99 protein-coding genes, 1 pseudogene and 1 riboswitch (2 of these 101 cut by a window edge) are annotated in these 112628 nt (G+C 69.2%); of the genes and pseudogenes, 60 read left to right on the forward strand and 40 right to left on the reverse strand.

Features of this window, described 5'->3' with window-relative positions:
* A protein-coding gene (locus tag C5E06_RS05210) for an RNA helicase (protein WP_104306213.1) crosses the window boundary here: on the forward strand, nt 1-2124 show its 3' portion. 498 nt of this gene lie to the left of the window's left edge; 2124 of the gene's 2622 nt are visible here — the last part of the coding sequence; the start codon falls outside the window, past its left edge; the stop codon is at nt 2122-2124.
* A 1403-nt stretch (nt 2125-3527) separates the two neighbouring features.
* On the opposite strand, the gene C5E06_RS05215 is transcribed toward C5E06_RS05210, so the two are convergent.
* Together C5E06_RS05215 and C5E06_RS05220 are read right to left on the reverse strand one after the other, a co-directional pair.
* Nucleotides 3528-4631 carry a TerC/Alx family metal homeostasis membrane protein gene (locus C5E06_RS05215; RefSeq protein ID WP_104240630.1) on the reverse strand — a complete coding sequence of 368 codons (1104 nt, stop codon included), beginning with the start codon at nt 4629-4631 and terminating at the stop codon, nt 3528-3530.
* A 209-nt stretch (nt 4632-4840) separates the two neighbouring features.
* A complete protein-coding gene (locus C5E06_RS05220) occupies nt 4841-5407 on the reverse strand; it encodes a histidine phosphatase family protein (protein WP_104306214.1) in 567 nt (188 codons plus the stop codon).
* A 100-nt stretch (nt 5408-5507) separates the two neighbouring features.
* Between C5E06_RS05220 and ftsY the strand changes: the two genes are divergently transcribed.
* The 4 genes from ftsY to C5E06_RS05240 all read left to right on the forward strand — a co-directional run bounded on the left by ftsY (nt 5508) and on the right by C5E06_RS05240 (nt 8844).
* Complete coding sequence (gene ftsY, locus C5E06_RS05225) at nt 5508-6383, forward strand: signal recognition particle-docking protein FtsY (protein WP_104240632.1); 876 nt, start codon at nt 5508-5510, stop codon at nt 6381-6383.
* 68 nt (nt 6384-6451) lie between these two features.
* A complete protein-coding gene (locus C5E06_RS05230) occupies nt 6452-6883 on the forward strand; it encodes a hypothetical protein (RefSeq protein ID WP_146081064.1) in 432 nt (143 codons plus the stop codon).
* Nucleotides 6884-6993: 110 nt separating this feature from the next.
* Nucleotides 6994-7389 carry a hypothetical protein gene (locus C5E06_RS05235; protein ID WP_104306215.1) on the forward strand — a complete coding sequence of 132 codons (396 nt, stop codon included), beginning with the start codon at nt 6994-6996 and terminating at the stop codon, nt 7387-7389.
* Nucleotides 7390-7476: 87 nt separating this feature from the next.
* On the forward strand, nt 7477-8844 hold the full coding sequence (locus tag C5E06_RS05240) for an MFS transporter (RefSeq protein ID WP_104306216.1): 1368 nt from the start codon (nt 7477-7479) through the stop codon (nt 8842-8844).
* A 23-nt stretch (nt 8845-8867) separates the two neighbouring features.
* Here the strand turns inward: C5E06_RS05240 and C5E06_RS05245 are convergent, their stop codons facing one another.
* The 3 genes from C5E06_RS05245 to C5E06_RS05255 all read right to left on the reverse strand — a co-directional run bounded on the left by C5E06_RS05245 (nt 8868) and on the right by C5E06_RS05255 (nt 10990).
* Nucleotides 8868-10040: a sorbosone dehydrogenase family protein gene (locus C5E06_RS05245; RefSeq protein WP_104306308.1), complete on the reverse strand. Its 1173-nt coding sequence runs from the start codon at nt 10038-10040 to the stop codon at nt 8868-8870.
* Nucleotides 10041-10180: 140 nt separating this feature from the next.
* Entirely contained in the window at nt 10181-10396 is a 216-nt protein-coding gene (locus tag C5E06_RS05250; RefSeq protein ID WP_104240636.1) for an SCO4848 family membrane protein, read from the reverse strand.
* Between the two features lie 9 nt (nt 10397-10405).
* Nucleotides 10406-10990 carry a gamma carbonic anhydrase family protein gene (locus C5E06_RS05255; protein WP_104306217.1) on the reverse strand — a complete coding sequence of 195 codons (585 nt, stop codon included), beginning with the start codon at nt 10988-10990 and terminating at the stop codon, nt 10406-10408.
* Nucleotides 10991-11069: 79 nt separating this feature from the next.
* Here C5E06_RS05255 and ffh point away from each other — a divergent pair, with 79 nt between their 5' ends.
* Together ffh and C5E06_RS05265 are read left to right on the forward strand one after the other, a co-directional pair.
* Nucleotides 11070-12641, forward strand: a complete 1572-nt coding sequence (ffh, locus tag C5E06_RS05260; RefSeq protein ID WP_104240638.1) for a signal recognition particle protein — start codon at nt 11070-11072, stop codon at nt 12639-12641.
* Between the two features lie 107 nt (nt 12642-12748).
* Nucleotides 12749-13525, forward strand: coding sequence for a GntR family transcriptional regulator (locus tag C5E06_RS05265; protein WP_104240639.1), 777 nt, complete (start codon nt 12749-12751; stop codon nt 13523-13525).
* A gap of 72 nt (nt 13526-13597) precedes the next feature.
* On the opposite strand, the gene C5E06_RS05270 is transcribed toward C5E06_RS05265, so the two are convergent.
* The 3 genes from C5E06_RS05270 to C5E06_RS05280 all read right to left on the reverse strand — a co-directional run bounded on the left by C5E06_RS05270 (nt 13598) and on the right by C5E06_RS05280 (nt 16429).
* Entirely contained in the window at nt 13598-14005 is a 408-nt protein-coding gene (locus C5E06_RS05270) for a tautomerase family protein (protein WP_104298491.1), read from the reverse strand.
* Between the two features lie 209 nt (nt 14006-14214).
* On the reverse strand, nt 14215-15219 hold the full coding sequence (locus C5E06_RS05275) for a sugar phosphate isomerase/epimerase (protein ID WP_104306218.1): 1005 nt from the start codon (nt 15217-15219) through the stop codon (nt 14215-14217).
* A 1-nt stretch (nt 15220) separates the two neighbouring features.
* Nucleotides 15221-16429: a Gfo/Idh/MocA family protein gene (locus C5E06_RS05280; RefSeq protein WP_104306219.1), complete on the reverse strand. Its 1209-nt coding sequence runs from the start codon at nt 16427-16429 to the stop codon at nt 15221-15223.
* A gap of 130 nt (nt 16430-16559) precedes the next feature.
* Here C5E06_RS05280 and C5E06_RS05285 point away from each other — a divergent pair, with 130 nt between their 5' ends.
* On the forward strand, nt 16560-17615 hold the full coding sequence (locus C5E06_RS05285; protein ID WP_104306220.1) for a LacI family DNA-binding transcriptional regulator: 1056 nt from the start codon (nt 16560-16562) through the stop codon (nt 17613-17615).
* A gap of 54 nt (nt 17616-17669) precedes the next feature.
* On the opposite strand, the gene C5E06_RS05290 is transcribed toward C5E06_RS05285, so the two are convergent.
* Nucleotides 17670-18896, reverse strand: a complete 1227-nt coding sequence (locus C5E06_RS05290) for a galactokinase family protein (RefSeq protein WP_104306221.1) — start codon at nt 18894-18896, stop codon at nt 17670-17672.
* 332 nt (nt 18897-19228) lie between these two features.
* On the opposite strand from C5E06_RS05290, the gene C5E06_RS05295 reads away from it, so the two are divergent.
* Complete coding sequence (locus tag C5E06_RS05295; protein WP_104306222.1) at nt 19229-20764, forward strand: DEAD/DEAH box helicase; 1536 nt, start codon at nt 19229-19231, stop codon at nt 20762-20764.
* A gap of 144 nt (nt 20765-20908) precedes the next feature.
* On the opposite strand, the gene C5E06_RS05300 is transcribed toward C5E06_RS05295, so the two are convergent.
* The 12 genes from C5E06_RS05300 to C5E06_RS05355 form a co-directional block, all read right to left on the reverse strand.
* Nucleotides 20909-21592, reverse strand: a complete 684-nt coding sequence (locus C5E06_RS05300) for a GntR family transcriptional regulator (protein WP_104306223.1) — start codon at nt 21590-21592, stop codon at nt 20909-20911.
* A complete protein-coding gene (locus C5E06_RS05305; protein WP_104306224.1) occupies nt 21589-22584 on the reverse strand; it encodes a DMT family transporter in 996 nt (331 codons plus the stop codon). The genes C5E06_RS05300 and C5E06_RS05305 overlap by 4 nt, the downstream gene beginning before the upstream one ends.
* A gap of 105 nt (nt 22585-22689) precedes the next feature.
* Entirely contained in the window at nt 22690-24162 is a 1473-nt protein-coding gene (locus tag C5E06_RS05310; RefSeq protein WP_104240648.1) for a sugar porter family MFS transporter, read from the reverse strand.
* Nucleotides 24163-24323: 161 nt separating this feature from the next.
* Nucleotides 24324-25196 (reverse strand): sugar phosphate isomerase/epimerase, encoded by an 873-nt coding sequence (locus C5E06_RS05315; RefSeq protein WP_104306225.1) that lies wholly within the window; start codon nt 25194-25196, stop codon nt 24324-24326.
* Nucleotides 25197-25205: 9 nt separating this feature from the next.
* Nucleotides 25206-26228, reverse strand: a complete 1023-nt coding sequence (locus C5E06_RS05320; RefSeq protein WP_104306226.1) for a Gfo/Idh/MocA family protein — start codon at nt 26226-26228, stop codon at nt 25206-25208.
* A gap of 25 nt (nt 26229-26253) precedes the next feature.
* Nucleotides 26254-27165: a sugar phosphate isomerase/epimerase gene (locus tag C5E06_RS05325; RefSeq protein WP_104240651.1), complete on the reverse strand. Its 912-nt coding sequence runs from the start codon at nt 27163-27165 to the stop codon at nt 26254-26256.
* 63 nt (nt 27166-27228) lie between these two features.
* A complete protein-coding gene (gene iolD, locus C5E06_RS05330; protein WP_104306309.1) occupies nt 27229-29127 on the reverse strand; it encodes a 3D-(3,5/4)-trihydroxycyclohexane-1,2-dione acylhydrolase (decyclizing) in 1899 nt (632 codons plus the stop codon).
* 50 nt (nt 29128-29177) lie between these two features.
* Complete coding sequence (gene iolB, locus C5E06_RS05335; protein ID WP_104306227.1) at nt 29178-30107, reverse strand: 5-deoxy-glucuronate isomerase; 930 nt, start codon at nt 30105-30107, stop codon at nt 29178-29180.
* Between the two features lie 58 nt (nt 30108-30165).
* Complete coding sequence (locus C5E06_RS05340) at nt 30166-31689, reverse strand: CoA-acylating methylmalonate-semialdehyde dehydrogenase (protein WP_104306228.1); 1524 nt, start codon at nt 31687-31689, stop codon at nt 30166-30168.
* 88 nt (nt 31690-31777) lie between these two features.
* Nucleotides 31778-32686 carry a deoxyribose-phosphate aldolase gene (locus tag C5E06_RS05345; RefSeq protein WP_104240669.1) on the reverse strand — a complete coding sequence of 303 codons (909 nt, stop codon included), beginning with the start codon at nt 32684-32686 and terminating at the stop codon, nt 31778-31780.
* Nucleotides 32679-33647, reverse strand: coding sequence for a 5-dehydro-2-deoxygluconokinase (gene iolC, locus C5E06_RS05350; protein WP_104306229.1), 969 nt, complete (start codon nt 33645-33647; stop codon nt 32679-32681). The genes C5E06_RS05345 and iolC overlap by 8 nt, the downstream gene beginning before the upstream one ends.
* Before the next feature lie 118 nt (nt 33648-33765).
* Nucleotides 33766-34869, reverse strand: coding sequence for a glutamate--cysteine ligase (locus C5E06_RS05355; RefSeq protein ID WP_219819501.1), 1104 nt, complete (start codon nt 34867-34869; stop codon nt 33766-33768).
* Nucleotides 34870-34989: 120 nt separating this feature from the next.
* On the opposite strand from C5E06_RS05355, the gene C5E06_RS05360 reads away from it, so the two are divergent.
* The 5 genes from C5E06_RS05360 to trmD all read left to right on the forward strand — a co-directional run bounded on the left by C5E06_RS05360 (nt 34990) and on the right by trmD (nt 37453).
* Complete coding sequence (locus tag C5E06_RS05360; protein ID WP_104306231.1) at nt 34990-35199, forward strand: LPXTG cell wall anchor domain-containing protein; 210 nt, start codon at nt 34990-34992, stop codon at nt 35197-35199.
* Nucleotides 35200-35343: 144 nt separating this feature from the next.
* Entirely contained in the window at nt 35344-35757 is a 414-nt protein-coding gene (gene rpsP / locus C5E06_RS05365) for a 30S ribosomal protein S16 (RefSeq protein WP_104240673.1), read from the forward strand.
* A 2-nt stretch (nt 35758-35759) separates the two neighbouring features.
* Nucleotides 35760-35990: an RNA-binding protein gene (locus C5E06_RS05370; protein ID WP_068484100.1), complete on the forward strand. Its 231-nt coding sequence runs from the start codon at nt 35760-35762 to the stop codon at nt 35988-35990.
* A gap of 1 nt (nt 35991) precedes the next feature.
* Complete coding sequence (gene rimM / locus C5E06_RS05375) at nt 35992-36624, forward strand: ribosome maturation factor RimM (protein WP_258067514.1); 633 nt, start codon at nt 35992-35994, stop codon at nt 36622-36624.
* Between the two features lie 73 nt (nt 36625-36697).
* Nucleotides 36698-37453, forward strand: coding sequence for a tRNA (guanosine(37)-N1)-methyltransferase TrmD (gene trmD / locus C5E06_RS05380; protein WP_104306232.1), 756 nt, complete (start codon nt 36698-36700; stop codon nt 37451-37453).
* A gap of 12 nt (nt 37454-37465) precedes the next feature.
* Here trmD and map read toward each other — a convergent pair whose 3' ends face one another.
* Nucleotides 37466-38233, reverse strand: a complete 768-nt coding sequence (gene map, locus C5E06_RS05385; protein WP_104306233.1) for a type I methionyl aminopeptidase — start codon at nt 38231-38233, stop codon at nt 37466-37468.
* A gap of 75 nt (nt 38234-38308) precedes the next feature.
* Between map and C5E06_RS05390 the strand changes: the two genes are divergently transcribed.
* From C5E06_RS05390 to dprA, 9 genes are all read left to right on the forward strand, one after another.
* Nucleotides 38309-38872: a hypothetical protein gene (locus C5E06_RS05390; protein ID WP_104306234.1), complete on the forward strand. Its 564-nt coding sequence runs from the start codon at nt 38309-38311 to the stop codon at nt 38870-38872.
* A gap of 169 nt (nt 38873-39041) precedes the next feature.
* Nucleotides 39042-39392 (forward strand): 50S ribosomal protein L19, encoded by a 351-nt coding sequence (gene rplS / locus C5E06_RS05395; protein WP_068484112.1) that lies wholly within the window; start codon nt 39042-39044, stop codon nt 39390-39392.
* Between the two features lie 101 nt (nt 39393-39493).
* Nucleotides 39494-40372, forward strand: coding sequence for a signal peptidase I (lepB, locus tag C5E06_RS19545; RefSeq protein WP_104298826.1), 879 nt, complete (start codon nt 39494-39496; stop codon nt 40370-40372).
* Entirely contained in the window at nt 40369-41022 is a 654-nt protein-coding gene (locus C5E06_RS19550; protein ID WP_258063791.1) for a ribonuclease HII, read from the forward strand. The genes lepB and C5E06_RS19550 overlap by 4 nt, the downstream gene beginning before the upstream one ends.
* Nucleotides 41023-41034: 12 nt before the next feature.
* On the forward strand, nt 41035-41358 hold the full coding sequence (locus C5E06_RS05410) for a DUF2469 family protein (RefSeq protein ID WP_068484088.1): 324 nt from the start codon (nt 41035-41037) through the stop codon (nt 41356-41358).
* Between the two features lie 73 nt (nt 41359-41431).
* Nucleotides 41432-43519, forward strand: coding sequence for a RecQ family ATP-dependent DNA helicase (locus C5E06_RS05415; protein WP_104306235.1), 2088 nt, complete (start codon nt 41432-41434; stop codon nt 43517-43519).
* 171 nt (nt 43520-43690) lie between these two features.
* A complete protein-coding gene (locus C5E06_RS05420; protein WP_104240678.1) occupies nt 43691-44050 on the forward strand; it encodes a YraN family protein in 360 nt (119 codons plus the stop codon).
* On the forward strand, nt 44047-45678 hold the full coding sequence (locus C5E06_RS05425; RefSeq protein ID WP_104306236.1) for a YifB family Mg chelatase-like AAA ATPase: 1632 nt from the start codon (nt 44047-44049) through the stop codon (nt 45676-45678). Before C5E06_RS05420 ends, C5E06_RS05425 begins: the two co-directional genes overlap by 4 nt.
* A 6-nt stretch (nt 45679-45684) precedes the next feature.
* The gene (gene dprA, locus C5E06_RS05430) at nt 45685-47028 is read left to right on the forward strand and encodes a DNA-processing protein DprA (RefSeq protein WP_104306312.1); all 1344 of its coding nucleotides are present in this window, start codon (nt 45685-45687) and stop codon (nt 47026-47028) included.
* A 38-nt stretch (nt 47029-47066) separates the two neighbouring features.
* Here the strand turns inward: dprA and C5E06_RS05435 are convergent, their stop codons facing one another.
* Nucleotides 47067-47537, reverse strand: coding sequence for a MarR family winged helix-turn-helix transcriptional regulator (locus tag C5E06_RS05435; RefSeq protein ID WP_104240681.1), 471 nt, complete (start codon nt 47535-47537; stop codon nt 47067-47069).
* A gap of 65 nt (nt 47538-47602) precedes the next feature.
* On the opposite strand from C5E06_RS05435, the gene C5E06_RS05440 reads away from it, so the two are divergent.
* Both C5E06_RS05440 and C5E06_RS05445 read left to right on the forward strand, forming a co-directional pair.
* Entirely contained in the window at nt 47603-49744 is a 2142-nt protein-coding gene (locus tag C5E06_RS05440) for an MMPL family transporter (protein ID WP_104306237.1), read from the forward strand.
* A 55-nt stretch (nt 49745-49799) separates the two neighbouring features.
* Complete coding sequence (locus tag C5E06_RS05445) at nt 49800-50705, forward strand: tyrosine recombinase XerC (protein WP_104306238.1); 906 nt, start codon at nt 49800-49802, stop codon at nt 50703-50705.
* Between the two features lie 179 nt (nt 50706-50884).
* Here the strand turns inward: C5E06_RS05445 and C5E06_RS05450 are convergent, their stop codons facing one another.
* Nucleotides 50885-52462 carry a hypothetical protein gene (locus C5E06_RS05450; protein ID WP_146081314.1) on the reverse strand — a complete coding sequence of 526 codons (1578 nt, stop codon included), beginning with the start codon at nt 52460-52462 and terminating at the stop codon, nt 50885-50887.
* 41 nt (nt 52463-52503) lie between these two features.
* Nucleotides 52504-53046, reverse strand: a complete 543-nt coding sequence (locus C5E06_RS05455; protein WP_104306240.1) for a murein hydrolase activator EnvC — start codon at nt 53044-53046, stop codon at nt 52504-52506.
* 305 nt (nt 53047-53351) lie between these two features.
* Between C5E06_RS05455 and rpsB the strand changes: the two genes are divergently transcribed.
* The 11 genes from rpsB (at nt 53352) to C5E06_RS05510 (ending at nt 62013) form a co-directional block, all read left to right on the forward strand.
* Entirely contained in the window at nt 53352-54263 is a 912-nt protein-coding gene (rpsB, locus tag C5E06_RS05460) for a 30S ribosomal protein S2 (RefSeq protein ID WP_104306241.1), read from the forward strand.
* Nucleotides 54264-54290: 27 nt separating this feature from the next.
* Complete coding sequence (gene tsf, locus C5E06_RS05465) at nt 54291-55121, forward strand: translation elongation factor Ts (RefSeq protein WP_104240687.1); 831 nt, start codon at nt 54291-54293, stop codon at nt 55119-55121.
* Between the two features lie 150 nt (nt 55122-55271).
* The gene (gene pyrH / locus C5E06_RS05470) at nt 55272-55997 is read left to right on the forward strand and encodes a UMP kinase (protein ID WP_104240688.1); all 726 of its coding nucleotides are present in this window, start codon (nt 55272-55274) and stop codon (nt 55995-55997) included.
* A gap of 124 nt (nt 55998-56121) precedes the next feature.
* Nucleotides 56122-56676 (forward strand): ribosome recycling factor, encoded by a 555-nt coding sequence (gene frr / locus C5E06_RS05475; protein WP_104240689.1) that lies wholly within the window; start codon nt 56122-56124, stop codon nt 56674-56676.
* Between the two features lie 6 nt (nt 56677-56682).
* On the forward strand, nt 56683-57864 hold the full coding sequence (locus C5E06_RS05480) for a phosphatidate cytidylyltransferase (RefSeq protein WP_258067516.1): 1182 nt from the start codon (nt 56683-56685) through the stop codon (nt 57862-57864).
* Nucleotides 57865-57920: 56 nt separating this feature from the next.
* A complete protein-coding gene (locus C5E06_RS05485; RefSeq protein WP_374953083.1) occupies nt 57921-58481 on the forward strand; it encodes a DivIVA domain-containing protein in 561 nt (186 codons plus the stop codon).
* A gap of 94 nt (nt 58482-58575) precedes the next feature.
* Nucleotides 58576-59184: a hypothetical protein gene (locus C5E06_RS19755; RefSeq protein ID WP_104240691.1), complete on the forward strand. Its 609-nt coding sequence runs from the start codon at nt 58576-58578 to the stop codon at nt 59182-59184.
* A 79-nt stretch (nt 59185-59263) separates the two neighbouring features.
* On the forward strand, nt 59264-59914 hold the full coding sequence (locus C5E06_RS05495) for a transglycosylase family protein (RefSeq protein WP_104306242.1): 651 nt from the start codon (nt 59264-59266) through the stop codon (nt 59912-59914).
* A 130-nt stretch (nt 59915-60044) separates the two neighbouring features.
* Complete coding sequence (locus C5E06_RS19475; protein WP_219820185.1) at nt 60045-60791, forward strand: transglycosylase SLT domain-containing protein; 747 nt, start codon at nt 60045-60047, stop codon at nt 60789-60791.
* A 110-nt stretch (nt 60792-60901) separates the two neighbouring features.
* Nucleotides 60902-61258: a hypothetical protein gene (locus C5E06_RS05505; RefSeq protein WP_104240783.1), complete on the forward strand. Its 357-nt coding sequence runs from the start codon at nt 60902-60904 to the stop codon at nt 61256-61258.
* Nucleotides 61255-62013, forward strand: a complete 759-nt coding sequence (locus C5E06_RS05510; protein WP_104306243.1) for an alpha/beta hydrolase — start codon at nt 61255-61257, stop codon at nt 62011-62013. Before C5E06_RS05505 ends, C5E06_RS05510 begins: the two co-directional genes overlap by 4 nt.
* Here C5E06_RS05510 and C5E06_RS05515 read toward each other — a convergent pair.
* The 3 genes from C5E06_RS05515 to C5E06_RS05525 all read right to left on the reverse strand — a co-directional run bounded on the left by C5E06_RS05515 (nt 61985) and on the right by C5E06_RS05525 (nt 65696).
* Nucleotides 61985-63010, reverse strand: coding sequence for a putative zinc-binding metallopeptidase (locus tag C5E06_RS05515; protein WP_258067518.1), 1026 nt, complete (start codon nt 63008-63010; stop codon nt 61985-61987). The genes C5E06_RS05510 and C5E06_RS05515 overlap by 29 nt on opposite strands.
* Before the next feature lie 58 nt (nt 63011-63068).
* Nucleotides 63069-64115: an AI-2E family transporter gene (locus tag C5E06_RS05520; protein WP_104240694.1), complete on the reverse strand. Its 1047-nt coding sequence runs from the start codon at nt 64113-64115 to the stop codon at nt 63069-63071.
* Nucleotides 64116-64199: 84 nt separating this feature from the next.
* Nucleotides 64200-65696: a DivIVA domain-containing protein gene (locus tag C5E06_RS05525; protein WP_181062898.1), complete on the reverse strand. Its 1497-nt coding sequence runs from the start codon at nt 65694-65696 to the stop codon at nt 64200-64202.
* 333 nt (nt 65697-66029) lie between these two features.
* Between C5E06_RS05525 and C5E06_RS05530 the strand changes: the two genes are divergently transcribed.
* Both C5E06_RS05530 and C5E06_RS05535 read left to right on the forward strand, forming a co-directional pair.
* Nucleotides 66030-68381 carry a hypothetical protein gene (locus C5E06_RS05530; RefSeq protein WP_104306246.1) on the forward strand — a complete coding sequence of 784 codons (2352 nt, stop codon included), beginning with the start codon at nt 66030-66032 and terminating at the stop codon, nt 68379-68381.
* Nucleotides 68374-69357 carry a tetratricopeptide repeat protein gene (locus C5E06_RS05535; protein WP_104240697.1) on the forward strand — a complete coding sequence of 328 codons (984 nt, stop codon included), beginning with the start codon at nt 68374-68376 and terminating at the stop codon, nt 69355-69357. The genes C5E06_RS05530 and C5E06_RS05535 overlap by 8 nt, the downstream gene beginning before the upstream one ends.
* A gap of 78 nt (nt 69358-69435) precedes the next feature.
* Here the strand turns inward: C5E06_RS05535 and glgB are convergent, their stop codons facing one another.
* The 3 genes from glgB to glgX (C5E06_RS05550) all read right to left on the reverse strand — a co-directional run bounded on the left by glgB (nt 69436) and on the right by glgX (C5E06_RS05550) (nt 76164).
* Nucleotides 69436-71640, reverse strand: a complete 2205-nt coding sequence (glgB, locus tag C5E06_RS05540; protein WP_104306247.1) for a 1,4-alpha-glucan branching protein GlgB — start codon at nt 71638-71640, stop codon at nt 69436-69438.
* A 57-nt stretch (nt 71641-71697) separates the two neighbouring features.
* Nucleotides 71698-73764 carry an alpha-1,4-glucan--maltose-1-phosphate maltosyltransferase gene (locus tag C5E06_RS05545; RefSeq protein WP_104240784.1) on the reverse strand — a complete coding sequence of 689 codons (2067 nt, stop codon included), beginning with the start codon at nt 73762-73764 and terminating at the stop codon, nt 71698-71700.
* Nucleotides 73765-74031: 267 nt separating this feature from the next.
* On the reverse strand, nt 74032-76164 hold the full coding sequence (gene glgX, locus C5E06_RS05550) for a glycogen debranching protein GlgX (RefSeq protein WP_104306248.1): 2133 nt from the start codon (nt 76162-76164) through the stop codon (nt 74032-74034).
* A gap of 120 nt (nt 76165-76284) precedes the next feature.
* On the opposite strand from glgX (C5E06_RS05550), the gene C5E06_RS05555 reads away from it, so the two are divergent.
* Nucleotides 76285-77496, forward strand: coding sequence for a cysteine desulfurase family protein (locus tag C5E06_RS05555; RefSeq protein WP_104306249.1), 1212 nt, complete (start codon nt 76285-76287; stop codon nt 77494-77496).
* A 71-nt stretch (nt 77497-77567) separates the two neighbouring features.
* Nucleotides 77568-79445 carry an ABC transporter ATP-binding protein gene (locus C5E06_RS05560; protein WP_104306250.1) on the forward strand — a complete coding sequence of 626 codons (1878 nt, stop codon included), beginning with the start codon at nt 77568-77570 and terminating at the stop codon, nt 79443-79445.
* A gap of 1 nt (nt 79446) precedes the next feature.
* Here the strand turns inward: C5E06_RS05560 and C5E06_RS05565 are convergent, their stop codons facing one another.
* Nucleotides 79447-80715 (reverse strand): CynX/NimT family MFS transporter, encoded by a 1269-nt coding sequence (locus C5E06_RS05565; RefSeq protein ID WP_181062899.1) that lies wholly within the window; start codon nt 80713-80715, stop codon nt 79447-79449.
* A gap of 76 nt (nt 80716-80791) precedes the next feature.
* Between C5E06_RS05565 and C5E06_RS05570 the strand changes: the two genes are divergently transcribed.
* The 10 genes from C5E06_RS05570 to C5E06_RS05615 all read left to right on the forward strand — a co-directional run bounded on the left by C5E06_RS05570 (nt 80792) and on the right by C5E06_RS05615 (nt 94740).
* Entirely contained in the window at nt 80792-81406 is a 615-nt protein-coding gene (locus C5E06_RS05570; protein ID WP_160072457.1) for a TetR/AcrR family transcriptional regulator, read from the forward strand.
* Nucleotides 81403-83037, forward strand: coding sequence for an MDR family MFS transporter (locus C5E06_RS05575; protein WP_104306252.1), 1635 nt, complete (start codon nt 81403-81405; stop codon nt 83035-83037). Before C5E06_RS05570 ends, C5E06_RS05575 begins: the two co-directional genes overlap by 4 nt.
* A gap of 55 nt (nt 83038-83092) precedes the next feature.
* On the forward strand, nt 83093-84283 hold the full coding sequence (mnmA, locus tag C5E06_RS05580; RefSeq protein WP_258067521.1) for a tRNA 2-thiouridine(34) synthase MnmA: 1191 nt from the start codon (nt 83093-83095) through the stop codon (nt 84281-84283).
* A complete protein-coding gene (locus C5E06_RS05585) occupies nt 84280-84756 on the forward strand; it encodes a hypothetical protein (protein ID WP_104306254.1) in 477 nt (158 codons plus the stop codon). The genes mnmA and C5E06_RS05585 overlap by 4 nt, the downstream gene beginning before the upstream one ends.
* Nucleotides 84753-87131 carry an NAD-dependent DNA ligase LigA gene (ligA, locus tag C5E06_RS05590; RefSeq protein ID WP_104306255.1) on the forward strand — a complete coding sequence of 793 codons (2379 nt, stop codon included), beginning with the start codon at nt 84753-84755 and terminating at the stop codon, nt 87129-87131. Before C5E06_RS05585 ends, ligA begins: the two co-directional genes overlap by 4 nt.
* 118 nt (nt 87132-87249) lie before the next feature.
* Nucleotides 87250-89727 (forward strand): DUF6882 domain-containing protein, encoded by a 2478-nt coding sequence (locus C5E06_RS05595; protein WP_146081315.1) that lies wholly within the window; start codon nt 87250-87252, stop codon nt 89725-89727.
* A 75-nt stretch (nt 89728-89802) separates the two neighbouring features.
* Nucleotides 89803-90102 carry an Asp-tRNA(Asn)/Glu-tRNA(Gln) amidotransferase subunit GatC gene (gatC, locus tag C5E06_RS05600; protein WP_104298847.1) on the forward strand — a complete coding sequence of 100 codons (300 nt, stop codon included), beginning with the start codon at nt 89803-89805 and terminating at the stop codon, nt 90100-90102.
* On the forward strand, nt 90099-91625 hold the full coding sequence (gatA, locus tag C5E06_RS05605) for an Asp-tRNA(Asn)/Glu-tRNA(Gln) amidotransferase subunit GatA (protein WP_104306257.1): 1527 nt from the start codon (nt 90099-90101) through the stop codon (nt 91623-91625). The genes gatC and gatA overlap by 4 nt, the downstream gene beginning before the upstream one ends.
* The gene (gene gatB, locus C5E06_RS05610; protein WP_104306258.1) at nt 91625-93139 is read left to right on the forward strand and encodes an Asp-tRNA(Asn)/Glu-tRNA(Gln) amidotransferase subunit GatB; all 1515 of its coding nucleotides are present in this window, start codon (nt 91625-91627) and stop codon (nt 93137-93139) included. Before gatA ends, gatB begins: the two co-directional genes overlap by 1 nt.
* An 86-nt stretch (nt 93140-93225) precedes the next feature.
* A complete protein-coding gene (locus tag C5E06_RS05615) occupies nt 93226-94740 on the forward strand; it encodes a hypothetical protein (protein ID WP_146081316.1) in 1515 nt (504 codons plus the stop codon).
* 51 nt (nt 94741-94791) lie between these two features.
* On the opposite strand, the gene C5E06_RS05620 is transcribed toward C5E06_RS05615, so the two are convergent.
* Entirely contained in the window at nt 94792-96570 is a 1779-nt protein-coding gene (locus tag C5E06_RS05620; protein WP_104306260.1) for a long-chain-fatty-acid--CoA ligase, read from the reverse strand.
* Between the two features lie 62 nt (nt 96571-96632).
* Here C5E06_RS05620 and dinB point away from each other — a divergent pair, with 62 nt between their 5' ends.
* The gene (dinB, locus tag C5E06_RS05625; RefSeq protein WP_104306261.1) at nt 96633-97928 is read left to right on the forward strand and encodes a DNA polymerase IV; all 1296 of its coding nucleotides are present in this window, start codon (nt 96633-96635) and stop codon (nt 97926-97928) included.
* A gap of 42 nt (nt 97929-97970) precedes the next feature.
* Here the strand turns inward: dinB and C5E06_RS05630 are convergent, their stop codons facing one another.
* The 4 genes from C5E06_RS05630 to glgX (C5E06_RS05645) all read right to left on the reverse strand — a co-directional run bounded on the left by C5E06_RS05630 (nt 97971) and on the right by glgX (C5E06_RS05645) (nt 104785).
* Nucleotides 97971-98258 carry a DUF2277 domain-containing protein gene (locus C5E06_RS05630; RefSeq protein WP_104306262.1) on the reverse strand — a complete coding sequence of 96 codons (288 nt, stop codon included), beginning with the start codon at nt 98256-98258 and terminating at the stop codon, nt 97971-97973.
* A gap of 120 nt (nt 98259-98378) precedes the next feature.
* Nucleotides 98379-100169, reverse strand: coding sequence for a malto-oligosyltrehalose trehalohydrolase (gene treZ / locus C5E06_RS05635; RefSeq protein ID WP_104306263.1), 1791 nt, complete (start codon nt 100167-100169; stop codon nt 98379-98381).
* Between the two features lie 49 nt (nt 100170-100218).
* Nucleotides 100219-102543 carry a malto-oligosyltrehalose synthase gene (gene treY, locus C5E06_RS05640; RefSeq protein WP_104306313.1) on the reverse strand — a complete coding sequence of 775 codons (2325 nt, stop codon included), beginning with the start codon at nt 102541-102543 and terminating at the stop codon, nt 100219-100221.
* A gap of 46 nt (nt 102544-102589) precedes the next feature.
* A complete protein-coding gene (gene glgX, locus C5E06_RS05645; RefSeq protein WP_104306264.1) occupies nt 102590-104785 on the reverse strand; it encodes a glycogen debranching protein GlgX in 2196 nt (731 codons plus the stop codon).
* A gap of 139 nt (nt 104786-104924) precedes the next feature.
* Between glgX (C5E06_RS05645) and C5E06_RS05650 the strand changes: the two genes are divergently transcribed.
* The 5 genes from C5E06_RS05650 to C5E06_RS05670 all read left to right on the forward strand — a co-directional run bounded on the left by C5E06_RS05650 (nt 104925) and on the right by C5E06_RS05670 (nt 109066).
* Nucleotides 104925-105257 (forward strand): hypothetical protein, encoded by a 333-nt coding sequence (locus C5E06_RS05650; RefSeq protein WP_104298986.1) that lies wholly within the window; start codon nt 104925-104927, stop codon nt 105255-105257.
* Nucleotides 105258-105281: 24 nt separating this feature from the next.
* Nucleotides 105282-105391: riboswitch (TPP riboswitch) on the forward strand.
* A 51-nt stretch (nt 105392-105442) separates the two neighbouring features.
* Nucleotides 105443-106096 (forward strand): ECF transporter S component, encoded by a 654-nt coding sequence (locus tag C5E06_RS05655; RefSeq protein ID WP_104306265.1) that lies wholly within the window; start codon nt 105443-105445, stop codon nt 106094-106096.
* 5 nt (nt 106097-106101) lie between these two features.
* Nucleotides 106102-107628 carry an ABC transporter ATP-binding protein gene (locus C5E06_RS05660; RefSeq protein ID WP_104306266.1) on the forward strand — a complete coding sequence of 509 codons (1527 nt, stop codon included), beginning with the start codon at nt 106102-106104 and terminating at the stop codon, nt 107626-107628.
* Nucleotides 107625-108497 carry an energy-coupling factor transporter transmembrane protein EcfT gene (locus C5E06_RS05665; RefSeq protein ID WP_104306267.1) on the forward strand — a complete coding sequence of 291 codons (873 nt, stop codon included), beginning with the start codon at nt 107625-107627 and terminating at the stop codon, nt 108495-108497. The genes C5E06_RS05660 and C5E06_RS05665 overlap by 4 nt, the downstream gene beginning before the upstream one ends.
* Nucleotides 108494-109066 (forward strand): cobalt ABC transporter, encoded by a 573-nt coding sequence (locus tag C5E06_RS05670; RefSeq protein WP_104306268.1) that lies wholly within the window; start codon nt 108494-108496, stop codon nt 109064-109066. Before C5E06_RS05665 ends, C5E06_RS05670 begins: the two co-directional genes overlap by 4 nt.
* A gap of 28 nt (nt 109067-109094) precedes the next feature.
* Here the strand turns inward: C5E06_RS05670 and C5E06_RS05675 are convergent, their stop codons facing one another.
* The gene (locus C5E06_RS05675) at nt 109095-109706 is read right to left on the reverse strand and encodes a hypothetical protein (RefSeq protein WP_104306269.1); all 612 of its coding nucleotides are present in this window, start codon (nt 109704-109706) and stop codon (nt 109095-109097) included.
* A gap of 37 nt (nt 109707-109743) precedes the next feature.
* On the reverse strand, nt 109744-110091 hold the full coding sequence (locus tag C5E06_RS05680; RefSeq protein ID WP_104240722.1) for a metallopeptidase family protein: 348 nt from the start codon (nt 110089-110091) through the stop codon (nt 109744-109746).
* A gap of 138 nt (nt 110092-110229) precedes the next feature.
* On the opposite strand from C5E06_RS05680, the gene C5E06_RS19560 reads away from it, so the two are divergent.
* The 3 genes and pseudogenes from C5E06_RS19560 (at nt 110230) to C5E06_RS19570 (ending at nt 111638) form a co-directional block, all read left to right on the forward strand.
* Entirely contained in the window at nt 110230-111270 is a 1041-nt protein-coding gene (locus C5E06_RS19560) for a hypothetical protein (protein ID WP_194686859.1), read from the forward strand.
* A pseudogene (locus C5E06_RS19565) lies at nt 111267-111461 on the forward strand (GntR family transcriptional regulator); the annotation flags it as partial. The gene C5E06_RS19560 and the pseudogene C5E06_RS19565, both read left to right, overlap by 4 nt.
* A 42-nt stretch (nt 111462-111503) precedes the next feature.
* A complete protein-coding gene (locus C5E06_RS19570; protein ID WP_258067537.1) occupies nt 111504-111638 on the forward strand; it encodes a hypothetical protein in 135 nt (44 codons plus the stop codon).
* Nucleotides 111639-111683: 45 nt separating this feature from the next.
* Here C5E06_RS19570 and C5E06_RS05690 read toward each other — a convergent pair whose 3' ends face one another.
* Nucleotides 111684-112124, reverse strand: coding sequence for a cytidine deaminase (locus C5E06_RS05690; protein WP_104306270.1), 441 nt, complete (start codon nt 112122-112124; stop codon nt 111684-111686).
* Nucleotides 112125-112196: 72 nt separating this feature from the next.
* Here C5E06_RS05690 and C5E06_RS05695 point away from each other — a divergent pair, with 72 nt between their 5' ends.
* On the forward strand, nt 112197-112628 hold the 5' portion of the coding sequence (locus tag C5E06_RS05695) for a class I SAM-dependent methyltransferase (protein WP_258067524.1). The gene runs 336 nt beyond the window's last position; the window shows 432 of its 768 coding nt (coding positions 1-432); its start codon is at nt 112197-112199; the stop codon falls past the right edge of the window.

A 112628-nucleotide genomic window follows, 5' to 3' on the forward strand; every position in this document is an offset into this window, starting at 1 on the left:
TACGGCGACCCCGACCGCGGGTGGGCGTGGCAGCTGCCGCTGCTCATGCTGCCCGACGTGCAGTTCCTGCTCATGTCGGCGACCCTCGGCGACGTCACCGAGATCGTCGAGGACCTCGAACGGCGCACGCAGCGCGACGTGTCCCTCGTGACGGGCGTCGAGCGCCCCGTGCCGCTCGACTTCTCGTACGTGGTCGCGCCGACGCACGAGACCGTCGAGAAGCTCGTGGAGGAGCGCAAGACGCCCATCTACATCGTGCACTTCTCGCAGGCGGCTGCCATCGAACGCGCCCAGGCGCTGTCGAGCCTGAAGGTCGTCGACCGGGCCGGGCGCGATGCCATCGCCGATGCGATCGGCGGCTTCCGCTTCACGACCGCGTTCGGCAAGGTGCTGTCCCGGTACGTGCGCGCCGGCATCGGCGTGCATCACGCCGGCATGCTGCCCCGCTACCGACGCCTCGTCGAGACGCTCGCGCAGAAGGGGCTCCTCCGGGTCATCTGCGGAACCGACACCCTCGGTGTCGGCATCAACGTGCCCATCCGCACGGTGCTCATCACGGCGCTCGCGAAGTTCGACGGGCAGCGGATGCGGCACCTCTCGGCGCGCGAGTTCCACCAGATCGCGGGGCGTGCCGGACGCGCGGGTTACGACACGGCAGGCACGGTCGTCGTCGAGGCGCCCGAGCACGAGATCGAGAACGCCGCAGCCGTGCGCAAGGCCGGAGACGACGAGAAGAAGCGCAAGCGCATCGTCAAGAAGAAGGCGCCGCAGGGCTTCGTCTCGTGGGGTGAGAAGTCGTTCGAGAAGCTCGTGTCGGCCGAGCCTGAGCCGCTCACCTCGCACATGCACATCACGGCGTCGATGATCATCAACGTCATCGCTCGTGGGGGAGACGTCTTCGGCAACGCCAAGAGACTCGTCTACGACAACCACGAGAAGCCTGCCCGCCAGCGGGAGCTGGCGTTGCGCGCGATCGGCATCTTCCGCACGCTCGTGACGGCCGGCATCGTCGAGATCGGCCGGCAGGGTCGCATCACGCTGACCGTCGACCTGCAGGCGAACTTCGCCCTCAACCAGCCCCTGTCGCCGTTTGCGCTCGCCGCCATCGAGCTGCTCGACCCGGAGGCGGAGGCTGCCCCCGGCGACCGCGGCTCCGAGGAGAACACGAGCGGCGAGGGCGCCGTCGGATCCGGCCACTACGCGCTCGACGTGGTCAGCATCATCGAGGCCACCCTCGACGACCCGCGCCCCGTGCTCTCGCAGCAGCAGTTCAAGGCGCGAGGCGAGGCGGTCGCACAGATGAAGGCCGACGGCATCGAGTACGACGAGCGCATGGAGCGACTCGAGGAGATCACGCACCCGAAGCCGCTCGAGGGCCTGCTCGCCCAGTCGTTCGAGCTGTTCGCGCAGCACGAGCCGTGGGTGCGCGACTTCGAGCTCTCGCCGAAGTCCGTGGTGCGCGACATGTTCGAGCGGGCCATGAGCTTCGCGGAGTACGTGAACTTCTACCAGCTCATGCGCAGCGAGGGGCTCGTGCTCCGCTACCTGAGCGACGCGTACAAGGCGATCCGCCAGACGGTGCCGGACGAGGCGAAGACCGAGGAGCTGCTCGACATCATCGAGTGGCTCGGCGAGCTCGTCCGCCAGGTCGACTCGAGCCTCATCGACGAGTGGGCCTCCCTCGTCGACCCCGAGCAGCAGGCCGCGAGCGACGAACCGGTCGTGCCTCCCGCGCCGCCCAGTGTCGTCGGCAACCGCCGCGCCTTCACGGTGCTCGTGCGCAACGAGATGTTCCGCCGTGTGCAGCTCGCGGCCCTCGAGCGAGACGAGGCGCTCAGCGAGCTCGACCCCGACGTCGACTGGTCGAAGGCCCTCGACGACTACTTCGCCGACCACGACACGATGGGGGTGGATGCGGCCGCCAGGTCGCCGAAGCTCCTCAGGATCGACGACTCCGAGGGGCGCCAGTCCGGCGGACTCTGGAGCGGCGTGTGGCGAGTGGAGCAGATCATCGACGACCCGGCGGGCGACCACGACTGGCGCATCCGCGCCGAGGTGGACCTCGCCGAGTCGCACGAGGCGGGCGAGGCCATCGTGCGCGTCACCGAGGTCACGCGGCTCTAGACCGCGCGCCGGGCGCTGCCTGCTGGGCGCTGCCTGCTGGGCGCTGCCCACCAAGCGCGGCCTGCTGGGCGCCGCCTGCCGGGCGCTGCCTACTGCGCGCCGCGTGCCAAGCGCGGCGGCACTCCGGCCACGCGCCAGGGGTGTCCTCCGGGACGTTCCGCAGACCTGGGGCTTGTGCACCCGCTTGACCGAGTTCCGGTGCGTGCTCCACAGGTCTGTGCTGCAGCCTTCTGCAGACCTGGGGCTTGTGCAGGCGGCTGGCCGAGTCCAGGTGCTTGTGACATAGGTCTGTGCCGGTGCGTCCGCAGACCAGGGGGTTGCGCACCCGCTTGACCGAGCTCCGGTGCGTGTGCCACAGGTCTGTGCTGCAGCCTTCTGCAGACCTGGGGCTTGTGCAGGCGGCTGGCCGAGTCCAGGTGCTTGTGCCACAGGTCTGTGCCAGTGCATCCGCAGGCCTGGGTCTTGCGCACGCGCCTGGCCGGGGCCCGGTGCGTGTGCCACAGGTTTGCGCGGGGGCCTTCCGTAGACCTGGGGGTTGTGCAGGTGCCTGGCCGGGGCCAGGTGCTTGTGCCACAGGTTTGTGCTGTTGCCTTCTGCAGGCCTGGGGCTTGCGCAGGCTTCCGGTCTGCGTCAGGTGCCTGTGCCACAGGTCTGTGCCGGCGCGTCTGCAGACCGGGGGCTTGCGCACGCGCCTGGCCGAGCTCGGGTGCTTGTGCCACAGGTCTGTGCTCGCGCGTCTGCAGGCCTGGGGCTTGCGCACGCGCCTGGCTGAGCTCAGGTGCGTGTGCCACAGGTCTGTGCCAGTGCGTCCGCAGGCCTGGGGCTTGCGCACGTGCCTGGCCGGGGCCCGGTGCATGTGCCACAGGTCTGTGCCGGCGCGTCTGCAGACCGGGGGCTTGCGCACGCGCCTGGCCGAGCTCGGGTGCTTGTGCCACAGGTCTGTGCTCGCGCGTCTGCAGGCCTGGGGCTTGCGCACGCGCCTGGCTGAGCTCGGGTGCTTGTGCCACAGGTCTCTGCCAGTGCATCCGCAGACCTGGGGCTTGCGCAGACTTCCGGTCTGCGTCAGGTGCCTGTGCCACAGGTCTGTGCCAGTGCGTCCGCAGGCCTAGGGGTTGCGCACGTGCCTGACCGGGGCCAGGTGCTTGTGCCACAGGTCTGTGCCAGTGCATCCGCAGACCTGGGGGTCACGCACCCACAGCGAGGCACGCGGATGCGCGGACCCCAGGTCTGCAGCGGGGCACCGGAGGGCGCACAGGTCCCCGCTCTCGCGGCTCCCTCGCTCCCATCAGCACAGACCGCTCCCATCAGCACAGACGTTCCCCTCAGCACAGACGACGAAACCGGATGCTCGCGACTGGCGCGTGCATCCGGTTTCGGCGTTGCTGGTGTCTGTCGGGCCCCGACTAGCGGCGGTCGGGCTCGCTGCTCGCGACGGGGGCCGCGTCCGTGGCCTCCGCAGCGTCCGGCGTGGTGCCCTCGACGCCTGCAGCAGCGGCCTCCGGGCCGCCAGCCGCCGAGCCGACGGTGCTCGGTGCGTCGTCACCCTTGGCGCGGGTGTAGATGATGCTCGCGATCGTGGCGACGATGAGCACGCCGAAGATGAACGTGAGCGACAGCCAGATCGGAATCTCGGGGATCCAGAGGAGCGGCTCTCCGCCGTTGATGAACGGCAGCTCGTTCTCGTGGAGGGCGTGGAACATGAGCTTCACGCCGATGAAGCCGAGGATGAACGCGAGGCCGAGGTCGAGGAAGACCAGACGCTCGAGGAGTCCGCCGATGAGGAAGTACAGCTGGCGAAGGCCCATGAGCGCGAACGCGTTCGCCATGAAGACGAGGTAGGGCTCCTGCGTGATGCCGAAGATGGCGGGGATGGAGTCGAGCGCGAAGAGCAGGTCGGTGAAGCCGAGGGCCACGATGACCAGGATGAGCGGCGTCCAGACCTTCTTGCCGTTCTCGAGGATCTTCCACTTGTCGCCGTCGTAGTGCTCGCTTGCGGGGATGATCTTGCGCACGAGGCCGACCCACTTGGGCATCTCGGGCTCTTCGTCCTTGAAGGAGTCGATGGCCTGCTTGACGGCCATGTAGAGCAGCCAGGCGGCGAAGATGTAGAAGACGGAGACCCAGGCTTCGAGGATCGCGGCGCCCGCGATGATGAAGGCGAAGCGCATGACGAGCGCGATGGCGATGCCGATGAGCAGCGCCTTCTGCTGCGCGATCTTCGGCACCTTGAAGCTCGTCATGATGATGAGGAAGATGAAGAGGTTGTCGACGGACAGCGCCTTCTCAGTGGTGTAGCCGGCGATGAACTCGCCCGCGTGCTGCCAGTCCCACACGAAGCCGAGCGCGACCATGAAGACGACGGCGAGCGCGATGTAGAAGATCGACCACCAGCCGGCTTCCTTGAGGCTCGGTTCGTGCGGCGTCTTCACGTGCGTGAAGAAGTCGAATACGAAGAAGCCGATGACCACGGCAATGGTCACCGCCCAGATCCAAATGGGAACGTCCACGGGTCCTCCGGAGGGGTGAGTTCGGCGAATCGGCCGAAGGTCTCTTCCGTCGGCAGAAACCGACCGACGCGCCCGGGTGACTGATGACAGTCGCCGTGATGACGAGCGCGCCGCAGGAGGAATACTCCCCTTCAACGAAGCTCATAGTACACCGCGAGAGGGGCGGCACCAGGGGCGGGATCGAAGCTGTGAGCGAAGGCGAGGGGCGGCTACGGGGTCGGGACGAGCGGGTAGCCGTTCAGGAGGGTGACGACGAGGGCCCCATCGGCGCCTGGGCGCAGGATGCTGAGGGCGAGGTTTCCGATGTGGGGAGCCTGGGCACCGAGGATCGAGGTGAGCACGAGGCGGATGACGCTGCCGTGGCAGACGATGAGCGAGTCCTCGTCGGGGTGCGCTGCGGCGACTTGCGCGATGGAGGCCAGCGACCGCTCGACGACGACGCCGGTCGGCTCGATGCTCGGGTGATCGAGCGGACGACGCGTGCCGTCCGGCATCCAGTACTTCTGCCCCTCGAGCTCCCCGAAGCTGCGCTCGATGATGCCGGGCAGCAGCGTGGGGGCTCCGAGGCCAGTGCCCTGGCCGATGATCTCGGCCGTGGTTAGCGCACGCGACAGCGGGGAGCTGTAGAGGTGGCTCCAGCCCTGGCCGACGAGCAGCCCAGCCGCGTCGTTCGCCTGGTCGAGGCCCCGGGAGTTCAGCGGGATGTCGGTGGCTCCCTGCAGGAGTCCGGTCGCGTTCCAGTCGGTTTCGCCGTGGCGGATGAGGCCGATGCGCATAGTGCTCCGTTCGAGGATTCCGCCCGCTGCCTGATCAGGATTCTGCCGTTGGCTGAGGGGCGAACTCCCATCGTGTCAGAGCGCTGACTACGCTTGGCACATGGCTGAACGCACTCCCTGGTCACTGTCCGGCGCTCTGCGCGGCATGTTCGGCAGGCAGAAGATCGATGAGACGACGTGGGACGACCTCGAGGAGGCGCTGATCACGGCCGATTTCGGGCCCGACATCACCGACGAGATCGTCGAGCAGCTGCGCGACCAGGTCGATCGGTTCCACACGGAGGACCCCAAGGACCTGAAGCGGATGCTCCGCGAGCTCATCGAGGAGCGCCTGTCGAAGTTCGACACGACGCTGAACCTCCGGGAGCGTCCCGCGGTGACGCTCGTGGTCGGGGTGAACGGCGTCGGCAAGACGACGACGATCGGCAAGTTCGCCAACTTCCTGCGCATCAACGGCCGCACGGTGGTCGTCGCGGCGGCCGACACGTTCCGCGCGGCCGCCGTGGACCAGCTCGCGACGTGGGCGCAGCGCGCCGGCGCGGGCATCGTGCGCCCGCAGCAGCACGGCCAGGATCCGGCCTCCGTCGCCTATCAGGCGGTGGAGATCGCCATGCGCGAGGGGCTCGAGATGGTGGTCATCGATACGGCTGGCCGCCTGCAGACGAAGAGCGGCCTCATGGACGAGCTGTCGAAGATCCGCCGCGTGGTCGAGAAGCTCGCCCCCATCTCGGAGGTCCTGCTCGTCCTGGACGCGACGACGGGGCAGAACGGTGTCGCGCAGGCCGAGGCGTTCATCCAGCATGCCGGCGTGACGGGCCTCGTCGTGACGAAGCTCGACGGATCCGCCAAGGGCGGCTTCGTGCTGGCCGTGCAGGAGCGCACGGGCCTGCCCATCAAGCTCATCGGCCAGGGTGAGGGCATCAACGACCTCGCCGGCTTCACACCTCACGTGTTCGCGGAGAAGCTCGTCGGCTGACCGTCGCTGATCGATGAGGGGAGGGAGTCTGGTGGACTCCCTCCGCGGAGGAGAAGGAGGAGCCTGCTGTGGAACCCGACGGAATGATCGCTGTCCTCTCGTCCGCGCTCGCGGTGGCCCTCGCGGGAGCCGGCGGGGTCCTGCTCGGAGTCGGCGGGGTGCCGGTCCGGTCGTGGCTGGTGACGGTGATCGCGATGGCGAGCCTGCTCGGCGGGGTGCTGCTGATCTTGTCCGACCTGGGTTCGCCGCCGTGGATCGGCGTGGTCTTCGCGCTGGTCGTCGTCGGCGCGAACGCGGTGACAAGCGCGCTCCGGTGGCGGAGGCTCCCGCAGCTCAGCGGGGCCCGGCTGCCTGAGCTGTTCCGGCTTGTCCTGCTGCGCCCGGACATCCTGCGGCGGATGGCCGCGGATGCGGTGCAGCTGGAGGACGACCGGCGCCGCAGGCAGGGCGGGCGCGGCGCCGCCCCCGGCGCCAGGCGACAGCGGGGTCCGAGGCGCTAGCGCAGGTCCGCGTCCGCGCCGTGCCTCACCCCGAGCTGCCCGTCGGAGACGCTCACCGGCTTGTCGGCGTCCCGGAGTACGCTTCAGGCCACGTGCCGAGGAGGTCGCTCATGATGACGGATGGGCTGTTCGTGTTCCTTGCCTACGCGCTCGCGGTGGTGCTCGCGGGCGGCGGCGGTGTGTTCCTCGCGCTCGGGAGGGTGCCCGTGACCTCGTGGCCGGTGACCGCGTTCGCCATGGCGAGTCTCATCGGTGCTGGGCTCCTGGTGTCCTTCGCCTTCCCGTCGTTCACGTGGATTGGCGCCATCTACGTCGTCGTCGCGGTCGCGGCCAACGCCGTCGCCAGCGCACTGCGGTGGAAGAGCCTCCCGGTGTTCCGCGACGAGCCCTTGCCGGAGCTGCTGCGCTTCGAGCTGCTGCGGCCGTCGATCCTGCGCCGTATGGCAGCGGATGCACAGCGGGGCTCAGACGGTGCGGGGCATCCCGAAGACGCCCGAAGCGTGTAGCGCGCTCGGTTTTCCCATGCCGCGAGACAAATCCTCGAATTCGCGGGATCGCGGAAGGAATGGCGGCCGCGACGGGTTGCCTGCCTCGTGACCCGCCAGCAGCGCCAGATCCTCGTCATCGCGATCCTCTCGTCCTTCGTCGCCTTCCTCGACGGGTCGGTGACGAACGTCGCACTGCCCGCGATGGTCTCGGAGCTCGGCGGCGGCCTCGGCACGCAGCAGTGGATCGTGGACGCGTACCTCATCACCCTCGGCTCGCTCATCCTCCTCGCGGGCTCGCTGTCCGACGTGTTCGGGCGCATCTCGGTCCTGCGGTTCGGGCTCATCGGCTTCGGGGTGACGAGCGTCGCCATCGCGCTGTCGCCGACTCCCGAGTTCGTCATCGTCGCGCGGGCGCTGCAGGGGGTCGCGGGTGCGCTGCTCGTTCCGAGCTCGCTGGCGCTCATCATCTCGGCATTCCGGGACGCGGCCCAGGCGAAGGCGATCGGCACCTGGACGGCGTGGACGGGCGCGGCCTTCCTCGCCGGCCCGTTCCTGGGTGGCCTCGCCGCCGACTACCTGACGTGGCGGCTCGTGTTCGGCATCAACGTCATCCCGATCCTCGTGACGCTGTGGATGCTCACCCGCCTCGGCGCCGGCTTCGATGCGCCTTCGGGTGGCCGCATCGACGTGCTCGGCGCGGTCCTCGGGTTCCTGGGCCTCGGTGGGCCGGTGTTCGCGCTCATCGAGCAGGGCAACTACGGGTGGGGGAGTCCCGTGGTGCTCCTGCCGCTGGTCCTCGGCGTGCTGAGCTTCACCGCGTTCCTCGTCTGGCAGGCCCGCGCGCCCCATCCGATGCTGCCGCTCGGGCTGTTCCGCATCCGCAACTTCTGGGCCGGCAACATCGCCACGGTCTTCGTCTACGCGGCACTGTCGCTCGGCGGGTTCGTGCTCGCCATCTTCCTGCAGCAGGTCGCCGGGTTCAGCGCGACCTTCGCGGCGCTGGCGACGCTGCCGACCTCGATCGCGAACGTCGCCCTTTCGTCGTGGTTCGGCTCGCTGAGCGGGCGCTTCGGGCCGCGCCTCTTCATGACCGTCGGGCCGATTCTGGCGGGTGTCGGCACCCTCCTGTACTCGGGGCTCGGCGCCGAGGTGAACTACTGGACTCAGGTGCTGCCCGGCGTGCTCGTCTTCTCCCTCGGCCTCTCGATGACGGTTGCGCCGCTCACGTCCGCCATCCTCGGCTCCGTGCCGACGGCGCAGTCGGGCATCGGCTCGGCGACGAACAACGCCATCTCCCGCGTGGCCGGGCTCGTCGCGATCGCCATGATCGGCGTCATCGCCGGGGGCACGATCGACGTGGACAGCTTCCAGCCGCTCATGTTCGTCACGGCGGGTCTGCTGTTCGCCGGCGCGCTCAGTTCGTGGCTCGGCGTGCGCAACCCGAAGGCGGGGCCAGCGCCCGCGGCGAGCTGAGCGTGTCTCCGGCGCGGAGCGGGTCAGGATGCGTCGAGCGTGAACTCCAGGAGCGTGTCGTCACCGTCGCGCGGTGACCCGCGCCCGTCGGTGTTGTTCGTGAGCACGATCAGGCTCCCGGAGGAGGTCACGACCGCGTCGCGGAGCCGGCCGAACTCGTCGACGTAGAGCGCTTCGTCGCTCGCCTCCGACGCCTCCGGGATGGCGATCTTCCAGAGCCGCTCGCCGCCGAGCCCCGCCATGAAGAGGGTGTCGCGCGAGTAGGCGAGGCCGCTCGGGCTTGCCTCGTTCGTCGACCACTGCAGCACGGGGTTCACGAACGTGGCGTCGTCGCCCTGCCCCTCGACGATGGGCCAGCCGTAGTTGCCGCCCGCCGCGATCCTGTTCAGCTCGTCCCAGGTGTTCTGCCCGAACTCGCTCGCCCACAGCGCCCCGGAGCCATCGAACGCGAGGCCCTGCGGGTTGCGGTGGCCCATCGAGTAGACGCGGTTGCCGAAGGGGTTGTCGGCGACGGGGGAGCCGTCGAGCTCCATGCGCAGGATCTTGCCGTTGAGCGAGTTCTGGTCCTGCGCCAGTTCGGTCTGTGATGCGTCGCCGGTCGCCGCGTACAGGTAGCCGTCCGGCCCGATGGCCAGCCTGCCCCCGTTGTGGTTGCCAGCCTTCGCGATGCCGTCCACGACGACCTCAGGGCTGCCGACGCCGACGCCGCCTTCCCAGGTGATGGGAAAGCGCACGATGCGGTTGTCTGAGGCCGCCGTGTAGAACGCGTAGAGCCACTGCGCCTCGTCGTCGCTCGTGCCGGCGAGGGCGAGGCCGAGCAGGCCGCCCTCGCCGCCGGGCTCGACGTCGGCGATGGTCGTGACGACGCGGTTGGGGTTCGAGCCGTCGGCGGACACTTCGACGATCTGCCCCGTGTCGCGCTCGCTCACGAGGAAGTCGCCGGTCTCGAGCTCGACGACCGACCAGGGTGCCTGGAGCCCGGTGGTGACCACCCGGGGGTCGCCGACGGGGGCGACGGGGCCGGCCTCGTCGCCGGCCGCGTCGGGTGTCGTGGGCGCCTGGGTCGTGGATGCTGGCGGCGGGCTCGCCGACGCGGAGGCGCTCGGCTCGGCTTGCTCCGGCGTCGGCGCGCATCCGGCGAGCGTCAGCGCTGCGACGGCGGCGAGGGCGAGCAGGGGAGCGGTGCGCTTGGTCATGACGGTGGCCAATCGGTCGACGAGGGATGCCACCAGTCAAGCCGAGCAGCCTGTGCTGGCGCTCCGTGCCCGTCGGGCCTCGGTCCGCGAGCGGCGACGCGGGTCAGCGGTGTCCGGTCTCCGCTCGCCTCGTCAGTTCGTCAGTTCGTCAGCAGGAGGATGCCGAGCAGTGCCTGGGCGATGCCGATGACAAGAGCCGCGAGCACCAGGACGGCGTGGACCGTGAGGAATCGCGTCGGGCGTCCGTTCTCGTCGCGTGCCCGCGGGTCGTTCGAGACTCGCCGGTAGAACGAGGGCCAGACGACGACGTTGAAGACGGCGCCGACGAGCAGCGCGATGCTTGCGAGGAAGACCATGCCCCCAGCCTATTGGCGCGTCGGCGTCTCCTCGCCGCCACGCGCCTCGCCGAGCGTCACGGCCGCGCTCGCGGGGCTCTGGCGCTTCGCGAGGGCGACGTAGCCGGCGGCGTGCGGGATGAACGCCTGGCTCTCCTCCGGTGTGAGCTCGCGTCGCACCTTCGCGGGCACGCCGGCGGCGAGCACGCGGTCGGGGATGCTCGCACCCTCGAGGACGACGGCGCCGGCAGCAACGAGCGCCCCGGTGCCGATCACCGAGCGGGACAGGCACGCCGCCTTCATGCCGATGAGGGATCCGTTCGCGATCGTCGTGCCGTGGAGGAGCGCCTGGTGGCCCGCCGTCACGTCGTCCCCGATGATCGTGTCGACGTCGTGCTCGACGTGCACCACCGTGCCGTCCTGCAGGTTCGAGCGTGCGCCGATGACGATGCGGCCGCCCACATCCGCTCGCAGGACGCAGCCGTACCAGACCGAGGAATCGGGGCCGATCTCGACGTCGCCGATGATGACGGCGCCAGGCGCGATCCAGGCGGTCTCGTGGATGCGGGGGGTCTTGCCCTCGAAGGGGAGGATCAGGGGAGCAGCGCTGGTCATGCTCCGATGATCCCAGTTGTGCTTCTCTCAGGCCACCCCGCACACCAGACTCCCCGGCCTCAGCTAAAATGGGCGGACTATGGCCATTTTCGGGAACCTCTCTGACCGGCTGACGCAGACGCTCGCCGGCCTCCGCTCCAAGGGCAAGCTCACGCCCGCCGACGTCGACGGCACCGTGCGCGAGATCCGTCGCGCCCTGCTCGAAGCCGACGTCGCGCTTCCCGTGGTCAAGGACTTCGCCGCGCACGTGCGCGAGCGCGCCCTCGGCGACGAGGTCAATCGCGCCCTCAACCCCGCGCAGCAGGTCGTGCAGATCGTCAACGAGGAGCTCGTGCGCATCCTCGGCGGCGACACCCGCCAGATCGAGTACGCGAAGCAGCCGCCGACGGTCATCATGCTCGCCGGTCTGCAGGGTGCGGGCAAGACGACGCTCGCGGGCAAGCTCGCGAAGCGACTCGCGGGCGAGAAGCACACGCCGCTGCTCGTCGCCGCCGACCTGCAGCGCCCGAACGCCGTCACGCAGCTGCAGGTCGTCGGCCAGCAGGCCGGCGTGCAGGTCTACGCACCCGAGCCGGGCAACGGCGTCGGCGACCCGGTTCGCGTCGCGACGGATGCCGTCCGCTTCGCGAAGGACAAGCTGCACGACGTCGTCATCATCGACACGGCCGGACGCCTCGGCGTCGACCAGGAGCTCATGAAGCAGGCGGCCGACATCCGCCGCGCCACGAGCCCCGACGAAGTGCTCTTCGTCATCGACGCCATGATCGGCCAGGACGCCGTCGCCACGGCCAAGGCCTTCCAGGAGGGCGTCGACTTCACGGGTGTCGTGCTCTCGAAGCTCGACGGCGACGCCCGCGGTGGTGCCGCCCTTTCGGTTGCGCAGCTCACCGGGCGCCCCATCATGTATGCGTCGACTGGTGAGGGGCTCGACGACTTCGAGGTCTTCCACCCCGACCGCATGGCCAAGCGCATCCTCGACATGGGTGACATCCTCAGCCTCATCGAGCAGGCCCAGAAGGCCTTCGACGAGGACGAGGCGATGGAGATCGCCGGGAAGCTCGCGACCGAGAACTTCACGCTCGACGACTTCCTGAAGCAGATGCAGCAGCTGCGCAAGGCTGGCAACTTCAAGAAGATGATGGGCATGCTCCCGGGCATGGGCCAGATGAAGGAGGCGCTCGAGAACTTCGACGAGCGCGAGCTGGTCCGCACCGAGGCCATCATCCAGTCGATGACCAAGGCCGAGCGCCAGACCCCGAAGCTGCTGAACGGCTCGCGCCGTGCTCGCATCGCCCGCGGTTCCGGTCGCACGGTCACCGACGTCAACGAGCTCGTCAAGCGCTTCGAGCAGGCGGCGAAGATGATGAAGACCGTCGCCCGCGGCGGCACCCCGCAGATCCCGGGCATGGGGCCCATCCCGGGCCAGCACGGCGGACGCAAGGCTCCCGCGAAGGGCGGGAAGAAGAAGCAGCAGGGCAAGCGCAGCGGCAACCCGGCAAAGCGCGCCCAGCAGGCCATCGAGGAGGCGTCGGCTCCGAAGCGTCCAGGCGGCGCGTTCGGTGGCGCGGGCTTCGGGCGCCAGGCGGCCGGTGATGGTCAGCCGAACGAGGCCGAGCTCGAGCAGCTCCAGAAGTACCTGGGGCGCGGCTAGCGACAAGCTCTCGGGGCGGCGTGTCCGCCTCGCCGCGGGCGACGGAGAGAACTCTCCGTCGCCCGAGTAGCATTGTCACGTCATCAAGTCGTCCGAGGAGTGCGCCATTGAGCAATGAAGCTGCAGCAACAGGCGAGGCCCGACTCCCACTCGGGCTGTTCGTCGGCATCGACCGTTCGAGCCCTGTGCCCCTGTACCACCAGGTGTCGGAGCGCATCGAGAAGGCCATCAGGGACGACACGCTTCCGGCCGGATCCAAGCTCGAGAACGAGATCTCGCTCGGACATCGCCTCGGTCTCTCCCGCCCGACCGTCCGGCGCGCCATCCAGGAACTCGTCGACAAGGGCCTGCTCGTCCGCCGCCGGGGCGTCGGCACGCAGGTCGTGCACGGCCCCGTGACCCGCAACGTCGAGCTGACGAGCCTCTTCGAGGACCTCGAGCGCTCGGCGCAGAAGCCCACCACGACGCTCCTCTCGCGGCGGGTGGAGGACGCGACCCCAGAGCTCGCCGAGACCCTCGGCATCGAGGTGGGGAGCCCGACGCTGCACATCTCGCGCCTTCGGAGTGCGGATGGGGTCCCGCTGGCGATCCTCGACAACGTGCTGCCGGAGCCGTTCGTCGAGCTGACGGAGGACGAGCTCGTCCAGCATGGGCTCTACCAGCTCCTCCGGGCCCGCGGCGTGACGATGCGCATCGCCAAGCAGCGCATCGGTGCGCGCACGGCTTCGCGTGAAGAGGAGCGCCTGCTGGACCTCTCCGGCGGTGCCGCGGTGCTCACGATGTCGCGCGTCGCCTTCGACGCGACGGGCCGCGCGGTCGAGTACGGCCGCCACTGCTATCGTCCAGACCTCTACACGTTCGAGATCACGCTCGTCGAGCGCTGACCCGACTCTGCTGCACGAGGAACGCCCACGGCTGAGCCGTGGGCGTTCTGCGTTGAGCCTCGGGGGAGAGCGCTATGCGCGGTTGGGCACCGCGAGCTCGCCCGTGAGGTACTGGGCGCGGCCGAAGCCGAAGGTCCAGTCCTCCGGCCCGTTCTCGACGTAGCCGATGAAGACGTCGTTGCCTTCGACGCCGCGCTCGCCGAGCGCCTCGGCGATGCGGGCGTAGAGCGACTGCTTCGCCTCGGGCGTGCGTCCGCGCTGCGTGAAGATCTGGATCATGACGACACCTGACGAGCGCTCGAAGCCGAGGCCGGCATCCTGGGCGATGATCTGCCCGTTCTGGTGCTCGGTGATGATCTGGAACCGGTCGCGAGCGGGAATCCCGTACTCGGCGACGATGGCGTCGTGGATGGCGTCGGCGATGGACGAGATCTGCTCGGGGCTGCGGCCGGCGTTGACGTCGATGCGTACGAGAGGCATGGTGCGGTGTCCTTGAGGTCGAGGGGGAGGTGACGTGTGTTGTCTGCGCTCCGATTCTAGTGGCAAAAGTCCTAATGTCCTAACAAATGAGGAACGCACCGAGACCACGAAGGGCCACATCCATGCGGATGCGGCCCTTGTGGTCAGGCGCGGGGCTCTCGCAGAAGAGTCGCACCCGAGTCTGAGGTGAGAGCGGGGTCAGAGTGGGGTCAGAGCGAGGCCTCGAGGGCTGCATCCGCGTCGGTGAGCACCTTCGCGGCGACCTCGAGGCCCTCGATGCGGCCGAGCGAGGTGTCCTCGTGCTCGATGTTGACCCACATCTCCGGGTCGACCTCGTGCAGCGCGCGAAGGAACTCCGTCCAGAACGCCGTGTCGTGGCCGCGCCCGAGCGCGACGAAGTCCCACGCGGAGTTCTTCGGCCACTCGTTCGCCCACTCGTCGCCGCCCAGATTGGTGCGCGGCTCGTCCGCCGAGAGCTTGCGGAACTGGTTGTCGAGTACGCCGTAGATCGCAGCCGCCGGGTTGACGCGCACGTCCTTCGCTGCCGCATGGAAGACCCACTCGCCGAGGTCGCGGACGACTGCCACCGGGTCCATCTGCTGCCAGAAGAGGTGCGAGGCGTCGAGCTCGACGCCGATGTTCGTCGTGTCAGCGCGCTTGATCAGCTCGCGGAAGTTCGCGGGGTTGAACACCACGTTCTGCGGGTGCAGCTCAAGCGCGACCTTCACGCCGTGCTCGCGAGCGAGCTCGTCGATCTCAGTCCAGAACTCCGCCGCCACGTCCAGCTGGTAGTCGATGACGTCGAGCGCAGCCGAGTTCCAGGCGTTGACGACCCAGTTCACGGTGGTCGCGCTGGGCTCGCCGCCGGGCAGTCCCGACATCGTGACGACCCGGTCCTGTCCGAGGCGAGCGGCGAGGCGGATCGAGCGTCGGATGTCCTCGGCGTGCTGCTCGCCGATCGCACGGTCAGGGTGCAGCGGGTTGCCGTTGCAGTTGAGGCCGGCGATCGAGACGCCGGTGCCCTCGAACTGCGCGAGGAACGCGTCCCTGGCCTCGTCGCTCTCAAGGATCTCGTCGAAGTTCGGGATGTGCGTGGCGGGAAGGAACCCGCCGGAGTTGAGCTCGATGCCGGTGAGGCCCAGCTCGGAGACGACCTGGATCGCCTCGGGGAGCGAGCGGTCGTGGAGGATCGCGTTGTAGACGCCGAGACGCATGTCAGGCTCCGTTCTTCTGTGCGCTGGTGGGGGAGATGCGGACGGCTGCGCCGTCCGCCGCGGCCGACTCGGCGACGGCGTGGAGGAGCTCCATGTTGTGGATTCCCTCCTCGAAGCTCGCACAGCGGGGGAGCGAGTCCTCTTCCGAGATCCCCGCCACCTCCTCGAGGAAGGAGCGTGCCTGGTAGGAGAAGGCCTCGTTCTGGCCGAAGCCGACGCTGGGGGCATCCATCGCGAGACCGCCGGCGATGTAGGGGTGTTCCGGGCCGAGGATGATCTGGCGGTACCCGTTCTGGGCGGATGGGGCGTCGTTGAGGAAGAGCTCAATCTCGGAGGGGCGGCGCTGGTCGTAGCGGGCGGCACCGTTCTCGCAGAACACCTCGAAGATGAGGCTGTTCGCGTGGCCTCTGGCGACTCGGGAGACCTCGATGGCTCCTGCGCCCTGGGCGAACTTGAGCGAGAACGCCGCGTAGTCGTCGTTCTCGACGGGTTCGAACGTGTCGCTGACCGCTGCGTGGTCGTGCCCGAGCACCGCGCCGAGCGGGAGTGGCCGCTCGTGGATGACCGTGCTGAGGATGCCTCCGCTGACTTCCTGGATCTCGCCGCCGAGGAACTCCGCGATGTAGGTCATGTGACTTCCGACGTCGGCGAGGGCGCCGCTGCCGGGGCCGCCCTTGAAGCGCCAGCTCATGGGGGCCGTCGGGCTGCACGCGTAGTCGGTCCAGTAGCGACCGCTGAAGTGCAGGAGCTTGCCGAGTGTTCCGTCCTGGATGAGCTGGCGGATGTACGCGATGCCGGGGGAGCGGCGGTAGGTGAAGCCGACGCGGGCGATGGAGTCCGCGCGCTCGGCGGCATCCGCCATGGCGTGGGCGTCCTCGATCGAGTCGCTGAGCGGCTTCTCGCAGAGCACGTGCTTGCCGGCGGCGAGGAGGCCCTCGACGACCTCGCGGTGCAGTGAGTTCGCGATGACGACGCTGACGACGTCGATGTCGTCGGCCGCCGCGATGGCCTGCCAGGAGGAGTCGGTGCGCTCGTAGCCGAAGCGCTTGGCGGCGAGTGCGCCGAACTCCGGGTTGACGTCTCCGATCGAGACGAGGCGGATCTCCGGCAGCGTGGGGCTGTAGAGGGTGGATGCGACGCGGTAGGCGGCGGCGTGCGCGCGGCCGGCCATGCCTGCGCCGATGACGGCGACGCCGAGTGGCTTTGTCATTGGTTCTCCTGTGTTTCTGCGAGAGCTGTGTTGGGTGAGCGCAGGCGACCGACGACGGTGTTGGAGCGCTACACTGGAAGGTAGGTCATGAAATAATGTCCTGTCAAACAATCGTCGTCCGGAGTGTCGAATGCCCCCTTCCCCGCGTCAGAAGCGCCCGACGATCTACGACGTCGCCGAACGCGCCGGGGTCTCGAAATCCCTCGTCTCGCTCGTGCTGCAGAACTCGACCCGCGTCAGCGACGAGAAGCGGGCAGCGGTGCGCGCGGCCATCCAGGAGCTCGGGTACCTGCCGAGCCGGGCCGCCACGGCGCTCGCCGGGAACCGCACGCGCGCCATCGGCGTCATGATCGACGACTTCCGGAACCCCTGGTTCGTCGACCTGCTCGAGGGGATGCAGGCGGTGCTCAACGCGCCGGGCTTCCACGTCACCGTCGCCGACGCGAATCTCAACGCGCACCTCGAGCAGTCGCCCATCAGCGGCTTCCTGGCAGCGGGCGTCGAGGGGCTCGTCATCGGCGGCGACGTCGACGCGGTCCCTGCCGAGGGGTTCCCCGTGCCGACGGTCGTTGCCGGTAACCGTGCGATCGTGCCGGCGGGCGCCGACCTCGTCGCGAACGATGACGAAGCCGGCGCGCGGCTCGCGGTCGAGCATCTCCGCGACCTCGGGCACACGCAGATCGGCCATGTCACGGGAACCGGCCGCGCCGGCGAGCTCCGGCGGCGCTCCTACGAGCGCGCCATGCGCGACGCGGGGCTCGAGCCGCGTGTCATCGGCGGCTCGGGAGCGACCGACCAGAGCGAGGGGCGTCGCGCATCACGAGACCTCTTCGAGCGTTGGCCGGCCACGACCGCCGTCTTCGCGGCGAACGACGTCATGGCGCTCGGCGTGCTGGGAACGCTCGATGAGCTCGGCTTGCGCGTTCCCGCGGACGTGTCGATCGTGGGCTACGACGATTCGCACCTCGCGGGCTTCGACCACCTCTCGCTCACCTCGGTCGATGACCGAAGTGCCGAGGTCGGTCGCGCCGCGGCCGAGCTTCTCCTCGCCCGCATCGAGGGGGTGCGGGCGGCAGCCCGCGACGGGGCGGCAGGGGTTCCGTCCGGAGCGACGCGGAGGGTCATCCAGCCAACGCTCACCGTGCGCGGCTCGACGGCGACCGCGGCGAACGCCACGACCGCCTGAGGCCGCCACCGGTTCTCCAGGGACAGGCCAGCACGGGTGCCAGTCGACTGCGGCTCAGCGGTCTCGCCGCGCCCCAGCAGCGGGTTCGAAGGCCAGCACGAGCGGCTCTTCCCACCCCTGCTCGGCGTACGCTCCCAAGACGCTCTCGCGCAGCTCGTCGAACTTGTCTGCGGGATGCATGACGAACACCGAGCCGCCGAGGCCCGTGCCGGTCATGCGGGCGCTCGCCGCGCCCAGGTAGGTGGCCAGCTCGACCGTGAAGTCGATGCGCGCCGTCGAGACCTCGAAGTCCTCGCGCAGCGACACCTGCGACTCCGCGAGGAGATGGTTCCGGAATTCGGGCGCCTCTCCGGTGCGCATGAGCTTCGTGAACTCGAGCGTGCGGGCTATCTCGGAGACCACGTGCCGTGCGCGCCTGAACACGGTGTCGTCGAGCCGCTCAGCCGCTGCGTCCAGCTCCGCCGGCCGCACCTCGCGAAGCGTCTGGAAGCCGAGGGTCTCGGCCGCCCGGGCGCAGTCATCGGCCCGCTGCGCGAACTCGGCCGACCAGTTGCGGTGTGCTTCCTTGGTGTCGATGAGCACGCGCACGAAGCCGGAATCGGCGGAGCTCGGCGCAGGCAGGATCGAGACGTCGGAGCCGCGAGCATCGAAGAACACGTCCTCGTTGCTCCGCGCGGCGTGCACGGTGATGTGGTCGCTCAGGCCGCTGGGCGCGCCGACGATCTCCGCCTCCGTCTGGCGCCCGATCTCGGCGAGCTCCTCGACGTTCATCCCGAGGCCCCAGAAGTCGTTGAGCGCCGTGCTGATGGTCGCGCAGACGGATGCCGAGGAGGCGAGCCCGGCGCCGACCGGCACGTCCGTCGTGAGGAAGATGTCGAGGCCCGTTCCCAGGAAGAACGGGACTCCAGGGTCGGTCTCGTCGCCGTCGCCGCGCGTGCCCTCCGGCGGGTTCTCGCGAGCGAAGCGGAGCATGCTCGCGACCGCGCCGAGCGGGTAGGCACGCCAGTCGCGTGCGGGGATCTCCGAGGCGATCGACCGCAGGTCGGTCACCGCCTCGTCGGGGGAGAGGTCGGTGACGATGCGGATGCGCCCGTCGTCGCGGGGCGCGATCGCCGCGCTGGAGCGCAGGGGGATCGCGCAGGCGTATCCGACGCCATCCTGCAGATCGGTGTGGTCGCCCATGATGCTGACCCGGCCGGGTGCCGACCAGACTCCGAGGGGCTCTCGCTCGAACGCGGCTCGGAAGCCGTCGCACACGATCGTCGTCAGGTCTCTGCTCATCTCGTCACCGTTTCTCAGGCATGGGCGAATGGGCGTCCGCCCCTGTGCATGCGCACGGTGATTCTAATAAATGCGTCCTGGACGAGCGCCGAAACCCCCGTGCGTGGGCCGTCCCCCTGGTCGGGAGGCGTTCGGCGTGCTAGGGTCGACAGCTTGTGGGTCCCATTTCCCACGATCGTCGTACCGTTTGTTGTTCGAGGGCACCTTTTCTGCCTCGGCACGATTTCACGAGTTGCGGCGAACGGGCACATTCGCCCGCATCATCGCCGCAAGAGCGCAGCACACGAGTGTTGTGCGTTCTCTGCGTGCCGATTGAAAGGCATGACCTCCATATGACGGAAACCACCTCAACTTTCGCCGAACTCGGCGTCCCCAAGTCGCTCGTGACCGTGCTCGACGCAGCCGGCAAGCACGAAGCCTTCCCCATCCAGCAGTCGACGCTTCCGAGCACCCTCGCGGGTCGCGACGTCCTCGGCCGTGGAAAGACGGGCTCCGGCAAGACGCTCGCGTTCGCCATCCCGCTCGTCGCGCGCCTCGCCGGTGCCGTCTCCGGTGGCAAGCGCCGCCCGGGCCGCCCGCTCGGCCTCGTGCTGCTCCCGACCCGCGAGCTCGCAACCCAGGTCGCCGCGGTCATCGAGCCGCTCGCGAAGGCCGCCGGCCTCACCGTGACGACCGTCTTCGGTGGCGTCTCGCAGCGCCCCCAGGAGACCGCGTTCCGCAACGGCGTCGACATCGTCGTGGCCTGCCCCGGCCGCCTCGACGACCTCATGAAGCAGCGCATCGTGAACCTCGACGCCGTCGAGGTCACCGTGCTCGACGAGGCCGACCACATGGCCGACCTCGGCTTCCTGCCCGTCGTCACGCGCATCATGAACGCGACGCCGCAGTCCGGCCAGCGTCTCCTCTTCTCCGCCACGCTCGACAACGGCGTGGACAAGCTCGTGAAGAAGTTCCTGAGCGACCCGATCCTCCACTCGGTCGACGAGTCGAACTCGCACGTCGCCGCCATGACCCACCACGTGTACGAGGCGGAGACGCCTGAGGCGAAGACCGCCCTCGTCCACGCGCTGGCGAGCGGCAAGGGCCGTCGCATCATGTTCATGCGCACCAAGCACCAGGCGAAGAAGCTCGCGAAGCAGCTGACCGCGTCCGGCATCCCCGCCGTCGACCTGCACGGCAACCTGTCGCAGAACGCCCGCGACCGCAACCTCGCGGCCTTCTCCGGTGGCGAGGTCAACGTGCTCGTCGCAACCGACGTCGCCGCCCGCGGTGTGCACGTCGACGCCATCGAGCTCGTCGTCCACGTCGACCCGCCCGCCGAGCACAAGGCGTACCTGCACCGCTCCGGACGCACCGCCCGCGCGGGCTCCGAGGGTGACGTCGTCACGCTCATGCTCCCGAGCCAGCGCAAGGACACCGAGATGCTGCTGCGTCGCGCCAAGATCAACGTCACCCCGCAGCGTGCGAACGTCAACTCGCCGTTCGTGAACGAGCTCATCGGCGAAGTCGCCCCGACCGTGCGCCCCGTTCCGGGCGGACCGGGATCCGGCAACGTCGAGGTCAGCCAGGGCCGTGGCACGTCGCAGGGCGCGAACGCTCGTCGCAAGCGCGACGCTGCACCAGCTCGCGGCGGCGCAGCTCGTGGCGGCTCCGGCAACGGCGGCGGCCGCGGTCGCGCGGCCTCGTCGTCCTCGCAGGGCTCGTCCGCGTCGCGTCCGGCGCGCGGACAGGCAGGCGAAGGCGCAGCTCAGGGCCAGCGTCGCGGAGAGTCTCGTCCGCGTCGTGCTGGCACCTCCTCGCCGGCCGCGCCTTCACGCGGTGGCGAGCGCGGCGGTTCGCGTCGCGCCAGCTGGTCCTCTGGCCAGTAGTCAACGCCTCACACGCAGCATCCCCGAACGGGCGGTCCGAGCAATCGGCCCGCCCGTTCGGCGTCTCTCGCGTGCGTCCCTCGCGTGCGTCCCTCGTGTGCATCCCGCGCGCATTCACGTGGGGATGCGGCGCTGGAGGGAGCCTCAGGTGGGGGAGCTGGCAAGCAGGTGTGCCGTGAGGGCGTCGAGGTGGGCGCGCACCGCCGTCGGGCCATCGTGCTCGAGCAGGGTGAGGTAGCGCTCGTGGTCCTCGGCCAGCCCCTCGGCGCCGTAGTGCTCGTGCGCTCCCGCGAGCAGGAGCCTCACCTCGCTCTCGAGCGAGCGCGCAGTCTCGCTGATCCGCGGGCTCCCGGCCGCATCGATGATCGCCTGGTGCACGGCCGCGTGAGCTGCTTCAAGCTGCCGCCACGAATGTGCGTCGGTCACCTCGAGCTCCCGCAGCTGGGCGATCTGGGCCAGGATCGGCGCCCGCACCTCGTCCGGCCAGCCGTCCGGGTGCCGGGAGTTCAGGATGCGCACGGCCTCGGATTCGAGCGCGCAGCGCAGATCCTGCATGGCGCGGATTTCGGTGTCGTCGAGGTTCGTGACCTCGACCCCCTTGTAGGGCGCTGCGTGGACGAGGCGCTCGGACGCGAGGGTGGCCAGCGCCGTCCGCACCGTGTGCCGCGAGAGCCCGAACTCGGCGGCGAGGTGCTCCTCGCGCAGCGACTGGCCGCGGGCGTAGCTCCCCTCGAGGATCCGGTCGCGGAGGGTCGCCGCGAGCTTCGCCGACGCGGTCGGCCGGCGCGTGAGCGCGGCGGGCTCGGGGCGGGGCTTCTGGTGGATCATCGCGCGCCTCGGCCCGCCGGGGCCTGGCTCGCGTCCGCTGCGCGTGCGGTGAGCGGCCTGCCGCTGCGTGTGCGAGCACGAGTCGCGCCGAGCACGAGGACCACGATCCCCGCCGCGAGCACGATGAGGCCGAGGGCCTCGAGGCCAGCGAGCTGCTCTCGCAGCACGACAAGCCCGAGGATGCTCGCGGTCAGTGGTTCCGCGAGCGTCAGCGTCGAGACGGTCGCGGCCTGCAGCTTCGCGAGCCCGGCGCCGAAGCACAGGTAGGCGACGGTGGTGGTGACGACGCCCAGCCACGCCGCGGTCGCGAGGCCGGCCGGCGTGAGCATCCACTCGGCACCGCTCGCGAGGAGCAGGGGGATGCTCAGCACGCCAGCGGCGCCGAAGACGATGCCCATGGTGCCGTCGGCACTCCAGCCGCGGTTCATGAGGGCCTTCGCCGAGAGGGTGTAGATGCTGTAGCTCGCGCCGGCGCCGACCGACGCCGCGATGCCGCCGAGGTTCGCGCCGCCGGCATCGCCTGCCCCGGCGGCCGCGATGAGGGCGACGCCGAGGATGGCGATCGCGGTCGCGACGCCCCAGCTCAGGCCGGGGAAGCGGCGCTCGAGCCCCCACTGCAGGAGGCCGGTGATGACCGGGGCCGATCCGAGCGCGAGGACGGTGCCGACGGCGACGCCGCTGCCCGCCGTCCCAGCGAAGAACAGCGGCTGGTAGAGGAGCACGCCGAGCGCGCCAAGGGCGATGAGGCCGAGATGGGCACGATTCGTTTGGTGGATCCGGGCGGAGTCGGGCCGGAGCTGCAGGGAGCCTCCGAGGGCAGCTCGGCGGCGCAACCCGGCGAACAGCGCCCAGGCGCCGAGGAGCGTGCCGCCGAGCGCGAGGCGAGCGGAGCCCAGCGAGAACGCGCTCACCTCGGGCGCGCCGAGTGCCTGCGCCGTCCCGGTCGTGCCGAAGCAGACCGCGGCGAAGAGGACAAGCAGGAGCGGTGTCATGGGCTGATTGTTACACAATCCTCGGCCTCGCGTTGCACGCGACGAGACAAGCGATGGGCCCGGCCGAATCGGCCGAGCCCATCGCTCGCTGGTGCAGCGGGAGCGCTACTTCTTGGCGGTCGGGAGGAAGATCGCGCCGGTCGTGACGTCCTCATCCAGTGCCTCGAGCGTGCGTCCACGAGTCTCGGGGATCTGCGTCGCGACGAAGAGCAGCGCGAGCACGCCGACTCCCGCGAACACGAAGAACGTGCCCGTGATGCCGAGCGCATCCACCACCGAGGGGAAGTACAGCGAGATGAAGCCGTTCGCGACCCAGAGGGCGAAGATCGAGACGCCCATGCCGATGCCGCGCATGTGCAGCGGGAAGACCTCGGAGAGGTAGACCCAGACGGCCACGTTGAGGAACGTCTGCATCGAGCCGACAAACGCGACGACGAGGAACAGGATGACCCAGGGCCGCAGCGGGTTGCCCGGCTCGAGGATCATGGACGAGAAGCCGATGAGCAGGTGGCAGGCCGTCGTGAGCGAGAAGCCGATGACGAACGTCTTGCGGCGGTCGAACTTGTCCATGTAGGAGAGGGCGATGAAGGCACCGACGACGGCGATGATGCCGGGGGCGATGTTGGCGATGAGCGCCGCGCTCGAGTCGAAGCCCGACTCGATGAGCACGATCTGGCCGTAGTACATGATCGAGTTGATGCCCGTGAGCTGCTGCGCGACACCAAGCCCGATGCCGACGAGCAGGATGCGGCGGAGCCACTTGTTGCCGAGGATGGCCTTGAATCCGACCTGCTTCTCCTGGCCCTCTTCGAGGGCGACCTTCTCGACCTGGGCGAGCTCTGCTTCTGCGCGCTCGGGGGAGCGGACGGTCTTGAGGACCTCGAGGGCCTCGGCGTCGCGGCCCTTCTCGACGAGCCAGCGCGGTGACTCCGGCATGCGCAGCATGCCGAAGAACAGGCAGATCGCCGGGATGGCGCAGATGGCGAACATGATGCGCCAGACGCCGTCGAGGTGCCCGAGGGTGTTGCCGAGGATGGCGTTGATGACGAACGCGGAGAGCTGGCCAATGACGATGGCGGCTTCGTTGCGACCCGAGATGGACCCGCGGATCTCGTACGGGGCGAGTTCGGCGAGAAAGACCGGCACGACCGTCGAGGCGCCACCGACGGCGAGGCCGAGGAGGATGCGGCCGACGACGAGCACTTCGAAGTTCGGGGTGAAGACGACGACGACGGTGCCGAGGAAGAAGAGCACGGCGAGCATGATGATCGTCTTGCGGCGGCCCCAGCCATCGGAGAGGCGGCCGCAGAAGATGGCGCCGATGGCGGCTGCGAAGACCAGGGAGCTGGTGACGACGCCCTCGGTGAGCGGCGTGAGGCCGAGCTCCTCGGTCATCGGGTTCAGTGCGCCGTTGATGACACCCGTGTCGTAGCCGAAGAGGAGACCGCCGAAGCACGCGACGATCGAGATCAGCCCGAGCCGCGAACGGTGCGGCCCAGCTGTGAGGGGCGGAAGTGATTTCTCGGCGGTGTGGCCCGCCGGGTGCGATGAGGCCATTTGGACGTCCTTGTCATGGATGCTGCGAGGTGGAGCGAGGTTCTGCGTGGTGCTGCGGGGTGCGTTTTCTGCGAACGCGTGTCTTGATGGTAACCGAAGAATGACGTGATGTGAATATGTCCTGACAAATATTCCGGGAGAGCGTGTGGCCCCGCAGCTCAGAGCTGCGGGGCCACACGGTGTCAGGAGGAGGCGACAAGCTCCCGGATCTTCTCGAGCTGGAACTTCGAGACCTCGTCGGCCCGTTCGTCTTCGGCGAAGACGTTCGAGACGATGAGCGCGTCCTCACGGTCGAGGTAGCCGATCTGCTTCAGCGTCGTGAACAGCTCCGCGAAGTCGACATCGCCGTCGCCGATGCGCAGGTGCTGGTGGATGCGCGCCTCGTTGCCCGGAGGGTTCGAGATGTAGCGCAGCCCGTGCGAGCGGTGATGGTCGAACGTGTCCGCCGTGTAGACGGCGCCCAGGCGCTCGCCCAGCTCGGGGAGCAGCGTCGTCGCGCGGTCGCCGTAGTGGAAGGTGTGCGAGGCGACGTACACGAAGCCCACGTTCTTGCTGTTGAGCCCGCGGATGACGCGCCAACCCTCAAGCCCGTCCTCGACGAAGTCGTTGGGGTGCGGGTCGATGTTGAGCTGGATGCCCTCGCGCTCGAGGATCGGCAGGAGCGTCTCCATCGAACGGTGGAAGGCGTCCTCCGACTCGTTGAAGTGGGCAGGCTCACCGCTGAACTCCGTGTTGATCACGGGGATCTCCAGGATCGAGGCGAGCTCGATGACGCGAGTGAAGTTGCGCACCGCGGCGAGGCGACCCGCCTCTTCTGGGCCCGAGATGCGCTGGACCGGGAGGATGGCGGGGATCGTGACGCCGGCATCCGCTGCGCGCTTCTTGAACTTCAGCGCGTACTCGTCGTCGGCCGACGGGTGGCGGAAGAACCACGAGAAGTCGGGGTGCGGCGTGATCTGCAGGTACTCGTAGCCCAGGCGGGCAGCGATATCCGGGAAGTCGAGGAAGCCGGCGTCGTGGTGGAACGGCGTCGGGTCCAGGGCGATGCGAACCATGGTGACTCCTTATGCCTTGTCGTAGAACGCGGGGCGCTCGACCTGCTGGACCTCGACGATGCCCCCGTCGAACGCCTTGACGCCCGCCTCGCAGGCCAGGGCCACGCGGTAGCCGTGGAACGCGTCAGGGCCGTCGATGGTGCCGCGGGCGACCGCGTCCACCCAGCGCTGGATCTGCACGTCGTAGGCCGCAGCGAAGCGGGTCACGAACGAGCGGTGCTCCTCCTTCGCGAACGCACCGTCCGACCAGGTCTGCACGCCGTTGGCCTGGCCGATGCGCGCGAGGCCGTTCGAGAAGACGGCCTCGGTCGCGACCTGGTAGCCGAACTTGATGCTCACGTTCATCTCGACGTCGACGAGGATGCCGTTCTCGAGCTCCAGGAGCACGAGGATCGGCTCCCGCAGTCGCTCCGGCGAGTTCGGGTTGCGGCGCATGTACTTGATCTCGATGCTGCGGATCTCGCTGCCCGCGAGCCACGGGATGACGTCGAGCTCGTGCACCACCGAGTCGTTGATGAGCATGTCCTGCGTGTACGTCTCGGGCACGTCGGGGTTGCGGTGCACCGCGCGGAGGGCGAGGAGCTCGCCGGCCTCGCCAGAGGCGATGATCTCGCGCAGGCGGGCGTACTCGGCGTCGAATCGGCGCATGAAGCCGAGCTGGATGAGGGGCCGGTCGGATGCGGCCATCTCGGCCTCGACGACCCGGAGCGAGGACGCGGAGTCGGCGGTCAGGGGCTTCTCGCACAGGATGGGGAGCTTCGCCGCGAGGGCGGGCAGGAGGACGGGCTCGTGGAACTTGCCCGGCGTCGCGATGACGACGGCGTCGACGGCGTTCGCCGCGATGGCGTCCTCGATGCTCGTGAACCACTGCGCCCCCGGGGCGTTCTCGAGGGCTGCGGTGCCGCGTCCCTCGTCGGGCTCGATGACGGCGGAGACGATCGCGCCGCTAATGCGCTTCGTGATGCGGGCGATGTGGTCGGCGCCCATGAGGCCGGCGCCGACGACGCCGACGCGGAGGTCAGTTGAAGTCATGGTGATGGTTCCTCTTCTTCAGGTGCTACTTGGCGCGGGCCGCGGGCGTGGAGCCGCAGATGTGCTTGAGCGTGCGCTCGGCGATCGGGTACGGGCGGTCGGCCGAGCAGCCGAACATGTCCTGCTCGACGATGCCGAAGATGTTCGGGTCGATCTCGGCGGCGCGGGCGACGATGGGTCCGAGCTCCGGGATGCCGTTCGGGGGCTCGACCATGATCATGTCGGCGGCCGCTTCCGCCCACGACACGTCGTTCTTGAGCACGTCGAAAAGCTTGTCCGGGTCGACCTGCTTGAGGTGCAGGTAGCCGATGCGCTCGGGGTACGCGTTCATGAGGCGGAGGCTGTCGCCGCCGTAGTAGGAGAAGTGGCCCGTGTCGAGGCAGAGGTTCGTGTACCTGGCGTCGGTCTCGGTCAGGAGCCGCTCGACCTCGCGGTACGTGCCCACGTGGCTGTCCGCGTGCGAGTGGAACTGCTGCTTGACGCCGTACTCCTCGAGGAGCGCCTTGCCGAGGCGGTCATGCCCGGCCGCGAGGCGCTTCCACTGCTCGGCGTCGAGCGTGCGTGCCTCCTTGGCCTGGCCCGTGATGTCGTCGCGCCACATGTCTGGGATCGTCACGAGGTGCTCTGCGCCGAGCTTCGACGCGAGGCCCGCGACGGCGATGGCCTGATCCCAGGCCCGCTGCCACTGGCTCTCGTCCTCGTTGTGGAAGCCCGTGAAGACGGTTCCCGCGGAGAGCTTGAGGCCGCGCGACTCGAGCTCGTCGGAGAGCTGGTCGGGGTCGGTGGGGAGGTAGCCGTACGGGCCGAGCTCGATCCACGTGTAGCCGGCCTTGACGACCTCGTCGAGGAACGTCTGCCACGGGATCTGGCCGGGGTGGTCGGGGAGCCAGATGCCCCAGGAGTCAGGTGCGGTACCGATTCGGATGCTCTGCGACATCGTCGTCTGCTTTCTGTAGAGGGTCGTTCGTGTGCGGTTGGAGGAGTGCTTGCGGCGGGTCGGTCAACCGAGCAGCGGCCGCTGTGCGGCCTTCTGCTGCAGGTAGTCCTCACGCGCGCTCTTCGTGGAGTCGAGCGTGGAGGTCTCGGCGACCGGCACGTCCCACCATCCCTCGCCGTCGGGGGCGTAGAGGAGGGGGTCGCTGTTGATGTGGATGAGCGTGGAGGTGTCGGACGCCTTGGCCTTCGCCATCGCCTCGCGCAGCTCGCCGATGGCGTTGGCGCTCGGCTCGATCTCGATCGTGTCGATCCCGTAGCTGCGGGCGTTCGCCGCGAGGTCGACCGGGAGGATCTGCTCGCCCTGGAAGTTGGAGCCCGCCTCGTCGAAGGCGCGGTACCAGGTGCCGAAGCGCTCGGAGCCGACCGTCTCGGAGAGGTGTCCGATGGAGGCGTAGCCGTGGTTCTGGATGAGCACGACGATGATCTTGATGCCCTCGGCGACTGCGGTGACGAGCTCCGTGTGGAGCATGAGGTACGAGCCGTCGCCGACCATGACGATGACGTCGCGGTCGGGGGCAGCGCGCCGCACACCCATGCCTCCTGCGATCTCGTAGCCCATGCAGGAGAACGCGTATTCGACGTGGTATCCGAGCGGGTCGCGCACGCGCCACAGCTTGTGGAGGTCGCCCGGCAGCGATCCTGCCGCCTGGACGATGACATCGCGGGGGTCGCTGGACTCCTGGACGGCGCCGATGATCTCGGACTGGCCGGGCAGCTCGAGGCCGCTCGGCTCGAACGCCAGGTCGACGGCCGCATCCCACTCGGTCTTCTGGGCCGCGATCTGCCGCGAGTAGTCATCGCTCACGCGGAAGCCGGAGAGTGCCCCGATGAGCTTCACGAGCGTCTCGCGCGCATCCGCGACGACGGGCAGCTGCGAGCCGTGCTTGTAGGCGTCGAACGCGGCGACGTTGATGTTGACGAAGCGCACGCCGTCGTTCTGGAAGACCGTGCGGCTGGCCGTCGTGAAGTCGCTGTAGCGCGTGCCGATGCCGATGACGACGTCGGCCTGCGCGGCGAGGCGGTTCGCGGCGGTCGTTCCGGTCGCGCCGATGCCGCCCAGGTACTGCGGGTGGTCCCAGTCGAGGGCACCGCCGCCGGCCTGGCTCGTGCCGACGGGGATGCCGGTGGCCTCGACGAAGGCGCGCAGTTCGTTCTCGGCACCCGAGTAGATGACGCCTCCGCCGGCGACGATGATCGGGTTCTTCGCGTTCCTGATCGCCTCGACGGCGCGCGCGAGCGGGCCGGCTTCCGGGAGGGGGCGACGGATGTGCCACTCGCGCTCCTCGAGGAAGGCGAGCGGCACGTCGATGAGCTCCGCCTGCACGTCCTCGGGCAGCGCGATCGTCACGGCGCCGGTCTCGGCGGGGTCCGTGAGGACGCGCATGGCGGCGAGCGCGATCGAGTACAGCTGCTCTGGGCGCTGCACGCGGTCGAAGAAGCGGGAGAGGGGACGGAACGCATCCGTCACCTGGATGCCCGTGTCGTGCGGGAACTCGAGCTGCTGCAGGACGGGGTCGGCGACGCGCGTCGCGAACGTGTCGCTCGGCAGGAGCAGCGCGGGCAGGCGGTTCGCGGTGGCGAGTGCAGCGCCCGTGAGCATGTTGGCGGCGCCCGGTCCGACGGATGCGGCGCTCGCGTACGTCGCGCGGCGCCGGCGCATGCGCGCGTAGCCCACCGACTGGTGCACCATCGCCTGCTCGTTGCGCGCCTGGAAGTACGGCATGAGGCTCGGGTCCTCGACGTTGGCCTGCTTGAGCGCCTGGCCGATGCCGGCGACATTGCCGTGGCCGAAGATTCCGAACATGCCCGGGATCGTGCGCTCGCGCACGTCGCCGTCGACGGTGTACTGCTTGCCGAGGAACTCGACGAGGGCCTGGCCGACGGTCATTCGCTTGGTTGACATCTGCGTCATTTCCTTTTGGTGGAGCTGGTTGCTTGGAGAAGGCTGGCGGGTTACTCGGTGCCGTACGGCAGGCGGGAGTCGAACTCCTGGGAGGCCCACTGCTCGCGCACCCAGCCGTGGGCGGGGTCGTCGCTGATGAGCCATTCGCGTGCCTCGTCGGGGCCCGCCATGACGTTCAGGTAGTACAGGTCGTACCCGGGGGCCGCGACGGCGGGGCCGTGGTAGCCGAAGGGGACGAGGGCGATGTCTCCGGTGCGCACGATCTCGTTGATCGAGATCTCGCCGGCCGGCGACGTGTAGGTCGCGAACATGCCGAAGGCGTCAGCGCCCTCTGGCACGGTGGCGTTCTTCGTGGGCTCGCTCTCGAAGTAGTAGATCTCCTCGAGGCGGCTCTCGTGGCCAGGGTGGTGCTCGTCGTGCTTGTGGGGCGGGTACGACGACCAGTTCTCGGCCGGTGTGATGACCTCGCACACGATGAGCTTGGCAGCCTGCAGGGAGCCGGGGATGCCGAAGTTCTGCACCTGGCGGCTCGAACGACCGGCACCGCGGAGCTCCACGGGCACGTCGCTCTTGCGGAGCACCTGGAACGGGAAGACCTGAGCTGTCGGCGCCTCGGCGACGGCGACCCTGCCGTTTCCCGTGACCACGGCGCTGGTGCCGACGGGAAGGTAGGCGACGTCCGCCGGCCCGTCGAAGACCGAGGCACGGCCCTCGAGCTCGACGGATGCGGGCGCATCCGCTCCGTCGAGCTCGAGGGACGCGTCTCCGCGGAGGGGGATGACCATTCGCTCAATGTCGCCTGCGGGCAACTCGAGGCGCACACCATCGGAGAGGTCTGCGACTCGGATGCCCGTGTGTTCCCAGCCGGGGAGCGTCGCATCGACGACGCTCTCCCAGCCGTCTCGCGAGAGGGCTCCGCGGGCCCTGAACCAGGTGTTCTCCGCAGCGTCCCGAGAGGGTGCTGATGTGTGTGAGGACATTGCTCGTGAGTCTTTCTGGTGAATGGTCGTGGTGGGGCGGCTCGTGGTGCTGTGTCGGCTAGTCGTTTTCGGGGAAGCCGAGGTTGATGCCGCCGTGCTTGGCGGGGTCGAGCCAGCGGCTGGTGACGGCTTTCTCGCGGGTGTAGAAGTGGAAGCCCTGGAGGCCGTAGGCCTTGGAGTCGCCGAACGCGGAGTCTTTCCAACCGCCGAAGGAGTAGTAGGCGACGGGGACGGGGATGGGCACGTTGATGCCGATCATGCCGACCTGGATCTCGTTCTGGAAGCGGCGGGCGGCGCCGCCGTCGTTGGTGAAGATCGCGGTGCCGTTGCCGAACTGGCCGGTGTTGATGAGCTCCACGCCTTCCTCGAAGCTCTTCACGCGCACGATGCCCAGGACGGGGCCGAAGATCTCTTCCGTGTAGGCGCGGCTGGTGGTGGGGAGGTTGTCGATGAGGGTCGGGCCGAGCCAGAACCCGCCCTCGGCGCCTTCTGCCGTGATCTCGCGCCCGTCGACGAGCACGTCGGCGCCGTCGTCGTGGGCGATCTGGATGTAGGAGGCGATCTTGTCGCGGTGCACTTCCGAGACGATGGGGCCCATGTCGGGCTCGGCGTGGGTGTCGGTGGGGGTGCCGTCACCGATGCGGAGCTTCGTGATGCGCTCCTTCACCTTCTCGATGAGCTGGTCCGCGACGGGTTCGATCGCGAGGACGATGCTGATGGCCATGCAGCGCTCGCCCGCGGAGCCGTAGCCGGCGTTGATGGCCTGGTCGGCGACGAGGTCGAGGTCGGCGTCGGGGAGCACGAGCATGTGGTTCTTCGCGCCGCCGAGGGCCTGCACTCTTTTGCCGTTCTTGGAGGCGGTCTCGTAGATGTACTGCGCGATGGGGGTCGAGCCCACGAAGCTGATCGCGGCGACGTCGTCGTGGTTGAGGAGGCCGTCGACGGCCTGCTTGTCGCCGTTGAGGACGTTGAAGACGCCGTCGGGCAGGCCTGCTTCTTTCCAGAGTTCCGCGAGCCAGATCGCGGCGGAGGGGTCTTTCTCGCTCGGCTTGAGGACGACGGTGTTGCCGACCGCGATCGCGATGGGGAAGAACCACATGGGGACCATGGCGGGGAAGTTGAACGGGCTGATGATGCCGACCACGCCGAGGGCCTGCTTGATGGAGAACACGTCGACGCCGGTCGAGGCGTTCTCGGTGAAGTCGCCCTTCATGATGTGGGGGAACCCGGTCGCGAGCTCCACGACCTCGAGGCCCCGCTGGATCTCGCCAGCGGCGTCGGAGACGACCTTGCCGTGCTCGGAGGTGATGATGCGCGCGAGCTCCAGCTTCCGCTCGTTCAACAGCTCACGGAACTTGAAGATGATGTTCTGGCGCTTCGCGATCGAGGTGTTCGACCAGCCGGGGAATGCGGCCTTCGCGGCGGCGATCGCTGCGTTGATCTCCGCGTCGTCGGCGAGAGCGACGTTGCTCGTCGCGGTGCCGAGGGCGGGGTTGAAGACGGGCGAGGTGCGCGTGGGCGTCGAGGTCGAGGAGGCGCCGTTGATCCAGTGCTGGATCGTGGGCAGAGCAGTGTCAGTCATGGATCTTCCTTCGCTGTGGTGCGCCGGCCGGGAGCGGCGCTGGTGGATGCGGCAGCTGCCGCGACGAGAGGGTGTTGGGGGTCCGAGCTCAGCTCGGGGTGTGCACGAGGCTCGCGGCCGTGTCGACGGCGGCAGCGACGTCGCCATCGGCGGGGTAGAGGAGCGTGCGGCCGACGACGAGCCCGCGAACACCGGGGAGGGCGAGGGCGTCGGCCCACTTGGCGTACACCGCCTCCTGGTCGCCGTTCGGCTCTCCGCCGAGCAGCAGGGTCGGGAGTGTCGTCGCCGCCATGACGCGTTCCATCTCGGGGACGACGGGCAGCTTCATCCAGGTCGAGCCCGAGCTGTTGCCGAGGCCGGAGGTGATGGCGATCGAGTTGATGACGGCGTCGGGGGAGAGGTCGTTGACGATCCGGCCGTCCTTCCACTCGCTCATGAACGGCTCGAGCATGATCGGGAGGGATGCCGCCGCTGCATCGTCGACGGCGCGAGCGTTGGCCTCGAGCGTCGAGACGGTGCCCGCATCCGCGAGATTCACCCGGACGAGCGTCTTCGCGAAGTCGATGCCGTCGCGAACCATCGAGTCGACGTCGTAGCCCGTGAAGCGGTCGTCCATCTCGAAGCTCGCGCCGCGGAGTCCGCCACGGTTCATGGAGCCGACGATGAGCTTGTCGTCGAGCACGCCGAGCAGGGCGAGGTCGTCGATGATGTCGGGCGTGCCGAGCACGCCGTCCACGCCGGGGCGGGACAGGGCGAGCGCGAGCCGGTCGAGCAGGTCGTAGCGGTCGGCCATCGCCATGGCGTCGTCACGGACGCCGAGGGCACCACGTGCCGGGTGGTCGGCGGCGACGAAGAACAGTCGGCGATCCTCGGGGAGCAGCGACGAGCGCCGGACGCGATTGGCGAGGGCCGCCCGCAGCGCGGAGGGGCCGTCGGCTCGAGCGTCACGGAGCCGCTCGAAGGCCGCGTCGTCGAGGATCCGGTAGTGCTCAGGCAAGGGAGTTCTCCTTCAGGATCTCGTCGACCTCCGCCGTCGAGGGCATCGCGGTCGAGCATTCGAGTCGCGACGCCACGATGGCTCCCGCGACGTTCGCGAAGCGCAGGATGTGCTCGAGGTCCCACCCGGCGATGAGCCCCTTGCAGAAGGCCCCGCCGAAGCTGTCGCCGGCTCCGAGGCCGTTGACGACGTCGACGAAGTGCGTCGGCACCTCGATGGAGCCCTCTCGGGTCTTCGCCAGCACGCCGCGGGGGCCCTGCTTGACGACCGCGATGTCGACGCCTCGCTCGAGGAGCGCATCAGCGGCGCGCTGCGGCTCGGTCTCGCCGACCGCGACCTCGCACTCCTCCTTGTTGCCGATGGCGATGGTCGACTGCGCGAGGATGGGCTCGATGGCGGCCGTCGCCGTGGCCGCGTCCGGCCAGAACATGGCGCGGTAGTCCAGATCCAGGATGGTGTGGTCACGGCGAGCGCGAGCTGCGAACGCCGCGTGGTGGGCCGCGCGGCTCGGCTCCTCGGAGAGGCCGGTCACGGTCGCCCAGAAGATCTTGGCGTCACGGATCGCGTCGAGATCGAGCGTCTCGGTCTCGATGTTGAGGTCCGGAGCCTTCGGCTGGCGGTAGAAGTAGAGGGGGAAGTCGTCCGGGGGGAAGATCTCGCAGAACGTGACCGGGGTCGCAAGCGAGTCGTCGCGGGTGACGAAGTCGCTCCTGACGCCGAGGCGCTCGAGCTCGCGGACGATGTACCGCCCGAAGGGGTCGTCTCCCGTGCGGGTGATGACCGCCGAGCTCAGTCCGTGCTTGGCTCCGGCGACGGCGACGTTGGTCGCGCTGCCGCCGAGGAACTTCCCGAAGGTCGAGACGTCCTCGAGCCCGACTCCGGTCTGGAGGGGGTAGATGTCGACGCCGACACGACCGAGCGTGATGAGGTCGAGGGGCGACGTAGCTGTTGTAGTGGTCATACGGCTCTGTACAACTTTCAGTCCGATGGTGAACGAGGACGAGAGTCAGCATACACCTAATGTCCTGACAAAGTAACAAAGTCTGGCGGAGAGGCTTCGAGACCCGCCGAGGGCCGCGTCAGGCCTTGAGCTCGGCGATGAGGGAGTCGACGACGGGCACAAGCGCGCCGTCGTGCTCCTCGGCGACGCGGCGCTGGCGGTCGCTCGACGAGCCGCTCTCGATGATGTCCGCGATCGCTGCGAGCTCGTCAGCGCAGCCCAGATCCTCGGCGACTCGCAGGTAGTCGCCCTGGATGCGCTCGGCGAGCACCTCGGTCACGGGGCGCTCGTTGCCCTCCGCATCCTCGATGATGATCGCGTCGAGCCCGTAGCGCGCGGCGCGCCACTTGTTCTCACGGACGAACCACGAGGGGAGCCGATCCGTGTCGTGCCCCGCGTCGAGCTGGCGAGACGCGTGCTCCACGATCACGTGGTTGAGCGCGACCATGGCCCCGAGCTCGCGGAGGTTGGTCGCCCCGTCCGAGATGCGGATCTCCACCGTGCCCCACTGTGCTGACGGGCGCACATCCCAGCGCAGCTCCTGCACCTCGTCGACGATGCCCGTGCGCAGCACATCGTGCGCGACGCGCTCGTAGTCCTCCCATGTCTCCATCTCCGGCGGGAGGCCGCCGGTCGGGAGCTGCTGGAAGATCATCGTGCGGTGGGAGCTGAACGTCGTGTCCTCGCCCTGCCAGTACGGGCTCGACGCGGAGAGGGCGAGCATGAGCGGGTAGTTCGCCAACGCGGCTCGCATGATCGCCGGGACCTTCCGGCAGTCCTCGACCCCGACGTGGGTGTGCACGCCCCAGATCGCGAGCTGCCCTCCCCAGCGGCCGGATCGCTCCGCGACCATGCGGTAGCGCTCGCCGGGCGAGCGCTGCTGCTCGCGCCACTTTGAGAACGGATGCGTGCCGGAGCCGATCACGCCGGCACCCGCGGCGTCCGCGGCGCCCAGCAGCTCGTCCCTGAGTCCCCGGAGCTCGCCGACCGCCGACCCCGCCGAGCGGTGCACGCCCGTCACGAGTTCGACGGTGTTCGTGAGGAACTCCTTCGTGAACCGCTCATCGTCGAGACGAGAGATCAGTTCATGGCCGATGCCGGTCAGTTCGCGCGACGCAGCGTCGACGATACCGAGCTCCCATTCGACACCGAGTGTCGAACGCTCTGATGAGGCGAAACGCATGGTTGAAGCGTAGACGCACCAGGGCCCGCGGCGTGTCTGCATTGCGGCCCGATCCGCATCCGCCGCAAGATAGAGGGAGGAGTCGGGCGACGGCACGCGCCGCCCGAGATCGGAGGCCCCATGCGCTACTCGGATGCCCTCGCAGAACTCGCCACGACCGGGGCCCAGGACTTCGTGCCCTACGTCATCGGCGCCGTTCTCCTCGTCCTCGTGGGTGGGATCATCCTCTTCTTCGTGCAGCGCAGACAGCGCCGAGCGGAGCGCGCGAATGAGGCTTCGATCGACCCGCAGAGTCGTTCGGGGTCCGGCGACGATTCTGCGGTTGGCTAACTGGCCGAGAATCTGCCAAACTAGGCAGTTGAGCCTCGTGGGCTCGACCCTCTAATCCGGCCCACGGTTCACCATTGAGCTCTGCCGAGTGTGCCCCACGCCCTCCGGCTGTCGTTCGCCGATACACACACCATCAGGAGACACGTGGCTGTCAAAATTCGTCTGAAGCGCCTTGGAAAGATCCGGGCACCCTACTACCGCATCGTCGTCGCCGACTCGCGCACCAAGCGCGACGGTCGCGTCATCGAGGAGATCGGCAAGTACCACCCAACCGAGAACCCCTCGTTCATCGAGGTCGACTCCGAGCGTGCACAGTACTGGCTGAGCGTCGGCGCACAGGCCTCCGAGGCCGTCGTCGTCCTGCTCAAGCTCACGGGCGACTGGGGCAAGTTCACGGGCGAAGGCTCGACCGAGAACCAGGTCAAGGCACCCGAGGCCAAGGCTCCGTTCGTGGCAGACGCCGGCAAGAAGCCGGTCCTCCGCCCGAAGGCTGAGCCGAAGGCAGCTCCGGCCGCTGAGGTCACCGAAGAAGCAGCGACCGAAGAGGTCGAGGCCTAGTCATGCTCGCTTCCGCGCTGGAACATCTCGTCAAGGGAATCGTCGATCACCCCGACGATGTCCGCGTGGACCGCAGCACGGCTGCACGCGGCGAGGTCCTCGAAGTGCGTGTGCACTCCGAGGACCTCGGCCGCGTCATCGGTCGCTCCGGGCGCACCGCCAAGGCGCTGCGTACCGTCGTGACCGCCCTTGCCGATGGCCGCCGAGTCCGCGTCGACGTAGTTGACGACTGAGGTGGCAGGCAAGAAGAAGGGCATCACCGAGCTCCGAGTGGGGCGGCTCACCAAGGCCCACGGCCTCAAGGGTGCCGTCAAGCTCGAGCTCTTCACCGACGAGCCAGCCCGGCGCTTCGTGCCCGGCGCCAGCTTCAGCCTGCAGGTGCCCGCCGAGAGCGAGTGGCACGGCAAGAGCCTGGAGCTCCAGGAGCTCCGCTGGTACAACGGCCACCCGGTCGGATTCTTCGTCGGGGTCTCCGACCGCACAGCGGCCGAGAGCCTCGCCAAGGCGATCCTCTGGGTCGACTCCAACGACGCTGAGGAGCTCGAAGACGACGCCTGGTACGACCACCAGCTCGTCGGACTCGACGTCCAGCGCGAGGGCGTCTCCGTCGGCCAGGTCGTCCGCGTCGAGCACTTCCCTGCACAGGACCTGCTCGTCGTGAAGACCGCAGACGCGGAAGTGCTCGTCCCGCTCGTCAAGGCCATCGTCGCCGACGTCGACCTCGAGGCCGGCATCGTCAGCGTCACGCCCCCAGGTGGCCTCTTCGAGGAGATCGAGGAGTCACCCGCCGAGGCGCCGGCCGAGGCTGCTGCCGACAAGGCCGAGCCCGTCGCTGCCGAGACCAAGACCAAGACCGAGGCCGAGTAACCGAGCCTCCACCATCCTCACGTCTGCGCGCCCGCGATCAACCGCGGGCGCGCATCCGCTTAAGCTGGAGCCCATGCGCGTCGACATCGTCACCATCTTTCCCGAGTTCTTCCAGGTGCTCGATGTCTCCCTGCTCGGCAGGGCCAGGCAGGACGGCATCATCGACGTCCGAGTGCACGACCTGCGCGACGCGACGACCGACCGGCACCGCACGGTGGACGACACCCCCTACGGCGGTGGCGCCGGCATGGTCATGAAGCCAGAGCCCTGGGGGCAGACGATCGACAGGATCCTCGACGAGACCGCCGACGCCGAGACGGCTGCTGGCACCAACGCCGCAGCCCAGGAGGCGGGCGATGGCGACACCAGGCCCCTCGTCGTCTTCCCATCACCCGCCGGAACGGTCTTCACGCAGGCGACCGCTCGGCGCTACGCGCTCGAGAAGCACATCGTGTTCGGCTGCGGGCGGTACGAGGGCATCGACCAGCGTGTCTTCGACGACACCGCGCAACGCGCCAGAGTCGAGCTCGTGAGCCTCGGTGACTACGTGCTCAACGGGGGAGAAGTGGCCGTCACGGCCATGATCGAGGCCTTCGGTCGCCTGGTTCCCGGGGTCGTCGGCAACCCGGAGTCGCTCGTCGAGGAGTCGCACGAGGACGGCCTGCTCGAGTACCCGAGCTACACGAAGCCCGCCGTGTGGCGCGGCCGCGAGGTGCCAGAGGTGCTCCTGAGCGGGCACCACGCGAAGATCGCCACCTGGCGCCACGAGCAGCAGATCGAACGCACGCGACGCGTCCGCCCCGAGCTGCTGCCGCCCGAGGCCCGCTAGCAGCTCGGCGCGCTAGCTGCGCGCCGTCAGGACGATCGGGTCGCCATCGGTGATCACGACGGTGTGCTCGCTGTGCGCGCCGCGCGAGCCGTCTGCGCTGCGCAGCGTCCAGCCGTCCGCGTCCTGGACCAGCTTGTCCGTCGTCTCGAGGAACCACGGCTCGATGGCCAGCACGAGGCCCGGCTTGAGCGGCATGCCCCGGTTGGCGCGCCCGCGGTTCGGAACACTCGGCTCCTGGTGCATGGTGCGGCCGACTCCGTGGCCGCCGAATTCGACGTTCACGGGGTAGCCGGCGTTCTTCGCGACCTGGCCGATGGCGTGGGAGATGTCGCCGAGCTTGTTGCCGGCGCGCGCGGCCTCGATGGCCGCATCCAGTGCCACCTCCGTCGTCGCCACGAGGCGCAGGTCCGCCTCACGGGGCGTGCCGACCGCGACGGTGATGGCCGAGTCGCTGACCCAGCCGTCGACCGCGACCGCGAAGTCGAGCGTCAGCAGGTCGCCGTCCTTGAGGGCGTAGTCGTGGGGAAGGCCGTGCAGGACGGCGTCGTTGACCGACGTGCAGATGACCTTGCCGAACGGCGAGTTGCCGAAGGAGGGGTGGTAGTCGATGTAGCAGCTCTTCGCGCCGCGCTTGGTGATCAGCTCGTGCGCTCGAGCATCGAGCTCGAGGAGGTTCGTGCCGACTGCGGCGCTCTGCGAGAGCTCGCTGAGCACCTCGGCGACGAAGCGCCCCGCAGGTCGCATCTCTTCGATTTCCTTCTGGGTGCGCAGCTCGATCATCCGACAATCGTACCGGCGCTCGCGCCGTGAGCGAACGATCTGCCTCCGCTCGGGAACCTCCCGTAGCGTTGGCACATGGGCATCGGCCGACTCGTCTACCGCGCACTCCTCCCCGCGGCGCTCTTCCTCGCCGCCTGGCAGTTCGTGGGGTGGCTCATCCTCGGCGCCCCGGTCGGGCGATTGTTCGTCTTCGGATTCGCGGGTCTCGCGGCCGTCGCCGGGCTCCTCATCCTCTCCGCGAACTTCTGGCTCAGGCCCGACATCCGCGAGTCCAAGGCCCTGCAGCTGCGCGATGTCCCCCTCATCGTCGTGCCCTGGCTGCTCTGGGCGGTCGGAGCCGTGGTTCCCGACGCTCCAGGGCTGTGGGTGCTCGCCGCGGCGTTCCTGTCCATGGTCGTCGCGGGCTCCGTCGCGCGCAGGCGACTGACGGCTGTCGTCCAGGAGCGGCTGGCCGCCGCGCAGACCGCGGGTCCGCAGGCGAATCCGTTCGGCCTGTTCGGCGGCATGCCCGGCATACCGACCCCGGGGATGCCCGGGGCGTCGGGGCGGGGAGGGTCGCCCGCGGGAGGTGGGGGAGCATCCGGACCAGATGCCGGAAAGGTCATCACCCTCGACCCCGACCCGGAAGAGCGCAGCTGAGCGCACGTTCCGCTCGGCGTTCGCATTGCGGGCGTCTGTCGGGCGTGGTTTACTAGATCCTTGTGCCGCGGCTCGACTCTGCCACAGGGGACGAGAGCACTTCGCGATGCACGCCAACCTCTTCACTGACCTTCGCAGCCGACCTGTGGCGACTGCAGAGAGCGAAATCATGACCAACGTTATCGACGTCATCGACGCAGCATCGCTGCGCAGCGATGTCCCAGACTTCCGCCCCGGCGACACCGTCAAGGTGCACGTGAACATCGTCGAAGGCACGCGCTCGCGCGTCCAGGTCTTCCAGGGTGTCGTCATCGCTCGTCAGGGCGCTGGCGTCCGCGAGACCTTCACGGTCCGCAAGGTCAGCTTCCAGGTGGGCGTGGAGCGCACGTTCCCCGTGCACACCCCGGTCATCGAGAAGATCGAGATCGTCTCCCGCGGCGCCGTGCGTCGCGCGAAGCTCTACTACCTCCGTGGTCGTCGTGGCAAGGCTGCGAAGATCCGCGAGAAGCGCGACAACTAGGCTTCAGCAGTAGGCGAATGGCTCCCCATAGCGGGAGCCATTCGTGTCGATCCGGACGAAACATCACAACCGCCACGGCGGACCGAGCTTGAGGGGGCGCCATGGTCGACGCGAGTGCGCGCGATCGCCGCGCTCCGTCTCACGGACGAGCGCCGCACGAGGGCAGGCACCGCCTCGGTCGCACCGATCGCCCTGCGGGACTGGGCGCGTCCGAGATCGCCGACGCGCCCATCCACGCGACGGGCCTCATCGCCGCTGATGAGCCCGCGCCGGAGCGCACCGGCCGTCTCGGCAAGGCGATGCTCTCGTTCGCGCGCGACCTCGTCATCGTCGCGGTCCTCGCGATCGTCATGTCGATGCTCATCAAGACCTTCCTGCTGCGGCCCTTCTACATCCCCTCCGCGTCGATGAACGACACGCTCGTCGTCGAGGACCGCGTCCTCGTCAACCTCCTCGTCCCGGACATGATCGGCATCGAGCGCGGGGACATCGTCGTGTTCGAGGATCCGGGCGGATGGCTCCCGGTCGTCGCGCCGACGGAGAAGACCGCGTCGCAGGCCGCGGTCGACGGCGCCCTCGAGTTCGTGGGCCTCAAGCCGGAAGAGACGAGCAACCACCTCATCAAGCGGGTCATCGGGCTGCCTGGCGATACGGTCTCGTGCTGCAACGAGTACGGCCAGGTGCTCATCAACGGGCTGCCGATCGGCGAGCCGTACCTGCTGCTCCAGGACGGGCAGGCGGCCTCCGGGCTGCCGTTCGACGTGACCGTCCCGGAGGGGCACCTCTGGGTCATGGGCGACAACCGCTACAACTCGGAGGACTCCCGGTACCACCAGGACGAGCCGGGAGGCGGCTTCGTGCCCGTCGACGACGTCGTCGGCAAGGCGTTCCTGCTGAACTGGCCGCTCGATCGCTTCACCTTCCTCGGCAACTACCCCGAGGTCTTCGACCGCGTCCCGGAGCGGACGGACCAGGAGTGACACCACCCGTCGACCCCACGCTCGACGTCGAGCGAGAGCTGCTGCTCACCGCCCCCGTCGTCATCGGCGTCGACGAGGTCGGGCGCGGAGCCATCGCCGGGCCCGTCGCTGTCGGAGCCTGCGCGATCGACGCCGCCAGGATCGAGCTCGGGGCCCCGGCGGGCGTCCGCGACTCGAAGCTGCTGAGCGCGAAGCGCCGGCTCGAAGCACGCGCGGGCATCGAGGCGTGGGCGATGAGCGTCGGCGTCGGGTACGCGAGTGCCATCGAGATCGACGAGCGCGGCATCACCGCCTGCCTCGGGGCCGCCGCCAAGCGGGCGCTCGCCGAACTCCACGCGAGCGGGGTCCCGGTCGCGGACGCCGTCGTGCTGCTCGACGGCTCGCACGACTGGCTCTCGCCGTGCCTCTCGACGCCGCTCCGCGTCGTGGTGCGCCCGAAGGCCGACCGGGACTGCACCTCGGTCGCTGCAGCGTCCGTGATCGCGAAGCTGGAACGCGATGCCCTCATGGTCTCGGCGGGTGAGGCGCATCCCGAATACCTCTGGGAATCGAACAAGGGATACGGCAGCGCGGCCCACCTCGCGGCGATCGCCGCGGCAGGCCCGAGCGAGCTCCACCGGCACACCTGGCTTCGCGCCGCGACCCCGTAGACTGGGCGGATCATGGACGACGAGAATTTCGACGATTACGAGCGCGAGCAGGAGCTTTCCCTGTTTCGCGAGTACCGCGACGTCGCGGGGCAGTTCAAATACGTGATCGAGACCGAGCGCCGCTTCTACCTTGCGAACAGCGTGGACCTGGTGCGGCGCGACACCGAGCACGATTTCTACTTCGAGCTCACGATGAAAGACGTGTGGGTGTGGGACATCTACCGTTCCGACCGCTTCGTCAAGCAGGTTCGCGTGCTGACGTTCAAGGACGTCAACGTCGAGGAGACGGGCTCGAAGGAGTTCGAGCTTCCCAAGGAACTCGCACTCGACGAATAGCGGGCGCGCGGCGACGCGCCGAGTGGACGCTGATGTCGGTGGTCCGTGGGAGCCTCGTGGAGTGACAGAGACGATGATTCCCGACGCCACCGCATCCGCAGCCACTCAGATCCTGAGGGCGCTTGTCGGCAGAGACGACGCGGTCTTCCACGACGGACAGCTCGAGGCGATCTCGGCGATCGTCGACGAGCGCCGACGAGTCCTCGTCGTGCAGCGCACCGGCTGGGGCAAGTCGGCCGTGTACTTCATCTCGAGCCTCATGCTGCGTGCCCGCGGCGCCGGGCCGACGATCCTCATCTCGCCGCTGCTCGCGCTCATGCGCGACCAGGTCGAGGCCGCGAGTCGCGCGGGCGTGCGGGCGGTGTCCATGTCGTCGGCGAATGCGCACGAGTGGGCGAGCATCCGAGAGCAGCTCGCCGCCGACGAGATCGATGTCCTGCTCGTCTCACCCGAGCGTCTCAACAACCCGGAGTTCCGCGACACGCAGCTGCCGGAGCTCCTCAACCGCACGGGTCTTGTCGTGGTCGACGAGGCGCACTGCATCTCCGACTGGGGTCACGACTTCCGGCCCGATTACCGTCGCATCGCGTCCCTCATCTCCGGGCTCGGCACCGACATCCCCGTCCTCGCGACGACGGCGACCGCGAACGAACGCGTCGTCCACGACATCGAGGAGCAGCTCGGCCGCAGCGGCATCCTCACGATCCGCGGCCCGCTCGCGCGAGCCAGCCTCCGACTCGGCGTGCTCCGACTCGGCAACGCTCGTGAGCGGCTGGCGTGGCTCCTGCAGCACCTCGATGAGCTACCGGGATCCGGCATCATCTACACCCTCACGGTCGCGGGGGCCGAAGACACGTCAGCGGCCCTCCGGGAAGCGGGAATCCACGCGCCCGCGTACACGGGCAAGACCGACCCAGACGAGCGCGAGCGCCTCGAGGGCGCGCTGAAGCGCAACGAGGTCAAGGCCCTGGTCGCCACAAGCGCCCTCGGCATGGGGTTCGACAAGCCCGACCTCGGGTTCGTCGTGCACCTCGGGGCACCGTCGTCGCCCGTGGCGTACTACCAGCAGGTCGGCCGAGCCGGTCGTTCGAGCGCGTCGGCCGACGTGCTGCTGCTGCCGGGCGAGGAGGACCGCGCCATCTGGGAGTACTTCGCGACGGTCTCTATGCCGGACGAGGAGCGCGCGCAGGCTGTCCTCGGCGCGCTTGGCGGCTCGCCGCGGTCGACGGTCGCGCTCGAGTCGGCGGTCGACCTCCGACGCTCTCGCCTCGAGCTGCTGCTCAAGGTGCTCGACGTCGACGGCGCTGTGCGACGCGAGCAGGGCGGCTGGGTCTCGACCGGCCAGCCGTGGAGCTACGACGGCGAGCGCTATGCCCGTATCGCCTCGGCCCGATCGGCGGAGGCGCAGTCGATGATCGACTACGAGCGCACCGACGGCTGTCGCATGGAGTTCCTGCAACGTCAGCTCGACGACTCGACCGCGGCGCCGTGCGGGCGCTGCGACAACTGCGCGGGCGTCTGGTTCGACTCGACGACGGATGCGGCGGTGCAGGCGAGAGCGGGGGCCGCGCTCGATCGTGTCGGCGCCGACATCGCGCCGAGGCGGCAATGGCCGAGCGGCATGGCGAGCCTGGGTGTCGACCTCAAGGGGCGCATCCCCAAGGAGGAGCAGGCGTCAGAGGGCCGGGTGCTCGCGCGCCTCAGCGACCTCGGCTGGGGAGGTCCGCTGCGTGAGCTGTTCGACTCGGCCGGGCCGGAGACGACCGTGACGGGGCCGTTGCTGCAGGCGTGCATCCGCATCCTGTCCGAGTGGAAGTGGGCGGCCCGGCCGCAGGGAGTCGTGTTCGTTCCCTCGCGCTCGAGGCCCCGCCTGAGCGCCTCGCTTGCCGAGGGCATCGCCGGTGCGGGGCGTCTGCCGCTGCTGGGGTCGCTTGATCTGGTTCGCGGCGGGCCGGCGGGCCAGCCGGGTGGCAACAGTGCGTTCCGGCTCTCCAGTGTCGAGGGACGTTTCTCGGCGGGGTCGCTCGATATCCCGGCGGGGCCCGTGCTCCTCATCGACGACTTCGTCGACAGCGGTTGGACCATGACGGTCTGCTCGCGTGAGCTCCGCCGTGCGGGTGCGAGCGCCGTGCTGCCGCTGGCCCTCGCGCAGCGCGGCTGACCGGGCCGAACGACCGCCGGGGACCCGCGTTCCGGGCCGCATTCCTTCCGGCGTCGGTCGGCGACTCTGCTGACGCTCGTCCTGTGGACGCCCGGCACTCCACAGCGGCTGGTCTCAACGTGGGCGAGCGGTGCGTGGCGGTCCAGACTCCCGGCAAGGGAGGTGGTGCGGATGCGTGCCAAGGATCAGCTGGGGCGGCTCGGGGAGAATCTCGCGACCGCGTATCTCGAGGAGCGCGGCCACGATGTGCTCGAGCGGAACTGGCGGTGCCGCGAGGGGGAAATCGATGTCGTCTCGCGTCGAGGCGGGTTCATCGTGTTCACGGAGGTGAAGGCGCGGCGGTCGACGGCGGCGGGGCATCCGCTCGAGGCGATCACGCCGACGAAGCTGGCCCGTATGCGGCGGCTGGCGGGGCTCTGGATGCTCGCGCACCCGGACGAGCGCGGTGCGATGCGGCTCGACGTGATCGCGGTGATCGCCCCGAGCGATCGCACGCCGACGGTGCAGCACGTCGTGGGGGTGGGCGCGTGACGCAGGGCACGGTCGGCCACTCCGTGGCGATCGCGCTCGAGGGGCTCGGCGGGGAGCTCGTCGAGGTGGAGACGCAGATCAGCCCGGGCTTGCCGTTCTTCAAGCTCGTCGGGCTGCCGGACACTTCGCTGGGGGAGGCGCGCGAGCGGGTCAGGGCGGCGCTGCAGAGCTCGGGATGCCCGCTGCCGGCGAGCCGCGTCGTCACGAACATGTATCCCGCCTCGTTGCGCAAGCACGGGGCCGGCTTCGACCTCGCGATCGCGGTGTCGTTCCTCGCCGCTGCCGGGATCATCTCGGCCGAGTCGCCGACGCGCGCGGTGCACATCGGCGAGCTCTCCCTCACCGGGCAGGTGCGGGCCGTCGTCGGCGTCCTGCCTGCCGTGGCCGCCGCGCGAGCCGCGGGCTTCGATACCGTCGTCGTGCCTGCGGACTCGAAGGCGGAGGCGGAGCTCGTGGAGGACATCCGCGTCGTCGCCGTCACCTCGCTGCGGGCCGTGGCGCTGCACTACGGGGCCGATGCGGACGAGCTCACCGAGGAACTCGAGTATCCCTCGAGCTCGGCAGGGCGGTCCGTCGCGGTGCGGGAGCGCGAGCGCAGCGAGGATCCGACCGGGGCGCTCAGCGCGGGGTCGGCGCTGGATCTGTCCGATGTGGTCGGCAGCGACGCCGCTGTCCGGACCCTCATCATCGCTGCCGCAGGCGGCCACCATCTGCTCATGCTGGGACCGCCGGGCGCGGGCAAGACCATGCTCGCGGAGCGACTGCCCGGCATCCTCCCCGACCTCGAGCCGGAGGCCGCCGTGACCCTGGCCGCGGTGCGCTCGCTCAGAGGGATGCCGCTCGCCGCGCGCCTCGACCGCAGGCCGCCATTCGAAGCGCCCCACCACACCGCTTCGGCCGTCGCGCTGCTGGGCGGTGGAAGCGGCCTGATCAGGCCAGGTGCCATCTCGCTCGCGACGGGCGGGGTGCTCTTCCTCGACGAGGCGCCCGAGTTCGCGCGCCACACGCTGGACTCGATGCGCCAGCCGCTCGAGAACGGCGTCATCGAGATCCATCGCGCCCAGGGTCGGGCGGCCTACCCCGCCGAGATGCAGCTCGTGCTCGCCGCGAACCCCTGCCCCTGCGGCAACCACGGCGACCCCGACGCGGAGTGCCGCTGCGATGCCTCAGCCCCACGACGCTATCTCGCTCGTCTCTCCGGTCCACTGCTCGACCGAATCGACCTCCAGCTGCGGGTCGAACGCGTCTCGGCCGCCCGGGCCCGACTCGTGGACCACGAGGCGCAGCTGGGCCACGCCGGGCAGGAAGCCGCGCATCCGAGCATCAGCACAGCCACGGCGCGCGGGCTGGTCGAAGAAACTCGCGGACGCGCCAGGAGGCGACTCGAGTCGACGCCGTGGACGATCAACGCCCGAATCGTCTCGCGATGGCTGCGCGCCCCAGAGCACCGCCCGAGGCGCGACGCCTACGCACCCCTCGCAATCGCGCTCGAACGCGGGCAGGTCACGATGCGCGGACACGATCGTGTCCTCCGGGTCGCCTGGACCATCGCCGACCTCGACGGAGCATCGCGCCCGGAAGTCCACCACGTGCACGAAGCGCTGTCCTATCGAATCAGACTGGGGTAGGTGGAGATGTCAGCACAGGAACCGCAGAGCGGCGCGCACGATCGCGGTACCGATCACGTCCGTCGAGCAGACGGCCAGGCACGCGAGTCGTGGCCCGACCCGGCCGCATTGCGAGACGCGCTGGCCGGGGTGAGCGGCGGGAAGGTCGACGATCTCGGCGACGCAGCCGTGCAGGCCCGGATCGCGCAGCTGGCCTGGTCCTGCACGGTCGAGCCGGGCGACGCCACAGCTGGGCTGCTGATCGGGGCACTCGGCCCCGTCGAGGCCCTGGAAGCGGTCGTCTCCGGGGCTCTGCTCCGGCGGGCCAGGGAGCGCGGTTCGGGCGCTGGAATTCCGTTCGACGAGCTCGCGACGGCAGTCGAACGGTGGCACCACCGCCTCGACCTCGAGCGCACCGCGGCCATCCTGCGCAGCTCGGCGCGACTCGGAGTGCGCGCCGTTCTCCCCGGAGACCGCGAATGGCCGACGCAGCTCGCCGACCTCGGCCCGCACGCGCCGTGCGCGCTCTGGGTTCGCGGCTCCCTCGACACGCTCCGCCAGCTCACGCGGTCCGTCGCGCTCGTGGGGGCCCGGGCATCCACCAGCTACGGCGAGGAGGTCACGGTGCGCCTCGCGAGCGGACTCGCCAACCGCGGCTTCGGACTCGTCTCCGGGGGCGCGTACGGCATCGACGCCGTCGCGCACCGGGTGGCCCTCGCCGAGGGGGCGCCAACGGTGGCGGTGCTCGCCGGCGGTCCTGATCGGCTCTACCCGCAGGGCAACCGCGCCCTCCTGGAACGGATCATCGCGCACGGCGCACTTGTCAGCGAGCTCCCGATCGGGCAAGCGCCCACGCGATGGAGGTTCCTGCAGCGCAACCGCATCATCAGCGCCCTTGCCTCGGCGACCGTCGTCGTCGAGGCAGGGCGCAGGTCCGGAGCCGCGAACACCGCTGCCCACGCGCTGACGCTCGGTCGGCCACTGGGTGCCGTGCCCGGCCCCGTCACGAGTGCGGCCTCGGTCGGCTGCCACCGGCTGCTGCGAGAGTCCGATGCGTCGCTCATCACCTCGGTCGACGACATCGTCGAGCTCCTCGGCGATCACCGGGGAAGCGAGCTCGAACTGCCGGACGGAGCCGCATGGCCAGGCGAAGGCGGCCGCGAGCGAGCTGACGGTGATCGACCCTCATCCAACGCGGTACGAGCCAGGGACGCCCTCCGAGTCGGGCGGCCCCAGCGCAGCGCTGAGATCGCGTCGGCGGCGGGGCTCACGGTCGCCGAGACGGCGGCGGGTCTGGCGGAGCTCGAACTCAACGGCCTTGCCCGAGAGGGCGCCGCAGGGTGGACCAAGACCGCCCGGGCGAAACGCTGAGGAACGGGGGAAGGCGCGGGTGGTGCGCATCCAACGGGTCAGCTCGGAGGCTGAAGGTGCTCCCGGTAGCTCGCGACGACCCCCTCCAGGTAGCGCACGATGACCGCGCGTTCAGCCTCGTCGAAGTCCTGGGCGACCGAGTCGATGTCCATGATCATCGGCGCCAGCAGGCCGCGGGCCTTCGCCGTCGAATCCTCTTCCGGGAAGACGAGCACACCGCGGCGATCGCTCGGGTTCGGCTCACGACGCACGTGCCCCGCCTTCACGAGCCGATCCACCACGACCGTCACCGCCGCCGTCGTTATGCCGAGGCGGCGTGCGATATCGGACGGGGTGAGGTGACCCGAGGAGATCAGGTGCTGCATCGCCACGAGGTCGGTGTGATTGACCTCGAGCTCCTTCGCCACGACGACCTCGTACTCGTCGGAGATCGTGAGGATCTCGCGCAGCAGCGCGGTCGACTCATGCACGCGCGGAAACGCGCGACCCCGTTCATCCCCGGATTGCATGGAACACATCCTAGCGCTAGGTTAGCTAAGCAAATTGATTACTAGTGCATTTAGGTGGTTCGTCCATGCGTGGCATCATCCGATTCATCACCGGCAAGGCGAGCGGCGCGATCGTCATCGCCGTCTTCGTCGTCTTGAGCGGGCTCGCGTTCTTCTGGGGTTCGGGTGAGGGCGGCGACGTCGCGCCGGCCGGAGACCTTCCTGCCTCCGCCGAGTCCGCCAAGGTCGAGGAAGCGCTCGCCACCTTCGAGACCGAGGACAGCAGCGCCGCGCTCTTCGTGTTCCACCGCGACGGCGAAGCGCTCACTCCCGACGATCTGGCGGCCGTGTCCGCGGCCAGCTCGGGCATCGCCGACGCCGCGGGCGTCGACGCGTTGCCGCCGGCCTTCCCAGCCGAAGACGGCGAGGCCATGATCCTCACGGTGCCGCTCGACGCGACCACCGACGTCGATGCACAGTCCGCGCGCGCCGAAGCCATGCGAGCCGCCGCGGCCGACGGGCTGCCAGACGGGCTCATCCCGGTCATGACGGGCCCCGAGGGCTTCGCGGTCGACATCGCTGCAGTCTTCGAGGGTGCCAACTTCACGCTGCTCACGGTCACCGTCCTCGTCGTCGCCTTCCTCCTCATCGTCACCTACCGCAGCCCCGTCCTCTGGCTCATCCCGCTCTCCGTCGTCGGGCTCGCCGACGGCGTCGCCGGCATCGTCGCCACCCGGATCGTCGGCGCGTTCGGCTTGACGATGGATGCGTCGATCAAGGGCATCCTGTCCGTCCTGGTCTTCGGCGCGGGCACGAACTACGCGCTGCTCCTCATCGCCAGGTATCGAGACGAACTCCGTGTCTCGGCCGACAGGCGCGAGGCCATGGCAACCGCCCTGCGCGGCGCGGGCCCCGCCATCATCGCGAGCGGTGGGACCGTGGCCCTGAGCCTCGCGACGCTGCTGTTCGCCTCGCTCGGCGGAAACGTCGTCCTCGGCCTCGCCTGCGCGATCGGCGTCGTCATCGCCATGGTGTTCGCGCTCGTGCTCCTGCCAGCCACCCTCGTGCTCTTCCCTCGCGGTATCTTCTGGCCGGTCGTGCCACGCGTCGGCGACGATCAGCACGGCAAGGGCTTCTGGTTCAAGCTCGGAACCGGCGTCTCGAAGCGTCCAGCCATCGTCGCGGGCGCCGGCATCGTCGTGCTCATCGCGCTCGCCGCCGTCGCGCCCAGCATCAAGGTCGGGCTCGCTCAGACGGAGCGGTTCACGTCCACGCCGGAGGCGGTCGTCGGGCAGGAGCTGCTCAACGAGCATTTCCCCGACCTGGCAGGCGCACCGGCGGTCGTCGTCGCGAATTCCGGTGCAGCGCAGGCGGCGGCCGATCGTGCCGCCGAGATCGAGGGTGTCGCCTCAGCGTCGGTGGGCGACTCCAGCGGCGAGATCACGCGCATCGATGTCGGGCTCTCCTCTCCTGCGGAGACGGAGGAGGCACTCGCCACCGTCGAGCGCCTCCGCGCGGAACTGTCCCAGGTCGACGGCGCCGACGCGATCGTCGGCGGCCTGGACGCTCAGGCTCTCGACGAGCAGGCCGCCCAGGACCGGGACCAGCTGCTGCTGTTCCCCCTCATTCTCGCGGTCGTGTTCGTTGTGCTCCTGCTCCTCCTGCGGTCGCTGGTCGCCCCGATCCTGCTGCTCCTCACCGTCGTCGGCTCGTTCTTCGCGTCGGTGGGTGCCAGCTGGCTGCTGTTCGAGAACGTGTTCGGCTTCCCAGCTCTGGACACCTCGGTGCTGCTGTTCAGCTTCCTCTTCCTCGTCGCGCTCGGCGTCGACTACAACATCTTCCTCGTCACGAGGGCTCGCGAGGAGGCGGTGAAGCACGGAACGAAGGACGGGATGATCCGCTCGCTCTCGGCGACGGGAGGCGTGATCACGAGCGCTGGGATCCTGCTCGCCGCCGTGTTCGCGGCGCTCGGTGTCCTGCCGCTCATCACGCTCACGCAGATCGGCATCATCGTGTGCGTCGGCGTGCTCCTCGACACCCTCCTGGTGCGAACGGTGATCGTGCCGGCGCTCGCCTTCCTCACCGGTGACCGCTTCTGGTGGCCGAGCAAGGGCATCCTGGAAGACCCGAGGCCCGCGCACGCCGAATCGGCTCATCCTGGCCAGGTGGGCGGGGGCTCGCACCACGCGAAGCCTGCGCACGCGAAGCCGGCCCACGCCAAGTCGTAGGCTGCCTGGTCACGCCGCGGCCGTGGTGCCTGGGTTGCGACCTACGATGGTCTGCATGCAGGAGCTCTCGGTCGCGGTCGACGCCTACCTACGCTCGCTGCGCTCCGAGCGTGGGCTGTCGCCGCGGACTGCGCAGGCCTATGCGGCCGATCTCGGCATCCTGCTCGACTCCTGCGAGCGCGCTGGGATCGATGGGCCGGGTGCGCTCAGCTTGGAGGTCTTCAGGGATCTGCTGTGGCAGCAGACGCAGGCGGGCAAGGCCTCGTCGAGCATCGCCCGCATGGCGGCTTCGTTTCGCGGGTTCACGTCGTGGCTCGAGGAGACCGGCCGCGGCCCGGATTCGGCGCGGCGCCTGAAGAGCCCGAAGGCGGGGTCGACGTTGCCGCGGGTGGTGTCGGCTGACGGAATGCGGGGGATCCTGGACGCGCTCGCCGAGCGAGCGTCCTCGGGCGATCCGGTGGAGCAGCGCGATGTCGCGATCATCGAGCTGCTGTATGCGTCGGGCATTCGTGTCTCGGAGTGCTGTTCGCTCGATGTCGGGGCCGTCGATCTGGGGCGGCGCGTGGTGAGGGTCGTCGGCAAGGGCGATAAGGAGCGAGTGGTGCCGTTCGGGGCGCACGCTGCGAAGGCGGTCGAGCGGTGGCTCGAGGTCGGCAGGCCGGTCCTCGAGCAGCCGCGTTCTGGGCAGGCGCTGTTCCTCGGTGCTCGCGGCGGGCGGTTGGATGCCCGCACCGTGTACGCGCTCTCCCGTGAGGTGCTTGGAGCTGCGCCCGGCGGTGGCCCTTCGGGGCCGCACACGTTCCGCCATACTGCGGCGACGCACCTGCTGGATGGGGGAGCGGACCTCCGCGCCGTCCAGGAGATCCTGGGCCACTCCGACCTGGGGACGACGCAGATCTACACCCACGTCTCCGCGGAGCGCCTGAAGGCGTCGTACCTGCAGGCGCATCCCCGAGCCTGAAGCCGGGGTCGATCTGGCTGGACCCCGGACGGCCGGACGCTGGACGCTGGACGCTGGACGCTGGACGATGCGGGCCGGCAGGCCAGCACACCGGCAGGCCGACACGCCTCGACGGCCGGGTCTGGCCGCCGAGGCGTGCCTGCGTCCTCGCGGATCTGGCTCCGCTGCGTGGAGGCGGGTCAGGCCTGGCGTCGGCGACTCAGCAGTCCCCAGGCGAGCGCGCCGATGCCGATGACAAGCGCTCCGGCGCCCAGGAGCAGGGGCCAGCCGATACCTGCGGCCCCGGTCTGGGCAAGGGTGTCTGGCGAGCTCGACGGCGATGGTTCTGCGGCTGCCGAGCTGGCGGCCGGCGGTGACGCGGGCGCCGTGCTCGGCGCTGGAGTGCCCGCCTTCGCGCTGGGTGCCGGCGTCGTGGACGCCGGCGGCGACGCGGTGGCACTCTGCGTTGCCGTGGGCGTCGTGCTCGGCCTGGAGATCTCCGGAGGGTTCGAGCTCTCCGGAGGGTTCGAGTTCTCAGGTGGGTTCGTGTTCCCCGGAGGCGTCGGCATCGCGGGAGCCGTGGGCGGCGCGGCGCTGACGGGCGGGCTCGTCGGGGCAGAGCTCGTAGGGATCGGAGGAGCGCTCGGGGTCACGCTCGGTACCGGTGTGGCTGTGGGCGTGGCCGTTGGTGTGCGGGTTGCCATTGGTGTGGGCGGAGTCGTTGGGGTGTGCGTTGCCGTTGCCGTCGGCGTGGGCTTGGGTGTTGAGGTCGGCGTCGGCGTGGCCGTCGGGGCTGGTGTGGGTGTTGGGGTCGGCGTCGCGACGGGCACCCGAGGCGCTCGGTCCTGGCCGACGGCCGTGAACTCTCCGGGCAGGGTGCCGCCGCTTCCGCCGAGCAACTGAGCGCCTGGCGTGTGCAGGACGAGGATCTTCGCGGCCCAGGGCACAGACGGAGAGGTGACGCTCGCGGTGCCGCTCACCGTGACGGGCCCGCGGTCGAGGGCCGCGGGGCTGACCACGATCGGAGCCGATTCTCCGCCTCGAATCGTCGAGGTCTCGGCGCCGGTGGCGACGAAGGTGGCGCCGCTCAGCACCACTGTTCCCGTGGCTCCGGGTACCTCCGTTGCCAGGGTGACGGTGCCCGTTCTCGCATCTGCCCCGTCGGTCGTGAACGCAAGGCTGCCCTTGAGGTCGACCGGCGCGCTGGCGCCGACCTTCGCCGCATCCGCGCGAATGGCCGCGAGGGTGCTGCCGACGTCTGCCCGCTTCTCCTCGGGCACACGTCCGAGGTAGTGCTCGTCTCCGCTCACCGCATGGCCCGAGTAGCTTCCGGGGGCCGCGAGCGACCAGACGAACATGGCGACGGCGCTGGTCACCGTCGGGTCCGCGGACTGCCCGTGGGTCGAGATGGCCCAGTTCACGCGGGCTGTGTCGTCGTCGCTCATCTGGAACTGCTCGCCATCGACGACGCTTCCTTTCGTCGTCTCATCGAGCGGGCGGGGCAGCCAGGGCTGCAGGCAGTAGACGTTGCGTCCCTCGAAGCTGTAGGCCCCGATCCGTCCCTGTCCGCCGTTCTGGGCGTCGTCGAAGCCGGGGCCGTAGCCGGCTGCGCTCGCGGTCTGCGCTCCGGAGAACAGCAGGAACGACGCGGTCATGGCGAGCATGACGAGGCCAGCTGCGGCGCGAGGAAGTCGAGTGGTCCAGCGCGATGGCGAGTGCGCGGTGCGATGGGCAGTCCCGGCGGGCGAGGGCGGTCGCTGCTGGTGGAGAGGAGACATGTGGTGCCTTTCTGGTGTGGGTCGTGGCGAGCGTCGGCTGCTCATCGGTAGAGAGGAAGCAAGACGGCCGCAGGAGGTCGCAGCACCTCGAACAGCGGGGCGGGGTCGAGGTAGGCGCCGTCGCGTCGAACCCCGAGGTGCAGGTTCCCTTCGGGCGTGTGGCGATGCCCGATGCTCAGCTCTCCGATGCGCTGGCCGGTGGAGACGACGTCTCCCGGTCTCAGCTGTGTGACGACCGGCTCGTAGCTGGCGAGCAGGCCGTCGGCATGCTGGATCGAGAGCACCGGTCGGTCGACGACGAAGCCCGCGAACGTGACGGTTCCCGGGGCGGGGGAGCGGACGTCGTCGCCCGGTGCCGCGGAGATGTCGACGCCGCGGTGGCCGGCCCCGTACTGGGCGGCGAGGTCGAATCCACGAGCGACGTTCGGAGGCGCTTCCACGGGCCAGCTCCACGTGCTCGAAGCCCCGGCCGCGTGCGGAGCGCCGCCCAGAGTCGCGCTGGCCATGAGCAGGAGGGGAATGAGCGTCGCGAGACCGCGCCGGGGGCGGACGAGGGACGCTGGGGACTCCGGGGTGCGGTGCATGGTGTCATCGTGGTGCCCGGTGAGCGGGCCCCTGCGGCAGACGACCACGAGGTGTGGAGGACGCCTGTCCACAGGCTCGGCTGCACCTGAGTCCGTGCACCGGTTCCCTGCGCCACCGCTCCTGTGTAGACTGACGCCAGCAGCCCGCCATGCGGGCTGACTTCGCGTGCCCATCGAGGCGTGCATCCATCGGTCTCCAGCACTTCGGTGCGAGAGCGGATGCGCGCTGGGCACCAGGCTGTGCGGCCGCCGGTCGCAGAGAACAACCGCGCGCAGGAATGCGCATTCGAATAGGGAGAACGACCATGGCAGTCGTCACCATCCGCCAGCTGCTCGACAGCGGCGTGCACTTCGGGCACCAGACCCGTCGCTGGAACCCGAAGATGAAGCGATTCATCTTCACCGAGCGGTCCGGCATCTACATCATCGACCTCCAGCAGTCGCTGGGCTACATCGATGCTGCTTTCGACTTCGTCAAGGAGACCGTCGCACACGGCGGCACCATCCTCTTCGTCGGCACCAAGAAGCAGGCTCAGGAGTCCATCTCCGAGCAGGCGACCCGCGTGGGCCAGCCCTACGTGAACCAGCGCTGGCTCGGTGGCCTCCTCACGAACTTCGGCACCGTCCAGAAGCGCCTCAACCGTCTCAAGGAGCTCGACCTCGTCGACTTCGACGACACGACGCGCGGCTTCACGAAGAAGGAACTCCTCATCCAGCGTCGCGAGCGTGACAAGCTCGAGAAGTCGCTCGGTGGTATCCGCAACCTCTCGAAGACGCCTTCGGCGCTCTGGGTTGTCGACACCAAGAAGGAGCACCTCGCGATCGACGAGGCCAAGAAGCTCGGCATCCCGGTCATCGCGATCCTCGACACGAACTGCGACCCGGACGACGTCAACTACCCGATCCCGGGCAACGACGACGCCATCCGCTCCGTTGCGCTGCTGACGCGCATCATCGCCGACGCAGCAGCTGAGGGCCTGATCCAGCGCCACCAGAAGCCGACCGAAGGCCAGGCCGAGGTCGAGCCGCTGGCTGAGTGGGAGAACGACCTGCTGCAGGGCGACGCTCCTGCCGCTGAGGCCGTCGTCGAGGCTCCTGCTGAGACCGAGGCTCCTGCCGAGGCCGAGGCCGAGGCTGTCGAGGCAGCTGAGCCTGCCGAGGCCGCCGAGCCTGCTGAAGCAGCCGAGGCTGTCGAAGCCGTCGAAGAGTCCAAGTAACTTCAAGCACTAGGGAGAACCCCACACATGGCTAACTTCACCCTCGCTGATGTCAAGGAGCTGCGCGAGCAGCTCGGTACTGGCATGGTCGACACGAAGAAGGCGCTCGAAGAGGCCGACGGCGACAAGGAAAAGGCCGTCGAGATCCTCCGCCTCAAGGGTGCGAAGGGCAACGCGAAGCGCGCTGACCGTTCCACCAGCGAAGGCCTCGTCGCCGCGAAGGACAACGGAAACGGCACCGCGACGCTCATCGAGCTCGCAACCGAGACCGACTTCGTTGCCAAGGGCGACAAGTTCATCGCACTCTCCGAGAAGGTGCTCGATGCTGTGGCCGCCGCTGGCGCGTCGAACGTCGACGAGGCGCTTGCCGCCCCCGTCGACGGCACGACCGTCAAGGAGACCATCGATGGCGTCGCCGCGATCCTGGGCGAGAAGATGGAACTCCGCAAGGTGAGCCTCCTCAAGGGCGCCAACTTCGAGATCTACCTGCACCGCACCTCGCAGGACCTGCCACCGCAGGTCGGCGTCGTCGTGGCGTACGAGGGCGACGACGCGGCTACGGCTCGCGGCATCGCTCAGCACATCGCAATGTTCGACCCGCAGTACCTCACCCGTGAGGACGTTCCTGCCGAGGCAATCGACAAGGAGCGGGTCATCGTCGAGGAGATCTCTCGGAGCGAGGGCAAGCCAGAGGCAGCCCTTCCGAAGATCATCGAGGGACGCCTGACCGGCTTCTTCAAGCAGATCGTGCTCCTCGAGCAGGACTACGCTCGCGACAACAAGCAGACCGTGAAGAAGATCGCTGACGCCGCAGGCGTCAACGTCGTCGACTTCGGTCGCATCCGCGTCGGCGCCTAACGCCAGACGCACACGAATTCGGGGCCGGATGCGCAAGCATCCGGCCCCGTTTCGTGTCCCCGGAGCCCGCTCGAGGAGGTCCGCTGAGACTCGTGCGCGCTCCGCACAAGGTAGGCTCGTGGACGATCAGCGATCCCACAAGGAGCACAAATGTCACCACAGGCCCCGCGCAGACGCGTTCTCCTCAAACTCTCTGGCGAAGCGTTCGGTGCAGGCAAGATGGGTGTCGATCCCGAGGTGCTCACGAGCATCTCCAAGGAGATCGCCGCTGCTGCACGCGACGTGGAAGTCGCCATCGTCGTCGGCGGAGGGAACTTCTTCCGCGGCGCTCAGCTCGCGAACGCCGGCATGGACCGCGCGCGAGCCGACTACATGGGCATGCTCGGCACCGTCATGAACGCCCTCGCGCTGCAGGACTTCATCGAGCAGGCGGGCACCCCCGCCCGTGTGCAGTCCGCCATCGAGATGCGCCAGGTCGCCGAGCCGTACATTCCGCTCCGCTCCAAGCGCCACATGGAGAAGGGCCGCGTCGTCATCTTCGGCGCCGGCGCCGGCCTCCCGTACTTCTCGACCGACACGGTCGCCGCACAGCGTGCGCTCGAAGTCGGAGCAGACGTGGTGCTCGTCGCGAAGAACGGTGTCGACGGCGTCTACACCGCCGACCCGCGCCAGGACCCCAGCGCCGAGCTGCTGCACTCGGTCACCTACCAGGACGCGCTCCAGCGTGGCCTCAAGGTCGTCGACTCGACCGCCTTCAGCCTCTGCATGGACAACGGCATGGACATGCGCGTGTTCGGCATGAGCCCAGAGGGCAACATCGCCCGCGCCATCCTCGGCGAGGACATCGGGACGCTCGTCACGTCGAGCCTCGACTAGTCGAGGGCCCCACCGAAACCGCCACCCCGCGACAATTTTCGTCAGTGCGCCGCGCCCTCGAGCGTGGCGTGCGCATCCGACCATCTCGGTAGGATGATGCAGAACGCCCTGGAAAGGACACCCCGTGATCAACGACGTGCTCACCGAGACCAAAGACAAGATGGCGAAGGCCGTCGACCACGCGAAGGAAGACTTCTCGACGGTGCGAACGGGGCGGGCGAACCCCCAGCTCTTCACGAAGATCCCCGTCGACTACTACGGCACCGCGACGCCGCTCGAGCAGCTCGCGTCGATCGCCGTCCCCGAAGCTCGTGTTCTCGTGATCACGCCCTACGACAAGTCGGCCCTCAAGGAGATCGAGAAGGCCATCGTGTCGCGGCCGAACCTCGGGGTCACGCCAAGCAACGACGGCAACCTCATTCGCGTGGTCATGCCGGAGCTCACGGCCGACCGCCGCAAGGAGTACGTCAAGCTCGTGCAGACGAAGGCGGAGGAGGCGCGCGTCGCCGTCCGCAACATCCGTCGCAAGGCGAAGACCGACCTCGAAGCGCTGAAGGACGAAGTGGGCGAGGACGACATCGCTCGCGGCGAGAAGGAACTCGAGACCTTCACGAAGGCGCACATCGATCGCATCGACGAGGCTTCCAAGCACAAGGAAGCCGAGCTCCTCGAGGTCTAGTCGCTCGTGTCCACGACTGGGAGTGACGGGGCAGACCCCGGCGAGCGCCTGGACCGCGAGGTCCGGGAGACAGAGGCGGAGTCCGAAGCGCGCGAGACGCCGAGCGCCTTCGGTCCCGCCGCCAGCGAGGGCGACGGCACACCAGCGGCCGGAGCCCCCGCGGCTGCTGACGATCTCCCGGTCATGGGCGACGGCGCTCCTGCGCCGCCCCTGACCCCGCTCCGCCCATCGCGGCTTGGTGACACCGGCACGAACATCCTTCACGACCTGGAATCGCGCGCGCAGCAGGCGCGGACCCAGGTGCGGGAGCAGCGCGACAAGCTGCGGGCACGCAACGACGCGATCAACGCCCGCAGTGGGCGCAACCTGTCCTTCGCGATCTTCTTCGGCGTCGTGCTCGGGGCGCTCCTCATCTCGAGCCTCATCTTCATCAAGCAGCTCTTCATCCCGTTCGCGGTCGCGATGGTCATCTTCGCGACGATCGAGCTCGCGAGCGCAATGCGCGGTGCCGGGCGCGACGTGCCACGCATTCCGCTAGTCGTCGCAGCCGTCGCCATCCAACCTGTTGCCTACTACTTCGACGTCGTCGGGCAGTGGCTCGCGCTGCTGATCGGCGTCTTCGTCGTGACCGTGTGGCGGCTCGTGGAAGCCTCGGTGTCCACCGATCGGCCACCGCGGAAGGCGGTCTGGGCCGACTTCCTGGCCGCCGCGCTCATCCTCATCTACGTCTCGTACCTCGGCTCGTTCACGGTGCTCCTCACCTCGCAGGAGGACGGCCAGTGGTGGGTGCTCGGCTTCCTCATCATCGTCGTGGCCGTGGACGTGGGTGCCTACGTCTTCGGCCTCAACTTCGGCAAGCACAAGCTCGCGCCGAAGATCAGCCCGGGCAAGACCTGGGAGGGGTTCGCGGGAGCCGGCCTCACGTCGATCGTCGTGGGCATCCTCGTCAGCATCTTCCTCCTCGATCAGGACTGGTGGTTCGGCCTGATCATGGGGCCCCTGCTGCTCATCACCGCCACGGCCGGCGACCTGACCGAGTCGATGATCAAGCGCGACCTCAAGATCAAGGACATGAGCTCCTGGCTGCCCGGGCACGGTGGGTTCTTCGACCGCATCGACTCGATCCTGCCGTCGGGAGCGATGGCGTTCGCGCTGTACTTCTGGAGCGCAGACTCGACGCTCTGGTGATGCCCCACCGGGGAGCCGTGCGACATGTTCGCTCGTGATGCGGCAGAATGGACCGCGTGAGCAGCACTTCATTCCCTCTGGCATCTCGTGGCACCCTCGGCTACGACGCCGAAGAGGTCGACCGTGCATTCCGCGTCGCCCGGCAGCGTTACGACAACTTCGACAACGGCACGCAGGGCAAGCGCCTCTCGACGAGCAGCATCCGCCACACGGCGTTCACGATGCGCAAGGGCGGGTACTCCGCCCCGCACGTCGATGCCGCGCTCGAGCGCCTCGAGGACGCCGTCGCCATCCGCGAACGCGACGAGCACATCGACCGGGTCGGCCGTGATGTCTTCCTGCGCGAGACGAAGACGACGGCCCGGGCGGTCCTCGCTCGGCTCCGTCGCGAAGACGGCGAGCGCTTCGATCGCGTCTCCGTCCTGCAGCGTGGATACGACGTCAAGGAGGTCGACGAGTTCTCCAGCAGGCTCGCTGACTTCCTGCGCGGTGGGACCGCCATGTCGCTCCGCGAGGTCCGCGGTGTCGCGTTCACGCCGAAGCGCCACGGCTACAAGGAGACGCAAGTCGACCTGCTCATCGACGCCGTCATCGACGTCATGCTCGCCATTCGTTAGGTACACCTGCCACCTCAGCTGAGCCTGAGCGTTGTCAAATCGTGACCTCCCCGTTACGATTGCGTGGTCCCCTCGGCCCATCGGTTGGAGCTCCATGCCGGAAACCACTGCAACTCGCGGAGAGCGTGCACGCCAGCGTCGCAAGACTCGCGCCAAGCGCCGCGCCGCGATCTTCGGCTCATCGGCGCTCGGCGTCGTCGCAGCCGGGGCCATCGCAGTGACCACCCTCACGGGTGCCGGGGCCACAGCCTCGGCTGACGCGTCGCTGAGTCCGAGCATCCAGGAGCTGTCGCAGGAGCAGGCGCAGGCGTACGCGGTCCTCGCCGTCTCGGGGGAGAGCTCGCAGGGGACCACCATCGACGACCGGGGCTCGAGCGTCAGCATCGACGTGGTGCCGACCGACCCTGCCTCGCTCAAGAAGATCACCGAGGAGATGGTCAAGACCCAGTACGGCTGGGGTGCCGACCAGATGTCCTGCCTCGACAAGCTGTGGATGAAGGAATCCGGCTGGAACTACCTGGCCGAGAACGCCGATTCCGGTGCGTACGGCATCCCGCAGTCGTGGCCCGCTGAGAAGCTCGCCACGATGGGCGCCGACTGGAAGACGAACCCGCTGACGCAGATCAAGTGGGGGATCGACTACATCGACCGAGCGTGGGGCACCCCGTGCGCCGCCTGGAACCAGCACAACGGCTCCTATTGACCTCGGACCCGCTGCCCACGACCGCAGCGTCACCTTCGGCTGAAGACCTCGCCACCGCGAACCACCTGGGAGTACCCGCATGACCACCACCGCCATCCGCACCGGCTCGACGCGGGCCTCACGGCCCGCAGGCCTCCGCCGACGTGCGGGAGCCCGCGTGATCGTTCCGACCCTGGCAGGGATCGCGATCGCTGCCCTCGCGGTCACCGCGACCGTCCAGCTGGGGGCACAGGGCGATGGTGAGAGCGAAGTCGTCTCCGTCGCATCCGTCGACGAGCTGACCGCCGCGGGGGCGCAGGGCTACGCCGTGAGCCTCGTCTCCGCAGTGGATGCGGTGCCGGCAGACACGAGTCGTACGAGTGACATCGCCAGCATCGTCGTGGTCACCCCGACGCCGACCCCGACGCCCGAGCCGGAGCCCGAGCCCGAGCCCGCCCCCTCGAACTCGAGCAAGAACTCCTCATCCGGGGGATCCTCGTACAAGGAGGCCGACGTCTCCTCGGACCCGAGCATCGACGCCACGCTGGCCCGCATCGCGCAGTGCGAGTCCGGTGGCAACCCTTCGATCAATACTGGGAACGGCTACTACGGCATGTACCAGTTCTCGCTTCCCACGTGGCAGTCCGTCGGCGGGACGGGCCTGCCCTCCGACGCATCGCTGGAAGAGCAGACAATGCGCGCCAAGATGCTGCAGGCGAAGGCCGGCTGGGGGCAGTGGAGCTGCTACTGACCGGGAAACCGGCCAGAATTCCTGGGCCAATGGCTGCGGCAGTCGGCGGGCGACTGATGCCGTTTTCGTTGCCATTCCGTGACCATTCCGTTATCCTCGGGGAGTCCCTAGTTCCAACCCCGGGAGATCAATGACCACGTTGCAGCGCACAGGCTCGACGCGAGCAGCGCGTCCGACGGCCGCACGACGCTCACGGGCGAAGATCATCGTCCCCATCGCCGCGAGCACCGCTGTCGGTGCCCTTGCGCTCACGGCCATCCTGCAGGCGGGTGTCGCCGGCGGCGCCTCCCCAGCTCTTGCGATCGCGCCGAGCGTCGCGGACCTGACTGCCGCGGGGGCCCAGGGATACGAGGTCAGCCTGGTCTCCGCCGTCGAGGCGAGTGGCGAGGCAACGGTCGAAGATGAGGGCACTGCCGCCCCGACTGCGACTCCGCGAGACAACGATCTGGCCGGCATCGTCGTGACGACGCCGACCCCGACGCCGACCCCCACTCCGACACCGACCGAGAAGGAGTCGAGTTCCTCCTCCTCCTCGTCGTCGTCGAACAGCAGCCCCGACTACGTCGCGCCCGACCCGGGCACGTCGAAGGCGGTTGCCGCCGACGTCGTCGCGTCCATGGGCTGGGGTACCGGCGAGTTCGCCTGCCTCGAGAAGCTCTGGCAGCGCGAGTCAGGCTGGAACGCGGCGGCCGAGAACCCCTCGTCAGGCGCCTACGGCATCCCACAGTCGCTTCCCGGCAGCAAGATGGCCACGCACGGCTCTGACTGGCGCACGAACCCCGAGACGCAGATCCGCTGGGGCATCGACTACATCAAGGGCCGCTACGGCACTCCGTGCGGCGCGTGGGCGCACTCGGAAGCCAACAACTGGTACTGATCCACTTCTCCTCGAGCCCGCTGGGCTCAGCCTCACGACGCCGCGTGACCTCAGGGTCACGCGGCGTCGTCTGTCAGCTCGGTTCCCACGAGCTTCCTAGAATGGTTGTCATGCCCCGCTCGAACCGATCCCGCCGTCCAAGCGGTGATCCGTCCCCGAGGACGAAGGGCGGTCGCGCGGCGAAGCGGCAGCAGGCTGCCGCCGACCGCGCTGGCGACCAGGCCGACGAGCTCGAGCGTCTCCGCGAGGGCTGGCGCCGCACGGAGGTGCGCCGCGGCGTCTCCTACACCGTGCAGCCGATCTCGGCGGTCCGGGCGGTCAAGGACTACGTGTGTCCTGGCTGCCCCAACGCCGTCGAGGCGGGAGTCGCGCACGTCGTCGTCTGGCGGGCCGAGGGCATCCTCGGAGACGAGCACGCCTTGGCGGCCCGCCGCCACTGGCACAACCACTGTTGGAGGATGGCATGACCGACGCATCGACGGCCGGAGAAGCTGGCGAGTCCATCGAGATCCGGAGCGGAACGGAGCTGCCAGCTCGCCGCGAGGAGATCGAGCTGCACACGAGCGATGGCCTGACCCTCGTCGGGGAGCTGGCGCTGCCCCTCCACCGTGAGCCGGTCGCGACACTGGTCACCCTGCACCCCCTGCCCACCGCGGGCGGGTTCATGGACTCGCACGTGCTGCGCAAGGCATCATTGCGTCTGCCCGCGCAGGCGGACCTGGCTGTGCTTCGCTTCAACACGCGAGGCACGAGCTCTCCGCGAGGCACGAGCGACGGCGAGTTCGGTGACGGAGAGACCGAGCGCGCCGATGTCGAAGCCGCCATGGCGTTCGTCCGCGAACGCAGTCTGCCGAACCCGTGGCTGGTCGGCTGGTCGTTCGGCACCGAGCTCGCGCTCAAGCACGGCCACGAGCACGCGGACGTCAAGGGTCTCATCCTGCTGTCCCCGCCCCTGCGGCGCACCAGCCAGGCCGAGCTCGACCGCTGGGCGGACGCGCGCATCCCGGTCGTCATGGTCGTGCCAGAGCACGACGACTTCCTCAAGCCCGACGAGGCGGCGCAGCGTATCGCGCACCTCCCGAACCTCGAGCTCGTGCCCGTCGACGACGGTCGGCACCTGTGGGTGGGGGAGAAGCAGACGAAGCGAGTGCTGACGGAGATAGTGCAGCACACGAACCCGGCGGCGCTTCCGCTCAGCTCGTCGTGGCCGAGCGGCGAGTGATCCGCGTCACGATCCGGTGCATGAAGCCGAGCTTCACCTCGGTCGGAGCGTTCAGCACGAACGGGTAGAGGTCGTTCTGGCCCATCGCTCTGCTCAAGCGGTTCAGGAGCAGCGAGACCTCGTGCCAGTCGGCGAGCACCCGCTCGATGGGCTCCTCCGTGTAGTCGAGGAGCGGGGTCGTCTCCGGCTGCAGCACCACGTTCGAGGCGGCGGCCGTCCAGAGCGATCCGAGGATGTGCAGGTAGTGCGCGAAGGTCTCGGCGAAGTCCTCCCAGGGGTGCATCGTCGCGTACTCGGAGATGTACGACGCCGACCAGCCCTCGGGGGCGCCCAGGCGGTAGTGGCGTTCGAGCGCCTCCCGGTAGCTCGCGCGCTCGTCCCCGAACAGCTCTCGGCACTCGTCGAGGAGCGTCTCGTCGTCGAGCAGGATCGACTGGTAGTAGTGGCCGATCTCGTGCCTGAAATGACCGAGGAGGGTGCGGTACGGCTCGCCCAGACGCACTCTGAGCGCTTCGCGGTGCGCATCCAGGGTCTCGGCCAGGTCGATCGTGATGATGCCGTTCGCGTGGCCGATCGACACTCGCTGGCCTGAGCTCCGGCTCGAGAGCAGGTCGAACCCGAGACCCCCGTCACGTTCCGCGTAGCTCTCCATGGGGAGGCGCAGGTGCAGGCACTGCGCGAGCAGGCGCCGCCTGTCCGCGTTCGCCTCCGCGAGCTTCTCGAGCGCGAGGGTGTCGTCGGACTCAGGGCGCTTGCGAACGAGCCTGCAGGAGAGGCATGACGAGGTCGCGATGCCGTCCTCCACGAGCCAGTTGCACCGCCAGCTCCGGTTCCCGCATTCCCGCCACAGCCTGCCCTCGACGAGGACGGCTCCGCCGCTGACGTCGACGAAGACCTGCGTCTCGTCGTGGAAGGCGATCGGCGTCGCGCAGGCGTCGCACAACAGCGACTCGAGCATGACGAGCGACGCGCAACGGGGGCACTGGATGCTCTGCACGCCTCGAATCATAGGTGGAGAACGGGCCGTGCAGCGCTCGGCCTGCGCGGCCGTGAGGCTAGCGCTCGTTCTGCGCCGGTATCCAGACTTCCTTGACGATGAGGAGGATGGCCGCCGCGATCGGGATCGCGACGAGAGCGCCGAGGAGCCCGAGGAGCGTGCCTCCCGTGAGCGCGGCGATGACGACGATGGCGCCGGGGACCTGCACGGCCGAGCTCATGATGCGAGGGCTGATGACGTAGGCCTCGACCTGCATGTAGACGACGTAGTAGATGGCGGCCATCCACCACACGCTGCTGTCGACGGGCATGAGCGCCAGCTGCAGCACGACGATGATGACCGACGCCGACAGCGTTCCCACGAGGGGGATGAGCGAGCCGAGGAAGGCGATGATCGCGAACACGGCGGGCATCGACGCGCCGATGATGGAGAGGAACGTGAAGGACAGGATCCCGTTTGCGAGGCCGAGCGCGAGCTGCCCGAGGACGAACTTCCCGACGGACGCCGTGATCTGCTCGGTCAGCTCGGCCGTGCGGGCCCGGCGGGAGGCCGGCAGGAGCTGGTAGAAGCCGCGCTTGATGCTGTTCATGCTCGAGACGAAGTAGAGCATGAGGATGAAGACGATGAGCACCCCGAAGAAAGCGTTCACGATGCCGAAGCCGACTTCGAGCACGCCACCGCCGATGGCGGCGAGGTTGTTGCGCAGCCACTCGAGCGCGTCGGTCACGAACTCCTGGGCCTGGAGATCCGGGAAGCGCTCGTCGACCCACTCGATGACGTTCGAGCCCGCGAGGTCGTTCACGATCGACGTGTAGCGAGCCGAGAGCTGCTCGACCTGGCTCGAGATGCTCGGGATCAGCGCCCACACGACAAGACCGAGGGCGAGCGCGGCTCCTCCCAGCGAGGAGATGATCGCCGCCCACCTGGGCCAGCGGTGGCGCTCCAGGAACGCGATGATCGGCTCGAAGCCGAGCGCCAGGAACAGTGCCGCACCGATGTAGGTGAGGATCGTGCTCAGCGAGGCGATCATGCCACCGAGGACAAGAGCTACGAGCACGCCGACCGTCGCGACGAAGCCCAGCCTGAACGGATTCTCGATGCGCATGCGGTGTTCCCCCTGATCGGATCCCGGCCGATGGCCGGGATCCGAGTCTAGACGCGCGGGAGGGGTCGAGATCGCACGCTGGGCCTACCGCTGGCGCGGACCTCCGCGCTTCTGGCTCGGGTTCTGTCCGCCACCCTGGCCCGCGGCCTGAGCAGGGACCGGCTCGTCCTTTGAGGTGCTCTCGTCAGCGGGCTCGCTTGATGCCTCGGACGTCGCACTCGCGTCGTCGGCTGCAGTCTCCTGCTCCTGCTGGGAGCCACCGCTCGAGAGCGCGAAGGCGTGCGCCTCGGCTGCGTCGGTGCCCGAAGTCGCCGCCTCGGTGTCGTCAGCGGCGGGCCGCTTCGTGATCTGCTCGTCGGCCTCGGGAAGGCTGAAGTCGGTGCGCGAGAAGGCTCGCTTGAGCTGGTCGAGGTAGCTCTGCACCTGGTCGCGCTCCTCGCGGAGCTCCGAGAGGCGCTGCTCGGCGTTGTCGAGCAGGCTCTGCGTGTGCTGCTCGACCTCCGTGTTGCGCTCGCGCGCCTGCTTGTTGCTCGTCTCGAGCAGGTCGGCCGCCTTGCGCTCTGCCTGGTCCTGCGTCTCCTGCGCGCGGCGACGCGCATCCGCCATGATCTTTCCCGCTTCGCGCCGAACCTGCTCGCTGCGCTGGTTGAGGTCGGCGAGCTGCTCGGTCGCGTCGTCGATGAGCTTCTTCGCTGCTGCCTCCGCCTTGCGGCCAGCGGCCACGAGCTGCTGCTCGAACGCGTTGCGGCGCTTCGAGAGCTCGACATCGAGCTCCGTGCGCTTCGCGTTCATCTCCCGGACGGAACCCTCGCGGAGCGCGTCGAGCTCGCCCTTCGCTGCCTGGCGCTCCGCCTCCTGCTCGTGCTCCATCTGCGTGCGGCGAGCCGCGGCTTCGCGCTCGAAGTCGGCGCGCGCCTTCTCCATCTCCCGCTGCCGCTCGGCGAGGCGAGCGGCGGACTCGGCGATCTCGTTCTCCACGGCCTGACGCTTCGTGGCCAGCTCCTCGTCGACCGACGCGCGCAGCGCGCTGATCTCGAGATCGGTCGAGTGGCGCAGCTCGCGCAGCTCGGTCGTGACCTGGTCCTTGACCGTCTCGATCTCGCGCTCCTGGTTGGTGCGCGTGAGATCGGCTTCCTGCTTCGCGTTCTCCAGGAGGCTGTCGGCCTCCGAGCGGGAATCGCTCAGCACGCGCGAGGCGCGAACATCCGCCTCACGTGTCACCCGCTCCGCGTAGTCGTTGGCTTCCTGGTGGATGCGGGCCGCGTTCCGGTGCGCTTCGCTGAGGATCTTGTCGGCCTCGCGCTGCGCCTCGGCAGTGAGCTTCTGCGCCTGCTGCTCGGCCGTCGCGAGCGTGCCCGCAAGCTTCGTGCCGAGGCCGGAGTAGGTGGGATTGCCGACCTCGTTGAGCTCGGACTCGAGCTGCTTGATGCGGGTCCTCATCGCCGCGATCTCGCGGCTCGCACCGGAGTCCTGGTTGCCGGCCTGGGCGAGCTGCGTGCGCAGTGACCTGATGACCTCGTCGACTTCTTCGCGGTTGTAACCGCGCATCGCCGTGTTGAAGTTGATGTCGTCGAATGCCAAGGACGCCTCCGCGTGAGTCAGGGTGCAGGTGCGCGCCGACCGCCTGCGCACGTCCTGAAGTCTAGACGGCGGCTCCGAACAGCGCCCTGATGAGGCTCGGAATGGCGGAGACATCTCTCCGGAAATCGCAGCTTCTCGGGACGTGACCGCGGGCGCATTCACCGAATTCGGGGGCGAAACCGGCGTATTCCAGGGGAAGTGCGGGCACGGTGCGTTAGATTGAGGGGTCGAGAGTCTCCATGAACCTCATGGAAGACGACGGCACCCTCGCGAGAGGAGCACGTCGAGCGCACAAACGATGCACGGCGCAATCACTCGAGAAGGAGTCACTCAGTGAGATTCATCCTAGCCGCGATCGCATTCCTCGGAAGTGTCGCGCTGCTTGTCGTCGGCTGGCTGCAGGTCACGGAAGCGCGGGCGGCCGACACGGTCGTCGCGACGGGCACGCTGACCCAGGAGTCGCCGTTGCTGGTCATCCCCAGCGACACGCTCATCGAGCACGCTGGCACGCAATCCATCACGATCCGCGGCGATGGCCCCATTCGCGTCGCGATCGGGCGCCAGGCGGACATCGCAGGCTGGGTCGGAACGACGCAGCACGAGATCGTCACCCTCGACGACACGAGCGGAGCTCTCGTCTTCACGCCGGGCGAGGCTTCGGCGGATGAGACGACGGCCCCCAACATCCTCGGCAGCGACCTCTGGTTCCAGGAGTACGAGGGGGAGGGGCAGCTCGAGATGCAGCAGACGCTTCCCGTCGGCTTCGCCCTGCTCGTCCAGTCGGACGGGGAGGCCTCCGCGCCCAACGAGATCTCCATCTCCTGGCCGCTCGACGGACGCGCGCCCATGGCCGGTCCGCTCCTGCTCGGCGGCGGAGTCCTGCTGCTGATCTCCCTCGGCCTGCTGCTCTGGGCGCTGCTGAGCATGCGCCGCCGCTCGAAGCCGCAGCGACAGGCTCGCGAGGAGCTCGCCTCCGAGATCCCGGTCGTCGTGCCCGCCTCTGACGGGGGAACCGCGGCGACGCCGGCGTTCTCCTTCGAAGGCTCAACGCAGGTCGCGGACGACGGGCTCGATTCGTCCGAGGTCGATCCGATCGAGCAGTCGCAGAGCGTCGTGGCCGAATCGGTCCGGCTCTCCGAAGGCGACCCTCGATCCATTGAGGCAGACCACGACAGCTTCAGGCCGGTCGAGGAGCCCAGCTGGGCGCCACCGGCCACCGTCGACGCGGCGGACCGGCAGCCCCAGGCTGCCGCCTTCCCTTCCTTCCGGGCCCCGAGCGCCGAGGCAGCAGCAGTCAGCCCGGCACCTGGCGCACCCGTTGCTCCGGCGGTCGACGACCCGTTCAGCTGGAGTGGCCAGGAGGAGGCATCGTCTCCGGATGCCGGCGACTCCCCGTCCGAGTCGGCAGCGCCTCCAGCGGACGACGACACGGACAAGGCGGACTCAGGCAAGTCGGACGACGACGACTCCACCGGTGGCGGGGAGCCTCCCGCTGGCGGTGCGCCTGGCCCTGACGCGACCGCACCATCCGGCGACGCGCCCGCTGCTGAGCCTCAGCAGTGGCGTCGACCCCGCGGTCGCGACCGGAGCCAGGCCCCGAAGCGACTCTTCAGGCTCATCCCAGTGCTGCTCGTCGGATCGATCGCGCTCTCCGGATGCTCCGCCGACTTCTGGCCAGAGCAGTTCGGCGGGTCGACGAGTGCGCCGACGACGCCGACCCCGACCTCCTCGATCGACCAGGCGCTCCTCACCGAGGGCGAGGCACTGCCCGCCGTGAACGCGCAGCAGCTCACGGAGATCCTCGACGACGCAGCCAAGCTCGCCCAGGAAGCGGATGCCGCCAACAAGCCGGATGGGCTGGCGCCGCGATTCACCCAGGCCGCCTACCAGGAGCGCGCAGCCGAGTACAAGGCGAAAGCCGCCGACAACGCGCTGCCCGGCCCCGTGGCCTTCCCGACCGGCGAGATCGTCTACGCCGTGCCGCAGGCCTCCGAGGCCTGGCCGAAGTCGATCTTCGTGGTCCGTGAAGCCGGCGGAGAGACGCCAACGGCACCGTTCGGCATGATGCTCACGCAGTCGACGGCCCGCGACGCCTACAAGGTCGCGTCCATCGTGCAGCTCACCCCCGACGTGACCCTGCCGGAGGCGGCCCCCGTCGAGATCGGAGCCCCCGGTATCGACGGCCTCGCACAGCCGCTTGTCATCGCTCCTGAGGAACTCGCCGCGGCCTACGCCGACGTCATCAGCAACGGCGACGGCTCGCAGTTCGCCGCGCTCTTCTCTCCCGACGGAGATTCCCTGCGCACCCAGATCGCCGATGCCAGGGCGACGGTCTCGGGCGAGATCGACGCGAACGCGGCCCGGATCGAGTTCCAGACCCGGCAGAGCGACGACCCGCCCTTCGGAGTGCAGACGCTCGACGGGGGCGCGATCATCGCGGTCTCCATCGAGGAGGTCGAGAAGCTGAGCGCGCGCACGCAGCTCGCGACGCTGAGCGTCCAGGGCCGCACCGCCGCTCTTGCCGGTGCCAGCTCCTCGTCACTCGGGTTCGAGACGCTCTACACCAACCAGCTCATGTTCTACGTGCCGTCTGAAGCGACAGGCGGCGCAGTCCAACTGCTCGGCTACGCCAACACCATGACCGGCGCACGCCAGCTCAACGCCAACGAGGTTACCTATGGCTGAAACCCCTCCACTCAACCCAGCGAGTCTCTACGGAGCCGTCGATCTCTCCTCGCTCGTCCAGCGCGCGAACACGCCGGCAGGTCAGGAGCCCGGCGCTCCGGCAGCCGGCGCTCCAGGACAGCCCACGCAGCCAGCAGCCGGAGAGCCGGTTGCGACGCTGCCGGACGTCGTGGTCGATGCCGACGAGCAGACGCTCGAGCAGTTCATGCAGCTCTCGCAGTTCCTGCCCGTCATCGTCGAGATGCACGCCGCCTGGTCGAGCGATGCGCAGGCCCTCTCGCCCGTGCTCGCGAACATCGTCCGCAGCGCTGAAGGACGCATCGTGCTCGTGCGGGTCGACCTGGATGCGCATCCGCAGCTCGGGCAGCAGCCGCAGGTCATCGCCATCATCGGCGGTCGGCCGCTGCAGCTCTTCTCCGGCAACCCGCCCCAGGAGCAGATCACGCAGATCGTCGGCGAGATCCTCCAGGTCGCTGCCCAGCAGGGGCTCACGGGCCACGTCGCGGTGGATGCGGCACCTGAGGCCGAGGCGGAGGCCCAGGCCGAGCCTGCCGCACCGCCGCTCCCGCCGCTGCACGCTGAAGCCTTCGAGGCGCTCGAGCGCGGAGACTATCCCGCAGCCATCGACGCCTACGAGCGCGCCCTCGCTGAGCGCCCCGCCGACGACGAGGCTCGCGCCGGCCTCGCCCAGGTGCAGCTCCTCGTCCGGCTCCAGGGCAAGACGCTCGAGGAGATCCGGCAGCGAGGCGCCGCCAACGCGGACGACCTCGATGCGCAGCTCGACGTCGCGGACCTCGACCTGTCGGGCGGGCATATCGATGACGCGTTCGACCGCCTGCTGACGCTGTTCCCGAAGCTCGACGCCGAGGGCAAGACGACGGTGCGCGAACGCCTCCTCGATCTGTTCCTCGTCGTGGGCGTGGCAGACCCCCGCGTGGGGGCTGCACGGGCACGGCTCACGAACCTGCTGTTCTGACCTGAGCTGGCGAGCAGAGCGAGGCCCGGATGCGATCAGATCGCATCCGGGCCTCGCTCCGTTGAGCCTGCGGGTCTCCTAGCCCTCGAACTTGAGCCAGACTGCCGCGAGCGGCGGGAGGGTGATGGCCGCTGACTGCGCGAAACCGTGGGATGCGACGTCCTCGGTCGTGACGGAACCGTAGTTGCCGGCCCCCGAACCCGCGTACGTCTCCGCGTCGGTGTTGAGCACCTCAGACCAGCGTCCGGCGTGTGGCAGGCCGAGGCGGTAGCCGCCGATGGCCTGGTTCGAGAAGTTGAAGATCATCGCGACGTCCGGAGTGCCGTCGAAACCACGGCGCGCGAATGCGAGGACGCTGTTCGCTGCGTCGTCGCCGCTGAGCCACACCATGCCGGACGAGTCGTCGTCGAGCTCCCAGAGCGCGCCCTCGTGCTTCGCGAGACGGTTGAGGTCTCCGACGAGACGCTGGACGCCCGCGTGGCCGGGGTTGTCGAGCTCCCACCAGTCGAGGCCGCGAGACTCGCTCCACTCGGTCTGCTGCGCGAACTCCTGCCCCATGAAGAGCAGCTGCTTGCCCGGGTGGCCCCACTGGTACGCCAGGAAGAGGCGCGTGCCGGCGAGCTTCTGCCACTCGTCGCCTGGCATCTTCGAGTACAGAGACCCCTTGCCGTGGACGACCTCGTCGTGGCTGATGGGAAGCAGGAACCGCTCGCTCCACGCGTACACGAACGAGAACGTCAGGTCTCCCTGGTGGTGGGAGCGGTAGATGGGGTCGCGCTCGACGTACCTGAGGCTGTCGTTCATCCAGCCCATGTTCCATTTGAGGCCGAAGCCGAGGCCGCCCCATTCGGTCGGCTTCGTGACGCCAGCCCAGCTCGTCGACTCCTCGGCGATCATGGCGATACCGGGGTAGAGCTTGTAGGCCGTCGCGTTGACCTCCTGCAGGAAGGCGATGGCCTCGAGATTCTCGCGCCCGCCGTGGATGTTCGGCACCCACTCCTCGCGCGAGTAGTCGAGGTAGAGGATGGAGGCGACGGCGTCGACGCGCAGCCCGTCGATGTGGAACTCCTCGAGCCAGTACAGCGCGTTGGCGACGAGGAAGTTGCGCACCTGGGAGTCACCGAAGTTGAAGACCTTCGTGCCCCAGTCGAGCTGCTCGCCGAGCCGAGGGTCGGCGTGCTCGTAGAGCGCCTGGCCGTCGAACTCGGCGAGGCCGAAGCTGTCCTTCGGGAAGTGGCCGGGCACCCAGTCCATGATGACGCCGTAACCGGCCTGGTGGAGCCGGTCGATGAGGTAGCGCAGGTCGTCGGGCGAGCCGAGGCGGGAGGTCGGCGCGTAGTAGCCGGTGACCTGGTAGCCCCACGAGCCGCCGAAGGGGTGCTCCGAGAGCGGCATGAACTCCACGTGGGTGAACTCGAGGCCGTCGAGGTACTCGACGAGCTGGTCGGCCAGCTCGCGGTAGCCGAGTCCGGGACGCCAGGACATGGCGTGGAGCTCGTAGGTGGTCATGGGGCCCGTGTGCGGGTCCTTCTGCGCCCGGGACGTCATCCAGTCGCCGTCGCCCCACTCGTACGTGCTGGGGTTCGCGATGACCGACGCGGTCTGCGGCGGCTGCTCCGCGTGCAGCGCCAGGGGGTCTGCCTTCTCGACCCAGTCGCCGGAGGCGGTGCGGATTTGGAACTTGTAGGTCTCGTGCGGCGTGACGCCTGGCACGAAGAGCTCCCAGATGCCGAGTGCGTCGAGGCGGCGCAGGGCGTGCGCCCTGCCGTCCCAGCCGTTGAACGAGCCGATGACGCGCACGGCCTGGGCGTGGGGTGCCCAGACGACGAACGAGGTGCCCCAGACGGCGGAGTGGGTGCCCCAGTGCTCGCGGTGGTGGGCACCGAAGACATGCCAGAGGCGCTCGTGGCGCCCCTCGCCGAAGAGGAACTGGTCGACCTCGCCCACGACTGGGAGGAAGCGGTAGGGGTCGTCGACGATGTGCGGAACGCCGTCGCTGTAGACCGTCTCGATGCGGTAGTCGTCGAGGCCGTGCTCGTGCACGCCCTGCCAGATGCCGTGGGCGAGATGCTGCAGCTCGACCCGCTCGCCGCTGGACTCGAGGATCGCGCTGACGCGCTCCGCGAGGGGGCGACGCGCTCGGATGAGCGTGCGCCCGTCTTCCTGCAGGTGCTGTCCGAGGATCGCGTGGGGGCCGGAGTGCGTGCCCTCGGCGACCGAGCGCAGCTCACCCTCGGGAGCGCCGATCGGTGCGGGAGCGGCGGGCTTGAGTTCGTCGGTCATGGTGTTTCCGTTCTCGAGATCGTCCGGTCGCGCCGCCTGGCGCGACCGGACGACGGGTCAGAGTGCCGAGTGCCTGACGCGCAGGATGTGCGCGGGGAGGGTGGATGGGTCGAGGCGCACGTAGTTCGCGCCGCCCCAGACCCATTCGTGCCCGCTGAGGAGGTCTTCCACCCCGAACTCCGTGTCGGACGCGAACCCGAACTTCGTCTGGTCGATGTAGACGGTCGCCTCCTCGATACCGGAGTGGTTGAGGTTCACCGCGACGATCACCGTGTTGGAGACGCCGTCGGCGGCGTACTCGGCGGGCAGGTGCTTGGAGAAGACGAGCACGTTCTCGTTGTCGCTGAACTGCACCTCGAAGTTGCGCAGCTGCTGGAGCGCCGGGTTGGCGCGGCGCAGCTCGTTGAGCTTCGTCAGCAGCGGAGCGAGGGAGTAGCCGCTCGCTTCCTGGGCCGCCCAGTCGCGCTGCTTGAACTCGTACTTCTCGTTGTCGATGTTCTCCTCCGAACCGGGGCGGGCCACGTTCTCGGCGAGCTCGAATCCGGCATAGACCCCCCACAGCGGGGAGGAGGTGGCGGCGACGATCGCTCGGATCTTCGCGGCGTTGCGCCCACCCTTCTGCAGGTACTCGGTGAGGATGTCCGGTGTGTTGACGAAGAAGTTCGGGCGAAGGAAGTCGCTGGACTCCTTCGATACCTCGGTGAGGTACTCCTCGAGCTCCGTCTTCGTGTTGCGCCAGGTGAAGTAGGTATACGACTGCTGGAAGCCGGCCTTCGCGAGCGCGTGCATGATGGCGGGTCGGGTGAACGCCTCGGCGAGGAAGATGACCTCGGGGTGCTTGGCGTTGACCTCGTGGATCAGCCACTCCCAGAACTGCAGGGGCTTCGTATGCGGGTTGTCGACGCGGAAGATCTTGACGCCGAGGTCGATCCAGTACTCGACCGTGTCGAGGACCTCCGCGTACAGGCCGTTGCGGTCGCCGTCGAAGTTGATCGGGTAGATGTCCTGGTACTTCTTCGGCGGGTTCTCGGCGTAGGCGATGCTGCCGTCTGGCAGCTGCGTGAACCAATCAGGATGCTCAGCTACCCACGGGTGGTCGGGGGTCGCCTGCAGGGCGAGGTCGAGGGCGAGCTCCATGCCGTTCTTCTCGACCTCGCTGACGAAGTACCGGAAGTCCTCGACGGTGCCCAGGTCGGGGTGGATGTCGCGGTGGCCGCCTTCTGCGGACCCGATCGCCCACGGGGAGCCCGGGTCTCCAGGCTCCGTCGTGAGGGAGTTGTTCGGCCCCTTGCGGTTGGTGTGCCCGATCGGGTGGATCGGCGGAACGTAGAGCACGTCGAAGTTCATGGCTGCGACCGCAGGCACTCGCTCGGCAGCGGTGCGGAACGTGCCGGAGGTCCAGCTGCCGTCCGCCGCCTGCCTGGCGCCCTCCGAGCGGGGGAAGAACTCGTACCAGGCCGCGTTTCCGGCCAGCGCGCGGTCCACCTGGATGCTGCGCTTGGCCGAGCGCGTCACGAGGGAGCGGACGGGGTGCGCCTCGACGACCTCGAGCACGTCTTCGGCGAGCAGCGAGGCGAGGCGGAAGGAAGCGGACCGGGAGGTGAAGCGCGACGCAGTCGCCGCGTCCCGCAGCACGGCACTCTGATGCGCGGTGAGCTCAGGATTGGTGGCCGCACGGTCGACGACCATCGCGCCGAGCTCGAGCATGACGTCGACATCGATGCCTGCGGGGATCTTGATCTCCGCGTTGTGCTGCCAGGTCGCGAAGTCGTCGTTCCAGGCTTCGACCCACCACTCGTGGGTGCCGGCGGCGGTGACCTGCGCCTCGGCGAGCCACGAGTCGGTGCCCTTCGGGCCAGGCTGCATGCGGATGCGCGTGGCCTCCGCGCCGGGCTCGGTGAGCACGAGCTCGACGCCGATGATGTCGTGTCCCTCGCGGAAGGCGACGCACGAGAAGGGCACGACATCGCCCACGTACCCCTTCGTCGGGAAGAGGTTGTCGACGAGCTGCGGCTGCAGGTCGAGGATGGGGATGCGGCCGATCACCGGGACGTAGCCGGAGCCCGGGAAGGCGTCGCCGGTCGGCGGGAGCGCCGTCGCGACGGCCGCGGCTGCGGCCGGCATCGCCGCTGGAGCCTTCGGCTTGCGCGCCCTTGGCGCCTTGGCCGAGGAGGGCTCGGGTGCTGCCGCTGCGCTCACTGGCGCGTCCTGCGCCGCTGGGGCAGGCTTCGGCGAGGTGCTCGCTCGCTTCGCGGCTGCCCGACGTGGGCGGCTCGGTGGAATCTGGTCGTCTGACGCTGGTGTCGTTGCCACATCCGAACGCTACCAACACCCACCCGCATCGGGGCTGTTCGCGTGTCACGGAATGCGAACGACCCCCCACGCCGTGCGCTAGATGTGGTGGTGTCCCGGCTCGACGTCCACGGCGTAGACCTGCACGGAGGGTCCCTCGAGACCGGTGAGCTGACCTGGGATGAGCACGCGACTGGCGCTGAGCGCCTCGTCCGGGTGCTCGTGCGTCGAGTCCCAGAGGAGCCGGTACCCGGTGATCTCGTCGACGGCTGGCGCGCGGAGCGCCGCGTCGTCCTCGCTGCCGTGCACGACGAGCAGGAGCCGGTCGGTGAGCATCCGCACCCCGTCGACGAGCTCGGCGTCGCCCGTGAAGTCGGCATCGGCTTCCGGGATGTAGGCGTCCAGCAGCACCTGCAGGGTTCGCCCGCCCGGCCCCTGCCAGGAGCCGTCGCCCATGGGGTTGCCGAGCGCGTCGAACCACCGGCGCCTGGTGCCGTGCTCGCTGAGCGCGTGCCCGTGGTTGAAGCTGCTCGGACGCAGCACCTGGTGCTGCGCACGCAGCTCGATGAGCCTGCGCGTGTGCGCGAGCTGGGCGAGCTGGACCTCGCTCAGCTCCCAGGAGAACCAGGTGAGGGGCGAATCCTGGTTGTACGGATTGTTGTTGCCCTTCTGCGACCGCGCGACCTCATCGCCGGCCGTCAGCATGGGCACACCTGCGCTCAGGAGCAGAGTGCCGAGGAGGTTGCGCATGGAGCGCCTGCGCAGCGCTTCGATGTCGTCGCGGTCGCTTGGCCCCTCGACGCCGAAGTTCCAGGAGCGGTTGTCGCCGGTCCCGTCGCGGCCGAGCTCGGCGTTCTGCAGGTTGTGCTTGACGTTGTAGGAGACGAGATCGCGAAGCGTGAAGCCGTCGTGGGCCGTCACGAAGTTGACGGAGGCCAGGGGCCCGCGGTCGTCGCTGAACATGTCGGACGAGCCGGCGAGCGAGGTGCTGAACGCGCCAGCACCCTCGGGATGCACGCCGGAGCTGCGCGCCTCGGCGATGTCCCTGACCCAGAACGAACGTGAGTGGTCGCGGAAGCTGTCGTTCCACTCCGACCAGTCCTCCGGGAAGTTGCCCGTCTGCCAGCCGCCCATGCCGACGTCCCACGGCTCCGCGATGAGCTTCGTGTCGGCCAGGCGGTCGTCGCGGACGATCGCCTCGAGCAGGGGGTGATGCGTCTCGAAGGCATGGTGCGCATTTCGGCCGAGCGTTGCCGCCAGGTCGAAGCGGAAGCCGTCGATGCGGAACTCCTCCACCCAGTACCTGAGCGAGTCGAGGATGAGCTCGCGCACGATCGCCTCCGACGTGTCGAGCGAGTTGCCGCAGCCGGTCTGGTCGACCGGGTTGCCGTGCAGGTCGTGCCGGTAGTACGTGGCGTTGTCGAGGCCGCGGAACATGGACGTCTCGTCGCCGCGCCCACCCTCGGAGGTGTGGTTGTAGACGACGTCGAGGTACACCTCGATGCCCGCTGCGTGCAGGTGCTTGACCATGCCCTTGAACTCGCGCGCGATCGCGTGCGGGCCAGCCGCACGGGCGGCGGGGGAGGCGTAGTCGGCATGCGGGGCGAAGAATCCGAGCGTGTTGTAGCCCCAGTAGTTCGCCATGCCCTGGCGCCGCAGGAACGACTCGGACGCGAACGCGTGCACGGGAAGCAGCTCCACCGCCGTGACGCCGACCGATTGGAGGTAGGCGATCGTGTCCTCGTGCGCGAGGCCGGCGTAGCTGCCACGCAGGTCTTCCGGCATGTGCGGGGCGAGCTGCGTGAATCCCTTGACGTGCGCTTCGTAGACGACGACGTCGCGGAGGGGGAGGAGCGGTGCTCGCACCTGACCCCAGTCGAAGGGCTCGGACTCGACGACCTGGGCGGTCCAGACCGGGACGGCCGGGCTGCCGACGTTCGCGACCTGCCTGGCGTACGGCTCGACGAGCAGCCGATGCCTGTCGAAGGCGTTCGTTCCGCTCGACGGCCCGTCGGCGCGCACGGCGTACCGCTGCCCGTTCACGAGCTCGGCGCATTCTGCCTGCCAGACGCCGCCTGGCATGCTGGCCATCTCGATGGTCCGCGTGACCGTGCCGTCGGCGGCCACGAGGCACAGCGTCATCGAGGTCGCGTGCATCGAGAACACGCGGAGGCGCGCGATTCCCTGGCGGTGGGTCACGCCGAGGTCTGAGCGGGTCTGGGAATCGGGCATGAGGCCTAAACTGTTCGAATCGAGCGGCCGGGCGCCGTCCGGCGGCTTCCTGGTCACATGCGTGCGTCCTGGTGCGCACAGATCGCGCAAGTCTATGTCGAGAGTGAGGCGAGGAGCGAAATGGCCGTTTACCTCGACCACGCCGCGACGACGCCGATGGTGCCGGAGGCGAGGGCTGCGCTGCTCGCGGGACTCGAGCTGACGGGGAATCCGTCGTCGATTCACGGCCACGGGCAGGCAGCGAAGCGGATGCTCGAGGGGGCGCGAGAGCGCGTCGCAGCCGCGCTCGGCGCGGACCCCATCGAGGTCGTGTTCACCTCTGGCGGCACCGAGGCCATCAACCTCGGCGTCAAGGGCCTCTACTGGTCCCGACTGCGGCAGCGGCCGACCCGAACGCGCATCCTGGTGCCTCGAGGTGAGCACCATGCGACGGTGGATGCGCTCGAATGGCTCGCCGCGCACGAGGGAGCGGTCATCGACTGGCTGCCTGTCGATGCAGCAGGCCTCGTCGATCTCGAGGTCGCGGCAGCACGGATGCGCGAGCACGCCGACGAGATCGCCCTGGTCACGGTCATCCTCGCGAACAACGAAGTGGGATCCGTGCAGCCCGTGCGTGCGCTCGCCGAGCTCGCGAACGAGCAGGGGATTCCCGTGCACGTCGACGCCGTCGCGGCGTTCGGGCACATTCCCGTCTCCCTCCGCGATCTCGGCGTCGCGGCGCTCAGCGTCTCCGCGCACAAGATCGGCGGACCCGTCGCGATGGGGGCCCTCGCCCTCGCGCGCGCCCACACGGTCGAGGCGCTGATCCACGGGGGAGGGCAGCAGCGGGGTGTGCGCTCGGGCACGCAGGACGTACCGGCGGCGCTCGCCTTCGCAGCGGCCACCGATGCCGCGATGACGCGTATGGCCGCGGAGGGGGCGCGCCTCGACGGCCTCGCGCTGCGGCTCTCGGAGGGCCTCGAGCGCATTCCGGGCGCGCAGCTCCGAGGGGCACCGCTGGACGGCGCGCTCGTCGATCGCGGCGTGGAGGTCAGGGCGCGGGTGCCCGGGAACGTCCACGTCACCTTCGACGGCTGCCAGGGCGACTCGCTGCTGTTCCTGCTCGACATGGCAGGGTTCTCGGTCTCGACGGGCTCGGCCTGTCAGGCCGGCATCGCGGAGCCCTCTCACGTGCTGCTCGGCATGGGCCTCGACGAGCGTGCGGCGCTCAGCGCGCTCCGCTTCACGCTGGGCGCCTCGACGTCAGCTGCGGACATCGACGCCCTCCTCGCAGTGCTGCCGCGGATCGTGGAGCAGGCGCGCACCGCCGGTTTCTCGGACCGCGCCGTCTAGTTTCGAGTCGTCTCCGCTGAGCAGGCCTCGGCTCTCGCCTCAGTGTCGGCGGATGCGCCTACGCTGACGCCATGACGATGCGAGGCGCTGGAGGCGGGCCCCCTGCCGGAGGCCGCGTGCGCGATGAGTCCGTGCTCCGCGCGGCGAACGAGCAGGCCCCACAGATCGACGACCTATGGCAGCGGGTCATCCGACTGTTCTCGCCGTACCGGCGGAAGATCGCCATCGCGCTGGCACTGGTGCTCGTCACAGCCGCCATCTCGGTGCTGCCTCCGCTGCTCACCGAGCAGGCGTTCGATGTCGGCCTCTTCCCGCCCGATGGAGCTGGGCCGAACATCGGCGAGCTGTGGAAGATCGTCGGGCTCATGGCGCTGCTGTGGGTCGCCTCGAGCGCGCTCGGGGTCGTGCAGACGTACTTCACGGCCAGCGTCGGCAACTCGGTCATGGGCGACCTCCGCGTGCGGCTCTTCGAGCACCTCCAGCGCATGGAGCTCGCGTTCTTCACGCGCACGAAGACCGGCGTCATCCAGTCCCGCCTGCAGAACGACGTCGGCGGCGTCGCATCCACGCTGCAGTCGATGATCACGAGCGTCGTCGGGAACATCGTCACCGTCCTCGCAGCCGTCGTCGCGATGGCACTGCTCTCGTGGCAGCTCACGATCATCGCCTTCGTGCTCATGCCAGCGCTCGTCTGGGCGCAGCGTCGGGTCGGCCAGGTGCGTGCCCGGATCGCGACGAAGACGCAGGAGTCGCTCTCCGAGATGACGGCCATCACGCAGGAGTCGCTGAGCGTCTCCGGAATCCTGCTCGCGAAGTCGTTCGGTCGTGAGGAGGCCGAGGGGCAGCGGTATCGCGCTGAGAACCTCAAGCAGATCGGCCTCCAGGTCAAGCAGACCATGAGCGGCCAGAGCTTCTTCGCGTTCGTGTCGATCGTGTTCTCGCTCGTTCCCGCGGCCGTCTACATCGTCGCCGCGTACCTCATCACGGGTGGCGTCGATCTCACGGCCGGGGCGATCGTCGCCTTCACGACGGTGCAGACGAGACTCACGATGCCGCTCATCGGACTCATGCGCATCGGGCTCGAGGTGCAGACGTCGAAGGCGCTCTTCGCCCGCATCTTCGAGTACCTCGACCTGGCTCCCGCCATCACGCCGTCGCCGTCGCCGACGCCCCTCGACGAGTCGAGGCTCGGCGAGGTGACGTTCGATCACGTGTCGTTCAGCTACCCGGACGCGGAGACCGACTCGGCCCCCACGCTCGACGACGTCTCGTTCACGGTCCGTCCCGGTGAGTTCGTCGCGTTCGTCGGGCCGAGCGGTGCCGGGAAGACGACCATCGGCTACCTGGTTCCGCGGCTCTACGAGGCGTCATCCGGAGCCGTGAGGTTCGCCGGCACCGACGTGCGAGACCTCGACCACGACGCGCTCATCGCCAACACGGGCATCGTGAGCCAGGAGAGCTACCTGTTCCACGCGTCGATCGCAGAGAATCTGCGCTTCGCGAAGCCCGAGGCGACGCAGGCGGAGATCGAGGATGCGTGCCGGCAGGCCAACATCCACGAGACCATCTCGAAGTTCCCCGACGGGTACGAGACGCTGGTGGGGGAGCGCGGGTACCGGCTCTCCGGCGGTGAGAAGCAGCGCGTCGCCATCGCTCGAGTTCTCCTCAAGGACCCGGCCGTCCTGGTCCTCGACGAGGCGACCAGCGCTCTGGACACACGGTCGGAGCGATTCGTGCAGCGTGCGCTGGACGCCGCATCGCGGGGGCGCACGGTGCTCGCCATCGCGCACCGCCTCTCGACGGTGAAGGACGCCGACGTGATCTGCGTCCTCGACGAGGGCCGCATCGTCGAGCGTGGCAGCCACGCAGAGCTCATGGCCGGCGGCGGGCTCTACGCCGCGCTCCACGAGGAGCAGCGCACCGACGTCGAGCCAGAGCTCGAATCCTGACTCAGCGGGCCAGCTGGATCTCGTCTTCGATCTTCCACTTGCCAGCAAGCGCGGGGGCGAGTGGGATGACGCCGAGGGTGAGCACGGCGAGGAGGCCAAGCGGGATCGACCAGTTGCCCGTCGCCGTGGCCAGCACGCCGACCGTGAACGGCGCGAGGGCAGCGAGGGCGTAGCCGACGAGCTGGACGAAGCCGCTCAGGATGGCCGACCCGCGCTGGCCCGATGCGCGAAGGCCGATGAGCGTGAGGCAGATGGGGAAGATCAGCTGCCCGAAGCCGATGAGCAGCACCCAGACGACGGGGGCTGCCGTCGGGGCCAGGATGAGGCCCAGGTAGCCGAGCGCGAAGCCGGCCGCCGCGGAGATGAGCGGCCACGTGGTGCCGAGGTGCTTGATGACAAGCGGGGTTGCCAGCGAGAGCGGGATGCCCATGGCCGCGAACAGCGAGAGGTAGCCGGCCGCGGCGACCGTGTCTGCCCCCGCCCGCTCCTGCAGGATCGTGGGGAGCCAGCCGAAGCAGCAGTACGCGTTCATCGACGAGATCGCGAAGGTCGTGGCGAGCGCCCATGCCCGCTTGGAACGCCAGATGGAGCGTGCGGGCCGTGCGGGCTTGCCGTTCGGCAGCGTCACGGCGCCCGTCGTCTCGGGCACGTGTCCGCGCGCCGCTCGCACCTGCGCGCGAACGAGGAGGATGAGCCACGGCACGGCTGCCGAGGCTGCGACGATGCCCCACATCGAGAGCGAGGTGCGCCAGCCGGAGGCCAGGGCGACGGGCGCCGCGAGCAGCGGAGGCAGCATCGTGCCGAGCGCGACGACGATCGCGTAGGTGGAGGTCATGACGGGGATGCGCGACCGGAAGTACGTGACGACGACCGGAGGCAGGAGGATGTTGCCGATGCCCATGCCGAGGAGGGCGATGCCGCTGCCGCCGAGGAGGGTGGGGACGTCGGGGGCCGCGCCTCGGAGCAGGTGGCCGGCGATGATGGCGGCCAGGGCGAGGACGATGAGCAGCTCGAGGCGCACGCGACGCAGCAGCCACGGGGTGAAGAGGCCGGCGATCGCGAACGCGACGGGAGGCAGCATCGTGAGAAGCCCGGTGGTGGCGCCCTGGAGCGGGAGGTCGACGGAGATGAGATCGAAGATCGGCGAGGCGTTGGTGACGGCGGTCCTCAGGTTCAGTGCGAGGAGCACCAGCGCGAGGACGGCGAGTGCCGTCCAGAACCACGGGGACCGTGCGCTGCCTGAGGGGTTCGGAGCGGGGAGAGTCGACACGAGGTGCCACTGTACCCAGGACCTGCACAGGAAAGTTGCACTTGTGAAACTTTGCACTCATGCATATTCTTGAGTGGTGTCGAACCCAGCCCTCTCCCTCCGCGAACGCAACCGCATCGACTGCTGGCACGCCATCCACGATGCCGCTGCCGACCTCACGATCGAGCGGGGCCTCGACGAGACCACGATCGACGCGATCAGCGATCGCGCCGGCGTCTCACGCCGAACCTTCTTCAACTACTTCCCGAGCAAAGAGGATGCGGTGCTCGGCATGCAGGCACCGACCCTGCCCGACGGCGCCCTCGAGGACTTCCGCGCAAGCGCGGGTGACTCGTTCGGCCGCACGATGCGGCTCATGCTGGCCGTCCTTGATTCGGCGATCCCCGACCACGACGACTTCCCGCGGCGGCGCACGCTCGCCGACCAGAACCCAGTGCTCGAGGAGCGCCTCAGGCGCCACATCAGCGCGGCTGAGGACATCGTCCTCGCGATCCTGACCGAGCAGGACGGCGACAGCTCGACCGAGCCGCTGCCTGACGGCATCGAGTCCGCCAAGGCACTCCTGTCGCTCGCCGCCACCATCCTGCGCTTCACCAGCCGGAACGACCCCCACGGCATCCTGGTCGACCGGGAAGCCGCCATCAACCGTTCTATCGACGTATTCAGGAAAGCGATCTCAGAATCCCTATGACGACTCCCCCCAGCATCGATTCGCAGGCCCGCGCCGAGACCGGCACAGGAACCGGCGCGGGCGACGGCGCGCGCGCAGCGAGGCCCGCGGCTGGCGCGACGACCGGCACGTCCCACAAGCGGAGCATCGTTCCGCTCTTCCTCGGCCTGATGGTCACGATGCTCATGGCATCGCTCAACAACACGGTCCTCTCCAGCGCCATGCCGACCATCGTGGGGGAGCTCCACGGAGTCGAGCACATGAGCTGGGTCGTGACGTCGTTCATCCTGGCGTCGACCGTCATGATGCCGGTCTACGGCAACCTCTCCGACCTGTTCGGACGCAAGCCGCTGCTGCTCATCGCCATCGGGCTGTTCATCGCCGGCTCGGTGCTCGGCGGACTGGCTCCCTCGATCGAGCTGCTCATCGGCGCGCGCATCGTCCAGGGGCTCGGCGGCGGTGGCCTCATGATCCTGTCGCAGGCCGCCATCGCCGACGTCGTCCCCGCGCGCGAGCGTGGCAAGTACATGGGGGTCATGGGCGCTGTCTTCGCCTTCTCCTCCGTGGCGGGCCCGCTGCTCGGTGGCTGGTTCACGGAGGGGCCGGGATGGCGCTGGGTGTTCTGGATCAACCTGCCACTCGGTGCTCTTGCGCTGCTGGCGACGATCTTCCTCCTCCGTCTCCCCAAGCGCCCCGCGCAGGAGCGCACTCGGATCGATGTCAGCGGCATGGCCCTCATCTCGCTCGCGACGACCGCGCTCGTGCTCGTCGGAACCTGGGGCGGGTCGCAGTACGCGTGGACATCGCCGACGATCCTGCTGCTCGCAGCGCTTGCCGTCGTCTCGGCCACGGCGTTCGTCTTCGTCGAGCGCGGTGCCGCCAACCCGATCATGCCGCTCGGCATGTTCCGCGACCGCAACTTCATCCTGACGACGATCGCCAGCCTCTCCACGGGCGTCATCATGTTCGGCACGCTCGGCTACATGCCGACCTACCTGCAGATGGTGACGGGGTCCGGACCAACGGTGTCCGGCCTGCTGATGACCCCCATGATGGGTGCGCTGCTGATCACATCGATCCTGAGCGGCCAGTACGTCTCGCGCACGGGGCGCTACAAGTGGGTGCCCATCGCGGGGTCCGCCGTGCTCGGTGCCGGGCTCCTGGTGCTCTCGTTCGTCACGGTCGACAGCCCGGTGTGGATGATCTGCGTCGCCCTCGGCATCATGGGAATCGGACTCGGCGGGAGCATGCAGCTGCTCACGCTCATCGTGCAGAACTCGTTCCCCGCTCGCATCGTGGGCACCGCGACGGCGGCCAACAACTACTTCCGCCAGGTCGGCGCGACGCTCGGCTCCGCGGTTGTGGGCTCGGTCTTCGCAGCGCGGCTGACGCAGATGGTGGCCGACCGTCTTCCGGACGGGGCTGCCGCCGAGGACGGCGCGAGCTCCTTCACGCCGGCGGCGATCGCTGAGCTGCCCGATCAGCTCAGGGCCATCATCGTCGGCTCGTACAACGAGGCGCTCATCCCGATCTTCCTCGCGCTTGTGCCCCTGACGGTCATCTCCATCATCGCGCTGTCCTTCCTGAAGGAGAAGCCGCTCGCGACCGGTGCTGAGCCGGCCACGACAACCTCGGCGACGCACATCGGCTGACCCCTACCTGTTCCGCACACGGGGCGGTGTCGGAGGCCCGACGTACACTTATCCGGTGAAAGTTCTAGCCGCCATGAGCGGCGGGGTCGATTCCGCCGTCGCAGCAGCCCGAGCCGTCGAGGCCGGGCACGAAGTCATCGGCGTGCACCTCGCGCTCTCCCGAATGCCAGGCACGCTCCGCACGGGGTCTCGAGGGTGCTGCACCATCGAGGACTCGATGGACGCCCGTCGTGCCGCCGACCTCCTCGGCATCCCGTTCTATGTGTGGGACTTCTCCGAGCGGTTCAAGCTCGATGTCGTCGATGACTTCATCGCGGAGTACAGCGCCGGCCGCACGCCGAATCCCTGCATGCGCTGCAACGAGAAGATCAAGTTCGCGGCGCTCCTCGAGAAGGCCATCGACCTCGGGTTCGATGCCGTGTGCACGGGGCACTACGCCACCCTCGCGACGGGCGAGGACGGACTCGTCGAACTGCACCGAGCGAGTGCTTGGGCGAAAGACCAGTCGTACGTGCTCGGCGTGCTCACCCAGCAGCAGCTCGAGCACTGCTACTTCCCGCTCGGAGACACGCCCTCCAAGGATCTCGTCCGTGCGGAGGCCGCCGAGCGCGGAATCAGCGTCGCGCAGAAGCCCGACTCGCACGACATCTGCTTCATCCCAGACGGCGACACTCGGGGATGGCTCGGTGACCGCATCGGCACAGCCACCGGCGAGGTCGTCGACAGCGCCGGGGCGAAGCTCGGCGAGCACGACGGAGCGACGGCCTACACCGTCGGCCAACGCAAGGGGCTCCGGCTCGGCGTTCCAGCCCCGGACGGGAAGCCGCGGTTCGTGCTCGAGATTCGCCCGAAGACCAACGAGGTCGTCGTGGGGCCGAAGGAGGCGCTCAACATCGCGGAGATCGCCGGCCAGCGGATGAGCTGGACGGGCGCCGCGAAGACGGAGGCCGACGGCGCGTTCCGCTGCGACGTCCAGATCCGCGCCCACGCCGATCCGGTCCCCGCCACCGCGCGTGTGAGCACGAGCGCCGCGAGCACGCGTGACGACGCCACCATCCCGGGCGTCGAGTGGAGCGTGGTCGTCGACGAGCCGCTTGTCGGGGTCGCACCAGGCCAGACCGCCGTGGTCTACGTCGGCACGAGCGTGCTCGGCCAGTTCACGATCGACCGAACCGTGAGCGCCGTGCAGGAGAGCACCGCGCAAGATGGCGTTGCAGGCAGCGCAGACGGGCAGGAGGCGGCATGAGCAAGCAGGCTGAGGGCTCGGTCCTGAAAGACGGCGAGGCGATGGACATGCTCACCGACCGAGCGGAGCGCTGGGCGGCGAAGTACAAGAACCTCTCCGACTCGGAGCGCTGGCGCAGTGACTACGACGAGCACTTCGATGCGCCAGCCCTCCAGCTCGCGAAGCGCTGCACCCTGGAGGCGCGCCCGTTCGGAGTGAAGGACTGGATCCTCGCCCTCGTGCTCTGGTTCCTCATCGGCGGCACGGTGTTCCTCGCCTCGAACTTCCTCATGCAGCTCGAACCCACCTGGCAGATCGTGTTCGCCGTCTTCGCGGTGCTCATCGCCGTCGTCGGCATCATGCAGAGCTACCTCGAGACGACCAGCGAGCGGCGCGCCGCCAAGCGCCTCGCGGGCAAGAAGGACTGGCTGCTCTCCGTGAGCCGCAAGGCAGCGATGGCGACTCTGAGCTCCCGTGCAGGAGCGACAGCGTGACGAGCTTCGAGGATGCACGGGAACGCGTCGCCGAGGTGCGGGAGCTCGTCGCCGAGTACCAGGCGGCGTACTACGAGCGTGACGCGCAGCTCGTCTCGGACGCCGAGTACGACACGCTCGTCCGCGAGCTCGACGAGCTGGAGCGCGAGCATCCCGAGCTGCAGTCGCAGGACTCCCCGACGCAGACGGTCGGCGGCGGCGTCGCTGACGGCCTGCGGCCCATCGAGCACGCGGAGCGCATGCTCTCCCTCGACAACGTCTTCTCGATCGACGAGCTGCGCGAGTGGTGCGCCAAGACGGAGGCGGCCGCGGGTCGCCGAGTCGCCTGGCTCACGGAGCTGAAGATCGACGGCCTCGCCATCGCCCTGCGCTACGAGCACGGCAGGCTCGTCACCGCGGCAACTCGCGGTGACGGTCGCACGGGCGAGGAGGTCACGCAGAACGCGCTGCAGATCGACGGCATCCCCGAAGCGCTCTCGGGCGAGGGGCACCCGCCGATCGTCGAGGTCCGAGGTGAGGTCTTCATCCCGGTCGCCGCGTTCACGCAGCTCAACGAGTTCCAGGCGTCGCTGCGCCCCCGTGCCGTCGACGAGTACCGGGCGAGGTGGGAAGCCCGGCCCGCCGCGACGCGCGGTGAGTTCGACGAGCAGGCCGAGCTGGAGCGGGCCACGAAGCGATTCCCCGACTTCGCGAACCCGCGCAACGCGGCCAGCGGGGGCCTGCGGCAGCAGCTCGAGAAGAAGAGCGGCCTCGAACGCGAGGCCGGCGAGCTCCGACTCCACTCGCTGCGGATGTACGTCCACGGGATCGGCGCGTGGCCCTCACCACCGGTCGATTCGCAGAGCCAGGTCTACGAGCTCCTCGCAGGATGGGGCCTGCCCGTCACCCCGTACGCCAAGGTCGCCGAGGCGGTCGACGACGTCGTCGACTTCGTCGAGCACTACGGGGCCGAACGCCACTCCGTCGAGCACGAGCTGGACGGCATCGTCGTGAAGGTCGACGAGCTCGAGCTGCACGACGAGCTCGGCATGACCAGCCGCGCGCCGCGCTGGGCCATCGCCTACAAGTACCCGCCAGAAGAGGTGCACACGAAGCTCCTCGACATCGCGGCGAGCGTGGGACGCACTGGGCGCGTCACGCCCTTCGCGATCATGGCACCCGTCAAGGTGGCGGGCAGCGTCGTGCGGATGGCGACCCTCCACAACCAGGACGTGGTGCGGGTCAAGGGCGTCAAGATCGGCGACACGGTCGTGCTGCGCAAGGCCGGGGACGTCATCCCGGAGGTGCTCGGGCCGGTGCTCGAGCTGCGCGGAGACGACGTGCGCGACTTCGTCATGCCGAGCGATTGCCCGGAGTGCGGGACCCCGTTGCGTCCCATGAAGGAGGGCGACGTCGACCTGCGCTGCCCGAACGCCCGCTCGTGTCCTGCCCAGGTCCGAGGCCGAGTCGAGCACATCGGCTCGCGCGGGGGACTCGACATCGATGCGCTCGGCGAGGTGACCGCCGCAGCGCTGACCCAGCCGACGGTGCCCGAGCTGCCTCCGCTCGAGACCGAGGCTCGGCTCTTCGCGCTCACCCTCGAGGAGATCGTCCCCATCGAGGTCGTCGTCCGCGACTCGGAGACGGGAGAGCCCAGGACCGACGATGAGACGGGCGAGCTCATCCGACGAGCTCCGTTCCAGAAGGTCTCACTCGTCTACCCGCCGGGCTCCGAGGAGATGACGCCCGCCGAGCGGCGCAAGGCCGGCATCAAGAAGGACTTCAGGCTCGTCGAGCCCTCCAAGCAGGCGACGACCCTCCTCGAGCAGCTCGAGGTCGCCAAGACGAAAGACCTCTGGCGTCAGCTCGTCTCGCTCAACATCCGCCACGTCGGCCCCGTTGCCGCGCGGGCACTCGCGGACTGGTTCGGTTCCCTCGAGGCGATCGAGGCGGCTCCGGCCGAGGAGCTCGCCCAGGTCGAAGGCGTCGGCCCGACCATCGCGGACGCGATCGTCGAGTGGCTCGCGGAAGACTGGCACCGTGACATCGTCGAGGCCTGGCGGGCTGCCGGAGTGCGCTTCGCCACGCCGGACCATCCGGGCCCCGGCGCGCGGACCAGCACCGAGGGGCCGCTCTCCGGCCTGAGCGTCGTGGCGACGGGAACCCTCGAGGGGTTCACGCGGGACGGCGCCAAGGAGGCGATCATCGCCGCCGGCGGGAAGGCCGCTGGCAGCGTGTCGAAGAAGACCGACTTCGTCGCGGCAGGGCCCGGAGCGGGCTCGAAGCTGACGAAGGCCGAGGAGCTCGGCATCCCCATCCTCGACGCAGACGGCTTCCGCCTGCTCCTCGAAGGTGGACCCAGCGCGGTCGAGCACCTGCGAGCTGACGCGGAATGAGAGCTCGGCGCGCACCGACGACAGGAAGCGGACTCCGAGGCGGCGGACCGGTCGCTCGGCTACAGTGTGCAGGCCGTGGCAATGGCTCGCCGCGGGGGAACGGGGAACCATGCTCAGCGTGAGCTTGCAAGATCTGGCGGACGACGCCGCCATCCTCCACTTCGACGCGCACGCGCAGCTCACGGAGCAGCTCGGCGACGCCGGATGGGACGTCGACCTCACCGCCCCGTCGATCACGTACCAGACCCAACCGACCGCGACGGTGCTTCCGGTGCAGCTCATCGGCAGCGTCGCGCAGAGCGCCGGCACGTGGATGTGGGGCTGGAACAACGTCAACGGCTTCCCGGAGCAGGCCATCGAGCTTGCCGGCCGGGTGCGCTCGTTCGTGCTCGACGGTGGCCCAGAGCAGCTCTCCTCGTCGGTCGTGAAGACCGACGAGGCGTCTCCGCTCCACCTCGTCCTCGCGGCCAAGGCGCTGACGCGCTCACGCGACAGCGTCGTCGTGGAAGCGGCGCCCGGCGTCCAGGTGCATCTCATGGTGCAGGCGGGGCCCGACGCGGCCACAACCGCAGAACGTGCGACCCGCGCCATCCTCGACGCCGTCGACGCGGGTGTCCTGAGCGACCACGTGCGTGCCCTGCACTCCTACGCGGCGCGGACGCACTCGCAGCTCCAGCGCACGGGAGCCGCCAGCTACGAGCTGGCGACCGGCGACGGACTGGTCGAGATCACACTCGACGACGCCCAGCAGGTGCTCGTGGTGCGCGTGGCACCCGCCGCCGCGGTCCCGACCGGAGACGACAGCGCTCCCGAGGTCGCCGTCGAGCCCGCGCCCGTCTCGGAGCCCGCGCCGATTTCGGAGCCTGAGCCCACTAGGGAACCCGACCCCGCTCGGGAGCCCGCGCCTCTCTCGGATCCCGCGCCCGTTCCTCATCCCGGTGTCGAGCACACCACCGCAGCGGACCCCCATCCGGCTCCCGAATCGGCCGCGGACACCCCCTCCTCTTCGCTGACCGCCCCATCGGCCACCCTCGACTCGCGCACCGAGGGCGAGCAGGGTCCAGAGGCCGAGCTTTCATCGGAGAGCCAAGCGCCGACCGAGCTGCACGTCAGCCCCACCGCCTCCTCGACCGACGCTCCGCCGGTGCATCCTCGCGAGGCGCCGTCGTTCGAGGCCCAGCAGCCCGCGCCCGTCCCGGTCGTGCCGCCGGCGGGGCTCCCGACTCCGCCTCCGCCCGTCGTGCCGGCTTCGGCTCCGTACGTGCCGATCCCGCAGCGCCGGGATCAGCCGAGCGCGGCGTCGGCGTCGCAGGCGCCAGCAGCATCCTCGGCTACTGACCAGCAGCAGGCGCCGAGCGCGCCCTGGCAGCCCTTCGACGCCTCGCCCCGATGGGAGCGCACACCAGCATCCGCCGTCGCTCCTCCCAACGGCGGACCTCCGCCCGTGCCAGCACCTGCGCCTGGTGAGGGCGCGGCCCAGGGGTTCCTGCCGCCGCACCTGGCCAACCCGCCGCAGGTGGCTCCGCCGACGCAGTTCGGGCAGCCGAGCAACCAGGGCCAGCCTCCTCGTCAGGGCTGGCCGCAGCCCGGCGCCCAGCCCGGGCCTGGCCAAGGCCAGGGAGCGTGGCAACAACCTCAGCCGCAGCAGAATCCCGGACAGGCCTACCCGGCGGGGCAGTCATTCCCGGGCCAGCAGACGACGGGGCAGCAGTTCCCAGGGCAGCAGTTCCCGGGTCAGCAGTTCCCGGGTCAGCAGGCGCCGGGGCAGCAGTTCCCGGGCCAGCAGGCTCCAGGTCGGCAGTTTTCGGGTCAGCAGAATCAGGGAACCCAGGGTCAGGGGCAGCCTGGCCCGGCAGGCGGGTATCAGCCTCAGGCTCCATGGGGTGCAGCGCGCCCCGGACAGGGTCAGCAGCCAGGGCCGCAGGGCCAGCCGCAGGGGCGGCCGCCGCAGCAAGGGGGTTCCTGGCAGGGGCAGCAGCCGGCAGCCGGCAACGACTTCGGTCGCGCGCCGTCCCAGCAGCAGCGTGACCCACGCCAGGGACAGCCGCAGTATCCGGGCCAGCACAACCAGGGTCAGCAGCAGCCGGGCCAGCACAACCAGGGCCGGCAGCAGCCGGGCCAGCCCAACCCGGGCCAGCCCAACCCGGGCCAGCCCAACCCGGGCCAGCCCAACCCGGGCCAGCCGTACCCCGGCCAGCAGCAGCCAGGCCAGCCGTACCCGGGCACTCCCTACCCTGGCCCGGCCGGGGGCTTCGATCCCCGCCAGCAGGGCGCCCCGCAGCAGTTCCCGCCGACGCGCGGCCCGCAGCAGAACCCGCAGCCCGGCGGATGGAACGGCCAGCCTGCGCGAACGCAGCCCCAGCACGGCCAGCCGCCGTACCAGGGCCAGCCGCAGTCTCCTGGCCAACCGCCGTACCAGGGGCAGCCGCAGTACCCGGGGCAACAGCCCGCTCAGCCGGGTCAGCCGCCCTACCAGGGGCAGCCGCAGTACCCGGGACAGCAGCCCGCCCAGCCGGGTCAGCCCGGATACGACCCCCGCTGGCAGGGCAATGGGCCATCGTCCCAGCCTCCCCAGCAGCAGCCACCACGCCAGTAGCCACGGATGGAGCACGGCCGCGTCAGCACGCGGCCTAGACTTGTCCAGCCCTGGCCGACTCACTATCGGAGACGAATGACCGACATCACTGCCGCCGACGTTGAGCACCTCGCTCAGCTCGCGCGCATCGACCTCGCCGAAGGCGAGATCGAGCGCGTCACCGGCGAACTCATCGAGATCCAGCACCTCATCCAGAAAGTGCAGGAGGTTGCGACGCCTGACGTCAAGGTGACGACCCACCCGATCGCCATGCACAACGTGACGCGAGCCGACGAGGTCGGCGAGCCGCTGGACCGCGACGCCGCACTCGCGGGTGCCCCGGACAGCGACGGAACTCGCTTCCGCGTGACCGCGATCCTGGGGGAAGAGCAGTGAGCACCGACATCACGCGCCTGAGCGCGACCGACCTCGCCGCGTCGATCGCCGACGGCAGCATCAGCTCCATCGAGGCGACCACCGCGCACCTCGAGCGCATCGAGGCAGTCGACGGAGACGTCCACGCCTTCCTCCACATCGACGCCGACTCCGCACTCGCCGCAGCCGGACGTGTCGACGCGAAGCGCCAAGCGGGGGAGAAGCTCTCACCGCTGGCCGGCGTCCCCGTCGCGGTCAAGGACAACATCGCGACCAAGGGCACCCCGACAACCGCCGGCTCGCGCATCCTCGAAGGGTGGGTGCCTCCGTACGACGCGACCGTCGTCGAGCGCCTCCGCGACAACGACCTCGTCATCATCGGCAAGACCAACCTCGACGAGTTCGCGATGGGCTCTTCCACGGAGCACTCCGCCTACGGGCCGACCCACAACCCGTGGGACCTCGAGCGCATCCCAGGCGGGTCCGGCGGCGGTTCCGCCGCTGCCGTCGCCGCCTACGAGGCGCCGCTCGCGCTCGGCACCGACACGGGCGGGTCCATCCGTCAGCCCGCATCCGTCACCGGAACCGTCGGCATGAAGCCCACCTACGGTGGCGTGAGCCGCTACGGCGCGCTTGCGCTCGGCTCGTCGCTCGACCAGATCGGGCCGGCAGCACGCGGCGTGCTCGACACCGCCGCACTGCACGACGTCCTCGCCGGTCACGACCGACGCGACTCCACCTCCCTCACGGGCGAGTGGCCGTCGTTCACGCAGGCGGCGCTCGCGGGACGCGCGGACGACTCCGTCCGTGGCCTGCGCATCGGCGTCCCCAAGCAGATCGCCGACGGAGCCGGCTTCGAGGCCGGCGTCACGCAGCGATTCCAGGAGGCGCTCGCAGCCCTCGAGGAACGCGGCGCGATCATCTCCTGGATCGAGACCCCGCACTTCGAGTACGCCGTGGCCGCGTACTACCTGATCATGCCAGCGGAGGCCTCCAGCAACCTCGCGCGCTACGACTCCGTGCGCTTCGGCCTGCGGGTCACCGACCCCTCGGGGACCACCGTCGAGCGAGTCATGTCCGCGACGCGCAGCAAGGGCTTCGGCGACGAAGCCAAGCGTCGCATCCTCCTCGGCACGTACGCGCTCTCCGCCGGCTACTACGACGCGTTCTACGGCTCGGCGCAGAAGGTGCGCACACTCGTGCAGCAGGACTTCGCCGCCGCGTTCGCCGAGGTCGACGTGCTCGCAGCACCCACCTCGCCGACGACCGCCTACAAGCTCGGCGAGAAGGCGGAAGACCCGACGGCCATGTACCTGGCCGACCTCACGACGATCCCGGCGAACCTCGCCGGCGTCCCCGGCATCTCCGTTCCGGGCGGCCTCGCGCCGGAGAACGGCCTGCCCGTCGGCATCCAGTTCATGGCAGCCGCCCGTGACGACGCGCGCCTCTACACGGTGGCCGCGGCACTCGAACAGACTCTCGAAGACCGCTGGGGTGGGCCCCTGCTCTCGCAGGCCCCCCAGCTGAAGGCAGGTGCACGCTGATGGCCAAGCCAGAGCTCATGGACTACGACCGCGCACTCGAACTCTACGAGCCCGTCATCGGTCTCGAGGTGCACGTCGAACTCGGCACCAAGACCAAGATGTTCTCCGACACCCCGAACCACTCGGGCAACGAGGTCGGCGGAGAGCCCAACACCAACATCGGGCCGGTCGACCTCGGCCTCCCGGGCACCCTGCCCGTCGTCAACGAGCAGGCAGTCCGCTACTCGATCGCACTCGGGCTCGCGCTTGGCTGCGAGATCGCGGAGGTCTCGGGCTTCGCGCGGAAGAACTACTTCTACCCGGACAACCCGAAGAACTACCAGATCTCGCAGTACGACGACCCCATCGCGTTCGACGGCGAGGTCGAGGTGGAGCTGGAAGACGGCACAGTGTTCCACGTGCCCATCGAGCGCGCCCACATGGAAGAGGATGCAGGGAAGCTGACCCACGTGGGCGGCTCCACCGGGCGCATCCAGGGCGCCGAGTACTCCCTGGTCGACTACAACCGCGCTGGCGTCCCCCTCGTCGAGATCGTGACGCGGCCCATCTTCGGCGGCGAGGCGCAGACGCCGCAGCTCGCGGCGGCCTACGTCTCGACGATCCGCGACATCGTGCGCGCACTCGGCGTCTCCGAGGCTCGCATGGAACGTGGCAACCTCCGCTGTGACGCGAACGTCTCGCTGCGTCCGCGCGGTGAGGAGAAGCTCGGCACCCGCACGGAGACGAAGAACGTCAACTCCTTCCGATCCATCGAGCGAGCCGTGCGCTACGAGATCCAGCGTCAGGCAGCGCTCCTCGCGGCAGGGGGCAGCATCACGCAGGAGACGCGACACTGGCACGAGGACACGGGACGCACCTCGTCCGGTCGTCCGAAGTCGGATGCCGACGACTACCGGTACTTCCCGGAGCCCGACCTCATGCCGCTGCGCCCGAGCCGCGAGCTGGTCGAGGAGCTGCGCGCCACGCTGCCAGAGGCACCCGTCGCTCGCCGCCGCCGCCTCAAGTCGGAGTGGGGCTTCGCCGACCAGGAGTTCCAGGACATCGCCAACGCTGGCCTCCTCGACGTCGTCCACGCGACCGTCGCCGCCGGCGCCACGCCTGCCGGTGCGAAGAAGTGGTGGATGGGCGAGCTCTCGCGCATCGCCAACGACCGTGGCGTGCAGGCGACCGACCTCGCGACGCCGGCGCAGATCGCGGAGCTCGACGGGCTCATCACGGCGGGCACCGTCAACGACCGACTCGCGCGAGACGTGCTCGAGGGTGTGCTCGCAGGCGAGGGCTCACCCGCGGAGGTCGTCGAGTCACGCGGACTCGCCGTCGTCAGCGATGACGGTCCGCTCATCGAGGCCATCGACGCTGCCCTCGCGCAGCAGCCCGACGTGCTCGCCAAGATCCGCGACGGCAAGGTGCAGGCCGCAGGCGCGGTCATCGGCGCCGTCATGAAGGCGATGAGGGGCAAGGCGGACGCGGCACGCGTTCGCGAGCTCGTGTTGGAGCGCGCGCAGAACTCGTAGGACCCACGTCGTACACCGAGGAATTGTCGGGCACGACTGAGGTGCCTCTGTGGCTCTGGCGCTAGCGTCAGAGCCACAGAGCCTCGGTGAACGGAGCAGTGAGTCGTATGGGCAAGAAGTCGAACAAGAAGTCAGGCAAGAACACGCCGGTCGAGCGACCCGACGCCACCCAGGGCGGCCCTCGGGCGAAGGTCAAGAAGGAGCGCGTGCAGCCGCCAAAGACGGTGCTGCGGCCGGCTTCCCTCGGAGACGTGGCCGCGCCGTCAGCTGCGGATCCCGTCGCCGCGGCAGAGCCCAAGGGCAAGAAGCAGCACGCCGAGTCCGCCACGAAGACCACGTCGGCCAAGAAGGCCAAGTCGGACAAGAAGAGCAAGTCGGACAAGAAAGATAAGTCAGACGAGAAGGCCAAGTCTGACAAGAAGGCCAAGTCAGACGAAAAGTCGAGGTCGGGCAAGAAAGCCAAGTCGGACAAGAGGGCCAAGTCTGACAAGAAGAGCGAGACCGGCAATCCCGGCCGCGAAGCCAAGCAGGTCGGCAAGAGCTCCCTCGAGGAAGACTCGTCTGCCGAGAAGCCTCGCGCGTCTGCTCCGGACGACGGGCTCAGCACGCCAACGCAGCCAGGAGCGAGGAAGCCGGAGGCGAAGACGCCAGGCAGACCCGCTCCCGCAGCTGGCAAGCAGAAGCCGGGCAAGGCCGAACCGAGCGCGCGTGAGCGCACCGTCCGCGACGCGGCGCTGCTCTCCGACGAAGGCGACGAGGCGCACGGCTTCGCGCGTCTCATCCGCGCCATCCCCGGCATCGTCGTGCTTGTCGAGCAGCATGACACCTCCGTGCACCGTGCAGTCTTCGATACCTACGTGACCGCCGTCGTCGAGTTCGGCGTCGACGCGGCGGATCTCTCTCCCATCGACATCCGCACGGTGGCCCCCGATGCGCCGACGAAGGACGAGGCGCCCACCAGGTCGTCCGGCCGGAGCGGCTCCGGTGCCGCCAGCGTCGGGTCGGGGGTGGAGGCCAGCGCCAGACGCGCGCGCCGCCCCTCCGGGATCAACAGCGCCAAGGACCCGGAAGCCGTCTCGCCCTCGTCCGTGACCGGTGCGCCGGGGCGAGTCGAGGATGAAGCGGCAGGGCCAGGACGGGTGCGAAACCCAGGCTCGTCCGTGCGCGCGTCGACTCGAGTCCGCGCTGGTCAGGGGCGAGCGTCCGCTGCGGGGCGAGCCGGCGACTCAGCTCCAGACAGTCGCGGTGGGAGCACCAGCACTCCCATCGCATCCCGCACGAGGGCGGGTGCGCGCGGCGCCGCGTCGAGCCGATCTCGTGCCGCCTCGCAGGCGAAGCGCAGTCTCGAGGACCTCGCGTCCGACCTCAAGCCGACGAACAACGGGCAGCGCATCGCGATCGCGGTCGCCGCCATCCTCAGCGCCGATGGTGAGGTCACGGCCGCGGAGATCGCCAACGCATTCGAGCGCATGACGTGGCGTGTCCCCGTCAACGTCGCCGCGTCGGTCCGGCAGGCAGCACGAGCGGGTCTGGTCGAGCTCGAAGGCCCCACGGGGACCCGCCTGAGCGAAGACGGCGAACGGTACGTCGCAGGGGGCTGATCGCCTCCCGAGGCTGCGGCCCGCCCGTGCGTCGCAGGGGCGGGCCACCCGCTACTTTCCGGTCGTGTCGGAGGCTGACTCGGCCGCCGCTCCGCCATCCGCATCCGGAGCAGCGCTGTCATCGGCTGGCGCAGCTGTCGCGTTGCGGTTCTGCTGGAGCGCATCCCGCACCTTCTTGCGCAGCACCTTGCCGATGAGCGACTTCGGGAGCTCCTCCCACACGACGTAGGAGCGAGGGACCTTGTGCTCCGAGAGTCGCTCGCGAACGAATGCGCGGGCCGCTCCCTCGTCGAACGTCGCCCCCTCGTCGAGCACCACCACTGCGGTGACCACCTCAGCACCACCGCCGCGCTTGATGCCGACGACGGCTACCTCGGCGATGCCAGGGATCTCGGTGACGACCCGCTCGACCTCGGAGGGCGAGACGTTGAAGCCGCCCGTGATGATGAGCTCCTTCTTGCGGTCGACGACCGTCACGAATCCATCCTCGTCCTGCACGACCAGATCACCGGAGCGCACCCAGCCGCCCTCGATGAGCACCTCAGCGGTCTCCTGGGGGCGGTTCCAGTACCCGTGGAAGGTCTGCGGCCCCCGGATGAGCAGCTCGCCGACCTCGCCGAGCTCCACCTCCGTGCTCGGGTCGCTGGGGTCGGTGACCTTGATGTGCGTGGAGGGGAAGGGGATGCCGATGGTGCCGGTCTTGCGCTTGTCGGTGAAGGGGTTCCCGAGCGCCACGGGGGAGGTCTCCGTGAGGCCGTAGCCCTCGACGAGCTGCCCGCCTGCGACAGCCTCCCACCGGTGCACGATGCCGTCGTTCAGCGTCATGGCGCCGGAGATCGCGTAGATGACGCCGGAGAGGTCGAGCTTGCCGTCTTTCGCGACGCGAGCGAGCCTGTCGTACATGGGCGGGACGGCCGGGATGAACGTCGCCGGCGACTTCTTGGACGCCTCGATGACGAGCTCGGGGTCGAACGTCGGGAAGAGCACGGCCTTCGCGCCGACGCTCACAGAGTAGATGACCGACAGCAGCACGCCGAAGGCGTGGAACATGGGGAGGACGCCGTAGATGGTCTCGCTGCCTGCCGTGAACTCGGGCATCCACGCCGCACCCTGACGGGCGTTGGACCACAGGTTGCGGTGCGTGAGCATGGCGCCCTTGGGGTTGCCGGTCGTCCCGCTCGTGTACTGCAGGCTCGCGAGATCCTCCGGTCCGGGCGTCGGGATGCTCGCGTCGAGGAGCTGTTGCTTCGCAAGCTTCTCGAACGGCACCGTCCCCGGAGCCTTGGCGCTGAGCTTGGCGCGCGACGCGCGTGCCTTGGCGATCGGCAGGCGCAGGAGCAGCTGCGTCTTGAGTGGCATGCCCTTCGTCACATCGACGGCGATGACGTGGCGGATGCCGAGGCTGTGGGGGAGGGACTGCACGGTCGGAGCGGCCTTGTCCCAGGCGATGACGATCTCGGCGCCGTGGTCTTCGAACTGAGTCCGGAGCTCGTCGCGCGTGTACAGCGGGTTGTGCTCCACGACGACGGCGCCGAGGCGCAGTACCGCGTAGAAGGCGACGACGTGCTGCGGCGCGTTCGGCATGATGAGCGCCACCCTGTCACCTCGCTTCACCCCGATGCGGCGGAGGCCCTGCGCGAACCGCAGCACCTGGTCCTGCAGCTCCGAGAAGGTCGTCTGGGCGCCGAAGAACTCGATCGCGGGCTTGTCCGGGAAGCGCTCGGCGATCTCCGCGAGCATGTCTGGGAGTGATCCTGTTGGGACTTCGATGTCCTTCGGGGTTCCGGGTGCGTAGAAGGCGGTCCAGGCGCGAGACTCGTTCAGCTGCATGCGCAGAGTCTATTCGCGCAGAGCGTCCAGCAGATGTCGGTGGGGCGACGCACAATGGATGCATGACCAGGAAAGACATGGGGGCGCGGCAGACGGGGGTGGCGTCCGACCGCGACGCATCCGCGAGCATCCTCCACGTCGACATGGACGCGTTCTTCGTGGCCGTCGAGCTGCTCGAGCGGCCCGATCTCGTCGGCAAGCCGGTGATCGTCGGTGGCACCCGGGAGCGGGGCGTGGTGTCGAGCGCCAGCTACGAGGCGCGGGCCAGGGGTGTCCGCAGCGCTATGCCGATGCATCAGGCGATCGCCCGTTGCCCGGAGGCGGTGGTGCTGCAGGGCAACATGGGCAAGTACCGTGACGCCTCGCAGCAGGTCATGGAGATCTTCCGCGAGTTCACGCCGCTCGTCGAGCCGCTCTCCATCGACGAGGCGTTCCTCGACGTGTCCGGCGCGAGCCTGCTGTTCGGCTCGCCGGGTGAGATCGCGGCGAGCCTTCGCGCGCGGGTCAAGGCGCAGACGGGGCTGACCTGCTCGGTGGGTGCCGCATCCACCAAGTTCGTGGCGAAGCTCGCGTCGGGAAAGTGCAAGCCGAACGGCATGCTCGTGATCCCGCACGAGGAGACGATCCCGTTCCTGCACCACCTGCCGGTCGGCGCGCTCTGGGGTGTGGGCGAGAAGAGCGAGGCGAAGCTGCGCGGCATCGGCATCCACACGGTCTTCGACCTCGCGCACACGCCGGCGCCTGTCCTGGAGCGGGCGGTCGGCAAGGCGGGGGCCGCCAAGCTCAGTGCACTGGCGTGGGGCCGTGACGAGCGCGGCATCGAGTTGGCGCACCGCGAGAAGTCGATCAGCCACGAGCAGACCTTCTTCGACGACGTGAGCGACGTCGCCTTCCTCGAACGCGAGGTGCGGGCCCAGTCGGATGCGGTTGCCACCCGCCTGCGCCGTGCCGGTCTGCAGGCCCGGCAGGTCGGCATCAAGCTCCGATGGTCAGACTTCTCGACCATCACACGCTCGCACACGCTCGCCGAACCGAGCGACGTCGGACATTCGCTCTACCTCGAGGCGCGGGAGATGCTGCGCACGGCCCTCGTGCCGCCGAGACCTGTGCGCCTCATCGGGGTGCGGGCGGAACAGCTCGTGGAGGCAGGCAGCGTCGGCCAGCTCTCTCTCTTCGGCGCCGAGGAGGACGACGACTGGGAGGCCGCGGAGCGGACGGTCGACCAGGCGGTGGCGCGCTTCGGGAAGTTCGCGTTGCGCCCCGCCTCGCTGCTTGGTCGCGGCGAGCGGAGCGACGGAACGGTCGGACTCAGCGAGCGGGCCAACCGGAAGCAGGACGAGACACCCGACCGGCACTGAATCGGGTATCCGAGCACCGGGCAGGGGCAGCGCTTCTTCGCGTCAGGAGGCGGTCTTCGCTGCTTCGCGCGCCGCGATGCGCGCCTGCACCTCGGGGCGACGCAACGGTGGCACGGTCTTCGGCGGCTGGCGCCGTTCCGGGAGGTCCTCGAGGAGGTGCTCGGTGATGTGCGCGATCTCGCTGACCGCTTTCTCGAAGGCCTCGCGCGTGCGCGCGGTCGGGTGCGTGATGCCGGAGACCTTGCGCACGTACTGGCGGGCGGCGGCTTCGATCTCGTTGTCGTTCGCGGCTGGTTCGAGCCCGCGCAGCTCTGTGATGTTCCTGCACATGCGCGACAGGGTACGCCGAGGCGCTGCGATGACCAGGAGAACATCGCCCGCCTCACCCCGGTTCCGCGCTGGGCCGCGGAGCGGCGTTCCCGCAGGACCCTCCGCGACGCCGGTCAGAAGCTAGCTGGCGCGAAGGACGGCGGCGCTCTCAGCCGGAAGGCGGAGCGGGACGGCGGACGCGCCCACCGGTGCGCCCGTGACGGTGCCGGTGGTCTGGCCGAGCGTTGCCCGTGCATCCGTGGAGAAAAGCATCTCGGTGGCTCGGTCGACTCGAAGCTCCTGCTCGTCTGCCGAGAAGTTCACGGCGATGACAAGACCGCCTCGCGTGATGACCAGCGTGCCGTCTTCCTGCGACGCCTCGACGCTGCTCGCATCGATCCAGGGCGTGGTGATGTCCGCCTCCCGCCTGCGGAGTGCGATGAGCTCGCGGTAGGTCTCGAGGAGCTGGGCGTGCTCCGGCTTCTCGAGCTCGCTCCAGTCGAGCTTCGACCGCTCGAACGTCGCAACATCCTGCGGGTTCGGAACGACGGCGGCGTCCCAGCCCATGCGCGCGAACTCGCCGATACGGCCCTCCGTGGTCGCCTTCGCCAGCTCCGGCTCCGGGTGGGAGGAGAAGAACTGGAATGGGGTCGTGGCGCCCCACTCCTCGCCCATGAAGAGCATGGGAGTGAAGGGCGAGGTCAGCTCGAGCGTGGCCGCGATGGCCAGCTGGCCGGGGGAGAGCGTCGCCGTGAGGCGGTCGCCGATGGCTCGGTTGCCGATCTGGTCGTGATTCTGCGACGAGACGACGAGCCGCCAGGCGCGCGTGTGAGCCGGCAGGGGGCGACCGTGATGGCGACCTCGGAAGGTCGACAGCGTGCCGTCGTGGAAGAACCCCTTCTCGAGCACCTTCGCGAGGGCATCGAGACCCTCGAAGTCGGCGTAGTAGCCGCTGGTCTCCCCGGTCAGGTTGACGTGCACGGCGTGGTGGAAGTCGTCCGACCACTGAGCATCGAGTCCGTAGCCGCCCGCCTCGTCCGACGTGATGAGGCGTGGGTTGTTGAGGTCGGACTCGGCGATGAGGGTCAGCGGGCGACCCACGTGCGCCTCGAGCTCGTCGACGTCCCGGGCCAGCTCCTCGAGGATGTGCACGGCGCGGTCGTCGATGAGGGCGTGGACCGCGTCGAGCCGGAGCCCGTCGACGTGGAAGTCGCGCAACCACATGGCCACGTTGGCGCGGATGAACGCGCGAACCTCGTCGGAGTTCTCCCCGTCGAGGTTGACGGTGTCGCCCCACGCCGTGGCGTGGTGATCGGAGAGGTAGGGCCCGAACTTGCCCAGGTAGTTGCCGGAGGGGCCGAGGTGGTTGTAGACGACGTCCTGGATGACGCCGATGCCGCGCTCATGGCAGGCCTCGACGAAGCGCTGGTAGGCGGCCGGTCCGCCGTAGCCCTCATGGACGGCGAACCAGTCGACGCCGTCGTAGCCCCAGCCGTGGGTGCCGCTGAACGCGTTGACGGGCATGACCTCGACGAAGTCGACGCCGAGCTCCTGCAGGTGGTCCAGGCGGTCGATCGCCGAGTCGAGCGTGCCCTCGGGGGTGAAGGTGCCGATGTGCACCTCGATGATGACGGACCCCGCGAGCGGGCGGCCGGTCCAGTCGCCGTCCACCCACGGGTGCCGGTCGGTGTCGAAGGTGCGCGAGAGGCCGTGCACGCCGTCCGGCTGCCACCGCGAGCGGGGGTCCGGGATGGGGGTCGTGTCGCCGTCGACGAGGTAGCCGTAGTCGTGGGTGTCCTCGTCGAGCTCGAGCGCCGCGTCCGGTACCCACCAGTCGCCGTCGGTGCGCCGCATCGGCAGCTCGGTGCCGTCGAGGTGCAGGGTCAGCGTCTCGGCGTGTGGTGCCCAGACATCGAAGCGGGAATCGCGCACGGGGAAAACTCCTTGGTGGGAAGCGAGATGGTGTGGATGTGGGTGCCGGCTAGGACCTGGCGAGCAGCGCCACGGGGTACTGCTGCAGGAGCGCGGCGAGCGGGACGTCCTTGCCGCCCGTGAAGACGGCTGCGGTGAGCTGGTCGATCCACTCGCCCTCGGGGAGGGGGATGGTCGTGCCGATCCATCCGCCGCCCTGCTCGAGGCCGATGGGGAGGCGCGTGCCGATCGTGATGGCACCGCCCCGCGAGAACGCGAGTGCGTGCTCTGCCGCCGGCCCGTCGGCGGTGATGCCCTCGTACTCGGTGAAGAGCTCCGGTCGGCTGCGGCGCAGGCGCAGGCAGGCCGCGGTCACGAGCAGCTTCGCGGCACCGGAGTCGTCGATCGCGGGGACCGCTCCGTGCAGGATCGCGTCGAGCGCCGCAGTGCGCGACGAGTAGTCGACGCTCTGCCGGTTGTCTGGGTCGACGAGGGTGCGCGTCCACAGCTCCGTGCCCTGGTAGACGTCGGGGATGCCCGGCATCGTGAGCTGCACGATCTTCGCGGTCAGCGAGTTCGACCAGCCCGCCTCCTGCGTCTCGGCGACGACGTTCTGGACGACGTTCGACGCGACGGGGTTGTCGAAGACGGCGTCGACGGCCGCGTGCAGCTGCCCCTCGAACGTCTCGTCCGGGTTGGTCCAGCTCGTGTGCAGGTCGGCCTCGCGCGCGGCCTTCTCGAGGTAGTCGGTGAGGCGCTCGCGGGATGCGGGCCACGCGCCGACGATCGCCTGCCAGGTGAGCTGCGCGAACGCGTTGTCGTCGATGGGGGCCACGTTCTGGAGCTCGGCGACGCTCTCCGCCCAGAACTCGGGGACCTCGCTGAGGGCGGTGATGCGTGCGCGAGTGTCCTCGCCGCGCTTCGTGTCGTGGGTCGACAGCGTGGTCATGGCGTCTGGCCAGTCACGGGCGCGTGCCGTCTGGAGCTCGTGGAACCGCTCCGGGGTGATGGAGAAGACGTTCGGGTCGCCGCCGACCTCGTTGAGGGAGGTGAGGCGTGCGTAGCGGTAGAACGAGCGGTCTTCGACGGCCTTCGCCATGATCATGCCGGTGGTCTGCTGCAGACGCAGCGCGGCCTCGGCTTCTGGCGCCTCGAGGAACGGCAGGACGCGGGCGATCGACGCCGCGAGATCCGGCCGCTGCTCGGTGGCGGCCTTGGCCGCATCGGCGAGGTGGTTCGCGCCCGTCGGAAGGTAGCTGCGGTACACGCTGAAGTGGGCGGCGATCTCGGCGACGGAGTCCTCGATGAGGTCGTCCTCGAGGCCCGTCGCGCGCAGTTCTCGCGCGATGCGGCGGATCTCGGCGTTCAGTGACACGTCGGCCACGGCGCGCTTCGCCTCGTGGATGAGCTGCTCCCAGTCGACCGGGTCGCCGTCTGCTCCCGCCGCGAGCTCGTCGAGCGGCTCCTCGGCGTCGGCGTCCACGAGTACCCGGTCGATCTGGCCGAGCGCGTCGTAGCCGGTCGTCCCTGCCGTGCGCCAGTCGGCGGGCAGCGCCTCGTCGCCCTCGAGGATCTTCTCGACGAGCACATACGCTCCGCGCGTTCGGTCGGCGAGGTGGCGCAGGTAGCCGCCCGGGTCGCGGAGTCCGTCCGGGTGGTCGATCCGGAGCCCGTCGACGAGGCGGTGACGCATCCAGTCGAGGATCTCCGCGTGAGCTTCCTCGAACACGTGCTCGTCTTCGACGCGGATGCCCGCGAGCGAGGTGATGGTGAAGAAGCGGCGGTAGTTGAGGCGGCTGTCGCCTTGGCGCCAGTGGATGAGCTGGTAGTGCTGGTTGTCGAGCACTTCCCGCACCGATGCGCCTTCGGGTGCCGAGCCTTCCGCGAGCGGGTACTCGGTGGAGTGGTAGCGCAGCACGCCGGCCTCGGTGTCGACGGTCACGTTGGCGATCGCGTCGCCCCGCTCCCTGGGCATGTCGTCGTCGCCGACCGTGGGGATGAGGAGCTTGCCGCCGCCCGCCTCCCAGTCGATGTCGAAGGACTCGGCGTGCGCGGCCTGCTGGCCGTGCTCGAGCACATCCCACCACCACGGGTTGTCGCGTGGTGTGCCGACTCCCATGTGGTTCGGGACGATGTCGACGAGCACGCCGAGGCCCAGCTCGCGGGCCTTCGCGGAGAACCGCTCGAGCCCCTCGCGCCCGCCACGTTCGTCGTCGACCCTCGAGGGGTCGACGACGTCGTAGCCGTGCGTGCTGCCTGGGGTCGCCTGGAGGATGGGCGAGAGGTACACCCATCCCACGCCGAGCCGCTCCAGGTAGGGCAGCTGCTCGGTCGCGGCGTCGAGGTCGAACTCCGACGTCAGTTGGAATCGGTACGTGCTGGATGGGATGCGCATCATGGTCTCCGTGGCGCGAGGTGCTTCTGAGATGGCTCTGGCGGGGTCAGCTGCCGAGGGGCGGCCGCGTGATGATGGGGATGGGGGTGGTCATCGCGGCGACGGAGGCGGCGACCGAATGGTCTGGCTTCTCCTTGAGCTCGGCTTCGCGCAGCACGACGAGCGAGCGCGGCTCGAGTGGGATGGTTGCTCCCGGCTCGACGGCCTCGAGGTCGGTGTGCATGCCGGAGGTGTCGATGACGATGTCCCAGTGGGAGGTGATCTCGACGCTGGGGATGGTCGCCTCGACGACCGTCTCGCTGGCGTTGAAGTAGACCATGAAGCTCACATCGGTGATCTCCTCGCCCCGCTCGTCGCGTCCGGCGATGGCGTTGCCGTTGAGGAACATGCCCATCGACTTCACGAACTCGGCGTTCCAGTCTTCGGATGCCATCTGCGTGCCGTCGGTCGAGAGCCACACGATGTCGGGCAGCGCGGATCCCTCGGCGCGCTCCTCGACGCGGCCGTTGAAGAAGCGGCGTCGGCGGAACGTCGGGTGGTCGGCGCGCAGCTGCGCGACGGCCCTCGTGAACTCGACGAGTGGCTCGTCGGCGTTCTCCCAGTGCACCCAGCTGATCTCGCTGTCCTGCGCGTACGTGTTGTTGTTGCCGTTCTGCGTGCGCCCCAGCTCGTCGCCGTGGAGGAGCATGGGCACGCCCTGGCTGAGCAGCATCGTCGCGATGATGTTGCGCTGCTGGCGGGCCCGCATGGCGTTGATCTCGGGGTCGTCGGTGGGGCCTTCGACGCCGAGGTTGTAGGAGCGGTTGTGGCTCTCGCCGTCGTTCCCGTTCTCGCCGTTGGCGTCGTTGTGCTTCTCGTTGTAGGAGACCAGGTCTCTCAGCGTGAAGCCGTCGTGGGCCGTGACGAAGTTGATGGAGGCGAAGGGGCGGCGTCCGGAGTGCTCGTACAGGTCGGCGGAGCCGGTGATGCGGCTCGCGAACTCGCCGAGGGTCGATGGTTCGCCTCGCCAGAAGTCGCGCACCGTGTCGCGGTACTTGCCGTTCCACTCCGTCCACTGCGGTGGGAAGTTGCCGACCTGGTAGCCGCCGGGGCCGACGTCCCACGGCTCTGCGATGAGCTTCACCTGCGAGACCACCGGGTCCTGCTGCACGAGGTCGAAGAACGTGGACAGCTTGTCGACGTCGTGCAGCTCGCGGGCGAGGGTGGAGGCGAGGTCGAAGCGGAAGCCGTCGACGTGCATCTCGGTGACCCAGTAGCGCAGCGAGTCCATGATGAGCTGCAGCGAGTGCGGGTGGCGCATGTTGAGCGAGTTGCCGGTGCCCGTGTAGTCGGTGTAGTAGCGCTTGTCGTCGTCCTCGAGCCGGTAGTAGGCGGCGTTGTCGATGCCACGGAAGCTGAGGGTCGGGCCGAGGTGGTTGCCTTCTGCCGTGTGGTTGTAGACGACGTCGAGGATGACCTCGATGTTGTTGGCGTGCAGGGTGCGCACCATCGACTTGAACTCCTGCACCTGCTGGCCTGCCGTGCCCTGGGAGGCGTAGTCGGCGTGCGGGGCGAGGAACGAGATGGTGTTGTACCCCCAGTAGTTGCGGAGTCCCTTCTCGATGAGGGTGCTGTCCTGCACGAACTGGTGCACGGGCATGAGCTCGATGGCGGTGACGCCGAGGCGCTTGAGGTGCTCGACGATCGCGGGGTGCGCGATGCCGGCGTACGTGCCGCGGATCTCCTCAGGCACATCCGGGTGCAGCTCGGTGAGCCCCTTGACGTGCGCCTCGTAGATGAGGGACTCGTTGTAGGGGATGCCCGGCTTCCGGTCGCCAGCCCAGTCGAAGTAGGGGTTGATGACAACGCCCTTCATCATGTGGGGCGCTGAGTCGAGGTCGTTGAACGAGTCGGGGTCGCCGAAGTTGTAGCTGAAGAGCGACTGGTCCCAGTCGATCTCGCCCGTCGTCGCCTTCGCGTACGGGTCGAGGAGGAGCTTCGCCGGGTTGCAGCGGCTTCCGTTGATCGGGTCGTAGTCGCCGTGCATCCGGTAGCCGTACTGCTGGCCGGGTTGCACGTGAGGGAGGTAGGCATGCCAGACGTGCGCATCCTGCTCGTAGAGCCTCACCCGCTCCTCGTTGCCGTCGTCATCGAAGAGGCACAGCTCGACCTTGTGGGCGGCCTCGCTGAAGATCGCGAAGTTGGTGCCACTTCCATCGAACGTCGCTCCGAGGGGGTAGGCATTTCCGGGCCACGTTTTCATGCACGCTCCTATTGCTTCATCGAAGAACATCGCGTGTGGATGCAGGCACTAAAGCTACCAAAGGGTGGGAGCGCTCTCGCCCGCAAGCACACAGGACTTCTCCTGGTTGGCAGGCATGTCGACGACCTACGCTGGCCGCATGACGAACCTCACACAGAACCTCACGGACTCGGTCAAGAAGCTCGGCGTCACCCTCGCCTACGGCGAGAAGGTGGAACTCGGCAAGTCCACGATCCTTCCGGTCGCTCTCGTCTCGTACGGCTACGGCGGTGGTGAGAGCACTGAGGAGGGTCAGGAGAACTCGTCGGGCGGCGGTGGCGGCGGGATGGCCGTGCCGGTCGGCGCGTACGTGGATGACGAGTTCGGCACGAGCTTCCGGCCGAACATCATCACGCTGCTTGTCGTGTCGATTCCGCTGGTGTGGACGGTCGGGCACGCGCTCCCGCGTCTCATCAAGGCGCTCAAGAAGTAGCTCAGGCGCGGTACGGCCTATACTCGGGGGTGTTCACGGGAGTCCGGTAGTCCGGGCTGAGAGGAAGGCTCAAGCCTTCGACCGTCAAACCTGATCTGGGTAATGCCAGCGCAGGGAGGCACATCTCCGAGCAGGGTCGCCCACGGCTCTGCGCCCGTGCACTTTCACTCGAAAGGGCACACAGCATGACAACTTCCCCGACTCCATCTCCGACTGCGGCAGCGCAGGTTCCGGCTCAGGCGAAGGCGCCGAAGAGCCGCTTCCGCTGGCGGGTCATCGACATCGTCACGGCGGCCGTCCTCGGTGTCGCGACGGGCCTCATCTTCATCTTCTGGAACAGCGTCGGCTACGCCTGGTTCGTGGCGATGGATGCGTTCACTCCGGGTATCGGCGGCATCGCGGTCGGCATCTGGCTGCTCGGCGGCGTGCTGGGCGGGCTCATCATCCGCAAGCCGGGGGCTGCGCTCTTCGTCGAGGTGCTCGCGGCGTGCGTCTCCATGCTGCTCGGTAGCCAGTGGTCGATCGAGACCGTCTACTCGGGGATCGCGCAGGGCCTCGGCGCCGAGCTCATCTTCGCGCTCTTCCTCTACAAGCGCTTCGGTCTGAGCGTCGCGATGCTCGCGGGCGCTGGTGCTGCCGTCGCCGCGTGGGTGCTCGAGCTGTTCCTCAGCGCGAACATCGAGAAGGGCCCTGAATTCCTGACGATCTACCTCGTCGCGGTCGTGGTCTCCGGTGCGGTGCTGGCCGGAGTCGTCGGCTGGCTGCTCACGCGAGCACTCGCCGCCACTGGCGCGCTGAACCGCTTCGCGGCGGGCAGAAGCGCGAAGCGAATCGGCTAGCGCTCGTGGGCGCGAGAGTCGAGGCGAGGGGGTGGGGCTGGCGCCACGCCGATCGGGCGAAGCTGGCGGTCAGCCAGCTCGACCTGACGATCGAGCCCGGAGAGGCCGTGCTGCTGCTCGGGCCGTCGGGGGCGGGCAAGTCGACGCTCCTGGCGGCTCTTGCCGGGGTGCTCGGCGACCACGAGGACGATGGCCAGGAGCTCGGCTCGCTGCTGGTCGACGGCAGGCATCCGACGGATGCGCGCGGCGCGGTGGGGCTGGTCCTGCAGGATCCGCAGGCGAACACGGTGCTCGCCCGAATCGGCGACGACGTCGCGTTCGGCTGCGAGAACCTCGGTGTGCCGCGCGCCGAGACCTGGGTTCGGGTGCGCGAGGCGCTCGACGCCGTCGGGCTGCGGATGCCGCTCGACCGCTCGACCGCGCAGCTGTCCGGCGGTGAGCGCCAGCGCCTCGCGATCGCGGGCGTGCTCGCGATGCGGCCGAACCTCATCCTGCTCGACGAGCCGACCGCGAACCTCGACCCGGCTGGTGTCGAGGAGGTTCGCGAGGCGGTTGTGCGTGCCGCGGAGGTCACCGGCGCGACGCTCATCGTCATCGAGCATCGGGTGGATGTGTGGCGTTCGAGCGTCGACCGGGTCGTCGTACTCGGCACTGAGCAGCACCTGCTCGCAGACGGTGCCCCTGACGTGCTCCTGGAGGAGCAGCGGGAGTCGCTCCTCGCGGCGGGTGTGTGGATAGGCGGTCACGAACCCTCGGTTCCCCGGGGCGAGCGCGCCCCGGGGGAGGACCTGCTCGTCGCCGACGGCCTCGGGTTCGGGCGTGCCGACCATCCGCTGCACACGCAGTTCGGCGCGACGCTGCGGGCGGGGGAGTCGACGGTGGTGCTCGGGCCCAACGGCGCGGGCAAGACGACGCTGGCGCTGACGCTTGCTGGCCTGCTCAAGCCGATCGCGGGCGACGTGCGTGCGAGCAGTGCCCTGCGTGAAGCTGGCCAAGACGCTGGCCGTCGACGGGGTGGCTGGGCGCTCGGCAGGTTCCGCGCGGCGGGCCCGGTCGGCCCGCATCCGTCTGCCTGGCGTTCCCGTCAGCTGCTGACGAGGATCGGCACGGTCTTCCAGCAGCCCGAGCACCAGTTCGTCGCGGGCACGGTGCGGCGCGAGCTCGAGGTGGGACCGGATGCGGTGGGGCGCGGCAGACGCGAGACGAGCGAACGCGTCGACGAGCTGCTCGCGGCGCTGCGCCTCTCGCACCTCGCGGAAGCGCACCCCTTCACGCTCTCCGGCGGTGAGCAGCGTCGCCTGTCCGTCGCGACGGTGCTCGCGACGGCGCCTCGGGTGCTCATCTTCGACGAGCCCACCTTCGGGCAGGACCGCAGGACCTGGACGGAGCTCGTCACGATCATGTCTCGCCTCGTCTCCGAGGGGCACTCGCTGGTCTCCGTGACTCACGACGAGCAGCTCGTGCGTGTGCTCGGCGACCAGCGCATCCGCATCGAAGCCCACGACCGCAAGAACGAGAAGGTGCCAGCATGATCGGCAGCGGCGCGGGCGTCGCCTCGGCGGATTCCCGCCCGGCAGGGTCGGCCACATCGCCCCAGGTCGATGCCGACGGCGTGCCGCTCGAAGTGCTCCTCGTCGGCGGACGGTTCCTCGACCGCGTGAACCCGGTCACGCCGTTCCTGGCGGCGGTGCTGTACTCGATTCCCCTGCTGACGACGCTCGATGTCGTCTCGGCGGCTGTCGCGCTGACGCTCTCGCTCCTCGCCTTCGGCGTCGCCGGAGTGCGCCCCATGGAGGTCCTGCGATCGAGCTGGATCCTCCTCATCGCCGCCCCCGTCTCCGCCACGAGCATGCTGCTGTACGCCAAGCCCGGCGGGGCGAGCTACGGGCAGTTCCTCTACGCGAACATCACCGACAACTCCATCCAGCTCGCGATCGCCGTCGGCGTGCGCGTGCTCGCGATCGGCGTGCCGACGCTCGTCGCGTTGAACCGCATCGACCCGACCCGCCTCGCCGACGGTCTGGCGCAGGTCGCGCACCTCCCGGCGAGGTTTGTGGTCTCGGCGCTCGCGGGCATCCGCCTCTTCGCCGTGTTCCGCGACGACTGGACGGCGATGAGCCAGGCGCGCCGCGCTCGCGGTCTCGGCGACTCGGGTGCCATCCGACGGTTCATGACGATGGCGTTCGCGCTGCTCGCTCTCGCGCTGCGACGGGCTGGGACACTGGCGACCGTCATGGAGGCTCGCGGCTTCGGCGCCGAGGACATCACGCGGACGTGGGCTCGCCCCTCACGTCTCGACTGGCGGGACCTCGTTCTCGTGCTTGCGGCAGTGGTCATCGCCGGCGCGGCTATCGGAGTGGCCGTCGCGGCGGGGTCGTACCGGCTCGTGGGCAGCGCGTGAGCGGGGTCGCGGCGCTGCTGGACCGCGTGCTCGCGGATGCCCGCGGCTCGCGCCCGGTCGTGATCATCGACGGCGGGTCGGGCTCGGGCAAGACGACGCTCGCGGGGGAACTGCTGGCGGAGTTCCGGGCGCGCGGCTTCGAGAGCGCGCAGCTGGTGTCCCTCGACGACGCCTACCCGGGCTGGGGTGGCCTCGCTGCCGCCTCGCAGGCGGTGCATCGCGACATGCTCCGTCCCGAGCAGCCGGGGCTCCCGCACCGCCCCGGCTATGAGAGCTGGGACTGGGCGGCGGACGCGCCCGGTCCGTGGCGCGAGCTCGACGGCTCCGCGCCGCTCATCGTCGAGGGCTGCGGTTCGCTGTCGCACGAGAGCGCGCCCCTCGCGACGACGAGCGTGTGGATAGAACTCGACGAGGCCCACCGGAAGCCGCGGGCGCTCTCGCGTCCTGCAGACGTCGGCGTCTTCGAGGAGTTCTGGGAGATGTGGGCGGCTCAAGAGCGCGAGCACTGGCGACGCAATGCGCCGTTCCTGCTCGCCGACGTCATCATCGAGGCCGCGCCCAGCGCATGACGGGGTTTCGCGGCGTCGCGAGGCGCTGTCAGCGCGGGCCGGTGCCCGTCTGGTCTGAGCTCTGCCGGCGGCGAGCGCGCACGTAGCGCACGGTGAAGATCACGGCGATGACCAGCCCCACCAGCGCCGCGAGCAGCCAGATGCCACCGACGATGAGGCCGTAGACGGCGTCGTCGTAGTCGATGCTGGTGCCGGGACCGGCGTCGAGGGAGAGGCCGGTGCCGATGCTGTCGGCGACCGGCCGCAGCAGGAGACCGGCGAGCGCGCCAACTCCCGTCGCGAGGGGGATCGCGAATGCCCACCCCCAGAGCACGGAGCCGAACGTCGGACCGGCCGCGCCCGCTGTGCGACGAGCGGCCTGGATGCTCCGCGCCCCGAGCAGGATCAGCACGACGAGGCCAGCACCTGCCGAGACGAACATCGCCCAGAACGCGAACGCGGAGAGCAGCGTCTGCCCGGCCTCGACGAGCGGCGGGATGAGCCCGACGGCGTCGACCGTGATGCTCGCGGCAGCAAGCGCCGAGAGCAGACCGGTCACGGCCATCCACAGTGCGAAGGCTGGTGCCGCCAGGACGAGGACGATTCCCCAGAGGAGGCGTCCTGGCCGGAGGGGCCCGCGGGCTGGTGGCGTCTGCTGCATCCGGGAAGCGTACCGGGGACGCGCGACTCGGGAGGCTCTACGCCCAGCCGAGCTCGTGGAGCTGTGCGTCGTCGATGCCGTAGAAGTGCGCGATCTCGTGCACGAGCGTCGTGTGCACCTCGTCGCGGAGGGTCTCCTCGTCGTCGCAGATCGACAGGAGCGGCTCGCGGAACAGCACGATGCGATCGGGCAGTTCGCCGAAGCCGTACTGGCCGCGATCCGTGAGCGCGAACCCCTCGTAGACGCCGAGCAGGTCGAGCGAGCCGTCCTCTGGCCGGTCCTCGACGACGAAGATCACGTTGTCGAGGCCGTCGACCATCTCGTCCGGCAGCTCATCGAGCTCGTCGACGACTAGGGCCTCGAAGTTCTCCCGCGACATCTCCATCCGCTCATTGTGTCGCAGGGCGGCTGGACAGGGCCCGGCGGCGAACCGAACTTGCACTGCGAGCGCAGTACAAGTTGTGCTAACTTCGCATCACAATATTTTGTCCGCACCGCGCGAGCGGCACCTTCGGAGGCATGAGTGATCGACCCAATTCTCAACTTCATCCGCAGCCTCTCTTCCGGGGTGCGGGAGTTCCTGCCGCTGGAGGTGGCCATCACCTTCGGCTTGGTCCTGTTCGCCGTCTCGTGGGTGAGGCCGCGCCGAATCGTCGCGCTCCCTGATTCGGGTTTCAGGCGGACGGTGCTGCTCTGGTGCGGGGTCGGTGGCTGCCTCCTCATCGTGGCCGTGGCGACGCTCACGAGCGCCCTCGCTACCGCTGGAGGAGGATCTGACGTCTCCGGTTTCGATGGATGGTGGCGTCGGCCCGCTCCACTCGTCGCCGCGATCGTGGTGGTCGCAGTGGCCGGTCTGGCTCTGCGTTCGGTCCCGCTGACCGCTCCCGGCTCGAGGGCCCTCGCGCCTCGGAGACGCTGGAACGCCTTCGCTCCCGGTCTGTGGCTCTGGGTGGTGCGATTCTCAGCCGTGCTGATCGCCGTCACGGCGCTCTGGCAGATCCTGATCGCCGTCTCGGCACCGCCAGAGGGCCCGTTCTTCGGCGACGTGGCTCGCTACACCACGCTTCCCATCTACTCGCACTTCAACGGCAGCTTCGGATACCTGGCGGGTGCCGGCTGGCCCAACCACCTGGCCACGCTTGCCACGCTTCTTGCGGCGGCGGGTGTCTTGGTCTGGGTGCTGAAAGCAGACGCGAACCGCCCCGAAGCCCTTCCCGCAGCCACGCTCAAGACCCATCGCGATGCGACCGCGCGCGTGCTGACGCTCATCGTCCTCGCGGGACTGGTCACCACGTTGGGTGCTGTCTGGATGCACGTCGGCTCCACGAGCACGATGACGGTCGGTCTCGACGAGCGCTGGGTGTCAGCGGAGGTCTCCTACCCGCAGCTCTACATCGAGGGGGGCTTCAGCGCGCTGTCGTACCCGATGAACGTGACCGGGTATCTGCTCCAGGGGGTTGGGGTCGCGCTCGCGCTCAGGCTCGCGGTGGACACCGTGCGTGCTGCCGCGGCGCGGCCGGCCGCAGCCGCAGCGGGGGCATCGGTCTCGGCGGCCGCGCGTTGACCGCGTCAAAGTCTGCCGAGGATCTCGCGGAGCTGTTTCGGGGTGCTATTCGATCTGGCGTTCTCGGTGACGGCGAGAGGCTTCCCACGGTGCGGCAGACCGCACGCGACTTCGAGGTGGCGCAGGCAACGGCGGCAAAGGCGTATCGCTCGCTGGAGCGGGAAGGGCTCGTTGTCACTCGCACTGCGGCGGGGACGCGTGTGGCTCCCGGGGCATCCCGAGCGCCTCAGACGGTGATCGAGCACATCCGTTCGCTGCTGGATGCGAGCCGTGAAGCCCGGGTGCCGCTCGATGACGTCGTTGCGATTCTCAGAACTGTCGCCGCTCAGGAGTCAGGCAGCCGCGACGGTTTGCGCGAACCTGAGTGACACCGCGGGTTCTTCGCCTCGACCCCCAGGTGAGTTCACGCGTCTCTAGACCTGCGCTGAGGCGTGGTCGTAGGCGAGGGGGAGGAGCTCGCGCGCGATCACGCTGATCAGGCCGTCAGGCCCGGGCAGGATCACCCGAATGTCGGGGTAGTGGTCGGCGAGCACCTGGCGGTCACGCCCGCAGGGGCTCATCACCCCGCGGCCGTGGTTCGCGACGGCGACGATGTGCGTCAGCTCGAGGGCACCAGCGGCGCGGGCCGAGCCGAGCGCCACCAGCTCGGCGCAGGGCCCGCCCGTGAAATGGTGCAGGTTCACGCCGACGTGCACCCGGCCGTCCGCCGCGCGCACGGCAGCCCCTACCGTGTGGATGCCGTCCTCATCCGGCCCAGCATCCGTCGTCGCATCGATCGTCGATCGGGCGGCTTCGACGAGCTCGAGCTCGCCTTCCGAGACGGGCCGGGCGGATGCGAGCTCGAAAACGGTCATGACGCGAGCCTACGAGGTGTCCTCGAGAGGGCCTCCCGGCTCGATAGCCGCGCGCCTCGCTAGGGTGCCCCTGTGACCGATGACGAATGCTCCCGCCCGCAGGAGTGGCGAGCTGCGCACGCCGCCGCCATGGTCGGCTGGGACTTCTCCGCCCTGGACGGGCGCATGACCGCCGACGAACCCCACTGGGACTTCACCGCCGAGTGCCGTGCCGCGATGGCGACTGCCACGCGCATCGCCGACCTCGGCACGGGAGGCGGCGAGCGGCTCATCGAGCTCATCGGCGACCTCGGTGCCGCCGCCGAGTCCCTGGTCATCGCGGCAACCGAGGGGTGGGAGCCGAATATCGAGATCGCGAGGCGGAACCTGGCGCCGTTCGGTGTGGGCGTGCACCGCTATGACTCCGAGGCGGGTGACTCCCTGCCGTTCGAAGATGCGTCGCTGGACCTCGTCGTGTGCCGCCACGAGTCCTTCGACGCCGGGGAAGTCGCCCGTGTGCTCGCG

It is taken from the genome of Pseudoclavibacter sp. RFBI5 (genome assembly GCF_002931395.1).
In the GTDB taxonomy this organism is placed as follows: Bacteria; Actinomycetota; Actinomycetes; order Actinomycetales; family Microbacteriaceae; genus Pseudoclavibacter.

What these genes read in the sequence shown, in the direction of transcription:
- C5E06_RS05220 (WP_104306214.1), bottom strand. Translation starts at nt 5,407, where the DNA reads ATGCGCATCGGCCTCATCCGCCACGGCGAAACCGACTGGAACGCGACC.
- ftsY (WP_104240632.1), top strand. Translation starts at nt 5,508, where the DNA reads ATGGCTGAACGCACTCCCTGGTCACTGTCCGGCGCTCTGCGCGGCATG.
- C5E06_RS05235 (WP_104306215.1), top strand. Translation starts at nt 6,994, where the DNA reads ATGATGACGGATGGGCTGTTCGTGTTCCTTGCCTACGCGCTCGCGGTG.
- C5E06_RS05245 (WP_104306308.1), bottom strand. Translation starts at nt 10,040, where the DNA reads ATGACCAAGCGCACCGCTCCCCTGCTCGCCCTCGCCGCCGTCGCAGCG.
- C5E06_RS05250 (WP_104240636.1), bottom strand. Translation starts at nt 10,396, where the DNA reads ATGGTCTTCCTCGCAAGCATCGCGCTGCTCGTCGGCGCCGTCTTCAAC.
- C5E06_RS05255 (WP_104306217.1), bottom strand. Translation starts at nt 10,990, where the DNA reads ATGACCAGCGCTGCTCCCCTGATCCTCCCCTTCGAGGGCAAGACCCCC.
- ffh (WP_104240638.1), top strand. Translation starts at nt 11,070, where the DNA reads ATGGCCATTTTCGGGAACCTCTCTGACCGGCTGACGCAGACGCTCGCC.
- C5E06_RS05270 (WP_104298491.1), bottom strand. Translation starts at nt 14,005, where the DNA reads ATGCCTCTCGTACGCATCGACGTCAACGCCGGCCGCAGCCCCGAGCAG.
- C5E06_RS05275 (WP_104306218.1), bottom strand. Translation starts at nt 15,219, where the DNA reads ATGCGTCTCGGCGTCTACAACGCGATCCTCCACGACCGCTCGCTCCCC.
- C5E06_RS05280 (WP_104306219.1), bottom strand. Translation starts at nt 16,429, where the DNA reads ATGACAAAGCCACTCGGCGTCGCCGTCATCGGCGCAGGCATGGCCGGC.
- C5E06_RS05285 (WP_104306220.1), top strand. Translation starts at nt 16,560, where the DNA reads ATGCCCCCTTCCCCGCGTCAGAAGCGCCCGACGATCTACGACGTCGCC.
- C5E06_RS05290 (WP_104306221.1), bottom strand. Translation starts at nt 18,896, where the DNA reads ATGAGCAGAGACCTGACGACGATCGTGTGCGACGGCTTCCGAGCCGCG.
- C5E06_RS05295 (WP_104306222.1), top strand. Translation starts at nt 19,229, where the DNA reads ATGACGGAAACCACCTCAACTTTCGCCGAACTCGGCGTCCCCAAGTCG.
- C5E06_RS05300 (WP_104306223.1), bottom strand. Translation starts at nt 21,592, where the DNA reads ATGATCCACCAGAAGCCCCGCCCCGAGCCCGCCGCGCTCACGCGCCGG.
- C5E06_RS05305 (WP_104306224.1), bottom strand. Translation starts at nt 22,584, where the DNA reads ATGACACCGCTCCTGCTTGTCCTCTTCGCCGCGGTCTGCTTCGGCACG.
- C5E06_RS05315 (WP_104306225.1), bottom strand. Translation starts at nt 25,196, where the DNA reads ATGGTTCGCATCGCCCTGGACCCGACGCCGTTCCACCACGACGCCGGC.
- C5E06_RS05320 (WP_104306226.1), bottom strand. Translation starts at nt 26,228, where the DNA reads ATGACTTCAACTGACCTCCGCGTCGGCGTCGTCGGCGCCGGCCTCATG.
- C5E06_RS05325 (WP_104240651.1), bottom strand. Translation starts at nt 27,165, where the DNA reads ATGTCGCAGAGCATCCGAATCGGTACCGCACCTGACTCCTGGGGCATC.
- iolD (WP_104306309.1), bottom strand. Translation starts at nt 29,127, where the DNA reads ATGTCAACCAAGCGAATGACCGTCGGCCAGGCCCTCGTCGAGTTCCTC.
- iolB (WP_104306227.1), bottom strand. Translation starts at nt 30,107, where the DNA reads ATGTCCTCACACACATCAGCACCCTCTCGGGACGCTGCGGAGAACACC.
- C5E06_RS05340 (WP_104306228.1), bottom strand. Translation starts at nt 31,689, where the DNA reads ATGACTGACACTGCTCTGCCCACGATCCAGCACTGGATCAACGGCGCC.
- iolC (WP_104306229.1), bottom strand. Translation starts at nt 33,647, where the DNA reads ATGACCACTACAACAGCTACGTCGCCCCTCGACCTCATCACGCTCGGT.
- C5E06_RS05355 (WP_219819501.1), bottom strand. Translation starts at nt 34,869, where the DNA reads ATGCGTTTCGCCTCATCAGAGCGTTCGACACTCGGTGTCGAATGGGAG.
- C5E06_RS05360 (WP_104306231.1), top strand. Translation starts at nt 34,990, where the DNA reads ATGCGCTACTCGGATGCCCTCGCAGAACTCGCCACGACCGGGGCCCAG.
- C5E06_RS05370 (WP_068484100.1), top strand. Translation starts at nt 35,760, where the DNA reads ATGCTCGCTTCCGCGCTGGAACATCTCGTCAAGGGAATCGTCGATCAC.
- trmD (WP_104306232.1), top strand. Translation starts at nt 36,698, where the DNA reads ATGCGCGTCGACATCGTCACCATCTTTCCCGAGTTCTTCCAGGTGCTC.
- map (WP_104306233.1), bottom strand. Translation starts at nt 38,233, where the DNA reads ATGATCGAGCTGCGCACCCAGAAGGAAATCGAAGAGATGCGACCTGCG.
- C5E06_RS05390 (WP_104306234.1), top strand. Translation starts at nt 38,309, where the DNA reads ATGGGCATCGGCCGACTCGTCTACCGCGCACTCCTCCCCGCGGCGCTC.
- rplS (WP_068484112.1), top strand. Translation starts at nt 39,042, where the DNA reads ATGACCAACGTTATCGACGTCATCGACGCAGCATCGCTGCGCAGCGAT.
- lepB (WP_104298826.1), top strand. Translation starts at nt 39,494, where the DNA reads ATGGTCGACGCGAGTGCGCGCGATCGCCGCGCTCCGTCTCACGGACGA.
- C5E06_RS05410 (WP_068484088.1), top strand. Translation starts at nt 41,035, where the DNA reads ATGGACGACGAGAATTTCGACGATTACGAGCGCGAGCAGGAGCTTTCC.
- C5E06_RS05415 (WP_104306235.1), top strand. Translation starts at nt 41,432, where the DNA reads ATGATTCCCGACGCCACCGCATCCGCAGCCACTCAGATCCTGAGGGCG.
- C5E06_RS05420 (WP_104240678.1), top strand. Translation starts at nt 43,691, where the DNA reads ATGCGTGCCAAGGATCAGCTGGGGCGGCTCGGGGAGAATCTCGCGACC.
- dprA (WP_104306312.1), top strand. Translation starts at nt 45,685, where the DNA reads ATGTCAGCACAGGAACCGCAGAGCGGCGCGCACGATCGCGGTACCGAT.
- C5E06_RS05435 (WP_104240681.1), bottom strand. Translation starts at nt 47,537, where the DNA reads ATGCAATCCGGGGATGAACGGGGTCGCGCGTTTCCGCGCGTGCATGAG.
- C5E06_RS05440 (WP_104306237.1), top strand. Translation starts at nt 47,603, where the DNA reads ATGCGTGGCATCATCCGATTCATCACCGGCAAGGCGAGCGGCGCGATC.
- C5E06_RS05445 (WP_104306238.1), top strand. Translation starts at nt 49,800, where the DNA reads ATGCAGGAGCTCTCGGTCGCGGTCGACGCCTACCTACGCTCGCTGCGC.
- C5E06_RS05450 (WP_146081314.1), bottom strand. Translation starts at nt 52,462, where the DNA reads ATGTCTCCTCTCCACCAGCAGCGACCGCCCTCGCCCGCCGGGACTGCC.
- C5E06_RS05455 (WP_104306240.1), bottom strand. Translation starts at nt 53,046, where the DNA reads ATGCACCGCACCCCGGAGTCCCCAGCGTCCCTCGTCCGCCCCCGGCGC.
- rpsB (WP_104306241.1), top strand. Translation starts at nt 53,352, where the DNA reads ATGGCAGTCGTCACCATCCGCCAGCTGCTCGACAGCGGCGTGCACTTC.
- tsf (WP_104240687.1), top strand. Translation starts at nt 54,291, where the DNA reads ATGGCTAACTTCACCCTCGCTGATGTCAAGGAGCTGCGCGAGCAGCTC.
- pyrH (WP_104240688.1), top strand. Translation starts at nt 55,272, where the DNA reads ATGTCACCACAGGCCCCGCGCAGACGCGTTCTCCTCAAACTCTCTGGC.
- C5E06_RS19755 (WP_104240691.1), top strand. Translation starts at nt 58,576, where the DNA reads ATGCCGGAAACCACTGCAACTCGCGGAGAGCGTGCACGCCAGCGTCGC.
- C5E06_RS05495 (WP_104306242.1), top strand. Translation starts at nt 59,264, where the DNA reads ATGACCACCACCGCCATCCGCACCGGCTCGACGCGGGCCTCACGGCCC.
- C5E06_RS19475 (WP_219820185.1), top strand. Translation starts at nt 60,045, where the DNA reads ATGACCACGTTGCAGCGCACAGGCTCGACGCGAGCAGCGCGTCCGACG.
- C5E06_RS05505 (WP_104240783.1), top strand. Translation starts at nt 60,902, where the DNA reads ATGCCCCGCTCGAACCGATCCCGCCGTCCAAGCGGTGATCCGTCCCCG.
- C5E06_RS05510 (WP_104306243.1), top strand. Translation starts at nt 61,255, where the DNA reads ATGACCGACGCATCGACGGCCGGAGAAGCTGGCGAGTCCATCGAGATC.
- C5E06_RS05520 (WP_104240694.1), bottom strand. Translation starts at nt 64,115, where the DNA reads ATGCGCATCGAGAATCCGTTCAGGCTGGGCTTCGTCGCGACGGTCGGC.
- C5E06_RS05535 (WP_104240697.1), top strand. Translation starts at nt 68,374, where the DNA reads ATGGCTGAAACCCCTCCACTCAACCCAGCGAGTCTCTACGGAGCCGTC.
- glgB (WP_104306247.1), bottom strand. Translation starts at nt 71,640, where the DNA reads ATGACCGACGAACTCAAGCCCGCCGCTCCCGCACCGATCGGCGCTCCC.
- C5E06_RS05545 (WP_104240784.1), bottom strand. Translation starts at nt 73,764, where the DNA reads ATGCCGGCCGCAGCCGCGGCCGTCGCGACGGCGCTCCCGCCGACCGGC.
- glgX (WP_104306248.1), bottom strand. Translation starts at nt 76,164, where the DNA reads ATGCCCGATTCCCAGACCCGCTCAGACCTCGGCGTGACCCACCGCCAG.
- C5E06_RS05555 (WP_104306249.1), top strand. Translation starts at nt 76,285, where the DNA reads ATGGCCGTTTACCTCGACCACGCCGCGACGACGCCGATGGTGCCGGAG.
- C5E06_RS05560 (WP_104306250.1), top strand. Translation starts at nt 77,568, where the DNA reads ATGACGATGCGAGGCGCTGGAGGCGGGCCCCCTGCCGGAGGCCGCGTG.
- C5E06_RS05575 (WP_104306252.1), top strand. Translation starts at nt 81,403, where the DNA reads ATGACGACTCCCCCCAGCATCGATTCGCAGGCCCGCGCCGAGACCGGC.
- C5E06_RS05585 (WP_104306254.1), top strand. Translation starts at nt 84,280, where the DNA reads ATGAGCAAGCAGGCTGAGGGCTCGGTCCTGAAAGACGGCGAGGCGATG.
- gatC (WP_104298847.1), top strand. Translation starts at nt 89,803, where the DNA reads ATGACCGACATCACTGCCGCCGACGTTGAGCACCTCGCTCAGCTCGCG.
- gatB (WP_104306258.1), top strand. Translation starts at nt 91,625, where the DNA reads ATGGCCAAGCCAGAGCTCATGGACTACGACCGCGCACTCGAACTCTAC.
- C5E06_RS05620 (WP_104306260.1), bottom strand. Translation starts at nt 96,570, where the DNA reads ATGCAGCTGAACGAGTCTCGCGCCTGGACCGCCTTCTACGCACCCGGA.
- dinB (WP_104306261.1), top strand. Translation starts at nt 96,633, where the DNA reads ATGACCAGGAAAGACATGGGGGCGCGGCAGACGGGGGTGGCGTCCGAC.
- C5E06_RS05630 (WP_104306262.1), bottom strand. Translation starts at nt 98,258, where the DNA reads ATGTGCAGGAACATCACAGAGCTGCGCGGGCTCGAACCAGCCGCGAAC.
- treY (WP_104306313.1), bottom strand. Translation starts at nt 102,543, where the DNA reads ATGCGCATCCCATCCAGCACGTACCGATTCCAACTGACGTCGGAGTTC.
- glgX (WP_104306264.1), bottom strand. Translation starts at nt 104,785, where the DNA reads ATGAAAACGTGGCCCGGAAATGCCTACCCCCTCGGAGCGACGTTCGAT.
- C5E06_RS05650 (WP_104298986.1), top strand. Translation starts at nt 104,925, where the DNA reads ATGACGAACCTCACACAGAACCTCACGGACTCGGTCAAGAAGCTCGGC.
- C5E06_RS05655 (WP_104306265.1), top strand. Translation starts at nt 105,443, where the DNA reads ATGACAACTTCCCCGACTCCATCTCCGACTGCGGCAGCGCAGGTTCCG.
- C5E06_RS05665 (WP_104306267.1), top strand. Translation starts at nt 107,625, where the DNA reads ATGATCGGCAGCGGCGCGGGCGTCGCCTCGGCGGATTCCCGCCCGGCA.
- C5E06_RS05675 (WP_104306269.1), bottom strand. Translation starts at nt 109,706, where the DNA reads ATGCAGCAGACGCCACCAGCCCGCGGGCCCCTCCGGCCAGGACGCCTC.
- C5E06_RS05680 (WP_104240722.1), bottom strand. Translation starts at nt 110,091, where the DNA reads ATGGAGATGTCGCGGGAGAACTTCGAGGCCCTAGTCGTCGACGAGCTC.
- C5E06_RS05690 (WP_104306270.1), bottom strand. Translation starts at nt 112,124, where the DNA reads ATGACCGTTTTCGAGCTCGCATCCGCCCGGCCCGTCTCGGAAGGCGAG.